Genomic DNA, 112556 nt, shown 5'->3' on the forward strand with positions numbered 1-112556 from the left:
GGGTCCTGCGTGGTGGTCAGCGCCTTGGCGTTGTTGACACCGTCTTCGAACAGGGTCTTGGCCGTGCGAACCTGCAGTTCCATGATGCGCTGCGAGTTTTCGATCGACATCTGCGCCAGGCGCATCGCCGCTTCGAGGTTCTTTTTCTGCAGTGCGTTAAGTTGTTCGGGTTTGATCGCCATGGTGATTCCTCCTCGCTCAATGAATTGGGTTTGAGCCGACTGACAGGTATTGCGCCGTAGCAGAAAAAAATTTCCGGCGGCCACAGACGTCTCAATTCACCCAAAGTAACACATTGAGGAATTGGAGAATACGCTTATGGATCAGATATGTTCATGTTCAAACAGGTGTTTGTTGCATTGCAGCAACAGATTCCGGATGAATGCTGCATTAGCGTCTTGAAATGTTCGTGGTGACGCCCCATTTAGGGAGCAACGGGTCAAACGGAAAAGGATGTCTTCATGCGCTTCGACAAGCTCACCACCAAATTTCAACAGGCGCTGTCCGATGCGGGCAGCATTGCCGTCGGAAACGACCAGCAGTTCATCGAGCCTCAACACTTGATGCTGGCGCTGCTTGAGCAGGACGATGGCAGCACCGCGTCCTTGCTGCAGCGCGCTGGCGTCAATGTGGCGCCGCTCAAATCGGCGCTCAAGAGCAGCATTGAGCGCTTGGCCAAGGTTGAAGGGCATGGCGGGGATGTTCAGGTCGGTCGCGATCTCGGCAACCTGCTCAATCTGACCGACAAGGCGGCGCAGAAGCAGGGCGATGCGTTCATCGCGAGCGAGATGTTCCTCCTGGCATTGGCTGACGACAAGGGCGAAACCGGCCGCTTGCTGCGTGAGCACGGGCTGGTGAAGAAGCATCTGGAGTCGGCGATCGCGGCGGTTCGCGGCGGCCAGAATGTGGGCTCGCAGGACGCCGAGGGGCAACGAGAGGCGCTGTCAAAATATTGCATGGACCTGACCGAACGCGCGCGTCAGGGCAAGCTCGATCCGGTGATCGGCCGTGACGACGAGATCCGCCGCGCAGTGCAGATTCTGCAGCGGCGCACCAAGAATAATCCGGTGCTCATCGGCGAGCCCGGCGTGGGCAAGACGGCCATCGTCGAAGGCCTGGCCCAGCGCATCGTCAATGGTGAGGTGGCCGAGACGCTCAAGGACAAGCGGGTGTTGTCGCTCGATATGGCGGCGCTGCTGGCGGGGGCGAAGTACCGCGGCGAGTTCGAAGAGCGGCTCAAGGCGGTGCTCAAGGATATTGCCCAGGACGAAGGGAGGATCATTCTGTTCATCGACGAGATCCACACCATGGTCGGCGCCGGCAAGGCCGAGGGCGCGATGGACGCGGGCAACATGCTCAAGCCGGCGCTGGCGCGTGGTGAGCTGCATTGCATTGGCGCGACGACGCTGGATGAATACCGCAAGTACATCGAGAAGGATGCCGCGCTGGAGCGCCGCTTCCAGAAAGTGCTGGTCGATGAGCCGAGTGTGGAGTCGACGGTGGCGATCCTGCGCGGTTTGAAAGAGAAGTACGAAATCCACCACGGCGTGATCATCACCGACCCGGCGATTGTCGCTGCCGCGGAACTGTCCAATCGTTACATCACCGACCGCTTCCTGCCCGACAAGGCGATCGACCTGATCGACGAAGCCGCCTCGCGAATCAAGATGGAGATCGACTCCAAACCCGAGGTGATGGACAAGCTCGACCGCCGCATGATTCAGCTGAAGATCGAGCGCGAGGCGGTCAAGAAGGAGAAGGACGAGGCCTCGATCAAGCGCTTGCAGCTGATCGACGAACAGCTCGAAAAGCTCCAGCGCGAGTACAACGATCTGGAAGAGATCTGGAAGGCCGAGAAGGCCCGCGCCCACGGCTCGGCGCATATCAAGGAAGAGATCGACGCCCTGCGCGCCAAGATGGCCGAGTTGCAGCGTGGTGGCAAGTACGAGCAACTGGCCGAGTTGCAGTACGGCAAGCTGCCGCAACTCGAGGCGCAGTTGAAGGCCGCCGAGCAAAATGGTGACGCCGCCGTGCCGAACCAGTTGCTGCGCACCCAGGTGGGCACCGAAGAGATTGCCGAGGTGGTGTCGCGTGCGACCGGGATTCCGGTATCGAAGATGATGCAGGGCGAGCGCGACAAGCTGCTCAAGATGGAAGACAAGATGCACGAGCGGGTGATCGGTCAGGATGAGGCGGTGCGGCTCGTATCGGATGCCATCCGCCGTTCGCGTGCCGGGCTGTCGGATGAGAACCGGCCCTACGGCTCCTTCCTGTTCCTGGGCCCCACGGGTGTGGGCAAGACCGAACTGTGCAAGACGCTGGCCGAGTTCCTCTTCGACAGCGAGGAGCATCTCATTCGTATCGACATGAGTGAGTTCATGGAGAAGCACTCGGTCGCCCGCTTGATCGGCGCGCCGCCGGGATACGTGGGTTACGAGGAGGGCGGTTATCTGACCGAACTGGTGCGTCGCAAGCCCTATTCGGTGATCTTGCTCGACGAGGTCGAGAAGGCGCATCCGGATGTGTTCAACGTGTTGTTGCAGGTGCTCGACGATGGCCGCATGACCGATGGTCAGGGCCGCACGGTGGACTTCAAGAACACCGTGATCGTTATGACCTCCAACCTGGGCAGCCAGATGATTCAGCAGATGGCGGGGGATGATTACGGCGTGATCAAACTGGCGGTGATGGCTGAGGTGAAGACGTATTTCCGGCCCGAGTTCATCAACCGCATCGACGAGGTGGTGGTGTTCCACAGCCTGGATGAAAAGCACATCGCGAATATTGCGCGCATCCAGTTGCAGCATCTCGAGAAGCGTCTGGCGCGCCTGGAAATGGGCTTGCAGGTGTCGGAGGCGGCGCTGGCCCAGGTGGCCGACGCGGGTTTCGACCCGGTGTTTGGCGCGCGACCGCTCAAGCGGGCGATTCAGGAGCGTATCGAGAATCCGCTGGCCAAGGCGATTCTGGAGGGGCAGTTTGCGGCCAAGGACGTGATCCGGGTCGACGCCGATGGCGGCAGGATGCGATTCGAAAAAGCGGCCGCAGTCGGGTAAGTCTTTCCGTGCTGCGGATTAACGCAAGAAAGGCGCCCCAGGGCGCCTTTCTTGCGTATGCGCTGGATGTGTCGGGCGCTTGCCTTAGCGGTGCGATCGACCGTCGACGATGAACTGGATGCGCTCCAGCAGATCCTGGCTGCTTTCAGTCACATTGGCCAAGGCGCGCATGGCGGCGTCCGTGTCGCCCGCGAGGTGGTGCGTGACGAGTTGTTCGCCATGGGCGTGCAGGGCTTGGTGCAATGTGTCGAGCGTAGCCAGCGGGCCGGGTGGGCGCGCGTCCAGCAGCTTCTTGTCGAGCCACTGACCAAAACGACAGCGATGTGGGTTGGTTTCCGGTGCCTCGGCCGAGTCGTCGCGCACAAAGTGGTTGAGCTGGTCGATCCAGGCGCGGTGCTCGGAGGCGACATACAGCAGCTCGATATCCTGGTGATCCAATTGGCCGGTCTGCGCCCAGGCGACAGGGGCCGTCCAGCCTTGTGCCCACGCAGTGAGGGCTTCGGCGGACATCGGGCGGGCAATGCCATAGCCTTGGGCTTGCTCGCAGCCCAGTTGCAGCAAGAGTTTGCCGTGTTGTTCCGTTTCGACACCTTCGGCGATGACCTCGCGGTGAAACGCGCGCGCCAGTCCGAGCACGCCTTCCAGGATGGACAGGTCGCCGGGGTCGTGGAGCATGTCGCGCACAAAGCCTTGGTCGATCTTGAGCACGTGGACCGGCAGGCGTTTGAGGTAGATGAGCGACGAGTAGCCGGTGCCAAAGTCGTCAAGCGCGAAGCGCACCCCGAGATCGGCGCAGGCGGCGATGACCTTGGAGACATGGTTGATGTCTTCGAGCGCACTGCTTTCCAGCACTTCCAGTTCCAGGTGGGCCGGTGGCACGTCGGGGGCCTTGTCGAGCAAGGCCTGCAGTCGTTCGACAAAATCGGCTTGTTGCAGATGATTCGCCGAGACATTGACGCTGACCGTAATTTCGATGCCGGCTTGTTGCCACGTGTCGATCTGCGTCAGCGCCGCCGCGATGACCCATTCGCCCAGCGCAATGTTTGTGGGGTCGGTTTCGATATCGGGCAGGAACATGCCGGGCGCCAGCAGACCGCGTTCGGGATGCGCCCAGCGGATCAGCGCTTCGGCGCCGATCAGGGCGCCGGTCCGCATGTTCACCTTGGGCTGGTAATGGAGCACAAACTCGTTGTCGGCGAGTGCCTGCCGGATGCGGGCGATGCTTTCATGTCGGCCGCGTACGGCGCGTTCGTGGTCGGCGTCAAACAGGTGAAAACGGTTCTTGCCGGTCTGCTTGGCCTGGTACATGGCCTGGTCTGCCTGACGTATCAGTTGGTCGGAGTCGAGGTCGACGTCACCCTGATAGTGTGTCAATCCGATGCTGCCCGAGACCTGCAGCTGTTGCTGGTCGATATGGATGGGCTCTGAAATCTTGGTCAGTAGCCGATGCATGATCGCTTCCACGGCGGCGTCGTCGTGGATGTCGGGCAGCACCATGACGAACTCGTCGCCACCGAAGCGCGCGACGGTATCTTCTTCGCGAAGCGTCTCCAGAAGGCGTTCGGCGGTGGCGACCAGCACGCGGTCGCCCACCGCGTGCCCCTGGGAGTCGTTGATTTCCTTGAAACCGTCGAGGTCGAGGTAGGCCAGGGCCAGCTGTGTCTTGTTACGACGGGCCCGGGTCATGGTTTGGCCAAGGCGATCGGCCAGCAGCACGCGATTCGGCAAGCCGGTGAGATCGTCAAAGAATGCGAGGCGCTCGAGTTGTTGTTCGTTTTCCTTTTGACGACTGATGTCCGAGAACACGGCGACGTAGTGAGACACTGCACCCTTGGTGTCGCGAACGGCCGAAATCGTCAGGATCTCAGGAAAAATCTCGCCGGATTTTCGCCGGTTCCAGATCTCGCCCTCCCAGAATCCCGCTTCGAGAAGGTGTTGCCACAAGGAGGCATAGAACGCGGCGTCGTGACGGCCCGAGCGCAAAATGCGCGGATTCTTGCCGATGCCTTCATCGCGGGCGTAGCCGGTGATCCGGGTGAACGCGTCGTTCACGTTTAAAATCGTGCCCTCGGCGTCGGTAATGAGAATGCCTTCCCGGGCGGCGGCGAAGACGCTCGAGGTGAGCTGCAGTTCGACTTCGGCGACCTTGCTGGCTGATACGTCGATCTGGGTCCCGGAGACCGTTGCCGGCGCGCCGGAGGCCGTCCGTTCGGTAATCTGACCGCGCTCCAGCAGCCAGATCCAGTGCCCGTTCTTGTGGCGCATTCGGACTTCACATGCGTAGTGCGGGTTTTCGCCGGCGAGGTGCTGAGCGAACAGGGTCGCGGATCGCTCCCGGTCGTCGGGGTGAAGCAGTTGGTCGCGGCGGTGGGCGGTCAGTGTGTGCAACTCAGCACGCGAGTAGCCGAGCATCTCGGCCCACAGATCATTGATGACGATGTTTCCGCTTGGGATATGCCACTCCCAGGTGCCTGCCCGCGTGCCCTGAATGATTCCTTCCAGGCGCACCTGGTTCTGAAGAAGCAAGGCTGTTTTTCCGCGAACAACGTATCTGAGGCGCAGATTCCAGAAAAAAATCCAGGCCAGCAGCGCAAGGATCGCCAGTGCGTAGGGCCAGTAAGCCAGGACATCAATACCTCGGTCGGGCAAATGGGTGCCGGCCCATTTCCAGTTCAAGCCCTCCAGCGCACCGGTGCTCCGCGCGCGCGCGATGCCTTTGTTGAGAATGGAACGCAGCAGGCGATTGCCGTCCTTGACGGCCATGGCATTTCGGCCGACATACAGTGGGTCGCCGACCTTCTTCATGCGCGTATTCAGGCCGTTGCTGTAGAGGTAGTGCAAGACGATCTGTTCGTCGCCGATCAGTGCGTCGGCGCGGCCCTCGATGACTGCCGCGCTGGCCTGGGCGAAAGAGTCGGTTGCCACAAGGGTGAAGTCGATGCCGCGGGCGAGCAGGTAGTCCAGTGCGTAGTCGCCGCGCTGAATGGCGATCCGCTTTCCGTGGAGGCTCGCGAGGTTGGTGACGTCCGGTCGGTCCGCCGCGACAAAAATGGTGGCCGGAATCTCGAAGACGGTATCGGTGAAGTCGAAGTCACGGTCCCGCTCTTCGCTATAGAAGAAGCTGGTCAGCACCTGTGCGCGGTTTTCCAGGACGGCGCGTTGGGCTTCGACGAAAACCGCGTCGGTGAATTCGGCGTGAAAACCAAATTCGGTGCTGATCCAGGTGGCAAGCTCGATCATCATGCCCTTGCGGGCGCCCGTGGCAGGGTCGACGAATTCGAAAGGTGGGTAGTTTGTCTGGCTGACGAAAACGATCGGGCCAGCCGTATTCAGGAAGGCACGCTCCTGGTCGGTGAGCGCCGCCGCGGCGGCTGTCTGGGCCTGCGCAGAGATGCTGACCATGGCGTAAAGACAGGCCAGCATCATACCCAGCAGGAGGTGCTTGATCGATCGGCGTGAAGTGCTCATGGGTCAGATCAGGGGCGCGGGGCGCAACACGGATGCGCTGTTCCGTGCGCCCGATTGGCGGCGAGGTGGTGGCGCGATGATAGCCGGAAACGGTCTGTTTCAGCCACGCGTCAGCGCTGGCGGTGATCTTGCGGTGCGGCCCTTTGGACGCGGTCGTTCATCGGGAAGGTGTAGCGACGACAGTGCGTGCCGCGTGGAACGCCGGCGGCGGGGGGTGCCATGTGCGGCTCAGTGTTGGTCGGTGATGAGTGCGCGGAAGCCATCGGGCAGATGCAGCGTTTGCAGGCTGCGCTGTGTAAACAAGAAGCGTCCATCCACCCGGAAGCCCAGCGCCTCCCAGGGCACAGCCGTATTCAGCAAATGGACGGCCTGGTCCATTGGCATGCGGGTGTCGTGGGGAAACAACGCGAGAATTGCGCCGTCGTACGCGCGGGCCGGGTGCAGAAAAAAGGGCGCGTCGCGGCGGGTGCGGCCATTGACGTAGATGCGCGGCGCGTCGCTGAGCGGATACGTGCGGCCCCAGTGCCACCAGTTGCTTTCGTCGAACCGGCGCACGCGACGGGTGAGCAGGCGGGGCTTGTGCGGGATCAGGTCGGGGTGTGGCTGGTTGTAGAGCATGCGCCGGGTGGTGCCGCTGTCGACGGTTTGGGAACACACAAACTCGACATTGCCGTCCGGGTGCGCGAAGACATCGTCGGCACCCGACACGGCGCCGACCTTGACCGAAAAGAGGTCGGCAAGCGCGACGGTCATGGGCGCCGGGGAGAAAGCGAGCTGGCCATCCATTTCAATGAACTGGCGCGGTTCCCACTGTGGGTTTTGCAGTGCGCGGTACTGCGTTCGGCGGCTGAAGTCGCCTTTCTCGAAACGAAAGATCGCACAGTTGGGGAGCGCTCCGGAGAAGATCCGCGTGTCGCCTGTTTCGATCCAGTGGGTGATGGTGCCGGTGTCGTACAGGTAGCGGTTCAGTTTGCGCGCGGCGGTCAGTTTGATGAACTCGCGCGGTACGATGAAGATCAGTTCGCCACCGTCGGCGAGGTGGCGTACGCATTTGTCGATAAAGAACAGGAACAGATTGCTGCGCCCGTCGAAATGCTGCATGTCGAGCCGTGACCGGGTGACTTCGGGAATGTCCTGAAAGCGCACATAGGGGGGATTGCCGATGACGGTGTCGAAGCGCTCAGATTGCGGGTAGCTGAAGAAATCGGCTTGCAGCATCGAGGCGTTGGCCACTGCCGGGTCGAACTCAATGGCGACGCAGGATTTGATCTGGTCGCTGAACGCGCCGGCCCCCGCCGAAGGCTCAAGGACACGCCCCTCGCGCTGACGCAGGTCGAGCATCAGCTTGACGATCGCGGCCGGTGTAAAGACTTGGCCAAGAGAGGTAACGTTTCTGTCGGGCAAAAGGGGCGCAGGCAGAGGAGTCGGAGGAGGCGCCACGGTAGCCGAAGCGACCGAACCGGGCAATGCCCAGGGGCGTGGAGCGGGGCGGGATGTCGACAAAAAAGCGCGGCCAGAGCCGCGCTTTTTTTCGTCAGACGCTAAATCCGATCAGACAGCGCGGATAGCAGCAGCCTGCAGACCCTTGGGGCCCGTGCGGATTTCGAACTCGACGCGCTGGTTTTCAGCCAGGGTGCGGAAGCCGTTGCCCTGAATTTCGCTGAAGTGCGCGAACAGGTCGTCACCACCGCCATCAGGCGTAATGAAGCCGAAGCCCTTGGAGTCGTTGAACCATTTCACGGTGCCGGTTTGAGTGCTCATTTATACGTGTTCCATAATAAAAACAAAATCTGGGCGTATAGCCCACCTGCAGGAACTATCAAGAAACGTACTGAGGGGATTCAAACGTGGGCGGTTTAACCAAACACCGCGAAGAAACACCTGCAAGGACAACTGCTTGAAGCGACTGCCCCGACACGATACACCTTTTTACCCGGGTGTCTAGTGCTTTGTGGCAGCGTCAAACCCCGGCGGGCAGTGCGATTTGACGATGAACCGCCGGGTGTGGCCGCGAAATGGGATAATCGCGCCTAAATCAAGTGGATCGAAGGCAAGCATGACTATTCAGTGGTTCCCGGGGCATATGAATTCGGCGCGCAAGAAAGCGGCCGAAGTCATGGCAAAGATCGATGTGGTGATCGAGGTGGTAGATGCGCGCCTGCCGGCGGCGAGCACGAACCCGATGATCGAGTCCTTGCGTGCGCACCGTCAACGTCCTTGCCTCAAGTTGCTCAACAAGTCTGACCTGGCTGATCCGGCCGCGACGGCGGAGTGGCTGGCCTATTTCAATCAGCAACCGGGCGTCAAGGCGGTGGCCATTTCGTGCAAGAAGCCGGCAGAAGTGGCCCGTGTGCCCAAACTCTGCCAGCAACTGGCACCGCATCGCAGCGATGGCACCAAGCCCTTGCGCATGATGATCATGGGGATTCCGAACGTGGGTAAGTCCACGCTGATGAATGCCATGCTCAAGCGCCGTGTGGCGGCCGTGGGCGATGAGCCGGCGGTGACCAAGTCTCAGCAGCGCCTCGATATCAGCCCCACCATGTCGCTGGTCGATACGCCGGGGATGTTGTGGCCGAAAATTGCATACGACGCCGATGGCTTCATGCTGGCGGCCAGTCATGCGATTGGCGTTAACGCCGTCGCCGAGTTTGATGTGGCGGTCGCGCTGGGTCAGTTGCTGCTGTCGCGCTATCCGGAGCGTCTGGCCGCGCGTTACAAGACCGACGTGGCGGGCTTTGATGGCGTGCGTCTGGTGGAAGAGGTGGCGCGCCGGCGCGGATGCCTGGTCAAAGGTGGTGGCGTGGACGTCGATAAGGCGGCGCTGGTGTTGCTGGCCGACTACCGCAGCGGCGCACTGGGGCCGATCAGCCTCGAAACGCCGAGCAGCCGGGCTGACATGATCGCGGCGGCGGCGGCGATGGCGGCAGCGGCTGAGGCGGTGTCTTCAGCGGCGGACGGCGAGGCGTAATGGCCGGCGTGCTGATCTGTGGCCGCTTTCGGCTCGACCTGTCGACACCGAAAATCATGGCGATTCTGAATGTCACCCCGGATTCGTTTTCGGGTGATGGCCTGCTGAAACAGCGCGACGATATCTTGCGTCGCGCCGAACGGGCCGTTCAGGATGGCGCGCATGTACTCGATTTGGGTGGGGAGTCATCCCGGCCCGGCGCTGCGGCGGTGAGTGAGGCGGAAGAGTTGGATCGCGTGATTCCGATCGTTGAGGCGCTGGCTGGCTGGGGCGTGCCTTTGTCGGTGGATACGGTCAAGCCGGCGGTGATGACCGCGGCGATCGGTGCCGGCGCGGACATGATCAACGATATCAACGCATTGCGAACGCCAGGCGCACTGGCAGCGGTGGCGGCCAGCGGCGCCGCGGTGTGCCTGATGCATATGCAGGGCGCGCCCAGAACAATGCAGGATGCGCCGCATTACGACGATGTGGTGGCGGAGGTCGAGGCTGCGCTGGTCGAGCGCATGGACGCGGTCTGTGCCTCCGGCGTGGTCAGAGAGCGCATTTTGATTGATCCGGGCTTCGGCTTTGGCAAAACCTTGGCGCACAACCTGGGCCTGTTCCGCGCCTTGCCGCAGTTTGCGGCGCTGGCGCCGGTGCTGGTGGGGGTGTCGCGCAAGTCCATGCTGGGCGCGTTGACCGGGCAGCCGGTGGAGGCGCGTCTGGTGGCCAGCGCTGTTGCAGCCGCGCTGGCGGTGCAGTCGGGCGCTGTCTGCGTCCGTGTGCATGATGTGGCGGCGACCCGGGATGCACTGGCGGTACTCGACGCGGTGATGGCGTGAGCGTTTGCACGCTGAAAACCGACGGCGAATGTCATAATCGGGCGAGAATTTTTTGGGGCGGCCCTGGCCGCAACTGACAGCATACTGAAGCGGGAAGAGCGATGAGCAGAAAGTATTTTGGGACAGACGGGGTGCGCGGGCGAGTGGGTGATGCGCCGATTACGCCTGATTTTGTGATGCGCCTTGGTTACGCGGCGGGCGTGACCCTGGTCATGCGGGAGCAGTTGCCCAAGGGCGAGCGACCGACGGTGCTGATCGGGAAGGACACCCGGATCTCTGGCTATATGCTCGAAGCCGCGCTGGAGGCGGGTTTTTCGGCCGCCGGGGTAGACGTTATTTTGGCTGGACCCATGCCCACGCCGGCGGTGGCCTACCTGACCCGGGCGCTGCGTTTGCAGGCGGGCGTCGTCATTTCCGCGTCTCACAATCCGTTCTACGACAACGGCATCAAGTTTTTCTCGGCCGGTGGCGCGAAGCTGCCCGATGCCGTCGAGCGCGAGATTGAAGTGCACCTCGATGAGGGCATGGGCTGCGTGTCGTCAGACCGCTTGGGGCGTGCGCGCCGTATCGAAGATGCGGCTGGCCGCTATATCGAGTTCTGCAAGAGTACCTTCCCGAACGAGCTTGATCTGCGCGGCATGAAAATCGCGCTCGATTGCGCGCATGGCGCGGCCTATCACATTGCACCGAAAGTGCTGCACGAGCTCGGGGCAGAGGTGGTGTCGGTCGGCGTTCGGCCGGACGGCCTCAATATCAATGATGGTGTCGGTGCAACTTCGCCCGAGTATCTGCGCGATGCGGTGTTGACGCACGGCGCGGATATCGGCATCGCGCTGGATGGCGATGCTGATCGTGTCGTGATGGTCGATGCGGCGGGTGAAATCTATGACGGCGACAAGCTGATCTATGTGATTGCCGTGGCCATGAAGCGCTCGGGCAAACTCAATGGTGTGGTCGGTACGCTGATGAGCAACCTCGGCTTCGAGCATGCCATCGGGCGTATGGACGTGCCGTTTGCGCGCGCCAAAGTGGGCGATCGCTATGTGCTTGAGATGATGCAGGAGAAGGGCTGGCGCTTGGGGGGGGAGAACTCGGGGCATATTCTGAGCCTCGATCATCATACGACCGGCGACGGCATTGTTTCCGCGCTCCAGGTCCTGGCTTCCTTGCGCGAGCGAGGCGTTTCACTCAAGGAGGCCTGCGCGGACCTGGTGTTCTACCCGCAACGCTTGATCAATGTGCGAATGCCGCAGGGCTTCGACTGGCGCTCGGACAGCCGCATCGCAGCGGCCGAAACCGCGAGCGCGGAGGCCTTGGGTGATCGTGGTCGCGTCCTGTTGCGCCCCTCGGGTACGGAGCCGCTGCTCCGGGTGATGGTTGAGGGTAGCGACGCCGACGAGGTTGAGCGGCATGCGACCCATTTGGCGGACACCGTCCGTGCCGCGTTCGGCGAGACCGTTTGAGTGCGCTGGATCCTGGGTCGCTTTGTTTGCTGAGGAGCGGGCGGGCGGTTACAATCGTCGGATTTTTCCGCCCTCGCAGCGAAGCGTATGAGATCGAAACTGGTAGCAGGCAACTGGAAGATGCATGGTCGGCGCGACATGGCGGCAGATTTGCTGTCCGCGCTCGCGCCGCATTTGCCACGCGGTGTCGATGTCGCAGTTTGCGTGCCGTTTCCGTATCTGGATCAGGCTGGCGCTGCACTGGTTGGCTCGGCGCTGCATCTCGGCGCGCAAGATGTGAGTGAGTGCGACGATGGCGCTTTCACTGGCGAAGTCAGCGCCGGTATGCTCCGGGATATGGGCTGTCGCTATGTGATCGTCGGTCATTCAGAGCGTCGCGCGCGACACGGTGAATCGAGTCAGTGCGTGGCGGACAAAGCAGCGACGGCATTGCGAAACGGTCTGACACCGATTGTTTGTGTTGGCGAGACAAAAGACGAGCGCCTGGCAGGTCAGACCGAGTCTGTCGTGTCGGAGCAACTGGCGCCGGTGCTGGCGCTCGGTGCTGACCGGGTCGAGCGCCTGGTCATCGCTTACGAACCGATCTGGGCGATTGGCACTGGGCTCTCCGCCACGGTGGACGAAGCGATTGCGGTGCATTCAGCAATCCGCGGCGCGCTTGGCCGTGTTTCTCGGGCGGCGGCTGATCGAGTACAGATTTTGTATGGTGGGAGCGTGAAACCCGAAACGGCTCCCGCGCTGTTTGCGGCAGACGATATCGATGGCGGGCTCGTCGGTGGCGCTGCGTTGGATCCGGAAGCTTTTTTGGCGATTTGCAAGGCTGCAGTCGCTGTTTGATTAGAACTTACACGTTCAGGAACGAATGAATCATGGGTAGTTATCTCTTTTCGATTGTGTTGACGGTGCACGTGCTGGTGGGCATCGGGGTGATCGGCCTGGTTTTGTTGCAGCACGGCAAAGGGGCGGATGCTGGCGCCGCATTTGGTAGCGGTTCGTCGGGGAGCCTTTTTGGTGCATCGGGTTCGGCGAACTTCATGAGCCGCACCACCGGTGTGCTGGCGACCGTCTTCTTTATCACCAGCCTTGGCTTGAGCTACCTCGCAAGTTCGGCCAGGACCGTCCCTGCAAGCGTCATGGAACAAGCGGTTCCGGCTGCCGGACAGGCGACGTCCGAGCCTGCCGCGGGCTCGGATTCGAAGCTGAATACTGTTCCCAAATAAGGTGCAAAAAGCTTTGCGCAGCGCGGCAGAAGTCGTATAATTCGTCCCGCTGTAACGCTATGAGTGCCGACGTGGTGAAATTGGTAGACACGCCATCTTGAGGGGGTGGTGACGTAAAGTCGTGTGAGTTCGAGTCTCACCGTCGGCACCAAAAAAATTATTGGACGCCCGCAGTAAGCGGGCGTTTCCATGCGGTTTTTCCGCAAACAAAGACCGGGATCTATAAATGCTAGAAAACTACTTCCCCGTGCTTGTTTTCATCCTGGTCGGGCTCGCCTTTGGCGTGGCGCCGATCGTCATGGGGCGGCTTATTGCGCCGCACCGTCCTGACAGCGAAAAGCTTTCCCCTTTTGAGTGTGGCTTCGAACCCTTCGAAGATGCGCGCATGAAATTTGATGTGCGTTATTACCTGCTCGCTATCCTTTTCATTATCTTTGACTTGGAGATTGCGTTCCTGCTTCCGTGGGCGACGATTCTCCAGGAAATTGCCGGCACAGAATCTCTGCGCTTGTTCGGTTTCTTCGAGATGTTCGTATTTTTGGGCATTCTCGTCATTGGTTACATCTGGGTGTGGAAAAAAGGCGCACTGGACTGGGAGTGATTTCCCCTCCGCTTCACCCTTGAATCTGCCTTGCGGCAAGAGGTGACATGAGTATCGAAGGCGTTTTAAAAGAAGGATTCGTCACAACGTCACTGGATACGGTGATCAACTGGACGCGTACCGGCTCTTTATGGCCGATGACGTTTGGGTTGGCCTGCTGTGCCGTTGAGATGATTCATGCGGGCTGTTCGCGCTATGACCTTGACCGCTTTGGGGTGGTTTTCCGTCCCAGTCCGCGTCAGTCAGATGTCATGATCGTGGCGGGAACGCTTTGCAACAAGATGGCGCCAGCCTTGCGCAAGGTCTACGACCAGATGGCCGAGCCGCGTTGGGTGATTTCAATGGGTTCCTGTGCGAACGGTGGTGGCTATTACCACTATTCGTATTCAGTCGTGCGCGGTTGTGATCGTGTGGTGCCGGTTGATGTCTACGTGCCTGGCTGCCCGCCGACGGCTGAAGCCCTGATTTACGGCATCATCCAGCTGCAGCGGAAGATCCGGTCCACCAACACCATTGCGCGCTGACGGGGTAGGTGACGGGATGACTACAAAAATTGAACGTCTTTCGGCTTTGCTTGGCGAGCACTTTGGTGAGCGTGCCAAATCGATTGTTATTGATCGTGGTGAAGTGACGCTGGAAGTTGCCGCCGACGACTATCGTTCGGCTGCCATCGAGTTGCGTGATCGCGCCGAGTTTGCTTTTGAGCAGTTGGTCGATGTGTCGGGTTTGGATTATTCGGCATGGGCCAATCGTGAGTGGACGCGAGAGCGATACGCCGCTTCGACGCATCTTTTGTCGATTGCCAATAACTGGCGATTGCGTTTGCGCGCATTTGCGCCGGATGACGGTTTTCCAGTGCTGGATTCATTGTGTGATGTCTGGCCCAGCGCGAACTGGTTTGAGCGAGAGGTTTTCGACCTGTTCGGCATCATGTTCTCCGGGCATCCGGACCTGCGTCGAATTCTCACCGATTACGGTTTTGTCGGTCATCCGTTCCGCAAGGATTTCCCGGTCTCAGGGTATGTGGAAATGCGTTACGACCCCGAGCAGCGGCGCGTTGTTTATCAGCCAGTGACCATTGAGCCGCGCGAAAATACGCCGCGGGTTGTGCGTGAGGCCAATTATGGAGACGTCGGCCATGGCTGAAATCCGCAACTATACGATCAACTTCGGGCCGCAACACCCGGCGGCGCACGGTGTGTTGCGCTTGGTGCTTGAGTTGTCCGGCGAAGTCGTCGAGCGCGCTGATCCGCATATCGGATTGCTGCATCGCGGCACCGAAAAGCTGGCAGAAACCCGCACCTGGGTGCAGTCCGTGCCCTACATGGACCGTCTCGACTATGTGTCGATGATGTGTAACGAGCACGCGTACTGTCTGGCGATTGAGCGCCTGATCGGTGTCGAGGTGCCCGAGCGTGGTCAATATATTCGCGTGATGTTCGATGAAATCACCCGGATTCTGAATCACCTGCTGGCGATCGGCACGCATGCGCTGGATATCGGCGCAATGACCATGGTGCTGTACACGTTCCGCGAACGTGAAGATCTGATGGATGCCTATGAGGCGGTTTCCGGCGCGCGAATGCATGCCGCGTATTACCGGCCGGGTGGCGTGTATCGCGATCTGCCGGATCAGATGCCGCAATACGAAGCGTCGAAGTGGAAAAACGCCGAGACGGTGCGCCAGTTAAATGAGAACCGTCAAGGTTCGCTGCTCGATTTTCTGGAAGACTTCACCAATCGTTTCCCTAAGTACTGCGACGATTATGAAACCCTGCTGACCGATAACCGGATCTGGAAACAGCGGACGGTCGGTATTGGTGTGGTGACGCCCGAGCAGGCCAAGGCCTGGGGCTTTACTGGCGCGATGCTGCGGGGCTCTGGCGTGGCGTGGGACTTGCGCAAGAAGCAGCCCTACGAAGTCTACGATCGACTGGATTTCGACATTCCGGTGGGCAAGGAGGGCGATTGCTACGATCGCTATCTGGTTCGCATGGAAGAGATGCGTCAGTCGAATCACATCATCAAACAATGTATTGCCTGGTTGCGGAAAAATCCGGGGCCGGTCATTACGGGCAACCACAAGGTGGCCCCGCCGTCGCGCGAAGCGATGAAGTCGAACATGGAAGAGTTGATTCACCACTTCAAACTCTTCTCGGAAGGCATGCATGTGCCAGAAGGCGAAGTGTATGCGGCCATCGAGCACCCCAAGGGCGAGTTCGGTGTGTATGCCGTATCGGATGGCGCCAACAAGCCGTATCGCCTGAAGCTGCGCTCACCTGGTTTCGCCCACTTGGCGGCCATGGATGCGATGGCGAAAGGACATTTGCTTGCAGACGTCGTCGCCATTATCGGCACGATGGATATCGTGTTTGGTGATGTTGACCGCTGAGGCGGACCGAAGAACGCAAACTATCGGGTATGGGCAGAAAATGCTGAGCCAGGAATCGCTGAAGTTAATCGACGTAGAGGTCGCCAAGTATCCGTCGGACCAGAAACAGTCCGCGGTGATGGCCGCGTTGCGCATCGCGCAGCAAGAAAAGGGCTGGCTGGCCAGGGAAACCATCGATGCCGTCGCCAGCTATCTCGATATGCCGGCAATTGCCGCGTTTGAGGTGGCGAGCTTCTACAACATGTACGACCTCGAACCCGTCGGCGAACACAAGATCACGGTGTGTACGAACCTGCCGTGTGCGTTGTCCGGTGGTGTGCATGCGGCGGACTACCTGAAGCAGAAGCTCGGTATCGAATTCAACGAAACCACGCCCGATGGCAAATTCACCCTCAAAGAAGGTGAGTGCATGGGCGCCTGTGGGGATGCGCCGGTGCTGCTGCATAACAATCACAAGATGTGCAGCTGGATGACGACCGAAAAGATTGATCAACTGTTGGCGGACCTGGCGAAATGAGCGCACGCAATCTCATCCTCGCCGATCTGGACGGCGACCGTACATGGCGGCTTCAGGATTACCTCGCACGCGGCGGCTATGCCGCGCTGAAAAAGATCATCGCTGAAAGCACGCCGCCGGCGGACATCATTGCCGAGGTCAAGGCGTCGGTGCTGCGCGGACGCGGCGGCGCGGGCTTTCCGACCGGCTTGAAGTGGAGCTTCATGCCACGTTCGTTTCCGGGCGCCAAGTATCTGGCCTGCAACTCGGACGAGGGCGAGCCGGGCACATTCAAAGACCGCGACATTCTTCGCTACAACCCGCACTCCGTCATCGAGGGCATGATCATCGCCGCCTATGCGATGGGTTGTGAGCGGGGCTACAACTATATTCACGGCGAAATCTTCGAGATCTACGACCGCTTCGAAGAGGCGCTGGCCGAAGCGCGCGCCGCGGGTCTGCTCGGCGACAAGATTCTCGGCTCCGACTTCAGCTTTGATCTGTTTGCGCATCATGGCTACGGCGCCTATATCTGTGGCGAAGAAACGGCATTGCTTGAATCCATTGAAGGCAAGAAAGGGCAGCCGCGATTCAAACCGCCGTTCCCGGCCAGCTATGGTCTCTACGGCAAGCCGACCACGATCAACAACACCGAAACCTTCGCCTCCGTGCCCTTCATTCTGCGCGACGGTGGCGAGACCTTCCTGAACTACGGCAAGCCGAACAACGGTGGCACCAAGCTGTTCTCGATTTCCGGCCATGTGAATCGCCCGGGCAATTACGAGATCGAACTCGGCACGCCGTTTTCCGAGTTGCTCGAGATGGCAGGTGGCATGCGCGGTGGTCGCAAGCTCAAGGGCGTGATCCCTGGGGGCTCGTCATCGCCGGTGGTGCCTGCCGACATCATGATGGATTGCACCATGGACTACGACTCGATCTCCAAGGCGGGGTCGATGCTCGGTTCGGGCGCAGTGATTGTGATGGACGAGACCACCTGCATGGTGCGAGCGCTCGAGCGTCTGTCCTACTTCTATTTTGAAGAGTCCTGTGGGCAATGCACGCCGTGCCGTGAAGGTACGGGTTGGCTGTATCGCGTGGTGCATCGTATCGAGCACGGCCTCGGCCGTCCGGACGACCTGGATCTGCTCAACAGCGTCACAACCAACATCATGGGTCGCACCATCTGTGCGCTCGGCGACGCGGCGTCCATGCCAGTGCAGAGCTTCGTCAAGCATTTCGGCGATGAATTCGCCTACCACATCGAACACAAGACCTGTCTCGTGCCGGACGATGTCCAGCGCGAAGGCAGCAAAATCTATGTAGGTCCGTCATGCTAGAAATCGAGATCGACGGCAAGCAGCTTCAGGTGGCTGATGGCAGCACCGTGATGGATGCGGCCAATCAGGTGGGGGCGTACATCCCGCACTTCTGTTACCACAAGAAGCTGTCCATCGCTGCCAATTGCCGCATGTGCCTTGTGCAGGTCGAAAAGGCGCCCAAGCCGCTGCCCGCCTGTGCGACGCCAGTAACCAACGGCATGAAGGTGTGGACCAAGTCCGAAGCCGCCATCAAGGCCCAGAAGGGTGTGATGGAGTTTCTCCTGATCAATCACCCGCTCGACTGCCCGATCTGCGATCAGGGCGGTGAGTGCCAGTTGCAGGATCTGGCGGTCGGTTACGGCGAGAGCAAGTCGCGTTATCAGGAAGAGAAGCGCGTCGTGTTCAACAAGAACCTCGGCCCGCTGGTGGCGACCGACATGACCCGGTGCATTCACTGCACCCGCTGTGTTCGCTTTACGCAGGAAATTGCCGGTCTGATGGAACTCGGCCAGGCCTTCCGCGGCGAGCACTCGGAGATCATGCCCTTTGTTGAAAAGACCGTTGATTCCGAACTGTCCGGCAACATCATCGATTTGTGCCCGGTTGGCGCGCTGACCTCCAAACCGTTCCGTTTCGCTGCCCGCACCTGGGAGCTGGCGCGCCGCAAGTCGGTCAGCCCGCACGACTCGCTCGGTAGCAACTTGATCGTTCAGGTGAAGCACGATGTCGTCAAGCGTGTGTTACCGCTCGAAAATGAAGCGATCAACGAATGCTGGCTGTCGGACCGGGACCGGTTCTCTTACGAAGGCCTCAATTGCGCTTCCCGCCTGACCAAGCCGATGATCCGTCAGGGCGATAGCTGGCAGGAGACCGACTGGCAAACCGCCCTGGAATTCGCGGCAACCCGTCTCAAGGCCGTTGTGGCCGCCGCGGGCGCAGAAGAATTTGGTGCGCTGCTGGCACCCAATGCCACCGTCGAAGAACTGTATCTTGCGCAGAAACTGGTGCGCGGCCTGGGCAGTGACAACGTCGATTTCCGCCTGCGTCAGACCGATTTCTCGGCCGATGCCGTCAGCCAGGGCGCGCCGTGGCTGGGGATGCCGGTCGCTGAAATCGCCGATTTGAATCGTTTGCTGGTGATCGGCAGCTTCTTCCGCAAGGATCACCCGCTACTCGCGCAACGTGTGCGTCAGGCTGCCAAGCGGGGCCTCAAGGTGGCGAGCATTCACCCGACCGCCGATGACTGGCTGCTGCCGGTGTCGGCACGGATGCAGCCCAAGCCCTCCGAAATGGTGGCTGCGCTGGCGGCTGTACTCAAGGCTGTTGCAGACGCGGAAAGTAAATCCGTCGATGCCGGATTGGTAGTGCTTCTGCCGGCAGATGTGTCGGCTGAAGCCAAGGCCATTGCCGACATGCTGCTCAGCGGCCGTCAATCGGCCATCTGGCTGGGCAACTTTGCGATGCAGCACGCCCAGGCGGCGACGCTGCGCCGTCTCGCCCAGGAGATCGCCAGCATCACCGGCGCCAGCTTTGGCGTCATCGGTGACGCCGCGAACAGTGTGGGTGGTTATCTCGCCGGCGCCGTGCCGGCCACGGGTGGCAAGAACGCCGCGGCCATGTTGAGTGATTCGCTCAAGTCGTATGTGCTGCTCAACGTTGAGCCGTCGCTGGATTCCGCTGCGGGCGAGCGCGCACGTGCTGCTGTGGCAGGGGCCGACTTTGTGGTCAATCTGACCGCCTTCAACAGCCCCGAGCTGCGCGCCATCAGCCATGTCATGCTGCCGGTTTCTCCCTTTACCGAAACCTCCGGCACCTTTGTCAGCTGCGAAGGGCGCGCCCAGAGTTTTGTGGCCGTTGCCAAGCCGCAAGGTGATACGCGTCCGGCGTGGAAGGTCCTCCGGGTGATGGGCAATCTGCTGTCACTGGATGGATTCGATTACAACGATTCGGAAGCGGTGCGTGCCGACGTGCTCGATATCACCGCCTTCCCGGTCGCAAATCTGAGCAATACGCTGGATGGTCTGACCGTGTCGGGGTCGGCAGCCTCTGCAGGTATCGAACGCGTGGCCGATGTGCCGATTTACGCGACCGACTCCATCGTTCGTCGTGCGCCCGCGCTTCAGCGTGCCCGCGATGCCGCAGCGCCGGCGGCCTATTTGTCCGCGGCCACCATGACCTCTCTTGGCTTGAATGCAGACGACGCAGTCGAGGCGAAAACCGAGCAGGGCAGCGCTCGCCTGGTCGCAAAAGCTGACGATACGCTGGCCGACGGCTGCGTGCGGATTGCAACGGCACATGAAACAACGGCGGCGCTGGGTGGCCTGTCCGCTGTGGTGACCTTGGAGCGCGTTTGATGGAAGCCCTTCTCGAACCGATTGCCTCGCTGTTCGGTGCCGCCTGGCCCGCAGTATGGACCCTCGCCAAGATTGTGGCGATCATCGCGCCGCTGATGATTGCGGTCGCCTACCTGACGTATTTCGAGCGCAAGATCATCGGCTACATGCAGGTGCGTATCGGCCCGAACCGGGTCGGACCGCTGGGCTTGCTGCAGCCGATTGCCGACGGCGTCAAGCTGTTGCTCAAGGAAGTCCTGGTTCCTTCAGCAACAAGCAAGGGCCTGTTTATTCTCGGCCCGATCCTTGCCATTGCACCGTCGCTTGCGGCATGGGCGGTCGTGCCGTTCTGGGATGGCGGTGTGCTGGCCGATGTCGATGCCGGCCTGCTGTTCATTCTGGCGATTACGTCGCTCGAAGTGTATGGCGTGATCATCGCCGGCTGGGCGTCGAACTCGAAGTACCCCTTCCTGGGCACCATGCGCGCCGCGGCCCAGATGGTGTCGTATGAACTGGCGATGGGTTTTGCACTGATCTGTGTGCTGATGATTTCGGCGTCACTGAACCTGAGCGAAATCGTTCGGGTGCAGGGGCAGGGGCAGTTTGCGGACATGGGGCTTGGCTTCCTGAGCTGGAACTGGTTGCCGCTGTTCCCGATGTTCGTGGTGTATCTGATTTCCGGGATTGCCGAGACCAACCGCGCACCGTTTGACGTCGTCGAGGGCGAGTCGGAAATCGTGGCAGGTCACATGGTCGAGTATTCGGGCATGACCTTCGCGCTGTTCTTCCTCGCCGAATACGCCAACATGTGGCTGGTCAGCATCCTGACCGCCATCCTGTTCCTGGGCGGCTGGTTGTCTCCAGTCGGCTTCTTGCCGGATGGCTTCCATTGGCTGGCGATCAAGACGTCGATGGTTGTGTTGATGTTCCTCTGGGCGCGGGCGACATTCCCCCGTTTCCGTTATGACCACATCATGCGTCTGGGCTGGAAGGTGTTCCTGCCTGTGACGCTGTTCTGGGTCCTCGTTGTCGCAGTGTGGATCATGTCCCCGCTGTCGATCTGGAACTGAGAGGCGAACGATGGGTGCAAGAGATTATTTCGGTAGCCTTCTTCTGAAGGAACTGCTCAAGGGACTGGCGCTGACCGGGCGGCATTTCTTTGCGCGCAAGATCACCGTGCAGTTCCCCGAAGAGAAAACGCCGCAGAGTCCGCGTTTCCGCGGCCTGCATGCCTTGCGTCGCTACCCGAACGGGGAGGAGCGATGCATTGCCTGCAAGCTTTGCGAAGCGGTGTGTCCGGCGATGGCCATCACGATCGAGTCGGATCAGCGCGACGATGGTTCGCGCCGCACGACGCGTTACGACATCGATCTGACCAAGTGCATTTTCTGCGGTTTCTGTGAAGAAGCCTGTCCGGTGGACGCGGTCGTCGAGACGCGGGTATTTGAGTACCACGGCGAACAGCGGGGCGATCTGTACTACACCAAGCAGATGTTGCTGGCGGTGGGTGATCGAAACGAAGCACAGATTGCCAAGGATCGTGAGACCGAGGCGAAGTACCGGTAAAAGCGCGTAAGGCGAGGCCGCGATTGGCCTCCGGAGATACTCGAGCATGGAATTCAAGACTTTCGTTTTTTACCTTTTGGCCACCGTGATGGTGTTCGCCGCCTTGCGCGTCGTTACCGTACGCAATCCGGTGCACGCCGCGTTGTTTCTGGTGCTGACCTTCTTCAACGCCGCGGGTATCTGGCTGTTGCTGCAAGCCGAGTTTCTGGCCATCGTGTTGGTGATGGTGTATGTCGGCGCGGTCATGGTGCTGTTCCTGTTCGTGGTGATGATGCTCGACATCAATATCGACCGACTGCGTGAGGGCTTCTGGAGCTACCTGCCGGTGGGCGCGGTGGTTGGCGTCATCATGCTGGCTGAAATGGTGCTGGTGCTGAGCGGTCCGTACTTCGGGCTGGATGCCATGCCGGAACCGCCGGCTGCGCAGGCCGGTTACAGCAATACGCGTGAGCTGGGCCGGGTGCTTTACACCGAATACGTCTATCCGTTCGAGCTGGCGTCGCTGGTGCTGCTGGTGGCGATGGTCGCGGCGGTGGCGCTGACGTTGCGCAAGCGCACCGGTTCGCGCCATCTGGATCCGGCGCAGCAGATTGCCGTCAAACGTGCCGATCGCATCGCGCTGGTGTCGATGCCGGCCGAAAAAGAATAATCGAAGCGCGCGGGTCGCTTTCAGGGAGTCATTGATGCTTTCGCTTTCCCACTACCTCATTCTGGGCGCAATACTTTTTGCGATCAGCGTGGTCGGCATCTTCCTCAACCGGAAGAATCTCATCGTCCTGTTGATGGCGATCGAGTTGATGCTGCTTTCGGTGAATCTGAATTTTGTCGCGTTCTCCCATTACCTTGGGGATCTCGCGGGCCAGATCTTTGTGTTCTTCATCCTCACCGTGGCCGCAGCGGAAGCTGCAATCGGCCTGGCGATTCTGGTGGTGTTGTTCCGCAATTTGCGCACCATCCATGTGGATGATCTGGATAGCCTCAAGGGTTAAGGAAGCGTCTCGATGTCCGAAATGCAAAATCTCTATTTGGTCGTTCCGCTGGCACCGCTGGCGGGGGCGATTCTCGCCGGCTTGTTTGGCAAGGCGATTGGTCGCACCGGCGCGCATGTGGCGACGATTCTCGGTGTGGCCGTCGCATTGTTTGCTTCGATCCTGATCTATCAGGACGTGCAGGCGGGCAACACCTTTAACGGCACGGTCTACACGTGGGCGACCAGTGGCAACCTGAGCCTTGAAGTCGGTTTCCTGATCGACGAGCTCACGGTGATGATGATGCTCGTGGTGACCTTCGTGTCGCTGATGGTGCACCTCTACACCATCGGCTACATGCAGGAAGACCCCGGTTATCAGCGTTTCTTCAGCTACATCTCATTGTTCACTTTCTCCATGCTGATGCTGGTGATGTCGAACAACTTCCTCCAGTTGTTCTTCGGCTGGGAAGCGGTGGGTCTGGTGTCCTACCTGCTGATTGGTTTCTGGTACACCCGGCCGACGGCGATCTTCGCCAACATGAAGGCTTTCCTGGTTAACCGGGTCGGTGACTTTGGCTTCCTGCTGGGTATTGGCCTGATCGCTGCGCACACGGGCAGTCTGGACTACGCCGAAGTCTTTTCGCAGGCGGACGCACTGGCCGGCAAAACCATCGAGCTGTTCCCCGGCGCGCCGTGGTTGCTGATCAGCGTGATCTGTATCTGCCTGTTCATTGGCGCGATGGGCAAGTCGGCGCAGGTGCCGCTGCACGTCTGGCTGCCGGACTCGATGGAAGGCCCGACCCCGATTTCGGCGCTGATCCACGCGGCCACCATGGTGACCGCGGGCATCTTCATGGTGGCGCGCATGTCGCCGCTGTTCGAGCTGTCTGAAACCGCGCTGTCCTTCGTCATCGTGATCGGTGCGACCACGGCCTTGTTCATGGGCTTCCTGGGCATTGTTCAGAATGACATCAAGCGCGTCGTGGCCTACTCGACGCTCTCGCAGCTCGGCTACATGACGGTTGCGCTGGGCGTGTCTGCCTACTCGGCCGCCGTGTTCCACCTGATGACGCACGCGTTCTTCAAGGCGCTGCTGTTCCTGGGTGCCGGTTCGGTGATCATCGGCATGCATCACGACCAGGACATGCGCAATATGGGCGGTCTGTGGAAGTACATGAAGATCACCTGGTTCACCTCGCTGGTGGGCTCGCTGGCACTGATTGGCTTCCCCTTCCTGTCCGGCTTTTTCTCGAAGGATTCGATTATCGAGGCGGTGCATTTCTCGACGATTCCTGGCGCAGGCTATGCCTACTTCTGCGTGATCGTCGGTGTCTTTGTGACCGCGTTCTACTCCTTCCGCATGTACTTCCTGGTCTTCCATGGCAAGGAGCGTTTCGGTCAGGCGCATCACGATCACCATGGCGACCATGACGACGAGGAACCGTCCGACGATCACCATCACGGCCTCGCGCCGGGTCAGAAGCCGCACGAATCGCCGTGGGTGGTCACCGTACCGCTGATCCTGCTGGCCATTCCGTCGGTGCTGATCGGTTTCCTCACCATCGAGCCGATGCTCTTCGGTGACTGGTTCAAGCGCGCCATCCACGTGACGGCATCGCACGACACCATCGGCCAGTTTGCCGAGCACTTCCATGGCGCGGCCGCCATGGCCATGCACGGATTCACGACCTTGCCGTTCTTCCTGGCGATGGCCGGCGTGGTGCTTGCCTGGTTCTTCTATCTCGTAAAACCGGAAATTCCGGCAGCGATCATGCGGACCTTCAAGCCGCTGCATACGCTGCTCGACAACAAGTACTACTTCGATAAATTCAACGAAGTCGTTTTTGCGGGTGGTTCGCGTCTGCTTGGGCAAGGTCTCTGGAAGGGCGGTGATCAGGGCGTGATTGATGGCCTGATCGTCAACGGCACGGCTCGGACGATCAGCCTGGTCGCGCAAGCAAGCCGCTTGCTGCAGTCGGGTCACATCTACCTGTACGCCTTCTCGATGATCATCGGTTTGTGCGTCTTGCTGTCGCTGTGGTTCAGCGTTGTTTGATTGCGCCATGCCATACACGGTTACAACGAATGAAATGCGTCGAGCTGACGCCTTGAACGGATAGTTACGATGACGGGTATGCCTCTTCTCAGTCTCGCGATCTGGGTGCCGATCGTCGGCGGCCTGCTGGTGCTTGCCACAGGTTCCGACCGAAACGCCCCCATGGCGCGATCTATGGCCTTGCTCACTTCGGTGATCGGCTTCCTCGTGACGATTCCGCTGTTCACTGGCTTCGACAACAGCACCAGCGCCATGCAGTTTGTCGAACTGGCCCGCTGGATTCCGGCATTCAACGTCCATTACTACCTCGGGGTGGACGGCTTGTCGGTGCTCTTCGTCTTGCTCAACAGCTTCGTCACCATCCTGGTGGTGGTCGCCGGCTGGGAAGTGATCAAGACCAAGGTCGCTCAGTACATGGCGGCCTTCCTGATCATGTCAGGCCTGCTCAACGGCATTTTCTCGTCGCTCGACGGGCTGCTGTTCTATGTGTTCTTTGAAGCCTCGCTGATCCCGCTGTACCTGATCATCGGCGTGTGGGGCGGTGCAAACCGGGTGTATGCCGCGTTCAAGTTCTTCCTCTACACCCTGGCCGGCTCGCTGCTGATGCTGGTGGCGCTGATCTACCTGTTCATGCAGAGCGGCAGCTTCAGCATTCTCGACTGGCACGAGCTGCCGATCGCCATGGGCGCACAGAATCTGCTGTTCTGGGCCTTCCTGATTGCCTTTGCGGTCAAGGTGCCGATGTGGCCGGTGCATACCTGGTTGCCAGACGCCCACGTCGAGGCGCCTACCGGCGGCTCGGTGGTGCTGGCCGCCATCGCGCTGAAGCTCGGCGCCTACGGCTTCCTGCGCTTTACCTTGCCCATCGTGCCTGATGCCTCGCAAGCCATGGCGCCGATGATGATCGTGCTGTCGCTGATTGCGGTGGTGTACATCGGCTTTGTCGCGCTGGTTCAGGCCGACATGAAGAAGCTGGTGGCGTATTCGTCCATCGCTCACATGGGCTTCGTCACGCTCGGTTTCTTCATCTTCAATCCGCTGGGCATCGAAGGTGCGCTGGTGCAGATGATCTCGCACGGCTTTGTGTCCGGCGCGATGTTCCTGTGCATCGGGGTGCTCTACGACCGCATGCATTCGCGTCAGATTGCTGACTACGGTGGTGTGGTCAACACCATGCCGAAATTCGCAGCCTTCTTCATGTTGTTCGCCATGGCCAATGCGGGCCTGCCGGGCACCAGCGGTTTCGTGGGTGAATTCATGGTGGTGCTGGGCGCGGTGCAGTACAACTTCTGGGTGGCGTTTGCCGCCGCGACAACCTTGATTTTGGGTGCCGCTTACACCTTGTGGATGTATAAGCGCGTGGTTTTTGGTGCTGTTGGCAACGATAAGGTGGCCAAGCTTGAGGACATCAACGGGCGCGAATTTGCGTTTCTGGCCGTTCTCGCCGCTTGTACCCTGATCATGGGTATCTATCCGCTGCCGGTGACCGAAGTGATGCACGCTTCGGTAAACGAACTCTTGCAGCACGTTGCAACGAGCAAGCTTTGAGCATCCAGCTGAACAAATTTACGGGATTGGTCCGACGATGAACTTTGTAGTCCCTGACTTCGCCCCTGCCGCCACAGAGATCTTTGTGGCCGGCATGTCGCTGGTGATCTTGCTGCTGACCGTGTTCATGCGTGAATCTGCGCGCAACATCGGTTATGTGCTGACGCAACTGACCCTGATCGTAGCCGCGCTACTCACTATCTTCACCATGGACGGGCAGGTGCGCGTCACCCTCAGCGACATGTATGTTGATGACCTGATGGGGGATGTGCTCAAGATCCTGATCTGCTTCTCGGTGATCACGGCGCTCATCTATGGCCGGGGCTATGCGGCCGACCGCGGTTTCGATCGCCCGGAATACCATTTGCTCGCCTTGTTCTCGACGCTGGGCATGATGGTGATGGTCACCGCCAATCACTTCCTGTCGCTGTATATCGGCCTCGAAATGCTCTCGCTGTCGCTCTACGGCCTGGTGGCCTTCGACCGCGACTCGGCACGCTCGACCGAAGCGGCCATGAAGTACTTCATCCTCGGCGCGCTGGCCTCCGGCCTGCTGCTCTACGGCATGTCGATGGTGTATGGCGCCACCGGCAATCTGTCGCTGTCTGGTGTGGCCCAGGCCATCTACAACCAGGCGGCCGTGTATGACGGCGTCTCGAGCAAGACCGTGCTGATGTTCGGTCTGGTGTTCATCGTCGCCGGCCTCGCCTTCAAGCTCGGCGTGGTGCCCTTCCACATGTGGGTGCCCGACGTATATCACGGCGCGCCGACCTCGGTCACCCTGATGATCGGTACCGCGCCCAAGCTGGCCGCCTTTGCCATGGCCATGCGCCTGCTGGTGGGGGGGCTGTTCGACCTGGCAGAGCATTGGCAGACCATGCTGATGTTGATGGCCGTCGGCTCACTGGTGCTCGGTAATATTGCCGCCATTGCGCAGACCAACCTCAAACGCATGCTGGCCTACTCGGGTATTTCCCACATGGGCTTCCTGCTGCTTGGCCTGTTGTCGGGTGTGGTCGACGGGGATCGCTTCAATGCGCTCAACGCCTACACCTCGAGCATGTTCTACGCGATCGCCTATGTGATCATGAGCCTGGCGTCCTTCGGCATCATCATCCTGCTCTCGCGCTCGGGCTTCGAAGCCGAGAACATCGACGACCTCAAGGGCCTCAACAAGCGCAGCTCGTGGTTTGCCGCGATGATGATGATCATCATGTTCTCGATGGCCGGCATCCCGTTCTTCATCGGCTTCTTCGCCAAGCTGTCGGTGCTCCAATCGCTGGTCGCGGCCGACATGGTGTGGCTGGCCGTGCTGGCAGTCATGATGTCGCTGGTCGGCGCGTTCTACTACCTGCGTGTGGTCAAGGTGATGTACTTCGACGAACCGGTCGATACCGCCCCGATCCACGCCGCATCCGATATTCGCGTGCTGCTGTCCGCCAATTGCCTGGCCATCGCATTCCTCGGCCTGCTGCCGCAGCAGCTGATCGATCTGTGCCAGCTGGCACTGGTGGCGAGCTTCCAGGGCTGATCGTCGATTAGATGAAACACGAGCCGCACGGTCCGCAAGGGCCGTGCGGTTTTTATTTGAATGCCTGTTGTCCGGGAGGCTTGGATGCTCATACAGAATCAGGATAGCCTGACCGAAACCCAGCTCGATTCCGAGCGCGTGTTCGACGGCCTACTGCTCAAGGTCGAACGTGACCACGTGTGTCTGCCCGATGGCACGACCGCGGTGCGCGAATACATCCGTCACCCCGGCGCGGTCGTGGTCATTGCTGCACTACCCGATGGTCGCTTGATTTTGGAGCGCCAGTTCCGCTACCCGCTCCGTCGTGCCTTCATCGAACTGCCCGCCGGCAAGATCGATCCGGGCGAAGATATCGAAGCCTGTGCCCGCCGCGAGCTGCGCGAAGAAGTGGGCTACGAGGCGGCGCGCTGGACGCATCTGGGCACCTTGCACCCCTGCATCGGCTATTCCGACGAGCGGATCGAGGTCTTTCTCGCGCAGGACCTGACCCATGTCGGCGAGCAATGGGACGAAGGCGAATTCCTCGAGATCCTCTCGCTCAGCCCCGCCGAGCTGGACGCCGCCGTGGCGAGCGGCGACATCACCGACGGCAAAACGCTCTCTGCGCTGTACATCGCCCGCGCGCGCGGCATCTAGGGTTCTGCGTTGCAACTGCCGCTACTGCTGTCGGGCGGGTTTCAACCCGACGCGGTATGGCGACTTTGAAAGCACAACACCAGGCCGGGCAGGGCGCGTAGCCACGGTGGTTTGAGGCCAGGTTCAGGCGCGCACGCTGATCAGTCAGCCTCCATCACCAGGCGGATCCCCACCAAGGTGTAACGCGTGACCGGCGTGTTCCAGTTGCGATAGGCGCAGCGCGCATACAGCGGCCAGGTGTGCCATGACCCCCCGCGGCGCACCTTCACGCGGCCCGCCTCCGGCCCCTGCGGATCGTCTTTCGGCGATCGGGCGTAGTAGGCCGCGTCATGCCAGTCGGCCGTCCATTCCCACACGTTGCCGTGCATGTCGTGCAGGCCGAAAGCGTTCGGGGCGAAATGCCCCACCGGTGCCGTGAATGGAAACCCATCCGCACCTCGCAGTGCGAAGCTGCGCCAGGCCGGCCAGTTCGCCGCGGCATCGGTATCGAATACATTCGCCACCGCGCTCAGCGAGGCGGGCGCATCACCGCTGTGATACTGCGTGGCCGTCCCGGCACGGCAGGCGTATTCCCATTCCGCTTCGGTCGGCAGGCGGTAGCGGCGCCCCTCGGTGGTACTTAACCATTGGGCGAGGGCCACGGCATCCTGCCAGGTCACGTTCACCACTGGGTGGGCGTCGGTCTGCGTAAAGCCCGGGTTCTGCCATGAGTAGCGCGGGTCCCTGCCCTCGAAGGCGTCGCCGCGTTTGGTGGTCGCAGGGTCGTAAGCGGCGTTGTAGCCATAGCCGCCGGTGCCGTCGGCGATCGATTCGGGCACATGGCCCGACGCCTCGACGAACCGGCGGAACTGGCCGACCGTCACCTCGTGTTTCGCCATATAGAACGGACGGGTAATGCGCACCCGGTGCGCCGGGGTTTCGTCCGCAAGCTCAGTCAGGCGGCGGGGATCATATGCGGGGTAGAGCGCGGCCATGTGCTCGATTGTGGCTGCACTGCCCATCGTGAATTCCCCCGCCGGCAACAGCACCATCTGCATGCCCAAGCTGTTGGTGGTCGCCGTCGGCGTGCTCGCGCACCCGGCCAGGGCAGTGCAGGTCAGTGCGGTGAGCCAAAGTTTCATGGTGCTGGCGATCATGATGCTCCCTGTTGCGTCGCCTGTCGCAGCGCAGGCCGAGTCTGGCGGGCGCTCGCCTCACCCTTGAGGCACGCCACGTCCGTGTGTGAGCGCGCAGCATGCCATGCGGGGCCGCCGCGCGGGAGCAAATATCTCGGAATCCCCTTGAATGCGATTGCGCATGCAATGGCCGCTGGTACCACGCCCGCAGCTCGCGCATCGATCGCAAGGGTCTTTTTTCGGAAGGCAACAAAAGCGTCACCTCAACGACGGTTGAAGCCAGCCTGACGCATCCCTGCCCACATCGCGTCGGGCGGGTTTCAACCCGCCATCGACGCCTCTTCGCGCTCTACGCCATTCGCCCGAGCCGCCCCTCGATTCCTCGGTACCGATACCCAAAGCGCCGCGCCGGCGATCATCACGCCACCCAGCCAACCGCTCGCACCGAGCGGCTCGCCCAACCAGAGCACGGCAAACAAAGCCCCCCACAGCGGTTCACTGCCGAGCAGCAGGGCGACCTGGGTCGGGCTGCTTTGTGCCAGCGCCCGGTTCATGGCCCAGAACGCAAACAGCGTGCAAGCAAGTGACAGGTAAGCGAGCGCGACCCAGAATGCGCCCGCCACAGGCAACGCCGGCACGCCCTCGGTCAAGGCCAGCACCGCCAGTGAGCCACCCCCCACCATCAAGCCCTGCGCGGCGGTGAGGCCGAGGTGATCCACCGCCTTGCCACGCAGCAGGCGGGTTGTCAGGCAAGCCTGAAAAGCTCTTAGCAGCGCCGCCAATAGCATGAGGGCGTCCCCGCCATTGAGCCCGCCGGCCGCCACATCGGTGAGCAGCCAGGTGCCCAGTAGCGACACCCCCGCGGCCAGCCACAGTCGTGCGGCCGGGCGGCGGCCAAACCATGCCCATTCCACCGGCGGCGTCAGCAGCAGGCACAGGCTGATCAAAAACGCCGCATTGCCCGCACTCGTGTGCGCCACGCCCGATGTTTCAGCAAAGAAGATCGCCAATAGCCCAAGGCTGGTCGGCGCCGCCACCACCAGCGTGAGCCGCCGCTGCGCGGTCGGCAGGCGCAGCCACCAGGGCGCCAGCACCAGCGCGGTCAGCAGAAAACGGATCGCGATCACCCCTGCCACTGGGTACCAGGCGAGGGCGGTTTTCACCACGCTGTAGCTGCTGCCCCAGATGGCGGCGGTGAGCAGCAGCAAGACGGCGGGTGGCAGCTGGGGCAGGGCAGTGGCGGCGTGCAGGCGGATCATCGTTTCGGCTCACTCAGCGTGGTTGCATCGACTGGCAAGCAGTATGAAACTATGCGATTGAGGCGATAATCCGCTGTACAAGCAAAGGATTTGTGCGCTGTGAGAACAAATGAACTGCTCCCCCTGTTGTCGGATCTGGCCGCGCTGGTGAGCGTGACCGAAGCCGGCTCCTTCAGCGCCGCCGCCCGCGCGCAGGGGACCACGCCGTCGGCCGTCAGCCGGCAGATTGCCCGCCTCGAAGCCGCGCTCGGCCTCACCGTGCTCGAACGCAGCACCCGCCGCCTGCGCCTCACCGCCGGCGGGCAGGAAGTGCTGCGCCACGCCCGCAGCATGCTCGACGCCGCCCACGCCGCCTGCGACGGCGCCGCCAGCCACGCCAGCAATGTCGAAGGCCGCGTCCGCATCGCCGCCCCCAAGGCCGCGCTGCGCCAGCTCATCCACCCCCAACTGCCGGCCCTGCTTGATGCCTACCCCCGGCTCGACCTCGAATTGATGATGAGCGACCAGGCCGTGGACCTCATCGCCGAAGGCGTCGACATCGCCCTGCAATTCGGCGACCCTCCGCCGGGCTTCGTCGCCCGCCCCTTCATGGAAGTGCGCACGCTGCTCTTCGCCAGCCCCGCCTATCTCGCCCGGCAAGGCACCCCGCAACAACCCGCCGACCTTGCCCGGCACAGCTGCCTGCACCTGGCCGAACTACCCGGCGACGACGAATGGTGCCTGGTGCGCGGCGCCGAGCGCAGCGTGGTGCACGTGCGCGGCCGCTACGCCAGCAACCACAGTGAAATGCGACGCGACGCCGCCGAAGCCGGCTACGGGATCGCCTGCCTGCCCGACTTCACCACTCGCCAGCCACTCACCAAGGGCACGCTGGTGCCCGTGCTCCCCGGCTGGCAACTGCTCGGGCGCTATCAAGGCAGCAACTGGCTCATCTACCACGCCGATCACTATCGTGCGCCGAGGGTGCGGGTGGTGGTGGATTTCATGTTGGGGATTGCGGACCGGCTGGGGAGGGGGGCGGGAACGTCATAGCGATTGCGATGCTTGCTATGGGGTCGACGCGATTGAGAGCGACCGATGTCAGGTTGACGGCATCGTGGTCGTGCTGCGAAACGAAGGGGGTGGGACGGTTTTCTTGGCCGGAAGCGTCGTTGGTGTTCTGTCCAATGACTGATGCCTCCCGACCCGATCCTGTTTCTCGTAAATGCGCGAGGGCATCATGTAGCTTGGGTTGAGCGCAGCGAAGCCCAAGGTTTATCCGCGCAGCTGTGGAACGCCGAGTGTTGGGCTTCCTTCGTCAGCCCAACCTACGCCTGCTGAAAGCATCCTGGCAGCCTCAACGTATTCGTGCCGCTCACCGGGTGGGGCGTGCCAGTCTATTTCACTTTGTTTTTCCACATCGCGTGGCATGAAACGCAACTGCTTGTCAGTGCGTGGGCTGCGTTGCCGGCCTCAATCCAGTCGTTGTTCATCGCTGCCGAAACGACGCTTTTGGAGTGCAGGTCAAGCAGTGCGTCGAATGCGAAGAGGCTTTGCTTGAATGCGGCCTGATCGGTCTCTTGCATGATGTCCCACGGTTTGTGTTTGGGGGCCGGGTGCGTGAGGATGAAGTTCGCGCCGACGTCCACCATCTGCTTGTTCTCCCGAACGATACCTTCAAGGATTGTGCTCAAGCTCTTCCCCATGACTTCCATCAATTCGCGATAGGTCATATCGGCTCTTGTTTTGGAAGACACCAATTGCTCGGCGGTTCGGTCTTGCCCGATAGCAACGGCTGCGTGCAGCATCAGCATCACGAGGATGACTTTTTTCATGGTCTCAGTTCCAAGGGACGAAGTTGTCGGAGGGGGAGATTATTGAACGACGGTTGGGCTGCGCAATGAATGAACGGATTGCCGTCAGTTCATTTGTTTATTAGTAAAAACTTATTCCGATTTGAAAAGGAAGTATTTGCATGGATCAAGCAATTGATGTTCATGCGAATTGCTTGCCAACAGCGAGCGGTCGCGCGACACAATGGAGCGATAAGTTGCGCGTCGGCGACGCATGGTCTATAAAACTCGCTCCAATCTTGAATCCTGCACCGAGAACTGAATCGACTCGTCGTATGCTTATGACCCACATCGCCTCGCTGGCTGCTTTTCGGCGACACGCTGCTGCGTTGGCACGGGTGATGATCATTTTCGTCACGCTGTTTTATGGCTGGACGAATTACGCAAACATTGTGTCTGCGTCGCACGAGCCGGCTGCCTGGCTGACGCATGCTGACAGCCAGACGCTCTTGGTCACGGCAGACGACCATGCCCATGCACATGACCACGATGATTTGTTGATGGTCGAGCATGATGGCGGCGCCCATCAGCATGGTCACAACGCGCTCGATCACAGCCACGACAAACAGAATCTTCCCTATCGAGGTGAACACCTTACGCTTGACAGCGCGACACACTGGGAGCGGACGCCCCAGGCCAGTGTGCCGCCCGGTCCAAGTTTTCCCTTCGAGCGTCCTCCCAGAGTCATTCCGGTCGTCTAGCAGCACTGGCCCGTTGTTTGCATGACAACGTGGCTCGCTCTCAATTTGATCGGAATTGACTCATGACTACACCGTTTAACGAACGGGTGCGGCTGTTTCGGCTGTCCCGTTTCGACACAGTTCGCCAACTCATTGTTGGCGTATTGCTCACTGTGCTGTTCAGCGCAGTGGCTCACGCCCATGGTGTCGCTGATGGCGACAAGGGCTACATCCAGGAAATCACAGGCACGCATCTGCTGCCCTTTACCTATCTGGGCGCCAAGCACATGGTCACCGGCTACGACCATCTGCTGTTCCTGGCCGGGGTGGTCTTCTTTCTCTACAAGCTGAAGGACATTGCGCTTTACGTCAGCCTGTTTGCCGTTGGGCATTCGCTGACCATGTTGTATGGCGTCTATGCCGGCGTGAACGTTAACCCTTACATCATCGACGCAATCATCGGTTTGTCGGTGGTGTACAAGGCCCTCGACAATCTCGGCGCCTATCAGCGCTGGTTTGGCGTTCGGCCCAGTACGCGCGCGGCTACCTTGATCTTCGGCCTGTTCCACGGCTTCGGTCTGGCGGCGAAGATCCAGGAGTTTGAAATCGCGCGCGATGGGCTGTTGCCGAACCTGTTGGCCTTCAATGTTGGCGTTGAAGTTGGCCAGCTGCTCGCGCTTGGCATGATCTTGATCGTCATGGGCTACTGGCGGCGCACTGCCTCCTTTCTGAAGCATGCCTATACCGCCAACGTCGCCCTGATGTGTGCCGGATTCCTGCTGATCGGTTATCAGCTCACCGGCCTTGTCGTTTCCTGAATTCCGCGGAGTTTCATTCCATGTACAACACCAATCTTCCGACGCGCGCCGAACTGCCGACCTCGGGCCAGTTGCTGCGCTCCACCGGGTTGGCGGCGCTGATCGCCGCGGGCCTGCTCATCACCACCGTCCTGCCCGCCGAATACGGCATTGACCCGACCGGCGTGGGGCGCACCCTCGGCCTGACCCAGATGGGGACGATCAAGACATCGCTGGCGACTGAAGCGCAAGCCGGCGAAGTCGGCCACGCCCCGGCTCCGGCTCCGGTGGTGGCAACTGCGCCGAGTGCGCCGGCAGTCGTGGATCACGGCCATGACCATGGACACGCTGCCGATGGCGGACACTCGCATGACGCCGCCCCTGCGACCACGCCAGTGGCCGGAACACAGCCGCAAGCCGCCCCGGCAGCGGCGGAGCCAGTGCGCGAGCATACCGTCACGGTTTCGCTCAAACCCGGACAGGCAGCAGAGATCAAGCTGTCGATGGACAAAGGCGCAGCGGTGCGCTATTCATGGTCAGCCTCGGGTGGCGGTGTGAACTACGACACCCACGGAGACCCGGTCAATGCACCCAAGGGCTTCTATCATGGGTACGGAAAAGGGCGCAACGAAACCGCACAGAAGGGCACCTTGCAGGCGGCCTTCGATGGCAAGCATGGCTGGTTCTGGCGGAATCGCTCGGGGGGCGACGTCACCGTGACGCTGAAAACCGAAGGTGACTACGGGCAGATCGAGCGCGTGCTTTAAGCCTTCGTCCTCCGCTTCGTATCGAGGCAGCCTGCAATCTCGCTGGCCCATCGGGGCCAGCGAACGGAGCGTTCATTCATGCATCGCAGTGTTGCGTATGCCTTGCTCGCGGCGATTCTCTTTGGCGCCAGCACACCGTTTGCAAAAATGCTGGTGGGGGCAATGTCGCCCCTTCTGCTGGCCGGTGTGCTGTATCTGGGCAGTGGTGTCGGGCTGACACTGATCCGCGCGGCACGTGATCGCGGTTGGACGCCTTCCGGTTTGTCGTGGCGGGAGTGGCCGTGGTTCATCGGGGCGATCCTTTTCGGCGGTGCCCTGGGGCCGGTTGCATTGCTCTTCGGCCTCACCCATACGAGCGGGGCTGCCGCATCCTTGTTGTTGAACCTGGAAGCGGTTCTCACCGCAGTCATTGCCTGGGTGGTGTTTCGTGAGAACGCGGATCGCCGCATTGTGCTCGGCATGCTGGCGATTGTCGCCGGTGGCGCGGTGCTCGCGTGGCCGTCATCGGCAGAGGACGGTTCCGCCGGGACCTGGATGGGGTCGCTGGCTGTTATCGCCGCCTGTCTGTGCTGGGCAATCGACAACAACCTCACGCGCAAGGTCTCGACAGCAGATGCGCTTTTCGTTGCCGGCATCAAGGGCCTGACTGCGGGGTCGGTCAATTGCGCGCTGGCATTGTCGCTGGGTGCGAGCCTGCCCGCAGCCTCGACGCTCGCGGCGACGCTGGCAGTCGGGTTTCTGGGCTATGGCATCAGCCTGGTCATGTTCGTCCTCGCCTTGCGTGGCTTGGGGACGGCAAGGACCGGCGCCTACTTTTCGATTGCCCCGTTTGTGGGCGCTACGGTGGCATTGCTCATGCTCGACGAGTCGTCCACGCCGTCGCTCTGGTTCGCGGCGGCATTGATGGCATGGGGCGTGTGGCTGCATTTGACCGAGCACCATGAGCACGAGCATGAACACGAGCCGCTCGAACATTCCCACCCGCACATTCATGATGCGCATCATCAACATGAGCACGATGACGCATGGGATGGAAAAGCGCCTCATACCCATCGGCATGTGCACGCGCCCGTGATTCACACGCATGCGCATTTCCCTGATATTCACCACCGACATCCGCACTGATGCGTTCTTGGCGAATGCAAAACAGGCGTGCGGGCTGGCTCGTTCTGAAGGTGTTGTGAAAAGCGCTGGGCACCTGACGGAATAAATCCCGCGGCGTTGCCGTTCGCTGATGGCAGGTAGACGCACTGCAAAGGCGCAGAAAGCAGAAAAGGCCCAGCTTCGTCACGAAGCCGGGCCTTTCTCCGTCAATCCGGTACGGTGGCAGCCTTCACCACCGACCGCTTCTAAATCCTCAACTCAACCGCAAGTCCCCACTGCGCCGCAGGCGGTGCAGAAGTCGCAGCCGTCTTTGCGGATCATGGAGTGATTGCCGCATTCGGGGCAGAGCGAGCCTTGCATGAGCTTGGGTTCGCTGTCGTCGCGCGGGGCTTCGAGCAGGCCCATTTCCTGGACCGGGTAGCCGCGCTCGTCGAGGACGCCGAGCATGGCGTAGCGATGGATGATGAGCTGGCCGAGGTAGGCCACCGTCGAGGGGTAGTTCTGCTGCTTGCGCGAGCCGGGCACGAAGGCCATGAAATCGCCCAGCGGCTCGGGGTAGTTGAGCAGCTTGCGCAGTTTCATGCCGATCCAGGCCGGGTCCATGACGCGCATGTCGAGCGACAGGATGCGGCCGAGGCCGTCGAGGGCGCGGGGGTAGTTGCCCGAGAGCCACATGGAGTAGGGGCGGGTGACGCCGTCGGGCAGGGTGATTTCCTTGATGCCGAGGACGAAGTCTTCGCCGGTGGCGGGGTTCTGGATGTCGACCGTCCAGGACAGCGTGCCGTCGGTGCCGGTTTTGGGCTCTTGCAGGCTGAACAGGGAGTCGAGCACCGGGGTGGGGCCTTCGACGTCAAGCGCGCCGAGTTTTTCGCAGCGATAGCTCACCACTTGCGCAAAGGCGGCAACGGCGCCCGGCACCAGCTTTTTCTCGCCATGCGGGGGGAAGGCCATTTCGAAGGACTTCTCGCCGATGGTGCGCGAGAGGGTTTCGAGCTTGAGCTTGAGCCAGCCGCGGTCGTTGGTACGCATGTCCATCGACAGCGTCTTGGCGACGGCGCCGAGGCCACGCGGCTGGTCTGCGCCGTTGACCCAGACTTCGAACGGGAAGCTGCCCTGACCGTTGTTTTCCATGTGGCCGACGAACAGGCCGAACTCGCCTTGCGGGGTGGCCAGCATGTAGGTCCAGGCGGCGTTGCCGTCGGGCAGCTCGGGGCGGCCGGGCCAGCGCAGGGACGACAGCACCGGCGCCGGCAGGCTCTTGATGGAGAGGCGGCGGTTGGCGTCGGTGATCTCGACGTCGTGCGGGGCTTTCTTTTCGCTGCTCGGGGTGACGGACAGGACGGAGCCCAGCACCGAGTTGGGGCGGTAGGTGGCCAGGCCCTTGAGGCCGGCTTTCCAGGCCTCGACGTAGAGGTGCTCGAAGTCGGCGTAGGGGTAGTCGGCCGGCACGTTCACCGTTTTGGAGATGGACGTGTCGATGTAGGGCGCGACCGCGGCGACCATGTCCTTGTGCGCTTTGGCGGAGATTTCCAGCGCGGTGACAAAGGCCTTGGGCAGTTTCTCGACATCGCCGCCGATGTGCTTGTACAGACGCCATGCGTAGTCTTCGACGGCGTATTCCTTGAAGGTGCCGTCGGCCATCCGCTTGCGGCGGGTGTAGGTGTAGGAGAAGGGCGGCTCGATGCCGTTGGAGGCGTTGTCGGCAAAGGCGAGCGAAATGGTGCCGGTGGGGGCGATCGACAGCAGGTGCGAGTTGCGGATGCCGTGCTTGCGAATCTCGTCCTTCACTTTGGTGGGCAGGCGCGAGGCGAAGTTGCCGCCCGACAGATACAGGTCGGCATTGAACAGCTTAAAGGCGCCGCGTTCCTTGGCCAGCTCGACCGAGGCCAGGTAGGCCTGATCGCGCATGAACTCGGAGATGCGGGTGGCCATGGCGCAGGCTTCGCGGGTGTCGTAGCGCAGGCCGAGCATGGCCAGGGTGTTGCCCAGGCCGGTGAAGCCGAGACCAACGCGGCGTTTCGACTGGGCTTCTTCGTACTGTTGTTGAAGCGGCCAGTGCGTGGTTTCGAGCACGTTGTCGAGCATGCGGGTGGAGATGGCCACGACTTTGCCGAAGCCGTCGAAGTCGAACTCGGCCTTGTCGGTCAATGCGTTGTTGACGAAGGGCGTGAGGTTGATCGAACCCAGGCAGCAGCAACCATAGGGCGGCAGCGGCTGCTCGGCGCAGGGGTTGGTCGCCTCGATGGTTTCGCAGTAGTACAGGTTGTTGTCGCGGTTGATGCGATCGAGGAACAGGATGCCCGGCTCGGCGTGGTCGTAGGTCGAGCGCATGACCTGTTCCCACAGCACGCGGGCGCGCACCTTGCGGTACACCCACTGGCCGTCTTCGCGCTGGTAGGCGCCGGCTTCCTTGATCTCTTCGGTCGGCTCGGCCTTGTGCGCCAGTTCCACGTCGCCGTCGGCTTCGACGGCCTTCATGAAGTCGTCGGTCACGCCGAGCGAGATGTTGAAGTTGGTCAGGTCGCCTTCATCCTTGGCGTGGATGAATTCTTCGATATCCGGGTGGTCGCAGCGCAGCACGCCCATCTGGGCGCCGCGGCGGGCACCGGCGGACTCGACCGTCTCGCAGGAGCGGTCGAACACGCGCATGTAGGACACGGGGCCCGAGGCGTTGGACTGCGTGCCCTTCACCAGCGCGCCCTTGGGGCGAATGCTGGAGAAGTCGTAGCCCACACCGCCACCGCGGCGCATGGTTTCGGCAGCCTGGGCCAGCGCGGTGTAGATGCCGGGGCGGCCATCGACGGACTCGGTGACCGAGTCGCCCACCGGCTGCACGAAGCAGTTGATCAGCGTGGCCTGCAGGTTGGTGCCGGCGGCGGAGTTGATGCGGCCGGCCGGGATAAAGCCTTTTTCCTGGGCCTCGTAAAACTTCGCTTCCCAGTGGCTGCGTTTTTCTTCGGTTTCGATGCTGGCGAGCGCGCGCGCCACGCGGCGGCGAACCGCCTCGACGCTCTGCTCGTCGCCCTTGGCGTATTTTTCAATCAGCACTTCACCGGAAATCTCTTGCGCGATAAGCGTGGATGCGTCGGCGACGGCTTTTTTTGGTGTGGAGGTAGCCTTGCTCATGTTGTTGTCTCTTCCCTCAAAGCGTGTTCGTGTCACGGTTAAAACGGCGTTCAGAATAACCGGAAGTTTCCGTAAACGCAAAGAATAAAAAAATCAATAAAAACAGTGACTTGATGTTTTCTGTTGTGCGTTAAATCTTTTGTCACATACTACATGTAGTAGTCCATGCGGCGCGCTTGTGCAAGGCAAAATCAATAAAAATCAGGCGTTTGGCGGGATGCCTTGATGTCGGCGTACAGCTTTTTTCGTGTGTTTCAGCCGATATGTCGGTGCCTTGTCGGCGGGCATCAGAAAACTGCCGAATGTGAGTTTGCGCGGCTCAAGAATCGGCGGCACGGGTCGTTAAGGTCCGCAGAGGGCGATTCGTGTGCTTGTCGTGAACGCGCCGTCGCTCATTTTTTTGTTCGTCACAGACCGATCAATAAGAATGGCTCCTGAAGAACTGACAAAGGACGAAGCGGTTTCGTACGTCAATGCCGACGCGCTCAGCATTGGTCTATTTGTGTTTGTCGATTTGCCATGGTTCCGACACCCTTTTGCGTTTGATCGATTCAAGATCAAGACCGAAGGGCAGATCGCGCAGTTGCGTGAGCTGGGTGTCGAGCGGTTCCGGTTTGATCCCGCGCGCAGCGATGTGCCCGCGCCGGCATCGAGTGCTTCGTCCGATTCCATGCCACCGGCAGTTGCCGATGTCCCGGACGCGTTGGTACCGGACCCAGACGAAGCCGCCCGTCAGCGACGCCGCGAGCGACACGCCGCACGGCGGATGCGCATGGCTCGTGTTGATCGCGCATTTCTACAGACGGGTCGGATGGTACGCGAGGCCAACCGGAATCTGATTGCCCGACCCGCCGAGAGCCTGGCGGCGCTGAACGAAGTGTTTGGCGAGATGGCGTCGACACTGCTGGCCGCGCCGGAAATCACCATTCATGCCATGGCGGATCGCATTGGCGGCGAAGAAACCTATAGCCACGAATTGAACACCGCGGTCATGAGTCTGTTGCTGGCGCGTCAGCTCGACGTGCCGGGTGAGCAAATGCAGCTGCTTGGCCTTGGCGCCATGTTGCACGATATTGGCCTGGCGGAGATTCCGGATCGTGTGGCCAAAAAGCGCGATGCACTGACCCATGCGGAAGTCGAATTGCGCAAGCTGCACTGCGAATACGGGGTCAAACGCGGCCACCAGATCGGCCTTCCGCCCGCGGTGCTGGCGGTGATTGGGCAACACCACGAGGCGTGGGACGGCAGTGGCTATCCCAAAGGCGTGAGCGCGGATCGTATTCACCCGCTGGCGCGCGTGGTGGCCTTGGTCAACGAGTACGACGACCTGTGCAATCCGGTTGACGTCCAGCGCGCTTTGACGCCCTACGAGGCCTTGTCCATTCTGTTCACTCAGCGGCGTGGCCGCTTTGAGGGGCGCGTGCTGCAAGCACTCGTTCGGCAGCTCGGGGTGTATCCGCCGGGCACGGTCGTTGCGTTGTCAGATGACCGCCTCGGCATGGTGGTGTCGGTCAATTCAAAAGCGCCTTTGCGCCCGGGGGTGATGCTGTATCAACCCGACATGCCCAAGGATGAGGCGGGCTTGCTGAATTTGTCGCAAGTGCCCGAGATCAACATCGCCAAGGCGATGCGCCCCGGCGATCTGCCACGGGCGGTGCACGACTACCTCAGCCCGCGAACCCGAATTGCCTATTTCTTTGATACGGAAGTCGATATCGACGCGGATAGCACGAGCCTTCAGGAGGTCGCATGAATCGATCTGATGCCGACCTGATGCTCAGCGCCAGTTCGGATATGTTGTTGGTGATCAACGCGCAAACCCTGACGGTAAGAAGCGCCAATCGTGCCGCGGCGGCGCGTCTTGGCTACTCGGTGAAGGCGCTGGCCGGCACACCGATCATTGCGCTGGCCCGAGGGCTGGCGGATGTGTGTTTCTGGAACGAGGTGCAGGCCGGTGGCGCTGGCAAGCTGACCGATGCCGAAGGCCTGTATCAATGTGCCGACGGAAGTTCATTGGCCGTGGTGCAGAGCATCGCGCGGGCCGAGGATGCATTGGTTGTCCGGGCCCGTGAGGTCGATGCCGCACCGAGCGGCGATGCGCCCTTCGGCGACTCAAGCGCTCAACTGCGGGCAATTCTCGAGGCAAGCGCTGACGGCATTCTGATGCTCGATCGAGCCGGCGGCGTCGTCGGCATGAATCAGCGGCTGGCGCGCTTGTGGCCGATTTCCGAGCAGTTGCTGCACGAACAGGATGACGCCGCCCTGCTCAAAGCCATGTGCGCTGCCATGAAAGACGACGGCTTTCGCCTCGGCGGACGCTTCGGTCAGTGCGATTCGTCGGACGAGACCTTCGATGTGTTCACACTCAAGGATGGTCGCAGCTTTGAATGCGTTTCGCGTCCGGCGCGTCATCGCCACCAGGTGATTGGTCGCGTGTTCTGCTTTTCCGACGCCACCTCTCGTCAGCGGGCGGCGAGCGAGTTGGTGCTGGCGCGGGATGCGGCCGAGGCGGCCAATCGCGCCAAGAGCGAATTTCTGGCGATGATGTCGCATGAAATCCGGACCCCCATGAACGGCATCATTGGCATGGCCAGCTTGCTCGAAGCGACAACGCTCGACGCCGAGCAGCGCAACTGCGTCGATACCGTGCGCAGCAGTGGCGAGGCCTTGCTGGCGATCATCGATGACATTCTGGATTACGCCAAGATCGACGCACGCAAGCTGACCCTCACCGAAGGTCCGTTCTCGGTGCGCGACATGTTCGAGGTGCTGGGTCGGCTGTTTGCCAGCCAGGAGCATGATACCGGGGTGGTATTTGAGTACTCGGTGAGCGATGAGGTGCCCAGACGGCTGGTCGGAGATCTCGGGCGTTTGCGCCAGATTCTGATCAACCTGATTGGCAACGCCTTCAAGTTCACCCCGGCCGGCAAGATCTCGGTGACTGCGGGCCGCGCCCCGTCAATGCTCGGCGATCGCGTCGGGACTTTCCGTCTGGCGGTAGACGTGAGCGACACCGGCATCGGTATCGCACCCAGCGATCAGCGTCTGATCTTTACGCCGTTCTCACAGGTCGACATGTCATCAACCCGACCGCAGGGCGGCACCGGACTCGGACTGCCCATTTGTCGCATGCTGTGCGAGTTGATGAACGGTCAGATCGAAGTGGATAGTGTGGTCGGCAAGGGGGCCCGTTTTTCCTTCAGCGTCTGCCTCAAACAAGAAACACCTGTGTCTGATTGACCCTTGAGTGCCCGGTTTTGCGCGGGGTCAACGAATGTCATGGCGCTGGGGCGCACCATGAAGTCTACGATGTCGCGAGGATTTTTTTATGGCCTTGGGAGCGTGGGCTCAGCGCGTCGACGAAACGCTGACGCGATTCGGCAGACGACCTGAGTACCTCCTGCAGATGCTGATCGCACTGCAGGAACATGAAAACTGGTTGCCACCGGAGGCGCTCACCACCCTGGCCGCGGCCCTGGATCTGCCGCGCGCCCGCGTGGAGGGGGTTGTCGGCTTTTACAGCTTTCTGCATGCCGAGCCCGTCGGACAGTACCGTTTGCTGTTCTCCGACAACATCATCGATCGCATGTGCGGCAGCGAGGCCTTGATGGCGCGGCTGTGCCATAGCCTGTGGCTGGCGCCGGGGCAGGTGTCCGAAGATGGATTGGTCAGTGTCGATGTCACCTCGTGCACCGGCCTGGGCGATCAGGGACCGGCGATGCTGGTCAATGGCCGCGCGATCGCCGCACTGAACGAAGACCGCATCGACATCATTTGCGAACTCATCCGTCAGAAGCTTGCCCTCGACGCCTGGCCCGTCGAGCTGTTCCAGTTCGAAAAAAATATTCACCAGCGCGATGCGTTGCTGTCCTGTACGGCACTGCCGGGCGATGCCTTGCGGGCGGCTATCGCGGTGGGGCGTGACGCGTGGTTGAGTCAGATGCAGGCCTCGCGTTTGCGTGGGCGCGGTGGGGCGGGTTTTACCACCGCCGTTAAATGGCTCGCCTGCCGCAATGCCCCGGCGACGGAAAAGATTGTGGTATGCAACGCCGATGAAGGCGAGCCCGGCACCTTCAAGGATCGTGTGTTGCTCGATGCGCATGCCGATCTCGTGTTCGAAGGCATGACGCTGGCGGCGTGGGCCGTGGGCGCTCGGCGCGGCTTTCTGTACTTGCGTGGCGAATATCTCAATCTGCGCCCGGCGCTTGAAGCCACACTCGCCCGGCGACGTGCTGAGGGTTGGCTGGGTGCGTCAATTGGCGGCGTGGCCGGATTCGACTTCGATATCGAAATTCACCTCGGCGCGGGTGCCTATGTTTGCGGCGAAGAAACCGCCTTGCTCGAATCGCTCGAAGGCAAGCGGGGCACGCCGCGGATCCGCCCGCCGTTCCCGGTCACGCACGGCTATCTTGGCCTGCCGACCGTGGTGAACAACGTCGAGACGCTGGCCAAATGCTGCCTGATCGCGCTGCACGGCGGTGCCGCGTTTGCGGCCACCGGCACGGCGCAATCGGCGGGCACCAAGCTGCTGTCGGTGTCGGGCGATTGCGCGCGGCCGGGCATCTACGAATTCCCCTTTGGTGTCACGGTGCGGCAGGTGCTCGACGCCTGCGGCGCGAGCGATACGCTGGCGGTGCAGGTGGGCGGCGCGGCTGGCATCACGCTGGCACCCTACGAGTTCGGTCGCCGTGTGGCCTTTGAAGATGTACCCACTGCCGGTGCCTTCATGGTATTCAACGACACCCGCGACATGTTCGAGGTGGCGCACAACTTCGTGCGCTTCTTTGCGCATGAGTCCTGTGGCTTTTGTACGCCGTGCCGGGTGGGCACGTCCTTGCTCGCGGGCACGCTGGACAAGCTCGCTGAGGGCAAGGGCAGCCCGGCCGACCTGCTCGAAATTGAAGACCTCGACCGCTTGCTCAAGCAGGCCAGCCACTGCGGCCTGGGCAGCGCGGCGCCCAATCCGGTGATCGACGGCTTGCAGAAGTTTCGGCCGGCGTATGAGCGCCATCTGATGCATGCTGACTTTTCGCCTGCGTTTGATCTCGATGGTGCGCTGCGCCGCGCGCGGCAGATTACTGGTCGCGATGACGCCGGCGCGCATTTGCCGCAACAACCGGAGGCGAGCCGATGAGCCGGTCGACCTTTCTGCTGGACGGCCAGAGCGTGCCTTTCGACGACGGCCAGATGATTCTCGAAGCCGCACGGGCGGCGGGGCGCTACATCCCGCACCTGTGCTGGCACCCGGACTTTCCGCCGCATGGCAGCTGCAAGCTGTGCGTGGTCAAGGTGGCCGGCCGGCATGTGTCGGCCTGTGCCACGCCAGCGCGCGCCGGGGCGGAAGTTGAAAGCGATACGCCGGAAATCAATACCGAGCGGCGCACCTTGCTGCAGATGCTGTTTGTCGAAGGCAATCATTTCTGCCCGGCCTGCGAAAAGAGCGGCGACTGCCAGCTCCAGGCCATGGCTTACGATCTGGAAATGACCACGCCGCGCTTTCGTCATTTCTTTCCGGATCGGCCGGTCGACGCCTCGCACCCGGAGGTCTTGCTCGACTTCAATCGCTGCATCTATTGCGAGCTGTGCGTGCGCGCCTCGCGCGAGCAGGACGGCAAAGCGGTGTTTGCGCTGACCGGACGGGGGATCAACAAGAAGCTCGCGGTCAATGCCGAATCGGGGCGCCTGGCCGATACCGACTTTGCGGCCGATGACAAGGCCGCCCGCATTTGCCCGGTGGGCGTCATTCTCAAGAAGCGGGTGGGGTTTGCCGTGCCGATCGGCGAACGCACCTACGACCGCGCGCCGCTGCACGAGGTGGCTTTGCCGAAGCCGGAGGGCGACACATGAGCGCGCTCGCCCGGCCGCCCGAAAGGCGCGCGAACCTCCCCTGGGGAGGATGTCGCGTCAGCGGAAGGAGGCCTGTCCTGTGAGTCCCTCGCGCAAACTCCGTGTAGCCACGGTGTCGCTGGCCGGCTGTTTTGGCTGCCACATGTCGCTGCTCGACATCGACGAGCATGTGTTCGCGCTGCTCGACAAGGTCGAGCTCGACCGCTCGCCGCTCACCGATCTCAAGACCTGCGGCCCCTGTGATATCGGTCTGGTCGAAGGCGGGGTGTGCAACTCGGAGAATGTGCACGTGCTGCGCGAGTTCCGGGCGCAGTGCAAAACCCTGGTCGCCATGGGCGCTTGCGCGATCAATGGCGGCCTGCCAGCGCAGCGCAACCACCTGGATGTCGGTCAGTGTTTGAGTGCGGTGTTTCAGTCCCGCCCCGGCATGGACACCGCCGAGGTGCCCGATGATCCCGAGTTGCCGCTGCCGCTGGACAAGGTGCATCCGATTCACGAGGTGGTGCGGGTCGATTACTTTCTGCCCGGCTGCCCGCCTTCGGGGGAAGCCATCTGGCAGTTCATCTCCGATCTGCTGGCCGGACGCACCCCGCGGGTGAGCTATCCGCTGCTGCATTTTGATTGAGAATGCCGATGTCGTCTGATCTCGAAACCGCTGCCAATCGCGACATTCTGCGCCGGGTCGCCATTGATCCCATCTCTCGGGTCGAAGGCCACGGCAAGGTCACACTATTGCTCGACGAGGCCGGTAAGGTGCACGAAGCGCGGCTGCATATTGTCGAATTTCGTGGCTTTGAAGCCTTCATCGAAGGCCGGCCGTACTGGGAGATTCCGGTCATCGTGCAGCGCCTGTGCGGCATCTGTCCGGTCAGCCATCACCTGGCGGCCGCCAAGGCGCTCGACTACGTGGTCGGCGCCGTGCCGGTCACGGCCACCGCCGACAAGATGCGCCGGCTGATGCATTACGGTCAGATCCTGCAAAGTCATGCGCTGCACTTTTTCCATCTGGCCTCGCCCGATCTGCTGTTCGGTTTCGATGCCCCGGCCGCTCAGCGCAATATCGCCGGGGTGATCGCGGCGCATCCCGACATCGCCCGCCAGGGCGTGGGCTTGCGTCGTTTCGGCCAGCAGGTGATCGCGGCGACGGCGGGCAAACGCATTCACGGCACGGCGGCGGTGCCGGGCGGCATCAATCGGCATCTGTCCGCGACTGATCGAGACGCGCTAACGGCCGAGGCCGACACCATGGTGGCGTGGTCACAAGCCGCCGTGGCTTTGGTTCGCCGTCTGCATGAGGCCGATCCGGCGCTGTATGACCGCTTTGGCTGCGTGCCCTCGTCGCTGATGAGTCTGGTGCGGGCCGATGGCGCGATGGAGCTTTACGACGGGCAGTTGCGCCTGCGCAGCGCCGATGGCGAGGTCTTGCGCGACGCGGTGCCGAGCCACGACTACATGGACTTCATCACGGAAGCGGTCAAGCCGTGGAGCTACATGAAGTTTCCGTATGTGACCGATCTCGGGCCTGAAGCGGGCTGGTACAAGGTGGGCCCGCTGGCGCGGGTGCAGAATTGTGATTTCATCCCGACACCGCTGGCCGAGGCCGAGCGACGGGCCTTCCGCGCCTACAGCGGCGGCGCGATCCAGCATGCGTCGCTGGCCTACCACTGGGCGCGCATGATCGAAATGCTGCATGCGGCGGAGGTGATCCGAGATCTGCTGCCCGACCCGGATCTGACCGGTGGCGAGCGCATGGCGGCGGGACCGCGTGCGGCCTCGGGCGTGGGCGTGATCGAAGCGCCGCGGGGTACCTTGATTCATCACTACTGGGTTGGCGACGACGACCTGGTGCGCTGGTGCAATCTGATCGTCTCGACCACCCACAACAACGAAGCGATGAACCGCGCAGTGCGCGAAGTGGCGCGGCGCGAGCTCAGCGGCCAGACACTCACCGAAGGCTTGCTCAACCACATCGAAGTGGCGATCCGGGCCTACGACCCCTGCCTGTCTTGCGCAACCCATGCGCTCGGCAAGATGCCGCTGGAGGTTCGCCTGCTCGATGCCGATGGCGCCAGCGTGGACCAGAAGGTGCGAAACGGGTGAGCCGGATCGTGGTGCTCGCCGCCGGTAACGATGCCCGCGGTGATGACGGCATCGGGCCGTCTCTGGCGGCTCGCCTGAGCGCGCTCGAACTCCCCGGCGTGACGGTGATTGATGCCTTTCAGTTTCAGGTTGAAAACGCGCTGGATCTGGACGGCGCCGACGCCGCGCTGTTCATCGACGCGCATCTCAGTCAGACCGAAGAGATCGTGCTCGCACCCGTTGCGCCCGCGGCGGCGGTGGCGGTGCAGTCACATGCCTTGTCTCCCGCTGAAGTGCTGCGCGTGCGCGAGCAGATTGGCGCGGCGCTTCCGCCAAGCTGGCTGCTGAGTGTGCGGGGAGAGGACTTCAGCCTGGGCGCCGCGCTCAGTGCGGCAGGGGCGCAACGGCTTGAGGCGGCGTGGGGTGCTCTGCGCGGCTGGCTGGCCGAGCGGCTTAGTGGCGTGAATTAGTGGCGTGAAAAGAACAGTGCGGTGACCGCGGCGAGATTGAGCTCGGCCTCTTCGCGGATCTCGCCCATCAGGTTGGGCGCCAGGTCGAGGTGGGTCCAGATGGCGGAGTCGACGCGGGTGGCAGCGTCTTCGCTCGACAATCCGCGCCGGTCGGCGTCGGCGACGCGGTTGGCCAGCGACAGAATGGCGGCTTCAAAATTGTGGGCGCCTGCGGTACAGGGCGTGTGCTGACCGCCTACCGCCGAGGCAAAGCCCAGCGGCAGTTGCCAGCTGTCGAGCAGCGCGCAGCCGACTTCGGCGTAATCGGCACCGATCAGGCGGCGTTCGATGGTGTGCAGCGGCTGCTCGGTGGCATCGGCCTCGTTTTGCGCGCGCTCGGCCAACTCCGGTACGGTGAGATACATCACCAGATGCCCCATGTCCGCGAGCAAGCCGATGACAAACATGCGTTCGGCGTCGAGCAGCGAGCAGTGGCGGGCAATCACCCGCGCGGCCAGACCACGCAACACACTGAGCCGCCAGAACATGCGCATGTTCATGCGTTCGGCGTGGACGCCGTCGAAGGCTTCGCTGACCGCCGTGGCCAGCACCAGATCATGAACCTGCTGCATGCCGAGCAACTGGACGGCGCGCATGACGCTGTCGATCTGACCTGAAAAACCGTACAGCGGACTGTTGACGACTTGCAGGATGCGCCCGGTGATCACCCCGTCGTGGGTGACCAGGCGCGCGACCTCGTTGAGCGAGCCTTCGGGCGATTCGAGTTCGGCGCGAATACGGTGATAGACCGCCGGCAAACTCTTGAGGCGATCCACCGAAGCGACGATTTCCAGGGCACTGTGCATGGGGGGTCTTGTAAGGCAGGTCTTGCCTATTCTATCGGTTCGCGGCGAGGCGATCTTTAGCCGTCACCGCGCTTTCGCTTGAAAACAATGGGCTCGGTGCGTGGCACCTCAGGTTGAAGCGTGGCATGTTCGATCCCGAATTGCGAGGCCAGGGCGGTTTGCAGGCGGGGCAGGACGGCAGGCCAGTCGGTGAGCGAGGTGATCACCACATGCGCTGAAAGCGCCACCCGGCCGGCGCCCAGGCTCCAGATATGCAGGTCATGCACCGACACAATGCCATCGACCGCCGCCATGCTTCGCCCCACCTCGGGCAGCGAGAGCGACTCGGGCACGCCTTCGAGCAGGGTGGTGAACACCTGTCGCAGCAGGCTCAGCGTGGAGGCGAGGATCAGCCCGCAGATCAGCACCGACAGGAGCGGATCGATCGGCATCCAGCCGGTAAATTGAATGATGAGGCCGGCGGCCAGCGCGGCGACCGATCCGAGCAGGTCGCCCATCACATGCAGGAGCGCCGCACGGGTGTTCAGGTCGTTGCCGCCGCGGCTGAGCAGCCAGGCCGCGGCGATGTTGATGATCAGGCCGATCAGTGCGACAACGGTGACGGTGCCGCCGGCCACCGTTTGCGGGGTCAGCAGGCGCTCCACCGCATGCCAGACGATGGCCGCCACCACGGCGATCATCAGCAGGCCATTGATCAGCGCCGCCAGCGCTTCCATGCGCCCCAGGCCGTAGCTCAGGCGCTGGCTGGGCGGGCGTTGTGCCAGACGTGCGGCGACGGCCGCCAGGCCCAACGCGAAGCTGTCGGTCAGCATGTGGCCGGCGTCGCCCAGCAGCGCGAGTGAGCTCGCCCACCAGCCGGCAAGTGCTTCGACAAACGAGAAGCCGAGCGTCAGCCCGAGCGCGAGCAGCAGGGCCGCGCTGCTGGCGGCCTGGCCGTGATGGTGCCCGTGAGTGTGGCCGTGGCCGTGATCGTGCATGGTCGGAGGCGATTGGCCGAAAAAGGCGCGCGTGTGTGTTGGATCGATGGATTGTCAGGGATTCGCCCGCTGTCGACAAGCCGACGCGGCGACGGTGAGGATTACGTGTCGCCGCGGGAGAGCGGAATGATCTCGACGCCCGAGAGCTTTTCAAGTGGCACCCCGGTTTTGAGGGTGAGTTGCTGGCCGTGTTGCTGAAGCGTGATGCGGGTGCCCGGCGGAACTTCGCCGATTGGCGCCAGCAGCCCCGGTCGGGCGCCCAGGGACGGCATTTTGGGCAGCAGGAGCACCGGCACATGCGGGCGCAGCTGGAGCCCGCTGGCGGGTAGGATGACATGCGTGGGGATGCTGGAAGCGGAGAGGATTTCGAGCCCGATGTCGAATTCGTTTTCCTTGCGGCTAACCATGCGGCGGGTAACGCCGATCAGCACCGACGCGCGTTCATGGGGGCGTAGCGCAATGATTTCGCCCACCTGCACGTATTGCGCCTGACCGCGCAGATAGCGCAAGCCGAAGCCGCCGGGGCTCTCGTCGAGAATGCCCCATTCGCTGGTTCGGTCTGCCAGATTGGCGAGCGCGCCGGAAAGCTGCGGCTCACCGCTACGGCGGTGCAGCGCCGTGCCGGCGACGAAGGGGCGAATGGCGGCAAAACCGGCGACCAGATCCGCCCGTGGCAGAAATCGGGTTCGACCATGGCTGCGCGAGCGCGGGTTGGCCCAGTGGTCGTGGAGCGTTTCGAGCATGGCCACATAGCGCTGCTGACGCGCGGCAATCGGCAGGCCGAGTCGCGCGGGTACGACGCCCAGGCGCAGGCCGTCGATCTGGCCTTGCAGTTTGGCGAGCATTTCACGGCAGTCGAGCAGGCATTGCGTGCGCTGCAGCGGCGCCCGGTAGCGGGTCAAGGCGATCGGTGGATGGGTGCCGTCGGTGAGCACATACAGCCCTTGCGCCTGCGCCTGCAGCGCTTCGGCGTCGTCGCCGGCGAGCATGAAACGCGTATGGCGCACATGGCGCTGCAAGTAGAAGCGCACACGGTCGAGATCGCCCAGCGCGATGGCGGTCGGGTCGGCCGCCGACAGCAGGATCGCTTGAGCGTAGTGATCGGCAGTGGACAGCGCGAGGCCACCGGTGTTGGGGCGTTCGTTGGCGAAGCCGTGTTGTAGGGCGAGTTTGTGGAAGGCGTACAGGTGCCGCCAACTTGAGGAGTTACCGATGGCGTAGGCGCGGTGCGTGAGCGAGAGCCGGTGCGCGGCCAGCAGCGTGCCGCGCTCGATGGCGATGCGCAGTGGCCGGGTGACGGTAAATCGAATCCAGCGCCTGGATAGCTGTTCCGCGAGATCGAGATACGCCTGTGCGAGCAGCTTGAGGACGCCCAGGGTAGCGATGAGCGGGTTGTGGATGCGCCGCGACAGGGGCAGCGACGCCATGTTCAGCTGCGCTTCGATTTCACTGCTCAGGCGCAAGGCGGCGTCGTCGACCAGTTCAAGCATCTTGAGCCGGACGCGGACCTTGGTGTCGGCGTCGAGCAGGGCCTTGAGCCGCGTGCCGAGCATGCGCGCGCGTGTCAGGGGCAGGCGCGGCGGCAACTGACCGATCCAGTGCTCAAGCTCGGCCAGCGGGTCGGCATGGGCCGGCCCGCCATTGCGTGGCGGGGTCATCCACACACGGCCGTTCCACCGCAGGAAGGGGGGTATTTGCATCAGAAGGGCGTCAGCGGCAAGCTGGGCGGGTAGGGTATCTTGATTTCGATGAGCCGTGATTCTGTCATGGCCGCTGCGGGAAAAACGTGATGCGCGTCATTAGTTGGAACATCCAGTGGGGGCGGGGCGCTGATGGGGTGGTGAATCTGTCACGAATCATCGACAGAATCGGTGCGCTTGGCCCGGCCGACGTCATTTGTTTGCAGGAGGTCGCGACAGGCTTCGATGGCTTGCCTGGCGGCACGGGAGAGGACGGGTTGTCGGTTTTGTCGACTGCGTTTGACGAGTACGTCGCCATTCATGGACCGGCAGTCGATATGCCACGGGGCGATGGGCGGCGCCGCACGTTTGGCAATCTGCTGCTGTCTCGCTTGCCGGTGGCGGCGGTGTATCGTCATCTGCTCCCGTCTCCACCCGAGCGCGGTGTGCTGAGTATGTCGCGTGGCTGTATCGAAGCGGTGGTGATGAGCGCTCAGGGTGTGCCTGTCCGGGTGTTGACCACGCACCTTGAGTACTACGCCCCGGGCCAGCGTCTGGCGCAGGCGCGGTGGTTGCACGCGCGTCAGGCGGCGGTCGCAAGGCTTGCCGGTTTTCCGCCACTCGAACGTGAAAAGGCCGGGCCTTTTGCGCGGCCTGAGATGCCGGTGGCGGCGGTGTTGTGTGGGGATTTCAATTGTGAGCCCGATACACTCGACTGGCAGGCGATTGTCGATGTGCGCGACAGCGAATCACCCTGGTGCGACGCGTGGCGGCTTCGCCATGGCGATACCCCGCATCCGCCCAGCGTGGGCTTGCACGGGGCCGACTGGCCGGATCGGCCGTATTGCTGCGACTACGTGTTCGTGTCGCGACCGCTGGCCGCGGCGGTGAGCGACGTGTTTTACGACGCGGTCACCGACGCTTCGGATCACCAGCCGGTCGTGATCGACCTGGATCTGTCACTGCTCGTTTAGGGGTTCGATCAGATCGCGATAGGCGTGCCATGTGGCGTGGCCGACCACCGGCATCAAGACGGCCAGACCGAGGTGGAAGGTCATGAAGCCAATCAAGGTGGCGCTGACGATGGCGAGCGCCCACATGATCATTGCGGCCGGGTTTCGCGCGAGCGCGCCGACGCTGGCGAGCATGGCGGAGATGGCGTCCTGGTCGCGGTCCAGCATCAATGGAATCGAGACCACGCTGACCGCGAAGGTGAGGGTGGCGAAAATCATGCCGACGGCGAAGTAAACCATCAGGAATTCGATGTTTTCCAGGCTGATCAGCTGTTGCAGGAAGCCGGTCAGGTTGGGCATTTCGTTGGTGTAGAACAGCGCAAAGATGACCAGCGAGGCGCGCGCCCAGACCAAGAACAGCACACCGAGGACGACAGCGAAAATGCCGATGTTGCCGGCATTGCGTCGCCACACCAGCATGGTGGGCATGAGTGAGCAGCTCTCGCCTTTTTCGCGTCGGCGGCTGATTTCGTACAGACCCATGGACAGGAAGGGGCCGAGCAGGAGGAAGCCGGAGGTCAGGCCGGAGGTGTACTCATAGGCGTGCTCGAACACGAAGGTGATCAGCAAGCCCATGGCCGCGAAGCAGAATCCGTAGAACAGACTCGGGATCGGGCAGGAGACGAGATCGTTCCAGCCTTTTGCGAACCAACGGATCGGCGAGCCCGCCTTGACGTCGCGAACGGTCGGAAAGGGCGGATGCCCCGAGTCTTCTTTTTTTTCGTCCGGCTGCTGCATGTTGTCTCCTGTTGGGGTTTTAGTGTGGCAGCAAAAACGAGGGGTGGGGCCCGCAAAAAGCGGCGGCGCCCCGGTCACGGATTGTTTTTATGGTGTGACGATAAACCCTCGTAGTGCGTCGAGAAATGCATCGGGTGCTTCTGCCATCATGGCGTGACCGGCGTTCGGCAGGACGATGATATGCGCACCGCCGGGTACCTTGGCAAGTGCGGCCTGCAACGCGCGCGCCGCCTTGGGTGGTGTCATCTGGTCGCGTTCGCCACAGATCAGCCGGGTTGGCGCATCAATGCGAGCAGCATCGGCTTCGCCGGCGGTGTAGGCGTTGCAGGCGGACATGTCGGTATGGAGCACGCCGGGCGCGCTGCGTTCCATCAGCCGACGGTTGATGCCGGTCAGCACCATGCCGGGTTGAGCGCTGGCGCCGAGGTGATGATCCGGCGTATAGGACCACTGGTTGATCATGGCGTGGGCCTTGTCGGGCGCGTCGAGCGTGGCGCTGAGCAAGGGCGCGGCGACGGGCATGGGGGCGACGCTGCCGACCAGCACCAGTTTGGCGACCCGGTCGGGATGCTGGGCTGCGGCGCGGAGCGCGACGAGCGAGCCCATACTGTGACCGATGAGGATGACCGGGCCGTCGGTCTGCGATGCGATCCAACCCATCAGCCAGTCGGCGATGGCCTCGATGCTGGCGATGGGTTCGCCTTGCGAGCGGCCGTGGCCGGGCAGATCGGGGGCGAGCACATTGAAGCCGTGATACGCGAAGTGGCGGGCCGGCATGTTCCACACGCTGTGGTCGTGCCCGGCGCCGTGGACGAACACCAGCGTGGGCTGGCCGGCCACCGCGGGACGGCCGCCGGTGTAGGCATAGATGGGATTCTCGAGGTGGGCGGACATCAGCGGCCCTCCACTTTGGCAGCAGCGCGCAGGCCGCGTTCAAGGTCTTCGAGAAGATCGCTGATGTCTTCGACACCGACCGAGAGGCGGATCGTGCCTTCGCCAATGCCCGCGGCGGCGAGGTCGTCGGCCGACATGCGGAAATGCGTTGTGCTGGCCGGGTGGATGACCAGCGATTTGGCGTCGCCCACGTTGGCCAGGTGCGAGAACACACGCAAGGCGTTGATGAATGCCTTGCCCGCGTCGCGGCTGCCTTTGAGCTCGAAACTGAACACCGCGCCCGCGCCCTTGGGCAGCAGGCGCTTGGCGAGTGCGTAATCGGGGTGGTCTTCCAGGCCGGGGTAGCCGACACGCGCGACCATGGGGTGCTGGGCCAGGTGGGTGGCCAGGGCTTCGGCGTTGGCCACATGGGCACGCATGCGCAGCGGCAGGGTTTCGATGCCTTGCAGGATCTGGAAGGCGTTCATCGGCGACAGGCAGGCGCCAAAGTCGCGCAGGCCTTCGCGGCGGGCGCGCAGCAAAAAGGCGGCGATGGGCGACTCTTCGGCGAACACCATGCCGTGGAAGCCGTCGTAGGCGTCGGTCAGCGTGGGGAATCGACCGCTGGCGTCCCAATCGAAGCGGCCGCCATCGACCAGCAGCCCGCCCACCGCGACGCCATGGCCGCCGAGGAACTTGGTGGCCGAATGCACCACCAGGTCGGCACCCAGTTCGATGGGTTGTTGCAGACAGGGCGTAACCAGCGTGGCGTCGACCAGCAGCGGCAGGCCGTGCTCATGGCCGATGGCCGAGACGGTCGGGATGTCGAGCACGTCCAGCCCCGGATTGCCCAGCGATTCGCCAAACAGCAGCGCGGTGTTGGGGCGGATGGCGGCGCGCCAGGCGTCCGGATCGCGCGGATCGACGAAGCTGGTTTCGATGCCGAAACGCGGCAGGGTGTAGGCCAGCAGATTGTGTGAGCCACCATACAGCGCCCGTGAGGCAACGATATGGCCGCCCGCGCCGGTCAGCGTGCAGATGGCCAGATGCAGCGCCGCCTGGCCGCTGGCGGTGGCAATCGCGCCAATGCCGCCTTCGAGCGCGGCGATGCGTTCTTCGAGCACCGCGCAGGTCGGGTTCGAGATGCGCGAATAGACATGGCCGGGGCGCTCAAGATTGAAGCGCGCGGCGGCTTGTTCGGCGTCGGCGAAGACATAGCTGGTGGTGAAGTGGATCGGGACAGCGCGGGCGCCATGATCGGCGTCGGGGCTCTGGCCGGCGTGCAGGCTGAGCGTGGCGGGGGCGTAGAGGGGGCGATAGGTCATAGGGTGGTGTGGTCAGCGCTCAGGCGAGTTCGGGCGGATCGATCATTCGCTCGATGTAGGCGATACGGTCTTTGAGGGCGAGTTTGCGTTTTTTAAGACGCGGCAGCATCAGACCGTCGTCGGGCGGGGAGTTCGACAGGGCCGCGATGGCCGTGTCGAGGTCGCGGTGCTCGGCCTTGAGCTGGGCCAGGGTGTCGACCCAGTTGGCTGAATCTTCGAAGTCGTCAAGCATTGGTTGGGTAAGGTCTCAAGCTCGCGCCAAAGGCGCCGTGAACTGTATTCAAGCGGCCTATGGTATGCGTCGTCGCGGTGCAATGACAACATGGGCCCTTGTCTTGGTGCGTGATCGCCCCCATCTGGGCGTCAGGAAGGCTTCGTGAGCGGAGCCACAGCGTAAGGAGTCTCATCATGAATGTCGTGTGTAACAACTCGGTGTTGTATGTGATGGATTTTCCCGGCTTTGACGCCATCGAGGTGATCGACAAGCGTCTAGGGCGCGGCACCATCATCCGTGACGCGGCTGCGCGTCGTTTTCGCGAAGAGCTGGCCGAGCTGGCGGCGTCGGAAGAAATGGCCGATTTTGATGATCTGATCGATCACTATCAGAGCCTGCTCAATCAGCCGGCGATCTATCACTGAATGCGTTGGCTTGCCGGGGGACAGGTGCTGGCCTACCATCCGGCACTTGTTGTCAGCGATCCGTTCGGATCATCGGTAGCCGATCGTGAACAAGGCTTTTGTCAAAGCGTCCGACGAGGACGACGAATCTCCCGAGACGCCCGCCGGCCCCGCGTCGGGTGGGCCAATCTATATGACGCGTCGCGGCTGGCAGACGCTTAAGGCCGAGCTCGACCTCCTGCTGCGTGACGAACGTCCGAAACTGGTCGAGACGGTCGCCTGGGCCGCCGGCAATGGCGACCGCTCCGAAAACGGCGACTACATCTACGGCAAGAAGCGGCTGCGCGAGATTGATCGACGCATCCGTTTTCTGATCAAACGGCTGGAAAACGCCACGGTGGTCGATTCGGCCGACCAGCAAAATCTCGATCAGGTGTTCTTCGGCGCCACCGTCGTGATCACGGACGATGACGGCGAGACCGAAACGACTTACCAGATTGTTGGTGTCGATGAGGCCAGCGCCAGCGAAGGGCGCATCAGCTGGATCTCACCCCTGGCCAAGGCGCTGATCAAGGCCCGCGAAGGCGATGTGGTGCGTTTTGTCAGCCCGTCCGGTCCGCGCGAGATCGAGATTCTCGAAATCCGTTACGAACACTGAGTCATCTCCGCCTCGCGTCCATTGCGTTGGTCAGGAATAACCCCTATCCGCCTAAAGTTATAGCGACGGACGACGTTAGCACTCCCAAGTCGGCATGGCGCCGTCACATCCGTGGCGTCGAGCAAGCTGGAACAGTGATTTAGCGGTCGGAGGGGTGAGCACTATGTTTGAACGAATGAAGTTGGTAAGCCGGCTGGGTGTCCTGGTGATTGTCGCGGTGCTTGGGCTGATGGCGTTGGGTGGTTTGTCCCTCATGACCATGCGCGGCCAGTTGCTTGATGCTGAAAAGCGGCGCGTTGAAGATGTCGTGACCACGGCCGGTTTCGTTTTTGAGCACTTTCATGCGCTCGAAACCAGCGGCGTCATGAGCAAGGAGGAGGCGCAGAAGCAAGCGCTGGAATCCCTGCGTCGGGTGCGCTTCGAGGGTGGAAAAAATTATATCTTCGTTTATGACGCGGCCGCCACGACGCTGCTGTCGCCGATGAAGCCGGACACTGAAGGTAAGTCCCTGGCTGGCAAGAAAGACCCAAATGGCGTTCCGCTATTCGATCTGATTGCGAACGTGGCGCGTACCGGAGAGGACGCGACGATCGCTTATTCCTGGCCGCGTACGACCGGTGGTACCCCCGAATCCAAGAGCTCGACCGTCAAGGCCTTCAAACCGTGGTCTTGGGCCTACGGCGGCGGAATCTATTTCACCGCGGTGGATGAGGCCTTTTCGGCAGGGCTGATTCAGAATCTGGTGGTTGGCGGCGTTCTGATCGCCATCATCATCGCGCTGTCGTATCTGGTGGTTCGCAGCATTGTCCATCAACTCGGCGGCGAGCCGGCCTATGCAGTGAAGGCCATGCAGAATGTCGCACAGGGCGATTTGACGGTCGCTGTGGATAACAAGGGTGGCCCCGATAGTTTGCTCGGTACGCTGGGCAAAACGGTCGACCAGTTGCGGACCATGATGGCCGAGATCGGCCGCAATGCCGAAGAGGTTGCCGGCAGTTCGCGGCAGATTGCCGGGGTGGCGCGCGATGTGGCCGAGAAGGCGCATCAGCAGTCGGATGCCACCTCGTCGATTGCCGCGGGCGTGGAGGAGATGACGGTCAGCATCAACCACATTTCCGATAGCGCACGCGAGACCGAAGAGAATTCATCGAACGCCGCCAAGCTTGCCGAACGCGGTGAGGCGCGTGCGGTGGGCGCAGCCGATGGCATGCGTCGTATCGCCACCACGGTCGATTCCGCCTCCGGCAAGATCCAGGAGTTGGTCGGGCGGGCCAATGAGATCGGTTCGATCGCCAATGTGATCAAGGAAATCGCGGCACAGACCAATCTGCTGGCGCTTAACGCCGCGATCGAAGCTGCCCGCGCGGGTGAGCAGGGTCGCGGGTTTGCGGTGGTGGCTGATGAGGTGCGCGGCCTGGCCGAACGTACGGCAGCGGCGACGGTGCAGATCGAAGGCATGATCCACGGAATTCAGGAAGACACCCACGGCGCGGTCAATGTGATGGGCACGGTCGCCTCGGAAGTGAAATCCGGCGTCGATCAGGTGCAAGGCGCCGCGGACTCCCTGCGGGAAATTCGCGAAGGGACCAGTATTGCGCTGGCGCGGATCAGCGATGTGGCCAGCGCGACCACCGAGCAGAGCGCGGCCAGTACGTTGATCGCGCAGCAAGTCGAGAACATCGCGGGCATGGTCGAGGGCACCAGCGATTCGATGCGCAAGACGGTGGATTCGGTGACGCGACTTGAAAAGCTCTCGTCCGACCTTCACGCGATGGTCGGCCGCTTCCGTTGCTGATCGCTTCAACCTAGAAGCCGTAGTTGGACGTGCCCGAGTGTGCGTCTGGCGGGCTGTCTGGTTCTAGGTTCAACGGGCTGCGAATCGCGCCCGTAGAAACACAAAGCCCCCGTCTTTTTTGAGACGGGGGTTTTTTTTGCGCCAGCGCTCAGGCTGCGAGGGTGTCGCCGTCGAAAAAGCGCGGCTTCAACTCGGTCAGTCCCAGTGTGTCGAGCAGCTCGGCGAGGCGCTCGGCGGGCCGGCGGCGCGGCAAATCCTTGAAGGTGGCGATGATCAGTTCGTTCTTCATCGAGTGTTCCCAGCCGACCAGCTCGGTCACGCTGACCTGGTAGCCGTGGCTTTCGAGCTGAAGGCAGCGCAGCACGTTGGTGGCGTGGCTACCGAATTCGCGGGTGTGGATTGGGTGGCGCCACAGCTCGGTGATGCTGTTCTTGAGCGACTGCTGCTTGTTCTTGCGCAGCACCGAGGCGACCTCGGCCTGACAGCAGGGCACCAGCACGATGTGGCGGGCGCGCTTTTCGAGCGCAAAGCGGATCGCATCATCGGTGGCGGTATTGCAGGCGTGCAGGGCGGTGACGATGTCGATGTGTTCCGGCAGGCGTTCTGAGGTGATTGAGTCGGCGACTGTCAGGTTGTAGAAACGCATGCCAGCCGAGAAGCCGAGCTTGTCGGCCAGGCGGCGCGAGCTGGCGACCAGTTCATCGCGGGTCTCGACGCCGGTGATTTTGCCGGCGGCCGCCTGCGTCTTGAAGAACAGGTCGTACAAAATGAAGCCCAGGTAGGACTTGCCCGCGCCGTGGTCCACCAGCTGGATGTCCGGCCGCGTGGCCAGCGCTTCGGTGAGCAGCGGTTCGATGAACTGGTAGAGGTGATAGACCTGCTTGAGTTTGCGCCGGCTGTCCTGGTTCATTTTGCCCTCGCGGGTCAGGATGTGCAGGTGCTTGAGCAGCTCGATGGATTGGTCGGGGTGGATTTCAGGATGCGATGACATGGGCAGGACTCGGGGGCGCTGGAGCGCGATTCTACCGCGATGGGGCTTTGTTGATTGGCGGCACTTGAAAGCCGCTGCACCCGCCCCCATCTCGAAACGGTCCATTTCTTGTGTCACGGAGAGCCAACGATGTCCGACGCGCCCAGCGCCCAAGCAGAGAAGATGAATTTTCAGGCCGAGGTGAAGCAGCTGCTGCACCTGATGATCCACTCGCTGTACTCCAACCGCGAAATTTTCCTGCGCGAACTGATTTCCAATGCTTCCGACGCCTGCGACAAGCTGCGCTTCGAAGCACTCGACAAGTCCGAGCTGTTTGAAGGCGACGGCGAGCTGAAGATCCGTATCCGCTTCGACGCCGAAGCCAAGACGGTGACCGTGAGCGACAACGGCATCGGCATGAACCGCGACGAAGTCATCACCAATCTGGGCACCATCGCCAAGTCGGGCACCAAGGAGTTTTTCGGTCAGCTGACGGGCGACCAGAAAAAGGATGCGCACCTGATCGGCCAGTTCGGCGTGGGCTTCTACTCCGCCTTTATCGTCGCCGATCGCGTCACCGTGCGTACCCGCCGGGCCGGTCTGGCCAGTGCGGAAGGTGTGCAGTGGGAATGCGCAATGACCGGCGACACCGCCGGCGAGTATCAGGTCGAGCCGATCGACAAGGCGGATCGCGGTACCGAGATTACCCTGCACCTGCGCGAAGGCCAGGAAGACCTGCTCAGCGGCTGGAAGCTGCGCGAGTTGGTGCGCAAGTACTCCGACCACATCGTCCAGCCCATCGTGATGACAAAGGAAAAATGGGACGAGGAGAAGGGCGCGCAGGTTGCGACTGACGAAGAAGAAACCGTCAACCAGGCCAACGCGCTGTGGGCGCGCCCGCGCAACGAGATCACCGACGAGGAATACACTGCCTTCTACAAGCATGTGGGCCATGACTTCCAGGAACCGCTGGCCTGGACGCATGCCAAGGTGGAAGGGCGTCACGAATACACCCAGCTGCTCTACATCCCGGGCAACGCGCCCTTCGACATGTGGGACCGCAACGCCCGCCATGGCATCAAGCTGTATGTGCGCCGCGTGTTCATCATGGATGACGCCGAGAAGCTGATGCCGATGTACCTGCGCTTCGTGCGCGGGGTGGTCGATTCGGCCGATCTGCCGCTCAACGTGTCGCGCGAGATCCTGCAGGAGTCGAAAGACATCGACACCCTGCGCGCCGGCTGCACCAAGAAAGTTCTCGGCCTGCTCGAAGACCTGGCCAAGAACGATGCCGAGAAATACACCACCTTCTGGAAGGCTTTTGGCAATGTGCTGAAAGAAGGCGTGGGCGAGGATGCTGCCAACCGCGAGAAGATCGCCGGCCTGCTGCGCTTCGCCTCGACGCATGCCGACACCGCGGACCAGGTCGTCACGCTGGCCGACTATATCGGCCGCATGAAGGAAGGTCAGGAGAAGATCTACTACGTCACCGCCGAGACCTTCAACGCCGCCAAGAACAGCCCGCATCTCGAGGTGTTCCGCAAAAAGGGCATCGAAGTGCTGCTGCTGTCTGACCGCGTGGACGAGTGGGTGATCGGCTACCTCACCGAGTTTGACGGCAAGTCGCTGCAGTCGGTCGCCAAGGGCGGGGTCGACCTCGGTGCGCTCGAAGACGAAGCCGAGAAGAAAGAGGTCGAGAAGCTGGCCGACGAGTACAAGGAGTTACTCGAGCGCGTCAAGACCAGCCTCGGCGAGCGGGTCAAGGAAGTGCGCGTGACGCATCGCCTGACCGATTCGCCCGCCTGCCTGGTGGCCGATGAGCACGACATGGGCATGAACCTGGCGCGCATCCTCAAGGCCGCCGGCCAGGACGCGCCGTCGAGCAAGCCGATCATGGAGTTGAACCCGACGCATCCGGCGGTGCAGCGGCTCAACACCGAGACCACGCACTTTGACGATTGGGCCTCAGTTCTGTTCGATCAGGCTTTGCTGGCCGAAGGCGGCACGCTGGATGACCCGGCCACCTTCGTCAAACGCACCAATGCCTTGATGCTGGCATTGAGCGGCGCGAAGTAATTCGAAGACGGGTCCCGCGAGGGCCCGGCTGTCGGTCTGCAGTCACCGCCCCGGTGCACCTTCAGTGGTGCCGGGGCGGTGGTGCGTTAACGGCCGCTGCGACGACGGGCGACGAAGCCCATCATGCCCAGGCCGGCAAGCATCAATGCGTAGGATTGCGGTTCCGGCACTGGCGCAGCGAACTGGATGCTGGCGTGGTCCGGTGCGCTGATTTGCAGGTCGTCAATCCAGAAGTCGCTGTGGTCGGTACCACCCGTTGTGCTGTAGAGGCGGGCCTCAATGACCAGCCCTTCGGTGGCGCTGCCGTCGAAGGTCCAGGTGTTGCTGAGCTGGCTCCAGCCGCTGCCATCGGTGTAGGTGTTGCTGCCGCCGGCAGACTTCACGTAGCTGCCGATGTCGTTCGCGTCTGCGTAGTGCCCCCAGATGCGCAGCGATGGGTTGGTGCCGGCTGAGGTGTCAAACCCCCAGAAGCTGGCACTGATCATGTCACCGGCTTGCAGGCCAGTCACAAAAGCGAGGTAGGCCTGCGGTGTGCCACTGTGCGGTGCTTCGGCGACGTGCAGAAATTGGGTGCCGCTGTGCGCGCCGCCAACGCCGTAGCTTTCGGTGCCATCGCTACCGGTCTGTGGGCCGCCGACATTGGATGCGTCGACGAGGTTGCCGAAGCTGCCGAGAATGGTGCCAACGCCGTCTTCCCAGCCGTAGTCGACGGTCTGGAGGGCGTGGGCATGGCTGGCGGCGAGCGCCACCGCGGTAGCCATCAGGGTTTTGACGATCATGAAAAATCTCCTGCCGGATTGGGGTGTTGCCATCTTCACCATTGCGTTTTTCAACCCGTTGCGCGGTCGATTGCAGATTGATGGCTCCATCGGACTAGTGGCGGTGGGTCGGGTGTCACATCGCCCGGGAGCGGGGCATCATTCATTTCAGATGGCTCGATCGGATCATTGCTACACTTTCCGATCGCCATGCTTTTGTCATCATCGGTCGATCAAATGGCGGTTTGAGGATCATGTCAATCGAACAGGAGTTCTGAATGTTGCCGTTCCGTTTGAAGCCGCTTGTGAGTGTGTGCCTGGTCTGTTTTGGTGCGTCGTCCCATGCCCTGACCATCGGCCAGATCCAGGGCGAGCACCATTTGTCTGCCTATGAGGGGCAGACGGTCGGTGGTGTCGACGGCATTGTGACGGCCGTCGATGCGCGCGGATTCTGGATGCAGGACGTATTGCCCGACGGCAACGCGCTGACCTCGGACGGCATCTATGTATTCACCAACAGCCGCGGGCGCCCGAGCATCGGCGATCGCGTGCTGGTGTCAGGCCGGGTCGATGAGTACCGACCCGGCGGGGCGGCCACCAATCTGACCGTGACCGAGCTGAACGCCAGTTTCGGCACGAACGCCTGGGCGGTGCAATCGCGTGGCAATGCTTTGCCGACCGCAATCCAGATCGGCAACGGCGGCCTGTTGGCGCCGACCACCGCCATCGCGCCGGCGGTGGGCAATGTCGAAACAAGCGGGTTGCGTCTCGCGCCGACGCTGTACGCCATGGATTTCTACGAAAGCCTCGAAGGCATGCGGGTCAGCATGGGCTCGGCGGCTGTCGTCGGGCCGAACGTGAAATACGGTGAGATTGCGGTCATCGCGCAGGATCAGCTTGGTGCGACCTTGACCAACGCCCGAGGCGGCGCCACCGTTGCGCGCGACAACTTCAACCCGCAGCGCTTGATTCTCGACGACGCGTTGAGCATGACGCCAATCGTCAATGTGGGGGACGCGCTGGCCAATGTGACCGGCGTGATGCATTACAGTTTCTCGAACTACAAGCTGAATCTCACCGAGGCACCCACCGTGACTCGCGGCAATCTGTTGCCGGAAGTTGTCGCGCCGATGGCGCCGAACCGCCTTGCGATTGCTTCCTACAACGTGGAAAACCTCGCTGGCAATGCGGCGCAGTCGCGTTTCGACAATATTGCCGGACAGATCGTCGGCACGCTCGGTTCACCGCAGCTGATCGCGTTGCAGGAGGTGCAGGACAACAACGGTGCAACTGACAACGGCACCACGGCGTCGGATCAGACGCTGGATCGCTTGACCCAGGCCGTTCGTGATGCCGGCGGCCGCGATTACGGGTATGTGGTGATCGATCCGCGCAACAAGGCCGATGGCGGTCAGCCCGGCGGCAACATTCGCAACGCCTACCTGTACGACAAAAGCGTGGTCAGTTTTGCCGGCGCGGTGGGCGGCGCCACCGAGGCCGTCGGCGTGCTGTCCGACGGCACACTGACGTTCGACGCTGGTCGGGTCGACCCGACCAATCCGGCCTTCGATGACAGCCGCAAACCGCTGGCCGCGCAGTTCCGGATCAATGGCGAGAGTTTCATTCTGGTGAATAACCACTTCAGCTCAAAGGGGGGTGATGAGCCGCTGTTCGGGCCGGATCAGGTGCCGACACGTGGCAGCGAAGTGGCGCGCACCGAACAGGCACAGGCGGTGGCGAACTTCGTCGGCGATCTGCTCTCGGCCGACCCCGGCGCTGCGCTGATCGTGCTCGGCGATCTGAATGACTTTCAATTTGCCGACACGCTGGCGCCGCTGACGGCCGCGGGGCTGATCAATCTCACTGATACCTTGCCGGAGAGCGAGCGCTACACCTACATCTACGAAGGCAATTCGCAGGCGCTCGACCATATGTTCGTGTCGGCGGCGCTGCTGGCCAATGGCTCGTTGAGCTACGATATCGTTCATGCCAACGCGGAATTTGCCAACCAGATCTCGGACCACGATCCGCTATTGCTGACGATTGCCATGCCGGTGCCGGAGCCCGAAACCTATGCGTTGATGATGTTGGGGCTGGGTGTCGTGGGTGCGATCGGGCGTCGCCGACGCCGGGCATTGTCGGCGCGCTGAAGGTTCAGCTTGTCGGTTTGGGCGACGCGGGCGGTGTGCTTGCGTCGTCAGGCGAGGGCGGCATGTCGTCCGGCGCCGGATGCGGCGGGTCGTGTTCGGCGGTGACGGTCTCCGGTTCAGCGGGACTTTCACCCGCGGCGGCCTTGCGCTCTTTCTCCTCATGCGTCAGCCGTTTGAGCATGTCGATGGCCAGCGCATCGTAGAGCGGCACGGGCGCGACAGAGCGTGAGAAACCTTGCGCAATCACTGCGGCGCTCATGAGCGGCAGCAGCATCTGATGGTTGGCGGTCATCTCCATGACGATGACGAAGGAGGTGATCGGTGACTGGGTGATGCCGGCCAGAAAAGCCACGGTGCCCAATACCAGAATGGCTGGGTTGTGATCGATGCCAAGCATCAGGGCGACATTAGCGCCAAGGCCTGCGCCAATGGCCAGTGCCGGGGCAAATACGCCACCGGGAATACCGCTGATAAAGGCAATCCAGATGACGGCCGCCTTGGCAAACATGAAATAAATTGGCAGACCGGCCGTGCCTTCCAGTGCGGCTTTGGATTCGGCGTAGCCGGTGCCCCAGGTCATGCCGCCGGTCGATAGACCGATGATGGCGGTGGCCAGCCCGCAAGCGGCGGCAAACGCAACGGGGCGTTCGCGCTTGAACAAGCCCACGCGGCCAGGCAGACCGCGCGAGGAGGCGATCAGCAAGCGGGTGGAAATGCCGCCGGCCAGACCACCCAGGATGCCGCACAACAGCACCGGCCAGAGTCCATCCGGCCAGCCCACCGCGGCCGGCGTGCGGCCGAAGTAGGTGTAGTTGCCCAGCGTGGCCAGTGACATCAGACCAGCAAAGATCACCGCGACCAGCGTGGTGCTGTTGGCGCGAAACGCGCGATAGCGCGAGAGCTCTTCAATGGCGAACATGATGCCGCCCAGCGGCGTGTTGAAGGCCGAGGCCACGCCGGCGCCGCCGCCGGCAACGATCAGGTCTTTGGTTGGGGCGATGCGGCCATTTTTGCGCTTGCCGCTGAGGAGGTTGAGGATCGATGCCCCAACCTGCACCGAGGGGCCCTCGCGGCCGATGGATGCGCCCGACAGCAAACCGACCAGGGTGAGGATGATCTTGCCGAAGATGATGCGAACCGACAGCAGCCGTTTGCGAATTGCGCTGTCTTCAGTCAGTGAGGCGGCGATGGCCTGCGGGATGCCGCTGCCTTCGCAGCCGGGAAAGAAGCGCCGGGTGAGCCAGCTGATCAGTGCAAATCCGGCCGGCGCGATGAGCAGGCTTGACCACCACGCCAGGTGCACAAGCTCGGCGTGGACTTCAATCGCCAGATCGGCGCCAATGGCAAAAATAATGGCGGCCAGTCCGGCGAGCAGTGCGATGCCAACGAACAGGATGCGATTCTGCCAGCGGCCGAACGACAGCCAAGGCATGGCGACGCGAAAACCACTGCGCGTGAATCGGGTAATAAAGGCGCGGAATTTGCCGCCGGATGAACTATTGGGAGAGCCGTTTTTCGGCATTCTGTCTGTGTATGGATCCGGGTTTGGGGGTAAATGGCGGGACCGGACAAGCTTACCATGCCCCGCCCCGCATTTTTATGCCGACCCGACCGCTAAGGCGCTCCCGTCAAGGATGACTGGCCGGCGGTTATTGGCTGATCGCCAGCCACAGGGCGGTGCCCGCGAGGGCAATGCCCATGACACTGTCAAAGCGGCGACGACGAACCGGATCCGCGAGGTGATGGCGGATGGAAGATCCCGCGCCAGCCCAGCATGCAATGCATGGCAGGTTGGCGATGGCGGCCACGAGTGCCACTTGTGCAATGGCCGCTTCGGGCGTCATGTGGGTTGGCAGAAAGGCGGCGTTGATGGTGAGCGCCATCATCCACGCTTTTGGGTTCACCCATTGGAACAAGGCGGCACCCACGAAGCTGAGCGGTTGGCCGGCGGCGCTTTTTGCCAGACCATTCTGTGGCCTCAGCAAACGCAGCGCCAGCCAGAGCAGGTAGCCGACCGCGAGCACGCGCATCACGATCGTGACCGTCGGGTATTGGTGGATCAGTGTGGCAATGCCGGCACCGACGAGTGCAATCTGGACCGCCAGACCGCCGCTGATACCCAGCATATGGGGCACGGTGGCACGAAAACCTGCGCTCGCACCGGCGGTGGCGAGCATGATGTTGTTGGGGCCCGGCGTGATCGAGGCGATGACGACGAAGCTCAGCAAGGGGATCAGTTCAAGCATGGCGAAACCTCTGGCAGCGTGTTTGTGTCAGTGTGCGCAAGGTGTGCGTCGTGCGTCCGGCAAGCTTTGTCGGGTAGACGAGACGTTGGCCCGGTGCGTTGACCGGGCCAGTTGTGCGTTTGGCAGATGCGACGAACTGGGGTAAAGTTTTGCCATACGCAGCGGTATGGATAGGTTGCGTTCAGACAGCATCTTTTTCGTGGAGAAGAGAATGGATATCAAGAGAATCGGGGTCGTGGGTTCCGGCACCATGGGTAACGGCATTGCCCAGGCTTTCGCCGTTGCCGGTGTCAGCGTGGTCATGACCGACATCGCCCAGGCCGCGCTGGACAAAGCGGTTGCAACGATTTCGGGCAGCCTCGATCGCCTGATCAAAAAAGAGAAGATGACCGCCGAGGCCAAACAGGCCGCGCTGGCGCTGGTCGAAACCTCCACCGATCTGGCAGCCCTGTCGGATTGCGACCTGATTGTTGAGGCCGCCACCGAAAACCTCGACATCAAGCTCAAGCTGTTTGCTCAGCTCGACCAGATCGCCCGTGCCGACGCCGTGCTGGCTTCGAATACCTCGTCGATCTCGATCACCAAGCTGGCCGCGGCGACCGGTCGCCCGGCGCAGGTGATCGGCATGCACTTTTTCAACCCGGTGCCGATGATGGCGCTGGTCGAACTGATTCGTGGCCTGCAGACCAGCGACGCCACCTATGCCTTGACCGAAGCCGCCGTGGCCACGGTTGGCAAGACGCCGGTCCAGGTGCGCAACAGTGCCGGTTTCGTGGTCAATCGCATGTTGTGCCCGATGATCAATGAAGCGATCTTCACGTTGCAGGAAGGCCTGGCCTCGGCCGAAGACATCGACACCGCGATGAAGCTCGGCGCCAACCACCCCATCGGCCCGCTCGCGCTGTGCGACCTGATCGGTCTGGATGTTCAACTGGCGGTGATGCAGGTCTTGTTTGAAGGCTTCAAGGATCCGAAGTATCGTCCGGCGCCGTTGCTGGTCGAAATGGTCGAAGCCGGCTATCTCGGTCGCAAGACCGGCAAGGGCTTCTTCACTTACTAAGCGCCTTGAATTCGCCCGGCGCAATGCCGGGCGATGCCTGTGTCACAAAAGGATTGTTCGCAATCCGTTATCATCACGCCATATTTGAAGTCGCGCGCGTGTGCGGCCGTATCGTGGAGTGATTGATGCAGTTACAGCCTGTCATCCTGTCTGGCGGATCCGGTACCCGGCTCTGGCCTTTGTCGCGGGAACAATACCCCAAGCAACTTCTGGCGCTCGCCGGTGAAGAGACCATGCTTCAAGCCACCGCCTTGCGGCTCGACGGCTTGTCCAGCGAATGCACCGTGGCCGATTGCCCGATCGTGGTGTGCAATGAAGACTATCGCTTCATGACGGCCGAGCAACTGCGCGCCATTGGCAAGTCCAGCGACCGGATCATCCTTGAGCCCGTCGGGCGAAACACGGCGCCGGCGCTCACTCTGGCCGCCTTGTCGGCAGTTGGCGATGGCAATGATCCCTTGCTGTTGGTGATGCCGGCCGACCATGTCATCGGTGACCGCGACGCCTATCAGCAGGCCGTGGTGGTTGGTGCGCGCATGGCCAGCCAGGGCGCCATGGTGACCTTCGGCATCGTGCCCGAGCGGGCGGAAACCGGTTACGGCTATATTCGTTGCGGCGCTGAGGCCGCCGACGGTGTTCGCGCGATTGCGGAATTTGTCGAAAAGCCCGACATGCCGACCGCCGAGCGTTATGTCGCCAGCGGCGACTATCTGTGGAACAGCGGGATTTTTCTGGTGCAGGCCAGTGTGTGGCTGCGCGCGATGAGTGAGCTACAACCGGCAATTCTGTCGGCCTGCGAGCAGTCGATGGCCGCCTGCCGTCGCGACGCTGACTTCATCCGGGTGGATGCTGCGGCCTTTGCTGCCTGCCCATCGGATTCGATCGACTATGCGGTGATGGAGCATCTGGCGGCTCGAGCCGACCTGGGAATCCCGGGCGTGGTCGTTGCCTTGGCCGCGGCGTGGTCCGACCTCGGTGCCTGGGACGCCTTGTGGCAAATCGCCGACAAGGATGCGCAAGGCAACTCAGGGCAGGGCGATGTGCTGTTCGAAGATGCCGAGGGCAGCCTGGCCATCGCGACTGATCGCATGGTGGCCTGCATCGGTGTGCGTGATCTGGTAGTGGTTGAAACGCCGGATGCCGTGATGGTGCTGAACAAGTCACGCACCCAGGACGTGAAGAAAATCGTCGCGCGACTCAAAGCCGAGAACCGGCCGCAAGCGTCGGCACACCGTAAAATCCATCGCCCGTGGGGTTATTACGATTCGATCGACAGTGGCGAGCGTTTTCAGGTCAAGCGCATTGTGGTCAATCCGGGCGCGTCCCTGAGTTTGCAGATGCATCACCACCGGGCTGAGCACTGGATTGTGGTGAGCGGCACTGCGCGGGTGACGCGGGGCGAGGAAACCTTCCTGCTCAGCGAGAATCAGTCGACGTATATTCCCCTGGGAACCACGCATCGCCTCGAAAATCCCGGACGCTTGCCACTCGAGATGATCGAGGTGCAGTCAGGCAGTTATCTGGGCGAGGACGATATCGTCCGCTTTGAGGATACTTACGGCCGGCAGTGATCGTCAGTGGCCGTTGGCTCTGGCGTGAAGCCGAAGCGGGCGGCCACTTCACTGCGCTGGATGGGCGAGAGTGCAATCCAGCCAGTCGCCAGGGACAGGCCGGCGTTGGCCGGCCATTGGTTCGTATCGAGCAAGCAGTCGGGGTCGATCGAATTGCCGTCGATGTCGCGCAGATGCTCGATCGCGACAGTGAGGTCGGCATCGTGCAGCAGGCCGATCTGGCCGTCTGAATCGCCGATTAGCAGATTGCCTTCTTCATCCAGCCAGGCAGCGGAGGGGGCGGCAGGCGTACTGCCCGTGTGCGTCGTCAGTGCGCCATCGGCCGCGAGGCGAAGCACCCATGGGGTGTAGGCCAGTGACACGAACACCTGTTGCGGGCCGTTCTGGAAATACCAGCGCCCTTCGGTGTCGGCAAGATAGTTGCGGCCGATGAAGCTTGCCAGGCCGGTATGTTCTACCAGCGTATCGGCAATGCGCCAGCGGCCGCGTGCGTCCAGCGACAACCATCCGAACACGGCCGGAACATCCGGCCATTTCGCCATGGCTGCCCGAACAAGCTCATCCATGGCGAGTGGTACTCACCACAACTGCCACCAGGGCTTGTCGCTTTTCGGACCGCCGCTCAGATAGATGCTCTGCGGGAAGTTCGCGTTCAGTACCCGCGTGGCGTCGTCACGCAGCTGGGTCATGCCGAGCTTGTCGTAGGCCTGCGTCAGGATATACAGCGCTTCTTCGGTCGCCGGGGTTTCCGGGTAGGAAATCAGCGCTGCCTGGGCGCGATTGGCCGACGCCAGATAGGCGCCACGCTTGAGGTAGTAGCGCGCGACATGGACTTCGTGCCAGCCAAGCGCATTGACCAGGTACTGCATGCGCTGGCGTGCGTCATTGGCGTAGCGGCTCTCGGGGAAGCGCTTCACCAGTTCGCGGAATGTATCGAAGGCCTCCTGCGAGGCGCGCGGATCGCGTTCGCTCAGGTCCTGGTTGGCCAGGCTGCCAAGCAGGCCGAGATCTTCGTTGAAGTTGACCAGCCCTTTCAGGTAGTAGGCGTAATCGACGTTAGGGTGGTTCGGGTGGAGCTTGATGAAGCGGTCGCAAGCGGCCAGTGCCGAGGCGGCTTCATCGGACTTGTAATAGGCGTAAGCCACTTCAAGTTGCGACTGCTGGGCATAGCGTCCGTACGGATAGCGTGCCTCGAGCTTTTCGAACATCTGAATCGCGCGGTCATAGCTGCCGTCCGACATCGATTCCTTGGCTTCCGAGTAGAGCCGCTGGGCGTTCCAGCCGGCGGTCTCGTCGAACTCGTCGGGTGTTGCGCTGCATCCGGCCAGCAACAGGGCGCCGATTACCGCTAAACTGCGAAGGATCTTATTGGCCATCGAAAACGCTCTTGTCTCTTGTGATTAATCGCGCGGATTATAGCGCAGACCCCGAAGATGATTCGGATCTGCCCCTCATTGTGCCTGACGCTTGCGCCGGCATGCGTATCGACCAGGTGTTGGCGCAACTTTTGCCCGAGCAGTCGCGCAATCGGCTTCAGACATGGGTGAAGGAGGGGCGCGTGCTGGTCGATGACCGCCAGGTGCCGCCCAAATTCCGTGTGCGGGGGAGCGAGAACCTCGTCATCGATGTTCCGCCACCACCCGAAGCCGTTGCCGACGCGGCCGAAGCCATTGATCTGACGGTTGTTTTCGAAGACGAATCGTTGATCGTCCTCAACAAGCCCGCCGGCCTCGTGGTTCACCCGGGCAGTGGCAATTGGCAAGGCACCATGTTGAACGCCTTGCTCTTTCATTGCCCCGAACTGTCACGCGTGCCGCGCGCTGGCATTGTGCATCGACTCGACAAAGACACCAGCGGTCTGTTGGTGGTGGCGAAAACGCTGCCTGCCCAGACCGATCTCGTGCGCCAGTTGCAGGCGCGCACGGTTCGTCGTGAGTACCTGGCGCTTGCTCATGGGCAGATCTCTACCGGTGGCACCGTGGATGCGCCGATCGGCCGACATCCCAGCCAGCGCACCCGTATGGCTGTGGTGGGCAAGGGGCGTGAGGCGGTGACGCACTACTCCGTTGAACGCCGCTTTGACGAATGTACGCTCGTGCGCTGCCAGCTAGAGACCGGACGGACGCATCAGATCCGGGTGCATATGACGCATGTCGGGCACCCCTTGGTCGGCGATCCGGTGTATGGCAAGCGGCGATGCCTCAATGCCGCCTTGCAGGCTTTTCCCCGGCAGGCACTGCACGCTTTTCAGCTGGGCCTTATTCATCCGAGCTCCGGTGAGTCCATGGCCTGGACCGCCCCCATGCCCGACGATATGCAGGAATTGATCCGCATTGTCGCGGACGCGGCGGTATGAGGGCGGCCCATCTGTTGATCCCGGAGTGGCCCGCCCCGCCACGCGTGAAGGCGCTGATGACGACGCGTGCCGGCGGTGTGAGCGCGGGCTGTTTTTCGAGTTTGAATCTGGGCGACCACGTGGGGGATGACCCCCTGGCCGTCGCGGAAAACCGTCGCGTGATCGCCCGCGAGCTCCCCTCAAACCCGATCTGGTTGAATCAGGTGCATGGTGTTCAGTGTGTTACCGCCGATCAAATCATGCCGGGCTCGACGGCCGATGCGTCGACCACGCGCGTGCCGGAGGTGGTGTGCAGTGTCATGACGGCAGATTGTTTGCCGGTGCTTTTCTGCGATCTGTCCGGCACGGTCGTCGCCGCCGCGCACGCGGGCTGGCGGGGTCTGCGATCCGGCGTGCTCGAAGCGACCGTGGCCGGCATGGATGCGCCCGCCAGTGAAATCATTGCCTGGATGGGGGCGGCAATTGGCCCGGACGCGTTTGAAGTCGGTGATGAGGTCCGGCACGCCTTCGTGGATGACGATGCGGGCGCCACTGTGGCGTTCAAATCATCAATCGCTGAGGGCAAGTGGCTGGCTGATCTCTATACGCTGGCGCGCAGGCGGCTCGCAGCGTGCGGCCTGCGGCAGGTCTATGGCGGAAATCTATGCACACTGGCCGATCCGCAACGTTTTTTTTCGTACCGGCGTGATGGTCAAACCGGTCGGATGGCGGCAATGATCTGGCTTTCCACTCATTGAGAATGGCCTTGTTGGCACCGCGATTCGGGGCATCGGCCATCGCATCGACGCCCGGGATTTCGGGTGTTTGCTGCGGTGCGGCCGTGAGATGGAATGCACCGAAGCGATTGCCAGATTGCGCCGCGCGGGTATTATTGATCCCGGCTGGATTCGCTGTGCTGTGCGTCGGAGTCGATATCGCTGCTTTTTTCGCGTAGTTTACGACGGCGTGCCGGTGTGCCGAATAGCCACAAGAAGAGGCTCATTGGCAACACGCCCATAAACATAAAGGTCAGCACGCCACCGACCACGGTAGTGTCGGAGATAGCTGCCATAAGGGCCACATAGAGCCAGGCGATAGCGATGATGTACATCGCAAGATTGTAACGCCCTTCGCACGACCGACTGTAGCGGCGTAGCGAATGGCCCCAGGGAGTCAGAATGACCGATCGTAAGACGCCCACGTTCCCCAACGTGACCGAGATGTTCCAGTTTGGCGAGCAGTTTGCAAAACAGTTCTTCGATGTCGTCGGCAAGCACAGCGAGACGATTCAGAAAACGGGTGGGGCCATTCCCGTTCCTGAGACTGAAGCCCTGTCGGCATTGCAGCAAGACTTCGCCAAGCGCCATGCGCAGCTGTGGTCGCACATGCTGCAGCGTCAGCCTGGAAGCGCTTCAGAGCCGCTGATCGAAGCGCCGCGAGGCGACCGCCGGTTCTCGTCCGAGGCGTGGCAGGAAAGCCCGATGTATGACTACCTGCGTCAGGCCTATTTGCTGAATGCCGAGTATCTGACGCAAGTTGCCGACAGCCTTCCGGTGGCTGACGGCCGCGCTAAAGCGCGTATGCAGTTCCTGACCCGGCAATATGTTGATGCGCTGGCGCCGAGCAATTTCGCCGCGACCAACCCCGAGTTCATCAAGAAAGCGCTTGAAACCAAGGGCGAGAGCATTTCCGTGGGCATCCAGAACCTGCTCGCCGACATGGAGAAAGGCCGTATTTCGATGACCGATGACGGTGCGTTTGAGGTCGGCCAGAACCTGGCGACGACGCCGGGGGCGGTGGTCTTTGAAAACGCATTCATGCAACTGATTCAGTATTCGCCGCTGACCGACAAGGTTGCCGCGACGCCGTTGCTGATCGTGCCGCCGTGCATCAACAAGTTCTACATCATGGATCTGCAGGCCAACAATTCGCTGGTGCGTTTTGTGGTCGAACAGGGCTTCACGGTGTTTCTGGTGTCATGGAAGAACCCGAAAGAAGATCTCGCCAAAGCGACGTGGGACAACTATCTGGAGCACGGCCCCCTGGCGGCGCTGGAGGTTGTTCGTGAGATCACCGGTGTCAAAAAGCCGAATGCCTTGGGTTTCTGCGTAGGCGGCACCTTGCTTACTTCGGCGCTTGCCGTGGCCAAGGGGCGGGGCGAAGATCCGGTCGAAAGCCTCACCCTGATGACTACCTTGCTCGATTTCGCCAACGCTGGCGAACTGGGCTGCCTGATCGACGAAACTTCGGTGGCCGCACGTGAAGCCACCATCGGCAAGGGCGGGCTGCTGCCTGGCCAGGAATTGGCCAACGTGTTTTCCGCGCTTCGGGCAAATGACCTGGTTTGGCAGTATGTTGTCGGCAACTACCTGAAAGGCGACAAGCCGGCCGCCTTCGATCTGCTCTACTGGAACTCGGACAGCACCAACCTGCCGGGACCGTTCCTGGCGTGGTATCTGCGGAATATGTACCTTGAGAACAACCTGCGGGTCCCCGGCCGGCTCAAGATGCTCAACGTCAAGGTTGATCTGGGCAAAGTCGATGTGCCAGCGTATTTGCTCGCCGCGCGGGAAGATCATATTGTTCCGTGGGAGAGCGCTTACCTGGTGCGTAAACTGCTGGGTGGAGAGACCACCTTCGTGCTCGGTGCCAGCGGGCATATTGCCGGCGCAATCAACCCGGCAAGCAAGAACCGCCGAAGCTACTGGACCAGTGCGTCGCAGTCGGCGGCGGCCGAAGAGTGGCTTGAGGCCGCCGACGAGCAACCCGGAAGCTGGTGGCTGCACTGGATTGAGTGGCTCAAGAAGCGCGGTGGCAAATCCATTGCTGCTCGCGGACGTTTGGGCAACGCCAAGTACGAAACGATCGAGCCGGCCCCCGGACGTTATGTGAAGGAAAAGTCCTGACGGCGGATTCGAAACGATTTCCCGCCCGGCAGCGGTAGAGGGGCACTGCCGGGGATACGAAAAGCCCCTGGATAATGAAGGGAGAGGAGAGAGATATGGCGCGTATTGCACTGGTAACAGGTGGTATGGGCGGTCTGGGTGAGGCCGTCTGCATCAAACTTGCAGCACTTGGCTATCGCGTGGTGACCACGCACTCACCGGGCAATTCCAAGGCTGAGGAGTGGCTGCAGTCGATGAATGGTATGGGGTATGGTTTCCGCGCTGTTCCTTGCGACGTCGCTGATTTCGACTCCGCCCAAGAATGCGTCGCGCGTGTGACCGCAGATGTCGGCCCGATCGACGTGTTGGTCAACAACGCGGGTATTACGCGCGACATGACCTTCAAGAAAATGGGCAAGGCGGATTGGGACGCTGTCATCAGCACCAACCTCGATAGCGTCTTCAACATGACCAAGCAAGTCATCGATGGCATGGTCGAGCGCAAATGGGGTCGTGTGATCAACGTGTCATCCGTCAATGGCCAGAAAGGCGCTTTTGGTCAAACCAACTACGCGGCAGCAAAAGCCGGTATGCATGGCTTTACCAAGGCGCTGGCACTGGAAGTGGCGCGCAATGGCGTGACCGTGAATACCATTTCTCCGGGGTACATCGGCACCAAGATGGTGATGGCGATTCCGCAGGAGATTCTTGACTCCAAGATTCTTCCGCAGATCCCGGTCAGCCGTCTGGGCAAGCCGGAAGAAATCGCCGGGCTGGTCGCTTATCTGTCCTCTGAAGAGGCTGCTTTTGTGACGGGCGCCAACATTTCGATCAACGGCGGGCAGCACATGTTCTGACCGTTTCAGGTCAGACGTGAAAGAAGGCGCACCTCGGTGCGCCTTCTTTTTGTGGAATTATGGTGCGTTGCAATATTTTCTTGCGTTTTGTGCTTATAATCAGCCTGAGGCATGTCGTGCGTTGCGCAATCGACTGAGGCGGTTGTGTGCGGTAGCAGCGCGATTGCCCAAGACATAGACACATAAATAGGGGTTGATTATGACCAAGAAAATCGCATTGGTTACCGGTGCAATGGGTGGGCTCGGAACGGCGATCTGCCAGGCTTTTGCCAAGGAAGGCATGACCGTGGTGGCAAACTGCCTGCCGGGCTATTCGGAGAAGGATGCTTGGCTTGACGGCCAGAAAGCCCAGGGTTTTGAGTTTCTGGTGGCCGAAGGCGATGTCTCGGACTACGACTCCTGCAAAGTGATGATCGACAAGATCGAGAGCGACATTGGCTCGGTTGACGTGCTGGTGAATAACGCGGGCATCACGCGCGACAAGTTCTTCCCCAAGATGGAAACGGGGCAGTGGCAAGCTGTCATCAACACCAACCTGAACAGCCTGTTCAACGTCACTCATCACATCTCGCCCAAAATGGCAGAGCGTGGCTGGGGCCGCATCATCAATATTTCGTCGGTTAACGGTGTCAAGGGTCAGGCGGGTCAAACCAACTACTCGACTGCCAAAGCCGGGGTGCTGGGCTTTACCAAGGCCTTGGCTCAGGAGCTCGCCACCAAGGGTGTGACGGTCAACGCCATCGCCCCGGGTTACATCGCCACCGACATGGTCATGGCGATTCGTGATGATGTGCGCCAGGCGATTACCGACACGGTGCCGATGAAGCGTCTGGGCAAGCCGGAAGAGATCGGCGGTCTGTGCGCCTACCTGGCATCCGAGATGGCTGGCTACATCACCGGCTCAACCGTGAACATCAACGGTGGTCTGCACATGTCGTAATCGTGCCGCGTTGCGAAACCGGTCACACGAAACCCCGTCCTATGGCGGGGTTTTTCTTTGCGCACCGCGGTATAATTCGCTTGAGAGTGGGCAAACTACCCGCCGCGTGGAGACGAATGCAATGCCAGACCAACTGCGATTGATCAAAAAATACCCGAACCGACGCTTGTACGACACACGTACCAGTTCCTACATCACGTTGTCCGACGTCAAAGACTTGGTGCTGGCCAACGATGAGTTCAAAGTCGTCGACGCAAAGACCGGAGATGACCTGACGCGGGGCATTCTGCTTCAGATCATTCTTGAAGAAGAAGCGGGCGGTGCGCCGATGTTTACCAGTGACCTGCTCTCCCACATGATTCGCTTCTATGGCAATGCCATGCAGGGGATGATGGGAAAGTACCTGGAAAACAACATCAAGGCGTTTACCGACATGCAGCTCAAACTGCAGGATCAGGCGCGCTCGATCTACGGCGAGAACAGCCCGATCAGCCAGGACTTGTGGGCTCAGTTCCTCAATTTCCAGGGGCCGGCGATGCAGAGCATGATGGGTGCGTACATGGAGCAGAGCAAGAAGATGCTCACCCAGATGCAAGAACAAGTGGAAAGCCAGACGCGCAATCTGTTCTCGGGCTTCCAGTTCCCTAACTATTCGCAGAATCCTCAGGAGACGAACCATGACGTCGCTGTGGATCCGCGTAAAACGAGTAGCAATAAGAAGTGAATCTGCGCCTGAGTATCGTGTTTCGGAGTGAGTCGATATGAGTCACTCCGCCGCCCCTAAAGTGGGCTTCGTATCCCTCGGCTGCCCGAAGGCGACCGTTGATTCCGAGCATATCCTGACCCGCTTGCGGGCAGAAGGGTATGAAGTCTCCGGGTCCTACGACGACGCGGAACTGGTGGTCGTCAATACCTGCGGATTTATTGATGCGGCGGTCGCCGAGTCGCTCGATGCCATCGGTGAGGCCTTGGCAGAAAACGGTCGCGTTATCGTGACAGGCTGTCTCGGCGCCAAGTCCGACGTGATTCTGGATGCCCACCCGCAGGTGCTGGCGGTCACGGGCCCGCATGCGACCAACGAGGTGATGCAGGCGATCCATGCGCACGTGCCCAAGCCGCATGACCCGTTTCTGGATCTGGTGCCGCCACAGGGTGTCCGGCTGACCCCGAGGCACTACGCTTACCTGAAAATTTCCGAAGGCTGTAATCATCGGTGCACCTTCTGCATCATTCCGTCGATGCGTGGCGACCTTGTCAGTCGCCCGATTGGCGATGTGCTGCGTGAGGCCGAAAAGCTGGCCGAGGCCGGGGTCAAGGAGTTGTTGGTGATTTCTCAGGACACCAGTGCCTATGGTGTCGATGTGAAGTACCGCACCGGATTCTGGGGCGGCAAGCCGGTCAAGACCCGCTTGCTTGAACTGGCCAACGCGCTGGGTGAGCTTGGTATCTGGGTGCGGATGCACTATGTGTACCCGTATCCGAGCGTGGATGACCTGATTCCGCTGATGGCCGAAGGCAAGATCCTGCCTTATCTCGATGTGCCGTTTCAGCATGCGAGCCCGCGGATTTTGAAAGCCATGCGTCGCCCGGCCAGTGCCGAGAACGTGTTGGAGCGGGTCCGTAAGTGGCGCAGCATCTGTCCGGATCTCACGATCCGCTCAACCTTCATCACCGGCTTCCCCGGCGAGACCGAGGCTGACTTTGAAGAGTTGCTTCGCTTCCTCGAAATGGCCGATCTGGACAGGGTAGGGGCCTTTGCCTACTCACCGGTTGAGGGTGCGGCCGCAAATGCGCTGGGAGATCCTGTGCCCGAAGCCGTCCGCGAGTCTCGTCGTGCGCGCTTGATGGCCTTCCAGGAAGACATCAGCACGCAGCGTCTTGAAGCCAAGATTGGCCGCGAGATGACGGTGCTGGTGGATGATGTTGATGACGATGGCGCCGTGGCGCGATCACCTGGCGACGCGCCCGATATCGACGGTTTGGTTTACATTCCGGGAGCCGACCATCTTGAGGTGGGTGATTTCGTTCAGGTGCGCATTACCGATTGTGACGTCCACGATCTTTACGCCGACCTGTTACAGGACGACGCTCGCAGCTAAAGCCCGCCGGCGTCGCCATTTGCTCAAAAGGGCTCGCCATGCATGATCTGGAACAACCCCGCAGTTTGAGTGACGGCCCCAGGCTGGGGCTGGCGCTCGGAAGCGGGGCGGCCCGCGGCTGGGCGCATATCGGCGTTATTCGCGCACTCAAGCGCGAAGGCATTCACCCGGACATCATTAGCGGTTGCTCCATCGGCGCCTTTGTTGGTGCTGCGGAGGCGACGGGCGAATTCGAAAAACTGGCGACCTGGGTTGAGCGGCTGACATGGCAGTCGGTGGTGTCGCTTCTTGATGTCAGCCTCAAGGGCGGGCTGATCAAAGGCGACCGCCTCATCGACTATTTCGAGCGCGAGATCGCGACGCTCGACTTCGACGAATTGCAGCTCCCCTTTGGCTGTGTTGCAACAGAACTCCAGACGGGCCGGGAAATTTGGCTAAAGGAGGGCAGTGTTGCCCGCGCTGTGCGTGCTTCCATTGCCTTGCCCGGGCTGTTCACGCCAGTTGTCGAAAAAGACCGAGTGCTGGTCGATGGGGGGTTGGTGAATCCGGTGCCGGTGTCGCTGTGCCGCGCCATGGGCGCCGACATCGTGATTGCGGTCGATCTGGGGTCCGACATCGTCGGAAGAGCGAAACGCCGCCTCCCGCACGGAAAGAAACCTGCTGTTGAGCCCAGTGCCGAGCGAAGCTGGGCGGAGCGTCTGCTCGACCGCTTTGGTTTGAACGGGAAGGATAGCGAAGATGATGAGCTCTCCATGCTGGATGTGCTCAATACCAGCATCAATATCATGCAGGTCCGGATTGCCCGCAGTCGTTTGGCAGGTGAGCCGGCTGACGTCTTGATTGCGCCGCGTGTCGGGCAGGTCGGGCCGATGGACTACCATCGAGCCAAAGAAACCATTGCGGAAGGCGAGGCAGCGGTTGCGCGGATGATGCCGGCGATCCGATATGCCTTGGGTCACGAAGGAGGTGGGCATGATGCATGAAGCCTTGCTGGGGCGCTTGGTGGTGTGTGTTGGTGAGTCTTATGTCCTCACCAGTCCTGACGATCAGGCTCCCTATATGACTGACTGGCGCGGGCGGTATCACGGTTCCGCGTATGCGGTGGTGCGTCCATCGGATGTCGCGCAAGTGTCCAGTGTGATGCGCCTTTGCCATGAGCTCGGTGTTGGCGTGGTCCCCCAGGGGGGGAATACCGGCTTGTGTGGCGGGGCAACGCCGCGCGAGGACGACGCCGTCATCGTTCTGGCGCTGGATCGATTGAAGGCGGTACGGGCTATCGATCCCGTCGATAACACGATGCTGGTCGAGGCGGGTTGCACGCTGGCCCAGATTCAGCTGGCCGCTGAGGGCGCAGACCGCCTGTTTCCGCTATCGCTCGCGTCTGAGGGGAGCTGTCAGATTGGTGGCAACATCGCCACCAATGCTGGCGGCGTGCATGTCGTTAGATACGGAAACACCCGCCAACAAGTGCTTGGTCTGGAAGTGGTGCTGCCTGACGGTACGGTCTGGAATGGCTTGCGTTCGCTGCTCAAGGACAACACCGGATACGACCTCAAGCAGTTGTTTATCGGTTCGGAGGGCACGCTGGGGGTGATTACCGCCGCCACGTTGCGTTTGATGGCGCGCCCGAAGCAGCGCGCAGTCGCGTGGCTGGCCGTGACTGACCCCCAGGCAGCACTGGCGCTCCTGGGGGCAGCGAGAGATCGCCTTGGTGAGCGGGTGTCGGCATTTGAATTGATCAGTCAGAACGCACTCGATGTCGTTTTGCGCCACATCCCGGGTGCGCGCTTGCCGCTGGCACAGAACCCGCCATGGTCGGTCTTGCTCGAGGTCTCCGACGTCGCGGCGGATACCCGACTTGATGAGGCGCTGGAGGCGCTTGCCGCCGACGCGTTTGAGTCAGGCCTGGTAAGCGATGCGGCGATTGCTGCATCGGTCGCCCAGTGCGAGGCCTTGTGGGCGCTCCGGGAGAATATTTCCGAGGCGCAGCGAATCGAGGGCTTAAGCATCAAGCACGATGTGTCATTGCCCGTCAGTGTGATTCCCGCTTTTCTTGAATCGGCCGAGCGGGCATTGGCCGCTGACTATCCAGCCGCGCGCATCGTGGCTTTTGGCCATATGGGTGATGGAAACCTGCACTACAACATTTCCTCAGTCGATGCGACGCAAAACGCCGCCTTGATTGCGCAAACGGAAGCGGTGAATCGTTGTGTGCATGACATTGTTGCCGGTTTTGATGGCTCGATTTCCGCCGAGCATGGCATTGGTCAGCTCAAGCGCGAGGAATTGGTGCGTTATAAATCGACTGTCGAGCTGGCTTTGATGCGCCGTATCAAGGAGGCGATTGATCCGCGCGGCTTGATGAATCCGGGCAAGGTGCTACCCGATTCCTAAGACTTCTGAAAGTCGCGTCAAAAAGGGGTTTACAGCTTTTAAATGGCCACCTATAATGCGCGCTCTTTCGGGGGTATAGCTCAGCTGGGAGAGCGCTTGCATGGCATGCAAGAGGTCAGCGGTTCGATCCCGCTTACCTCCACCAAAGAACAGGTCCCTATCGTCTAGAGGCCTAGGACACCGCCCTTTCACGGCGGCGACCGGGGTTCGAATCCCCGTAGGGACGCCAAGTTGCATAAAGGCTGCCAGAGAAGTTTGGCAGCCTTTGATTTGGCCGGTGGCACCGGCCAAGACACCGAAAGGTGTGGAGTGGTAGTTCAGTTGGTTAGAATACCGGCCTGTCACGCCGGGGGTCGCGGGTTCGAGTCCCGTCCACTCCGCCAGATTTAATGCGGTTGTTTAGACGACAACTGCAATGAGCAACAGGTGAAAGTTGCTTGATTGGGAGTCGTAAGCAGGCTAGAATGGCACGCTCTTTCGGGGGTATAGCTCAGCTGGGAGAGCGCTTGCATGGCATGCAAGAGGTCAGCGGTTCGATCCCGCTTACCTCCACCAAAGAAACAAGGTCCCTATCGTCTAGAGGCCTAGGACACCGCCCTTTCACGGCGGCGACCGGGGTTCGAATCCCCGTAGGGACGCCAAGTTGTACGAAGGCTGCCAGAGAAGCTTGGCAGCCTTTGATTTGGCCGGTGGCACCGGCCAAGACACCGAAAGGTGTGGAGTGGTAGTTCAGTTGGTTAGAATACCGGCCTGTCACGCCGGGGGTCGCGGGTTCGAGTCCCGTCCACTCCGCCAGAAATACCGAAAAGCGGGCGCGCAAGCGCCCGCTTTTTTGTTTTGTCGGCACCTTTCTGCTTTGCCTGGAGGCGGTTTTCACGCGTCGCCGGCTCTGACTGACCACACGCCGATTTCGTTGGCACCTATCAGTGTTCGCCCCCGCGCTTCAGCTCGCAGGCTCAATCTCCGATGCGACTGGCGCGAGCCGGCACTGCGCTCGACAGCGCGCAAAGTCACATTACGGATTGTGGCGCCAAGGCTGTGTTTTTTTGCAGACACACAAGCGCCGTGGTGCCGAGCTGATCCTGCACGCCCGCTCCGCTGTTTCATTTTGCGCGTGACTTTTTTCACCAAGCGGACGTCCACCTGAAATCTGTCGATTGTCGAAAGACTTTGTCATATTTGTCGGCTGCTGCAGGGCCGATGGGCGGTGCTTCCGTCAGAATATGGCGGGCTTTCAAATCAATACGTTATCAATGGCAAAGCGCGGGCGGGGGAGATGTCATAGGCGTCGGATGAGTGTTTTCAGACGTTCGTGCGTATAGCCTTAAAGGAACCATCCGGACGTCGTCGTGATGCTATCGGCACTTGAGGCGGGCAGGCTGATGGTCTATTCGTTCAATTACGCCAAGCTGAATCGACGGATAGAGGGGGTCACAATGCTGTTGCCGAATAGTTCCGCCACAAGTACAGTTCGCGCCTCAAGCAGGATCGTATCGTTTGCACTTGAAGGTGAGCCTATGTTGCGCAGCGGAGATAACGCGCCCCTTTTCTCGTTGCCGGATGCCGATATGGAAAACTTCGACATGGCGTCCGTTCGCGGCAACCGCCATGTCGTTCTGTTTTTCTATCCCCGTGACAACACCCCCAGTTGTACGCTTCAGGCTGCTGATTTCAGCGACCATGAAGATGTTTTCAATCGGCTCGACTGCATCGTTGTGGGCGTCAGCCCCGACGATTGCCTGACGCATGCAGAGTTTCGCGATGAGCATGGCTTGTCGATCCGGTTGCTGGCCGACACTGAAGCGGAAGCATGCAAGTTGTTCGGGGTTTGGCGCGAGAAAGTGGTCGATGGCGTGAAACGAATGGGTGTGTTACGTTCGACTTTTATTATCGACAAGACCGGTCAGATTCGGCATGCGCTGTATGACGTCGCGCCCCGCGGCCATGTTGCTGAAGTGCTCGCTCTTGTCAGGGAACTGGAACCGGAAAAAGCTAATGCAAATCGCAAAAAACACCGTCGTAACGCTTAAATACACTGTCCATGATCCTGACGGAAACGTGGTCGATGATGGCCAGCATCCGTTGGTCTACCTGCACGGAGGCTACGACGGGATCTTTTCGCCGATCGAAGAGGCGCTGCAGGGCAAGAACACCGGCGAAAACCTGAAGATGAAGCTTCAGCCCGACGATGCGTTTGGCGAGTACGACGAAAACATGGTGATGATGGAAGATCGCACCCTGTTTCCGGACAACATCGAAGTGGGCATGAGCTTCGAACGCGTGACCGAAGATGGCGAAGACGAGATCCTCTACCGGATCACCGATATCGCTGATGGCAAGGTCGTGGTCGATGGCAACCATCCGCTGGCCGGCGTTGCCCTGCTGTTCGATATCACGATCGCAGAAGTGCGTGCCGCAACGGCTGAAGAAATCTCCCATGGTCATGTCCATGGCGCCGGTGGTCACCACCACTGACCGGATTCAAAAGCATCTCGAACGGGCCGCCAGATTGCGGCCCGTTTTGATTTCTGGCGCGTTCGCAGTAGATTCTCGTAGCGGGCCTTCCATCGTCCTGCGGGCATTGCCCCGCCTCTGTGCTGAATTCAAACGGGTTTGTGTGACCACTTCATGACTGTGTCCGAGCATGCTGAACTGTTGAGCGTTGAAGGCCTTTCTGTCGACATTGATGCCGGGCAGCGCGTGCGTCCCGTCGATGGCTTGAATCTGTCGATCGCGCCTGGCCAGACGGTGGCGCTGCTCGGTGAATCAGGCTGCGGAAAATCCATGACTGCACTGGCGCTGATGCGACTGCTGCCAGCGGGTGGGCGCATTGCCGGCGGCACGGTGCGCTATCACGGCAATGATGTGCTGTCCTTGCCAGAAGCGCGTATGCGGCAGGTGCGCGGGGGTGGGATGGCGATGATCTTTCAGGAGCCATCGACCAGCCTGAACCCGGTGATGACGGTGTATCACCAGATTGAAGAGGTCCTTAGTCGTCATCGCGGCCTGAGCGGTGCGCCCGCGCGCGCCGAGGCGACGCGTTTGCTGTCGGCGGTTGGCATCCCCGACGCTGATCGTCGACTGGATGAGTATCCATTCCAGTTCTCTGGCGGCATGAAGCAGCGCGCCATGATCGCGATGGCGCTTGCCGGGAATCCGGATTTGCTGATCGCCGACGAGCCGACGACCGCGCTGGATGTCACCTTGCAGTCGCAGGTGCTCGATGTATTGGCCAATCTGCAGCGCTCGCGACGGATGGGCATGTTGCTGATTACGCACGACCTGGGCGTGGTGGCGCGCATGGCGCACTCGGTGGCGGTCATGTATGCGGGCGAACTGATCGAGACCGGTGCGCGTAAGGCCTTCTTCAGCGCGCCGCTTCACCCCTATTCACGAAAGCTGTTTGCCGCCTTGCCAACGCCGGCGGGGCGCTTGCGACCGCTTGAAACGCTGGCTGGGATGGTGCCGCGGCTCGATCAAACCTTTGTCGGCTGCCGATTTGCACCGCGTTGCCCATCGGCCATGGCGCATTGCGCCGAGCGCCGGCCCGCTTGGTATGAGGTTGAGGGCCGGCAGGTGCGGTGTCATTTGTATGACCCGGCACTGCCGGCACAAGCTGCGCCCCCGCCTCAGGTGCACGACGATGCGCTCGGTGCGACGACTGTGGCCGCCGAGCCATTGCTGGCGGTGTCTGACCTGAAGGTGCATTTCCCGGTACGTAAAGGGGTGCTGAAGCGCATCACCGGACAGGTCAAAGCCGTCGATGGCATCAGCCTCACCCTCACACCAGGAAAAACGCTGGCGCTCGTGGGCGAGTCCGGTTGCGGCAAGACCACCGCTGGCAAGGCGCTGATGCAGCTTGTGCGGCCCACGGCGGGCTCCGTGAAGTTGTCAGGGGTGGAGCAGACGGGGCGACGTGGCGGTGCGCTGCAGGAGTTGCGTCGTCAGGTTCAGATGGTTTTTCAGGACCCGTTCGCTTCGCTGAATCCGCGCATGCGCATCGGCGACATCCTGGAAGAGGGCATGGCCGCCTTAAAGACGGCGGGAAACGCGCAGGAACGATCCCGCCGCGTGGATGCCTTGCTCGCCCGGGTGGGCCTTGATTCGGCGATGCGCGACCGCTATCCGCACGCTTTCTCCGGTGGTCAGCGGCAACGCATTGCCTTGGCGCGGGCGCTGGCGGTGTCGCCCAAGGTGATTGTCTGCGACGAGCCGACCAGTGCGTTGGACGTTTCGGTGCAAGCCCAGATCCTGAATCTGATGCGGGATGTTCAGCGCAGCGAGCAGTTGGCGTATCTGTTCATTACGCACAACATCGCCGTGGTGGATTATCTGGCGGACGAGGTCGCGGTGATGTATCTGGGACGGATCGTGGAGCAGGGGGATCGCGAGCAAGTCTTGCGTCAGCCGCGTCATCCCTATACCCGCACCTTGCTCGACGCCGTGCTCAGCGCGACGCCATCGGAGGATCGTGCGGCCGTGTCGCAGATCGAGATTTCATTGCCCTCACCGCTGAATCCGCCCACCGGCTGCCACTTTCATCCGCGTTGCGCCAAGGCCGATGATCGATGCCGGTCGGACTACCCGGAGGTGACTCGGTTTGATGATGGCGGCTATGTTCGTTGCCACTACCCTGCGGTGGACTAAGCGGGGCTAACGTCGTTTTTTGTTGCGGCGCTTGGATTTTTTCTTTTTTGGCGCCTGAGTGCTGATTTCTTTGGCGCTGGGCAAGTCGGGGATCAGGTTGGTCAGCGGCATGACCGCTTGCACGTCGGCGCCTGCCGGCACCAGCAACACGGTGCCCGACTTGAGATTGAACGGCGAGGTCAGCCCGTTGACCTGAAGTAGTTCGGTGAGCGTCAGTCCGAACTTGCCGGCGACGCTTTCCACACTCTCCGAGTTGCCCAGGCGATAGGTTTGCCAGCGTGGTCCTGCGCCGGCGAGTTTCGACTGGAAGAGGTCAACCCGATCGGCCGGCAGGATCAATTGTTGCCGCCCTTCCGGAATGACCGGGCGCCGAAAAGCCGGGTTCAGTGCAACGAGCTCTTCAAGGGGGAGCTGCGCGAAAGCGGCGGCCATGGCCAGATCGATGCCTGGCGGGCTTTCCACGGTCTCGAAGTACAAACGGTTCGGCACATGCGGCAATTCGATATTGAACAGCTCCGGCCGGGCGATGATGTTCTTCAAGGCCAGCAGCTTGGGCACATAGCGACGGGTCTCGTCGGGCAGCTTGAGGTAGGCCAGTTCTGTCGGCAAGCCGGCGGCTTCGTTCTTCTTGCGCGCACGCGCTACCGCGCCTTCGCCCCAGTTGTAGGAGGCGAGTGCGAGATGCCAGTCGCCGTGCATGTCATAGATGCGTTCGAGGTAGTCGAGGGCGGCCTCGGTGGAGGCGACGATGTCGCGCCGTTCATCGACCCATTCGTTTTGATCGAGTTTGAAGTAACGGCCGGTGGAGGGAATGAACTGCCATAGCCCGGCGGCGCGCGAACTCGACAAGGCCATGGGGTTGAAACCGCTTTCGACCATGGGCAATAGTGCCAGCTCGGTTGGCAGGCCCCGGCGCTCAAGGGCGTCGACAATGTGGTACAGGTAGCGGTAGCTGCGCTCGAACAGGCTGCGCAGCGCATTGGGGTGGCTCAGGTAGCGAATCTGCTGCGTGGCGACTTCCTCGCTATCGAGGTCGGGCATGGCAAAGCCGCGCCGGATGCGGTCCCACAAGTCGGCGGCCTGATGCGTCAGGTCGACGGTAATGATCGGCTCATCGTCTGCGGTGAGGTCGAGCACCTGCGGTTGGGCGATAGATAGCCCTTGCCCTGCGGCGTCTGGCGAGAGCGTCTGCGCGCCGAGGGGAGGGCAGAACAGCGCCAAGGCAAGAAAGAGGCGGACAATGCCAGTCATCGGATTCCGCAGGGTTAAAAGGCCTCGCATTGTAGAGACCCGTGAATAAAGGCGTCAAACCGGGAGAAGGCCTCGTTTTTGACGCGATTTTGCGACTTTGGTGATAGTGATCGGTGCAATAATACCCCTGTCTAAAGCCCGGCCTTTCTTATGAAAGTTCTTCTGATAGAAGACACTGTGACCAGCGCCACCATCGTGACTGCTCAGCTTGCCAAGCTGGGGCTGGAGTCGGTGCATGCGCGCGATGGTGAGGCGGGGCTTGAGATATTCAAGCAATCCCGACCCGATCTGATTCTGCTCGATGTCATCATGCCCGGCCTTGATGGATTCGAGGTTGCGCGGCGGATTCGCTTGCTCGAAAAAGACGGTGACTGGACGCCGATCATTTTTCTTACGGCACGCACCAGCGACAAAGACCTGGAGCGCGGCATTGAGGCGGGTGGTGACGACTATCTGGTCAAGCCGGTATCTGAAGTCGTGTTGGCGGCCAAGGTTCGGGCGATGCAACGACTGGCGCAGATGCGGCTGTCGCTGTTGGTGCTGACGCGCCGTCTGGATGACGCCAACCGCGAGTTGAAGCGGCTGACCTCCGTCGATGGCCTGACGGGTATCGCAAACCGTCGATGCTTTGATGAGTCGATCGCGCGTGAGTGGCAGCGTTCACGGCGTAATCGCCTGCCCCTGTCGATGCTGATGCTGGATGTCGATTTCTTCAAACAGTACAACGATCGCTACGGTCACCAGGCGGGCGACGAGTGTCTCAAAGTCGTCGCAACATGCTTTCAGTCTGAACTGAAGCGCCCCGCCGACATGGTGGCGCGTTTCGGTGGCGAAGAATTTGTGGTGATCCTGCCCGAGACCAACGTGGTGGGCGCCCGGCGAGTGGCCGAAGCGATGCGCAACGCGCTGGTCTCCTTGAAACTGCCGCACGACAGATCGTCGGTGTCCGATTACGTGACCACGAGCGTGGGTGTCACGACCGTCTATCCGTCACCCGATGACGCGGGGACGATCGCCGACATGCTCGATGCCGCCGACAAGGCGCTCTATCTGGCTAAACGCGCCGGGCGTAATCAGGTGGCCGTGGCGAATCAATCCGAAGGCGCGGCAGTCTGATCCTCAGAACGTGTTTTTCCACTCGCGCAGCGCGGTGAAGGTGGTCAGTGCAGTGTCGACCGGCTGATGTCTTTGATTGGCCAGCGTGGACCGGATGGATGGGCTGAGCGGTCGCAGGAAGGGGTTGATCGCTTTTTCTCGGCCAATGGTGCTGGGCAGCGTGGGCAGCCCCTTGAGTCGCCGATCGGTGCATTCAGCCAGCCACAGATCCCGCGTCAGGTTGTCCGGTTCGGCCGCCTGTGCGAAAGCAAGATTGGCAAGCGTGTATTCATGAGTGCAGTACACCTGCGTGTCGTCCGGTAGCGCTGCCAGCTTGTTCAGCGAGTTGAGCAATTGCGCGGGCGTCCCTTCGAATATCCGCCCGCAACCAGCACTGAACAGTGTGTCACCGCAAAACAGCAGGCCCGGCGCGTAATACGCGATATGGCCGCGGGTGTGCCCGGGGACGTCGAGCACTCGCAGCGTCAGTGCAAGCTCCGGTATAGCGAATTCATTGGGCTCGTGCACCGTGTGGGTGACGCCCTCGATGGTCTCGGTGGCCGGACCATAGACCGGACACTGCGGCGCGAGTGCCGCCAGGCCGCCGATATGATCGGCGTGGTGGTGAGTAATCAACACGGCAGCCAGCGTCAGATCGTGTTGCGCGATAAAATCCTGCACTGGCGCAGCGTCGCCGGGGTCGACCACAAGCGCGTTGCGGCCGTCGTGCATCAGCCAAATATAGTTATCTTTGAACGCGGGTAAGGGAACAATCTGTCTCATGACGCCTCCTGATACCTCCTCGCCAAACCTACGCCAGCCAGCGGATCTGGCCGATTGGTTACAGACGCCCATGGGGCGGTATGTGACGGCGTGGGAGGAAAAGCAATTTGATGCCATGGTAGCGGATCTGTTCGGCTACCACGCGGTGCAGATCGGACTGACGCAGGTCGACTTCCTGCGGAATAACCGTATCCCGTCCCGTACGTTGTGCGATTTCACGACGGACGGTCGGCGGGTGGATGTGTTGGCCAGTGCAGAGGCGCTGCCTTTTGAGTCTGGCAGTGTCGATCTGGTGCTCTTGCCTCACGCGCTGGAATTTGCGGAACACCCGCACCAGGTGCTGCGGGAAGTGGAGCGCATTCTGGTGCCTGAGGGGCAACTGATCGTGGCCGGCTTCAATCCCTACAGCCTGTGGGGCGCACGTCGGCTGGCACAACGGCGTGCCGGTGCGTTTCCGTGGCAAGGGCAATATCTGTCAGTGCGGCGACTCAAGGATTGGCTGCAATTGCTGAGCTTCGATACCCGCGGGGGGGGCTTTGGTTGTTACGCCCCGCCCATGCGTCAGCAGCGCTGGCTCGACCGATTCAACTTTATGGACGCGGCGGGTGAGCGCTGGTGGCCGGTGTGCGGTGGTGTTTACCTGCTGCAGGCGGTCAAGCGGGTGCACAGCATGCGGCTGATTCAGCCCAAATGGCGCACGCGCAGCGCCCGTCGTAAATCGCTCGCCCCGGTCGCTTCGCCCGGGCAGCGGGTGGCAAGAATTCACAGGAAACAGAATGACGATTGAAGTCGATATTTTTACCGACGGCGCCTGCAGCGGTAACCCCGGCCCCGGCGGCTGGGGCGCGATCCTGCGCTGGGGTACGCAAGAGAAGACCTTGTTTGGCGGCGAAGCGAATACCACCAATAACCGTATGGAACTGCTGGCTGTCATTCGTGCGCTTGAGGAGCTTAAACGGCCGGTGAAGGCGCGGGTGCACACCGATAGTCAGTATGTTCAAAAGGGCATTTCAGAGTGGATCCACGGCTGGAAGGCTCGCGGCTGGAAGACGGCGAGCAAGGCGCCGGTGAAGAATGAAGACCTGTGGCGCGCGCTCGATGCGGTGCAAAGTGCGCATCAGCTGGAGTGGGTGTGGGTCAAGGGGCATGCCGGGCATGTCGAGAATGAGCGGGCGGATGCCTTGGCGCGTCAGGGCGTGGAGTCGATTCGCGCCCGCCGGGCGTCTTGAGGAAGGCGGATATGCGACAGATTGTGCTGGATACGGAAACGACGGGTCTGGAATGGCGTAGTGGCGACCGGGTGATTGAAATCGGCTGCGTCGAACTGGTGAATCGCAAGCTCACCGGGCGTCACTACCATGTGTACATCAACCCCGAGCGCGATAGCGATCCGGGCGCCATTGAGGTGCACGGCATCACCAACGAGTTTCTCGCCGACAAGCCTAAATTCAGGGATGTGGCGGCTGAGTTCGAAGATTTTGTTCGCGGTGGCGAGCTGATCATTCACAACGCAAACTTCGACGTCGGCTTTCTCGACAACGAGCTGACGCTGATCAACCGGCCGCGGCTCGGCGGTATCTGCGCCGGGGTGATCGATACGCTGAAGATGGCCAAGGAGCTCAACCCGGGCAAGCGGGCCACACTCGACGCCTTGTGCGAACGCTTCGACGTGGACAACGCCCGGCGCACGCTGCACGGCGCCTTGCTGGATGCGGAGCTGCTGGCCGAGGTCTATCTGGCGATGACGCGTGGGCAGGAGAGTCTGATCATCGGCCTCGACGAAGCGCCCACCGCCGCAATGACCGAAGAGCATGCGGCTTCGCTGGCTGACCGTCCGCCGCTGACCGTGTTGCGCGCCAGCGAGGACGAACTGGCTGAGCATGCCGCCGTTTTGGCCGACATCGCCAAGGCGACCAAGGGCGGCTGTCTGTGGCTGCCGAGCGAGGCACCGGCGGCCGCGGACTGAGTATCTGGTGTGGCGAGTGCTCGGCTAGAGCCGCAGCCACTCGCCGCTATCGGCTTTGGCACTGAGCAGGCGATTGACGGTGGGGCGCAGGTCCAGGCCGGTCGCTGTTTGCACCGCGATCGCTCGTTCGCGTAGTTCGGCCGCGTCGAGCTCAATCGGATGTCCGACAGCGCCAAAAGCAATCATGTTGCCGTGGTCGGCCGAGTTGAATGCCAGCGAGCGTTGGTCGAAGGCGTATTCCAGGCGCGCCACGGTACCCTCGTAGCGGCGCCCCCGGTTGAACAGATTGGCTGAGAGCAGGCCGTCGTCGGTCAGGTGCTCGCGCAGGCAGCGATAGAATTCAATCGAATTGAGCGGCCCCTGGCGCACGTCGTGGTCGTAGGCGTCGAGCAGAATCAGGTCCCAGCGTTCGTCTGTATCCGCCATAAACACCAGGCCATCTTCCAGATGCACCTGCAGGCGATCGTCGTCGGCCGGAAAACGAAAATACTGCCGGGCGATGGCCAGCACACGCGGTTCGATTTCGACCACGGAGTGAATCGCGTCGGGCAGTTGCCGGTGAATGAATTTGGCCAGCGAGCCGGCGCCCAGGCCGATCGACAGCACGCGGCGCGGCCAGGGGGCCTCGCGCATCAGCAGGCCGGCCATCATTTCGCGGGTGTAGGGCAGCTCCAGCGTATGCGGGCTGCGCAAACGCATGGCCCCTTGCACCCACTCGGTACCAAAATGGAGAAAACGTACGCCCGCTTCTTCGCGGATATCAATGGGATTTTCCATTGGTTCAGAATCCAGTCCGGGGAAAGAGCGGCGCGTCGGCGTCGCCCTTTAATGATTGCAGGTGTTGATAGCCGATGAAGCTTCGCAGGAAGTACAGCCCCTTGAGGCGCTGGCAGGCGCGGGCTTCGGGTGAGTCGGCCGCGAAGCTCAGCGGCACGTGCAGGCTGTCGAAGATGTGGGCGTCCGTGTCGGTCAGATGACACACCGCCTTCAATTGACTGATCTGCACGTCGATCGCTTTCAGTTCGCCGACGCCATCCAGATGGAGCTTGCTCATGGCAACGTCGGCGGCGGTGCCCACGGGTGCGATGTGATGCGCGCCGCGCCGGATGCATCGGCAAGGCGTACTTCAACCCAGCCCATGAAGGGCGCGCCGTAGGTTTCGATGCGGGTGAAGTGTGCGATGGGCTGGCCGGCCGGATCGTTGAGCGGGTGGTCGATCTTGTGGTTGTGGCTGTCGCCGTGAATCAGGATCACCGGGCGATCGGTGGCCAACACATGTGCTCGAAGTCGATCCACAAAATCGACAAAACCGCGTTTCGGTTTGCCGGCGGCATAAGCCTTGAAGTGCGGATCGCCTTGCAAGGTGAGGACGATCAGGCGCGCATCGATTTGCGCCGCGCGGGCGAAGGCAGCGGCCATCCAGTCGACATTGGCGGCGTGGCGTTGGCGGTAGTCTTCGCTCGGCGTGTCGGCCTTGCCGAAATTATTGTTGCTGCCGGTGACGTTGAGCGTGGCAAAGACGACCCCAGCATGTTCCCAGCGCAGATTCTCGGGGTAGGGTGCGGCCTTGTTCGCATCGCTCTGGCGAAGCACCGGCATCGGCGGTTTGCCCAAGGATTTGGCGTCGTCAAAGAAGACGCCACGCAGGAAATTCAGCCGCTCGAGCGGATCGTAGCCACCGTTGTTGTCGCGATGACAGTCCGTCCACTCGTTGTCGCCGGGGGTGTAGACCAGCGGCACATTCACCGCATCGAACAGCGCACGCCGATCGAGATACATCGCATCGTCGCAACGCTGGCTGCCACTCTTGATGTCGCCTGCGTGGATGATGAAGGCCGGTTGGCGCTCGCTGAGCTGCGTCAGCATGGCAGGCAGCAACTGGCGTTCGGCGTCGGTGTAGGGCGTGTCGCCGATGATCGCGAAATGCCATTCAGCGGCCGTGGCGAGCGATGCGCTTGCAGCCAGAACCAGGGCGATAAAAAAGCGGCGCATGCTCAGTTGACCAAGCGTTTGAGTGCGTAGAGTTGCTCGAGCGCTTCGCGCGGGCTCAGGGCGTCCGGATCGAGGTTTGCCAGTGCGCCGATGGCCGGGTGCGAGGGCGCGTCGGGTTCCTCGGCCGGCAGGGCGGCGAACAGGTCGGGCTGGCTGCTGCTGCCGACCGACTGGTTCTCCAGCACGCGCAGGCGTCGCCGGGCGTCGCGTACCACGGCCGGCGGAATGCCTGCCAGCGCGGCCACTTCGATCCCGTAACTCTGGCTGGCCGGGCCGTCTTCGACCGCGTGCATGAAGACGATGCGGTGGCCGTGTTCGACTGCATCCAGGTGCACATTGGCGCATTCCGGGTAGTCGACGTTGACGCGGGTGAGCTCGAAATAGTGGGTGGCGAACAAGGTCAGGCTGCGGTTCTTTTCGAGCAATTGACGGGCAATGGCAAAAGCCAGCGCCAGGCCGTCGAAGGTGGAAGTGCCGCGGCCGATCTCGTCCATCAGCACCAGGCTGTGCTCGGTCGCGCCATGCAGGATGGCGGCCGCTTCGGTCATCTCGACCATGAAGGTCGAGCGGCCGGAGGCGAGGTCGTCCGAGGCGCCGATGCGGGTGAAGATGGCGTCGATCGGGCCGATGCGGGCGTGCTGTGCCGGCACAAAACTGCCGATATGCGCCATCAGGGTGATCAGCGCGACCTGCCGCATGAAGGTCGATTTACCGCCCATGTTGGGGCCGGTGATCATCAGCATGCGACGCGTGGGCGACAGCGAACAGCGGTTGGCGATGAAGGCTTCGACCTGGCGCTCGACCACCGGATGGCGGCTGTCGATGAGTTCCAGCCCCGGTTGGTCGGAGAGCACCGGGCAGCAGTAATCGTAACGTCGCGCCGACTCGGCCAGCGCGGCGAGCGCGTCGAGTGTGGCGATGGCGCGGGCGACGCGCTGGAGTTCGGGGATGTCGCCTGCCAGCGTATCGAGAATCGTCTCGTAGAGCGCCTTTTCGCGCGCTTGGGCGCGGTCCTGCGCCGACAAGGCTTTGTCTTCGAAGGCCTTGAGCTCGGGCGTGATGTAGCGCTCGGCGTTCTTCAGCGTCTGGCGGCGGCGGTAGTCGTCCGGCACCTTGTCGCCGTGCACGCGGCCAATTTCGATGTAGAAGCCATGCACCCGGTTGTATTCAACCTTGAGCGTCGAGATGCCGGTGCGCTCGCGTTCGCGCACTTCCATTTCGATCAGGAACTGGCCGCAGTTGTTCTGGATGCCGCGCAGCTCGTCGAGGTCGACGTCGTAGCCGTCGGCAATCACCCCGCCGTCGCGAAGTGCGGTGGAGGGTTCGGGGGTGATGGCACGGCTGAGCAGCTCGGCCGCCGCCGTTGGCGGGGCCAGTTGCTCGGCCAGCGCGGCCAGCACCGGCGCTTCGATCTCGGTGAGCGAGGCGCACAGCGTTGGCAAGCGTGCGAGCGTATCGCGCAGCGCCGACAGATCACGCGGGCGGGCGGAGCGCAGGGCGATGCGGGCGGTGATGCGCTCCACGTCGGCCACGCCCTTGAGCGCGGTTCGTACATTGGCGCCGGGGCCGCTGCCGGCATCGCCGAGCAACTCGGCCACGGCGGCATGGCGGGCGGTGACGGCGGCGCGGTCGCGCAGCGGATGATGAATCGCGTGACGCAGCCAGCGCGAGCCCATGCTGGTGACGCAGGTGTCGAGGCAGGACAGCAGCGTGGGCGAAGCCTCGCCGCGCAGGGTTTCGGTCAGTTCGAGGTTGCGGCGGGTGGCGGCGTCGAGGCGGATGTATTCGGACTCGTGCTCGACCCGAATGCCGGTGACGTGGCGCAGGCTCTGCTGCTGGGTGCCACTGGCGTATTCATACAGCGCCGCGGCGGCGGCCAGCGCGACGGGCAGATCGTCAGCGCCATAGCCGGACAGATCGCGGGTGCCCAGATGCGCGGTGAGCAGACGTGCGCCATTGGCGCTGTCGAACTGCCAGTCGGGCATTTTCTGCAGCGCCGGGGCGAGCGACTCGATCAGTGGCAGGCGCAGGGCGTCAGAGATCAACACCTCGGCGGGGCGCAGGCGTTCGAACTGGGTTTGCAGTTGTTCGGGCGCGCACTCGAGCAGGCGCAGGTCGCCGTTGGCGAGGTTGAGCCAGGCCAGACCCAGCGTGCCGCGATGCACATGGGCGCACAGCAGCAGCGCGTCGCGCCGGTCGTCCATCAAGGCCGCGTCGGTGACGGTGCCGGGGGTGACGATGCGCGCTACGGCGCGCTCCATCGGCCCCTTGGTGGTGGCCGGGTCGCCCACTTGCTCGGCGATGACGATCGACTCGCCCATTTTCACCAGCCGCGCCAGATATTGCTCGACGGCGTGGTAAGGCACGCCCGCCATCTTGATTGGCTCGCCGGCCGACTTGCCGCGGGTGGTCAGGGTAATGTCGAGCAGACGGGCGGCTTTCTCGGCGTCTTCAAAAAACAGCTCGTAGAAATCGCCCATCCGGTAAAACAGCAGCAGCGCCGGGTACTGCGCCTTGAGCGCCAGGTACTGCTGCATCATGGGGGTGTGCCCCTCCGCCGAGCGGAGCGCGGTGTTCATGGGCGCAGACACCCTCAGGCGGTCATGCCGACAGGGCGGTGGGCCTGGATGATGGGCAGCATCTGGACGAAGACCTTGGGCGTGGCGGCGATGATATTGCCGGTGTTGAGGTAGTCCGATTCGCCAGACAGGTCGCTGACCAGGCCGCCGGCCTCTTGCACCAGCAGGGCGCCCGCGGCGATGTCCCAGATCGACAGACCCATTTCCCAGAAACCATCGACGCGACCCGACGCAACATAGGCCAGATCGAGCGATGCGGCGCCAGGGCGGCGGATGCCGGCCGTTTTCTGGCACAGCTCGCGGAACATGCCGAGATAGGCGTCGATATTGTCGAGCTCGCGGAACGGGAAGCCGGTGGCGAGCAGTGAGTCGGCCAGCTTGGTACGGCGCGAGACGCGGATACGGCGCTCGTTCAGATAGGCACCACGGCCTTTTGAGGCGGTGAACAACTCGTTGCGCACCGGATCGTAAACCACCGCTTGCTCGACCACGCCTTCGCGCGCCAGGGCGATTGAAATCGCGTACTGAGGAAAGCCGTGAATGAAGTTGGTGGTGCCGTCGAGCGGGTCGATGATCCACTGGTATTCACTGTCGGCATTGCCGGCGGCCTGGCCGGATTCTTCTGCTAAGATCCCATGCCCCGGGTAGGCGTCGAGCAGCACTTCAATGATGGCGGCTTCCGCGGCGCGATCGACCTCGGTAACGAAATCGTTGGCGGCTTTGGTCTCGACACGAATACGATCGATATCACTGGCGGCGCGGTTGATGGTCGTGCCCGCGCGGCGAGCGGCCTTGACGGCGATGGTGAGGATGGGATGCATTACAGTCCGTTGAACAGGCATGTGCCCGTTCGCAAAAATTGAAAAACCACAAATTCTAGTATGAATGAAGCCAGTCTGCTTGACCGTGTGCGTATTGTGCTCACACGCACCAGCCATCCCGGCAACATCGGGGGGGCTGCACGCGCCATGAAAACCATGGGTTTGTCCCGCCTTGTGCTGGTCAGCCCCCATGTTTTTCCGAGCGAGATTGCTACCGCGCGCGCTTCGGGCGCCAACGATGTGCTGGAGAACGCCCAGATCGTCGGCTCGCTCGAAGAGGCCTTGTCGGGCACGGTGTTCAGCGCCGCCATGACAGCGCGACGGCGGGAGCTGTCGCTGCCCATGCAATGGTCGCGCGAGGCGGTCGGCACGGTGACCCGTTACGCCGCGCAAGGCGATGTGGCCTTGGTGTTTGGCAACGAGTCCAGCGGCATGACCAACGAAGAACTGGCCTTGTGCCACCTGCCGGTGATGATCCCGGCCAATGCCGAGTACAGCTCTCTCAACCTGGCCGCTGCGGTGCAGATCCTGTGCTACGAGATGCGGATGGCCTGCCTGGCGCGACCCGACGCGCCGGATGGCGCCGGCGTGTCGGCAGAATTCGATGAGGTGGAAGGTTTTTACGGCCACCTTGAGCAGGCCATGATCGAGAGCGGATTTCACGATCCGGCCAATCCACGAAAGCTGATGCCGCGGCTGCGTCGCCTGTTCGGCCGGGTGCGGCTGGAGAAGGAAGAGGTCGGGATTCTGCGCGGTATCCTCAGTGCGCTTCAGCGTAAAGTCGATTAAAATAGTCGGACTTTTTTGGGCGCTCGCCAAGGTGGGCGCCTTTCGTTTGCCAAATCTTTGGAGGGGCGCATGTTCAGTCGCTTGCGGGAAGATATCAACAGTGTCATGAGCCGTGACCCCGCGTCACGCTCAGCGCTCGAGGTGCTGACCTGTTATCCCGGCGTGCATGCCCTGATGTTCCATCGTCTCGCTCACGCAGCGTGGACCCGAAAGCTCTACTGGCTTGGCCGCTTTATCAGCCATATCAGCCGCTGGCTGACCGGTATCGAGATTCATCCGGGGGCGGTGATCGGTCGGCGCGTGTTTATTGATCACGGCATGGGTGTGGTGATCGGTGAAACAGCGGAGCTCGGCGACGATTGCACTATTTATCAAGGCGTCACGCTGGGCGGCACCTCGCTATATCGCGGTGCCAAGCGGCATCCCACGCTCGGCAAGGGTGTGGTGATTGGCGCGGGCGCACAAGTGCTCGGCGGTTTTACCGTGGGCGACGGCGCCAAGGTGGGCTCCAACGCGGTGGTGGTCAAGCCGGTGCCCGAAGGGGCGACCGCGGTCGGCAACCCGGCGCGGATCATCGACCGTGAGCGCGATGACGCGCGTGAGCAGAAGGCCGAAGCCATGGGCTTTTCGGCCTACGGTGTGACGCGCGATATGGACGATCCGATGGCCAAGGCAATCCATGGTCTGCTCGATCACGCCGTCGAAACGGATCGGCGTCTGGCGCTCATGATTCAACGTCTTGAAGCCGCCGGCGTGCCCGTCAATGGTGATGGTGAATCGGCTGACAGCTTCGATGCGGAGCGCCTGGGCAAGATGGTCGATTAGGGCGGGGGGTAATAGTTGATCGAAGTAGTCGGGTACTGTATTGTCGACTAGATAATTCAGGTATTCGAGCTGCGAGGGCATTGCAATGAGACTGACGACCAAAGGCCGGTTCGCCGTGACCGCAATGATCGACTTGGCGTTGCGCCAGGACGGCGGGCCCGTAACGCTCGCAGGCATCGCTGAGCGACAGAGTATTTCGCTGTCTTATCTCGAGCAGCTTTTTGGCAAATTGCGCCGCCACAACCTGGTGTCCAGCGTGCGTGGCCCCGGTGGCGGGTATTGCCTCGCCAAGCCGATGGCGGAATTGACGGTGGCGAACATCATTGTCGCCGTCGATGAGCCGCTGGACGCGACGCAGTGTGGCGGCAAGCAAAATTGCCACGACGAACACCGCTGCATGACCCACGACCTGTGGACCAACCTCAACCGCCGCATGTTCGATTACCTCGACTCGGTCAGCCTGCAGTGTCTGGTGACCGCGCATCAGGCGCGCGAAGCGGCCAACCGCAGTGAAGAGAAAGTGATGGTGCTCAAGCGTCCCCGGGTGAGCGACAACGAATCGGTGTCGATCTGAGTTTGCAGACCATGTTTGCCCCGGTGTACTTCGATCACAACGCGACGACGCCGCTCGACCCGCAGGTGCGCGAAGCCATGTTGCCGTATCTTGGCGAGCGCTTCGGAAACGCGTCGAGTCGTCATGAATACGGTCGCCATGCGCGCGCAGCGATTGATACCGCGCGTGCACAAGTGGCCGCTGCGCTGGGTGCACATCCGACCGAGGTAATCTTCACCAGTGGCGGATCGGAGGCGAACAACCTGTTCCTCAAGGGCGCGGCCGCCATGCTGAAGCCGGGCCGCGTGGCCGTGAGCGCGATCGAGCATCCGTGCGTGCGGGAGTCGGCGCGCCGGTTGGTGAAGCAGGGTTGGACGTTTGATGAAATGGGTGTCGATGCGCAAGGCGTGATCGACATGGCCGATTTCACCGAAAAGCTGTCGGCGCGTCCGCAGTTGGTGTCGGTCATGCTGGCGAACAATGAAACCGGCGTGCTTCAGGATATTGCGTCCCTGGCCGCGATGGCGAGGGCGCAGGGTGCTCGCTTTCATACCGACGCCGTGCAGGCGCTGGGTAAGGTGGCGGTCGATTTTCGGGCGCTGGGCGTGAATGCGCTGACCGTGTCGGCGCACAAGATTTATGGCCCGATCGGTGTCGGTGCGCTGGTTGTCGACAAGCGTGTTGAGCTCGCGCCGCTGATCGATGGCGGTGGCCAGGAGCGTGGATTACGCTCCGGAACCGAAAACCTTGCTGCAATTGTGGGTTTTGGTCTGGCCTGTGAACTGGCAGAATCACGCCGCGTAGATGACGCAACGCACGCGGCACAGCTCAAGGCCGCACTTGAAGAAGGGCTTGGCAGCCTGGGCGCAACGGTGTTTTCCGCGGATGCGACGCGTTTGTCGGGCACCAGCTTTTTTGCTTTTTCAGGTGTCGATGGCGAGACGCTGGTCGGCAAGCTGGATCGGGCGGGGTTTGCGTGCGCGAGCGGTTCGGCGTGCTCCAGCGCAAATCCGGAGCCGTCGAAAACCTTGCTGGCGATGGGTGTGGCGCCCGAGATGGCGCGTGGCGCGATTCGCGTCAGCGTGGGCCGGGCGACAACACTGGACGAGGTGAACCGCTTTGTTGGCGCCTTGTCGAATGAATTGAATACCTTGCGTGGCCTGACGGCCATGGCGAGCTGACTGAACAGAAAACGAGTGGGCTGCGATGGCCCGGACGGAGAGAGTGCATGTTGAAGTTCCCGATTTATCTCGATTATTCGGCGACCACGCCGATCGACCCGCGTGTGGTCGAGGCGATGATCCCGTATCTGAGCGAGCATTTTGGCAACCCCGCGAGCCGCTCCCACGCCTATGGCTGGGAAGCTGAAAAGGCGGTCGAACTGGCGCGTGCCGACGTGGCGGCGCTGGTCAATGCCGACCCGAAAGAAATCGTGTGGACCTCCGGCGCAACGGAATCCGATAATCTGGCGATCAAGGGTGCGGCCCAGTTCTACCAGAGCAAGGGTAAGCACATCATCACGCTCAAGACCGAGCACAAGGCGGTGCTGGATACCTGCCGTGAGCTCGAGCGCCAGGGCTTTGAGGTGACCTATCTGGATGTGCAGGAAGACGGTCTGCTGAACCTGGATGCGTTCCGCGCCGCCTTGCGCGACGACACCACGGTGGTGTCGGTGATGATGGTCAACAACGAAGTCGGTGTGGTTCAGCCCATCGAAGAGATTGGTGAGATCTGCCGCGAGCGCGGCATCATCTTCCATGTGGATGCCGCCCAGGCCACCGGTAAAGTCGAGATCGATCTGCAGAAGCTGAAGGTCGATCTGATGTCCTTCTCGGCGCACAAGACCTATGGCCCGAAAGGCATCGGCGCGTTGTATGTGCGTCGCAAGCCGCGGGTTCGCCTGATTGCGCAGATGCATGGCGGCGGCCATGAGCGGGGCATGCGCTCGGGCACGCTGGCAGCGCACCAGATCGTCGGCATGGGCGTGGCGTTCCGCCTGGCGCGCGAAGAGATGGCGACCGAGAACGAACGTATCGGTCTGCTGCGCGACAAACTCATGAACGGCCTGACCGACATTGAAGCCACTTACGTGAACGGCGACATCGCCAAGCGCGTGCCGCACAATCTGAACATCTCCTTCGCCTATGTCGAAGGGGAGTCCTTGATCATGGCGATCAAGGAAGTGGCGGTGTCGAGTGGCTCGGCCTGTACTTCGGCCAGCCTGGAGCCCTCATACGTGTTGCGTGCGCTGGGTCGGAACGATGAGCTGGCGCACAGCTCGATCCGCTTCTCGATCGGGCGCTTCACGACAGAAGAAGAAGTGGATTTCACCATTGACCTGTTGCATCGGAAGATCAGCAAACTGCGTGAATTGTCGCCCCTGTGGGAGATGGTGCAGGACGGGGTGGATCTGAATACCGTGCAGTGGGCGGCCCACTGAGCTGACAGGAGAATAGAACATGGCTTATAGCGAAAAAGTGCTGGATCACTACGAAAACCCCCGCAACGTCGGCGCCTTTGGCAAAGACGAGGCTGGCGTGGGCACCGGCATGGTCGGCGCGCCGGCCTGTGGCGACGTGATGAAGCTGCAGATCAAGGTCAATGGCCAGGGCGTGATTGAAGACGCCAAGTTCAAGACTTATGGTTGTGGCTCGGCCATTGCGTCCAGCTCGCTGGTGACCGAATGGGTCAAGGGCAAGTCCCTCGACGAGGCCCTGGATATCAAGAACACGGCAATTGCCGAAGAGCTGGCACTGCCGCCGGTCAAAATTCACTGCTCAATCCTGGCTGAAGATGCGATCAAGGCCGCTGTGGCGGACTATCGCAAGCACCAGGAAGCAAAAGGCGAATAAGGAGTCGGTCGATGGCAATCACTCTGTCTGAGCGCGCAGCGGATCATGTGGCGCGCTTTATCGAAAAACGTGGCAAGGGCGTCGGTATCCGCCTGGGCGTCAAAACCTCGGGTTGTTCCGGCATGGCGTACAAGCTCGAATTCGCCGACGAGGCCGCGCCTGAAGACATCATTTTCGAATGTCGCGGGGTGAAGGTGCTGGTCGACCCGAAGAGCCTGCCGTACATGGACGGCACCGAGCTCGACTTCGTACGTGAAGGTCTCAATGAGGGGTTCAAGTTCAAGAACCCCAACGTCAAGGACGAGTGCGGGTGCGGCGAGAGCTTTAATGTCTGATTTTTGCTGAGGCGTCTGATTTATGGATCTTCAGCAAGACTATTTCTCGCTGTTTGGTTTGCCGCAAGGCTTCGATATCGACAAGGACCGCCTGGAGCAGGCGTATCGCGACTGCCAGGCACAGGTGCATCCTGATCGCCACGCCCACCGCTCGGACGCTGAAAAGCGCGTTTCGATGCAGTGGGCGACGCACGTCAACGAAGCCTACCGAACGCTGCGCAAGCCGCTGCTGCGCGCGCGCTACATGTTGTCGCTACGTGGCGTAGACGCCGGCATCGAGACCAACACCGCGATGGCGCCCGCCTTCCTGATGGAGCAGATGGAATGGCGCGAGGGCGTTGAAGAAGCCCGCGAGGGCGGCGATGTGAGCGACCTTGAACACATGCGCCAGCGTCTCGACCTGCATGAGCGTGAGCTTCATCAGAATTTGTCGGGCCAACTCGCCGAGGGTGTGACCGATGGCGAACTGGCGGCCGATACCGTACGCCGCCTGATGTTCATCGAAAAACTCCAGATAGAAATCGACGATGCGCTCGAAGCGCTGGAAGACTGATGGCTTTGCTACAACTGCAAGAACCCGGCGAATCGACCGCACCGCATGAGCATCGTCTCGCGGTCGGTATCGACCTGGGCACGACCAATTCGCTGGTCGCCTCGGTGCGCAACGGGATCTCCGTCTGCCTGAATGACGCCGACGGTCGTTCGATGCTGCCCTCGGTGGTGCATTACCCGCGCGCCGGCACGACGCTGGTGGGACGCGGCGCACAGGCGTTTCAGGTGGATGATCCGCGCAACACGCTGGTGTCGGTCAAGCGATTCATGGGCCGTGGCGTCAAGGACGTGACCCATATCGAGTCGATGCCTTACGACTTTGTCGACACCGAAGGCATGCTGCGCTTCCGCACGGCCGCGGGCGTCAAAACGCCGGTCGAAGTCTCCGCCGAGATTCTGAAGCACTTGCGCGAGCGCGCCGAAGCCAGCCTGGGTGGTTCGCTGGTGGGCGCCGTGATCACCGTGCCAGCGTATTTCGACGACGCCCAGCGTCAGGCCACCAAGGATGCCGCGCGGCTCGCCGGTCTGAATGTGCTTCGACTGCTCAACGAGCCCACTGCCGCGGCGGTGGCCTACGGCCTCGAGAACGCCTCAGAAGGCGTTTACGCCATCTACGATCTGGGCGGCGGCACCTTCGATATCTCGATTCTCAAGCTCTCGCGCGGTGTCTTCGAGGTCATGTCGACCAATGGTGACGCCTCGCTGGGTGGCGATGATTTTGACCATCGCGTGTTCTGCTGGATTCTCGATCAGTCGGGCGTTGCGCCCGTGTCGGACAGCGATGCGCGTCGTCTTCAGGCGCTGGCTCGCCGTGCCAAGGAGCGCTTGAGCACCGAAGAAGAAGCGCAGGTTCGAGTGACATTGAGTACCGGCGACGAGGTGGACCTGACGCTCACACGCGAGACGTTTGTGGACATCACCCGCACCTTGGTCAACAAAACCCTTGCGCCGGTGCGCAAGGCCTTGCGCGATGCCGACCTGTCGGTGGATGAGATCAAGGGCGTGGTGATGGTTGGCGGGGCGACCCGCATGCTGCATCTGCAGCAGGCCGTGGGCGAGTTCTTTGGCCAGTCACCTTTGACCAACCTCGACCCCGACAAAGTGGTCGCGCTTGGCGCAGCCATGCAGGCCAACGTACTGGCAGGCAATCGCACCGCCGACGACGACTGGTTGCTGCTCGATGTGATTCCGCTGTCGCTCGGTATCGAAACCATGGGCGGCCTGGTCGAGAAGATCGTGCCGCGCAATTCGACGATCCCGATTGCCAAGGCGCAGGAATTCACCACCTTCAAGGACGGCCAGACTGCCATGGCCATTCATGTGGTGCAGGGCGAACGGGAGCTGGTGTCAAACTGCCGCTCACTCGCACGGTTTGAGCTGCGCGGCATTCCGCCCATGACGGCCGGTGCGGCACGCATTCGGGTCAGTTACCAGGTCGATGCCGATGGCTTGCTGGCCGTGACGGCCCGCGAGATGTCCTCCGGTGTCGAGGCGCAGGTGGTGGTCAAGCCATCCTACGGTCTGGCTGACGACGAGATTGCGGACATGCTCAAGGCCGGTTTTGACAACGCCGGTGAAGACGCCAAGGCGCGCGCCGTGCGCGAACTGCAAGTTGAAGGCGAGCGCCTGTTAGAAGCGGTGCAGCAGGCTTTGCTGGCCGACGGTGTCTTGCTCGACGCCGAGGAGCGCGCAGGCGTCGACGCGGCCATGGCGGCGCTGCGCCAGGCGGTGGCCGAGACCGACGCCAAGGCACTGCGCACGGCGCTTGATGGTTTGAGCCGACAGACCGACGCATTCGCGGCGCGACGCATGGACAAAAGCATTCGGACGGCGCTGGCCGGCCACAAGATCAATGAACTGAAGGTTTGAAATGACGCAGATAGTCGTGTTGCCGCATGTGGAGTTGTGCCCGGAAGGGGCTGTGCTGGAGGTGAGTCCGGGGACCACGATCTGTGACAGCCTGCTCGCCAACGGTATTGCCATCGAGCATGCCTGTGAAAAGAGCTGTGCGTGCACGACCTGTCATGTCATCGTGCGTGAGGGTTATGCCTCGCTGGAAGGCGCCGAAGAACTCGAGGACGATCTGCTCGATCGCGCCTGGGGGCTGGAGCCAACATCACGACTGGCCTGTCAGGCACTCGTTCGTGACACGCCGCTGACGGTCGAGATTCCGAAGTACACCATCAACATGGTCAGCGAGGGCAAGCACGGATGAAATGGACCGAAGTCGAAGAGATTGCCATTCAGCTATCGGACGCCCACCCCGAGGTGGACCCGACCAAGGTGAATTTTGTCGATCTGATGAACTGGGTGCTTGCGCTGCCCGAGTTCAATGACGATCCGGCTCGCTGTGGCGAACGGATTCTCGAAGGCATTCAGCAGGCCTGGATCGACGAGCTCGCCTGAGCGCGACCTCGATACCCGATCAGGCGCCGCTGCCGGGTGCCGGCTCTGAGGACTCGTTCAGCGACAGCCAATAGACGCCGAGCTGGCCCACCGCCTGAATGAAGCGTTCGAAGTCGACCGGCTTGCGGATGTAGCTGTTCGCACCCAAGCGATACGCTTCGGTGATGTCCTGCTGTTCTTTTGATGTGGTGAGTACGACCACCGGCAAGAGCGCCGTCGTCTCGTTGGCGCGGATGCGGCGCAACACTTCCAGACCGTCGATACGCGGCAACTTCAGGTCGAGCAGAATGACGGCCGGCATCGGGTTGTTCTTGTGCCCTTCGTGGCTACCCGTGCCAAAGAGGTAGTCGAGTGCCTCGACCCCATCGCGCGCAACCACGACCGGGTTGGGGATCTTGTTTTTGCTGAAGGCCCGCAAGGTAAGAGCTTCATCGTCCGGGTTGTCCTCAACGAGAAGAATAGGGCGCTCGGTAGGCATGCGTACTCCTGAACTCGGCAGGGGAATCAGCCGAGGGTAAAGAAAAAGGTGGCGCCGCGACCGACCTGGGCGTCGGCCCAGACGCGGCCGCCGTGGCGATGGATGATCCGGCTGACTGTGGCCAGTCCAATGCCGGTGCCCGGATAATCCGATTCGCGATGCAGGCGCTGAAAAGCGCAAAACAGTTTACTGGCATAGCGCATGTCAAAACCTGCGCCGTTGTCCTTGGCAAAATACACCGTCTCGCCATCTTGCTGCAAGCAACCGATCTCCAGCCTTGCGGACGGGTTCTGGCTCGTGAACTTCCATGCATTACGAATAAGATTGCTCATGGCGATACGAAGCAGGCTGCGGTCGCCATGCACCGGAAGCTCATCTGGCACGCTGAGTGAGACGCTCCGCTCCGGCTGCTCCTGCCGAAGCTCCGCTTCGATGTCGTGGACAAGGGTTGCCAGGTTGAAATCCGACCGGTGCATCTCGTCGCGTGTCACACGCGAGAGTTTGAGCAGATCGTCAATGAGCTGCTGCATGCGATGGGTGGCGCTGCGAATGCGTTGCAGGTAGCCCAGCGCGTTCGGGTCGAGTTGCGGTCGATAGTCCTCTTCGAGCATGCGCGAGAAACCGTCGATGCCCCGTAGCGGCGCGCTCAGATCGTGGGATACCGAATAGCTGAAGGATTCGAGTTCCTGGTTGGCAACGGTGAGCTCGGCGGTGCGCTCGCGTACGCGTGTTTCAAGTGCCGTATTGAGCGCCTGCACTTCACGTTCGGCAGCCAGCCGTTCGCTGATGTCGACGCCAACACCGACCAGATGGCTCACCCCTTGCAGCTCAACCCGAATGATCGTGAATACGTACGGAATGCCCGCGTCGTTCGTGGCACTCAAGCGCGCGTCAATGGTGGCGTGCTCGGTGCGCAGCGCTTGCATCAAGGCGCTCTGAAAGCTGAGCCGATCATCCGGGTGGAACAGGCTTCGGATGATGAGGTGTTCCATCTGCTCGGCGGGGGTGCCGGTCACGTTCTCGAGGTTGTGGTTCCAGCGAAGGATGCGGCCGCTGGCTTCAAGCAGGAAAAATACGCCGGGCAGGCTCTTGACGACCGCATCGGACAGCCCGTGGGCGTCGCGCAAGGCCGCGCTGGTGGTTTTCAGGTCGGTGGTGTCGGCAAAGATCCACAAGGCGCCGGCGTCGGGCGTGTCGGGCTTGATCAAGCGCCCCGTGACATAAAACCAGCGTCGAACGCCATCGTGGCGGGCCAGCTGCATCTCGCGCGTGACTTGTGATTCGCCGGCGGCGAGTTGCAGGCTTTGCAGGCCGAGTTGCGCCAGGGACTCACCAGAGACGGATTCGCCTGATGGCGCAAACCATTCAAGAAAACGTTGATTGGCGTTGGCAATGCGCTGGTTTTCGACGAACACGATGCCGACTGGCACGTTGTCCAGAATCGCCTGCTTCTCGGTCAACAGCGCGCGAATGCTCTCCTGCGCCTGGCGTTGCTCGGTGATGTCGCTGCTTGCGCCAGCGAAGCGGACGACGTCGCCCGCGTCATCCCACACCGCTTCGCCGCGGTGGCGGAACCAGCGATAGCTGCCGTCCTTGTGGCGGAGCCGGCACGCTACGTCATAGGGGTCGCGCGTTGTGAAGTGCGATGTTACGGCCGCTTCGATGCGCTCGCGATCGTCGGGGTGAATCAGCGCGAGGAAGCTGTCGCGCTGGTTGGGCAGTTCGTCGTCGCGATAGCCAAGGAGCTGCTTGTAGCGCGGCGACATGTAGTAGCGCTCGAGTCGCAGGTTCCAATCCCAGATGCCGTCGGACGAGCCGCGGATGGCGTAGTAGAGGCGCTCTTCGCTTTCCCGTCGGGCCGCTTCGGATTGTTTTTGCGCCTGGATGTCGGTGATCGAGCCGGCGTAGCGGTCGGCTTTGCCTTCCTTGTTCCAGCGTGCCTGTCCGCGTCCGCGAAACCAGCGGTAGTTGCCGTCGCGACAGCGCAGCCGATAGGACTCGTCAAACGGACTCTTGTGTTCGAGGTGGGCGTATTGCGCCGAGAGCACGCGCTCCCGGTCGTCGGGGTGCAAGGCGGTCGAGAAGAAGAAGCCGCGTCGAAATTCGGCTTCGTCGGTGTAACCGAGCAATTTGCGGAAACGGGGTGAAAAGTACACCTCGTTGGCCAGCAGGTCCCAGTCCCAGATGCCGTCCGAGGTGCCTTCAATGACCAGTGACAGGCGGGCATCCTTGCCACGCATGCGTTTGAATTGATAGGCCAGTTGCTCGGCCATCTGATCAAAACTGCGGCCGAGCTCGCCGATTTCGTCCGGGGCATCGTCCTGGATGCGGACCTTGAGCTGTCCTTTGGCGAATCGCTTTCCGGCTTCGCGAAGGCGTTGGAGGCGGCGGATGAGTGGCGTGGTGGCGAGTGCGACGATCAGTCCGGACAGGACGACGGCAATCCCGCCGACGAGCAGCATGCGTTGCCAATAGCTATCGTAGTCGGCCGGCGTCCCGGTGGCGTCGGGGGTGAGCCATTGCCAGCTCGCCAGCGCGATGCCGAGGATCGTCAGGCACTGGACGGTGATGACCAGCCCGATCAAGGCGACGCGCAAGCGGGTCGGTGCAAACCGTCGCGGGTTCATCAGCGCAACACCATCTCGGCGGCGGGTCTCGCCTTCATCTCAAATCCGTCGGGCAGTGGGCTGTTTTCTCCAGGGGCTCACGGCAGTTCATCTTCGCGCAGCATGAAGATCATGTCTTCGGCGTGATCGTCGGACAGCCAGGTCAGCGGAAGATCGGGAAACGCCGCTTCGACCAGATGACGGTTGTGGCCGACCTCAACCATCAGCAGAGCGCCGGGATTCAGGTGCGCGCGCGCCTGTGCGATCAGCGAACGCACCACATCGAGGCCATCGTCGCCGGCGGCCAGCGCCATTTCGGGCTCGTGCAGGTATTCCGCAGGCAGGGCGGCCATCGCTTCGGCGGTGACATAGGGCGGGTTGCTGAGGATCAGGTCGTAGCGCTGTCCGGCCAGCGGGGCGAGCGCGTCGCCCTGGTGCAGATGCACCTGCGCTTCAAGTCCGTAATCCGCGACGTTGTCGGTGGCCACGGCCAGGGCATCGGCGGAGAGGTCAACCGCGTCGACCTCGGCGTTCGGGAAGGTGTGCGCCATCATGATCGCCAGGCAACCGGAGCCGGTACAGACGTCGGCCACGCGGGTGACGGCGTCGGGGTCGTCGATCCACGGTGACAGACCGTCGGCGAGCAGGGCGGCGAAGTAGGAGCGCGGCACGATGACCCGCGGGTCGACCTTGAAGCGGTAGCCGGCCAGCCAGGCTTCGCCGGTCAGGTAGGCGGCCGGCATGCGCGATTCGACGCGACGGTCGATGACCTCGAGCAGCGTTTCACGTTCGTCGAGCGGAATGCAGGCGTCCATGAAGGGCTCGAGCCGGTCGAGCGGCAAGGCCAGGGTGTGCAGCATGAGATAAACCGCTTCGTCCCAGGCGTTGTCGGTGCCGTGGCCGAAAAACAGTTGCGCCCGGTTGAAGCGGGTCACGGCGTAACGCAGCCAGTCGCGCAGGGTGACCAGCTCGACCAGCGGGCCGCTGTGGTCATGGTCTTCGTGGTCGTGATCGTGTTCGTCGTGGCTCATCGGGTCGGCGTCAGTAGCAGGTTTTCAAGGCAGCGGGCATAGACCGCAGAGAGCGGATCGATGGCATCGAGGGCGATGCATTCATCGATCTTGTGAATGGTGGCGTTGACCGGGCCGAACTCGACGACCTGATCGCAGATGCGGGCGATGAAGCGCCCGTCCGAGGTGCCGCCGGTGGTCGAGATTTCAGCCGCAATGCCGCATTCGGTCTGGATGGCGCGGGTGACCGCGTCCACCAGGGTGCCGCGCGGGGTGAGGTAGGTCTGGCCGGAGAGGTTCCAGTCGAGGCTGTATTCGAGGCCGTGCTTGTCGAGGATGTCGTGCACGCGTTGCTTGAGGCCGCCATCGGTGGAGGCCGACGAAAAGCGGAAATTGAAGCGCACTTCCATCGTGCCGGGGATGACGTTGCTCGCCCCGGTGCCGCCGGCGATGTTGGAGATCTGCCAGCTGGTGGGCGGAAAGTATTCGTTGCCAGCGTCCCATTCGGTGGCGGCGAGTTCGGTCAGCGCGGGCACGGCCTGGTGGATCGGGTTGCGGGCCAGATGCGGGTAGGCGATGTGGCCCTGGATGCCCTTGACCACCAGCTTGCCCGACAGGCTGCCACGACGGCCGTTCTTGATCATGTCGCCAAGGCGCTCGACCGAGGTCGGCTCGCCGACGATGCAGTAGTCGATGCGCTCGCCGCGTGCTTCGAAAGCCTGAACGACGGCAACGGTGCCATCGGTCGCGTCGCCTTCTTCGTCTGAGGTGAGCAACAAGGCGATGCGGCCGGGGTGGTCAGGGTGCGCGTCGACGAAGCGTTCGATGGCGGTCACGAAGGCGGCCAGCGAGGCTTTCATGTCGGCGGCACCGCGGCCGTACAGATAGCCGTCGCGTTCGGTCGGGATGAACGGGTCGGACGCCCAGCGCTCGACCGGGCCGGTGGGTACCACATCGGTATGGCCGGCGAAACACAGCACCGGGCCGCTGCTGCCGCGGTGCGCCCACAGGTTGCAGACGCCGTTGCGGTCGATGCGCTCCAGGGTGAAGCCGAGCGGCGCCAGGCGCGAGGCGATGAGGTCGAGGCAGCCGGCGTCTTCCGGCGTGACCGAACGGCGGCCGATCAGCTCGCGGGTCAGCGCGAGGGTGGGGGAGTCAGGTGAGGTCATGAAATCCGGTTTGAGTGACGGCGGGGGTGATCAGCGATCTTCGAGATTCAGGGTGAATTCGCTGAAGGACGCACCGTCCGGTTGAGTGCTTTCGAAATCGATGATGCCGCTGTGCTGGCGTTTTTGCGGGGGCTGGTCGTTCGCGTCGGTGCTGATCTGCGAGTTGTTGATCAGCCAGGACAGATTGGTGGGCGAATCGGCGTGTGCCAGCGCTTCGTCGAGCGTGATGATCTTTTCGCGGTAGAGGCGGAACAGGTCTTGCTCGAAGGTCTGCGAGCCCGGGGCAAGCGTCTGCTCCATGGCTTCCTTGATGCTGCTGATCTCACCCCGCTCGATCAGTTCGGCCACATGGCGGGTGTTCAGCAAGAGTTCGACCGATGGCAGGCGCAGGCCGTCGGGCCGGCGCACCAGCCGCTGGGAAATGATGCATTTGAGTGCCACCGCCAGGTCGAGGTAGAGCAGCGGGCGGTTTTCCAGCGGGAAGAAGTTCACGATGCGGTTCAGCGCGTGATAGGCATTGTTGGCGTGCAGCGTGGCCAGGCAGAGGTGGCCGGTTTGCGCGTAGGCCAGCGCCGCCTGCATGGTGTCCTTGTCGCGGATTTCGCCGATCAGGATGCAGTCGGGCGCTTGGCGCATGGCGTTGCGCAGCGCTTCGTTCCAGTCGTGGGTGTCGATGCCGATTTCACGCTGATTGATGATCGATTTGCGGTGTTTGAAGAGGTATTCGATCGGGTCTTCAATGGTCAGGATGTGACCGGTCCGGTTGCGGTTCCGGTGGTCGATCATCGAGGCCATGGTGGTCGACTTGCCCGAGCCCGTGGCGCCCACGACCAGCACCAGGCCGCGTTTCTCCATGATGATGTCGGCGAGCTTTTCAGGCAGCTTGAGCGAATCGAGCGTGGGGATGTCGCCGCGGATGAAACGCACCACGATGGCCACGCTGTTGCGTTGCCAGAAGAGGTTCACCCGGAAGTTGCCCACATCACGCCGACCGAAGGAGAGGTTCATCTCCTTGTCTTTGTCGAAGCGTACCGCCTGCTCCGGCGCCATGATCTCGTCGGCCATGCGCCGGATCATCGTCGGCTCCATCATCTGCTGATTGATCGGCAGGGTTTCGCCTTCGATCTTGATGTGGATGGGGACGCCGGCGGTGATGAAGATGTCCGAAGCGTTCTTTTCGGCCATCAGGGTGAACAGCTTGTCGAGGATCATCGCATGCACTTCCTGGCGGGTTAGGCAGTCGTTCGGGGCAGGCAGCAGCCCGCCCCGGCGGTGTGAATCAGGCGCCGCGCAGCAACTCGTTGATCGCGGTCTTGGCGCGGGTTTGCGCGTCGACACGCTTGACGATCACGGCGCAGTACAGGCTGTACTTTCCGTCGGCCGAAGGCAGGCTGCCCGGCACCACCACGGCGCCAGAGGGCACACGGCCGTAGGTCACCGAGCCGGTTTCACGGTCGTAAATCTTGGTGCTTTGACCCAGATACACGCCCATCGAGAGCACAGCATTCTCTTCGATAACGACACCCTCGACGACTTCTGAACGGGCGCCGACAAAGACATTGTCCTCAATGATGACGGGGCCGGCCTGCACGGGTTCGAGCACGCCGCCGATGCCTACGCCACCCGACAGGTGCACGTTCTTGCCGATCTGCGCGCAGGAACCGACGGTGGCCCAGGTGTCGACCATGGTGCCTTCGTCCACATACGCACCGATGTTCACATAGGAGGGCATCAGCACCACGTTCTTGCCGATGAAGCTGCCCTTGCGCGCGGTGGCGGGCGGCACCACGCGGAAGCCGCCTTGCTGGAACTGCTCGGGCGTGTAATCACCGAATTTGGTGGGGACCTTGTCGTAGAAGTTGGTCGAGCCGCCCGGCATGATTCCGTTGTCGCGCAAGCGGAAGGAGATCAGCACGGCCTTCTTGACCCATTGATTGACCACCCATTGGCCGTCGACTTTCTGCGCCACGCGCAGGCTGCCGTTGTCGAGGCCGGCGATGACTTCTTCGACCGCTTCGCGGATTTCAGTCGGGGCGCTGGTGGGTGACAGGCTGGCGCGGTTGTCAAAGGCGGTGTCGATGATTTGTTGGAGTTGTTGCATGGGGAGGTGTCCCTTTGTCGATAATTTGAAATGAGTGCTTACTGGCCGGCGCGGCAGAAGGCGACGATGCGTTCGGCCGCCTCCAGGCATTCGTCGGGCGCGGCGACCAGCGCAATGCGCACATAGCCGGCGCCCGGGTTGAGCCCATGCGCTTGGCGGGCCAGGTAGCTGCCCGGCAGAACCGTCACATTATATTCAGCCTGCAGACCACGGGCGAAGTCGGTGTCGGAGCCCGGGGTGCGGGCCCACAGGTAGAAACCGGCATCCGGTTTCTGCACGCCCAGGTACGGCGCAAGCATGGGGGTGATCTGGTCGAATTTTTCGCGGTACAGGCGACGGTTTTCGATCACATGGGCTTCGTCGTTCCAGGCGGCGATGGACGCCGCCTGCACTGACGGGCTCATGGCGCAGCCGTGGTAAGTGCGATAGCGCAGAAACTGCTTGAGTACCGCGGCGTCGCCGGCCACGAAGCCGGAGCGCAGGCCCGGCACGTTGGAGCGCTTCGACAGGCTGGAGAACACCACGACGTTACGGAAGTCGGTGCGGCCAAGCTGCCAGGCGGCCTCCAGCGCACCCAGCGGCGGCGAGGCTTCGTCGAAATAGATCTCCGAATAGCACTCGTCGGCGGCGATGACAAAGCCGTGTTCGTCCGACAGCGCAAACAGTGTGCGCCATTCGTCGAGCGACATCACATGGCCGGTGGGGTTGCCCGGCGAGCACACATACACCAGCTGCACGGTTCGCCAGGTGTCGGCGTCGATGCCGCTGATGTCAAAGCTGAAGTCAGACGACGCAATCGTGTTGATAAACAGCGGCTGCGCGCCAGCGAGCAGTGCCGCGCCTTCGTAGATTTGATAGAACGGGTTCGGACACATCACCCGCGCATTCGGCTGGGTGCGATCAACCACGCATTGGGCGAAGGCAAACAAGGCCTCGCGCGAGCCGGTGACCGGCAGTACCTGGGTCTCTGCCGAGACGGCGCCCAGGCCGTAGCGGCGCATCAGCCAGTCGGCGATGGTCTGGCGCAGTGCAGGGGTGCCGGTGGTCAGCGGGTAGTTGGCCAGGCCATTGAGATTGGCCGCCAGCGCGTCGGTGACGAGTTTGGGCGTGTCGTGGCGCGGCTCGCCGATCGACAGGCGGATGGCGCTGTGCGGCGAGTCGGTGGGCAGTCCTTCGAAGAGCGTGCGCAGTTTTTCAAACGGGTAGGGCTGGAGTCGGTCGAGGTCGGGATTCACGGCGGGCTCGATTGGGCGGCGAAAGCGTTACCAAATGTCATCAAAGGCACGCTTGCCGGGCAGTTGAAGTCGGCGAAGATGCTATCATAGCCCGCTTATCTACCGCGCCGCGCACTTGCGCTCAAC

The 112556-nt window shown here is 61.8% G+C and carries 104 protein-coding genes and 7 tRNA genes (1 of these 111 only partly in view); 75 read left to right on the forward strand and 36 right to left on the reverse strand.

Features of this window, described 5'->3' with window-relative positions; translation table 11 throughout:
* Positions 1 to 182: the beginning of a phasin family protein gene (locus tag FHP89_RS08820; protein ID WP_144173243.1), read on the reverse strand. It extends 355 nt beyond the left edge of the window; 182 of the gene's 537 nt are visible here — the first part of the coding sequence; it begins with the start codon at positions 180 to 182; its stop codon lies beyond the left edge, outside the window.
* Positions 183 to 461: 279 nt separating this feature from the next.
* Between FHP89_RS08820 and clpB the strand changes: the two genes are divergently transcribed.
* Positions 462 to 3053, forward strand: a complete 2592-nt coding sequence (gene clpB / locus FHP89_RS08825) for an ATP-dependent chaperone ClpB (protein ID WP_144173245.1) — start codon at positions 462 to 464, stop codon at positions 3051 to 3053.
* A gap of 84 nt (positions 3054 to 3137) precedes the next feature.
* On the opposite strand, the gene FHP89_RS08830 is transcribed toward clpB, so the two are convergent.
* The 3 genes from FHP89_RS08830 to FHP89_RS08840 all read right to left on the reverse strand — a co-directional run bounded on the left by FHP89_RS08830 (position 3138) and on the right by FHP89_RS08840 (position 8282).
* Complete coding sequence (locus tag FHP89_RS08830) at positions 3138 to 6521, reverse strand: EAL domain-containing protein (RefSeq protein ID WP_144173247.1); 3384 nt, start codon at positions 6519 to 6521, stop codon at positions 3138 to 3140.
* A gap of 228 nt (positions 6522 to 6749) precedes the next feature.
* Entirely contained in the window at positions 6750 to 7862 is a 1113-nt protein-coding gene (locus tag FHP89_RS08835) for an Eco57I restriction-modification methylase domain-containing protein (protein ID WP_186300183.1), read from the reverse strand.
* Positions 7863 to 8072: 210 nt separating this feature from the next.
* A complete protein-coding gene (locus FHP89_RS08840) occupies positions 8073 to 8282 on the reverse strand; it encodes a cold-shock protein (RefSeq protein WP_144173251.1) in 210 nt (69 codons plus the stop codon).
* A gap of 295 nt (positions 8283 to 8577) precedes the next feature.
* Between FHP89_RS08840 and ylqF the strand changes: the two genes are divergently transcribed.
* The 21 genes from ylqF to FHP89_RS08945 all read left to right on the forward strand — a co-directional run bounded on the left by ylqF (position 8578) and on the right by FHP89_RS08945 (position 28447).
* A complete protein-coding gene (ylqF, locus tag FHP89_RS08845; protein WP_144173253.1) occupies positions 8578 to 9492 on the forward strand; it encodes a ribosome biogenesis GTPase YlqF in 915 nt (304 codons plus the stop codon).
* Positions 9492 to 10316, forward strand: a complete 825-nt coding sequence (gene folP / locus FHP89_RS08850; protein WP_144173255.1) for a dihydropteroate synthase — start codon at positions 9492 to 9494, stop codon at positions 10314 to 10316. The genes ylqF and folP overlap by 1 nt, the downstream gene beginning before the upstream one ends.
* Positions 10317 to 10417: 101 nt before the next feature.
* The gene (gene glmM, locus FHP89_RS08855) at positions 10418 to 11779 is read left to right on the forward strand and encodes a phosphoglucosamine mutase (RefSeq protein WP_144173257.1); all 1362 of its coding nucleotides are present in this window, start codon (positions 10418 to 10420) and stop codon (positions 11777 to 11779) included.
* Positions 11780 to 11866: 87 nt separating this feature from the next.
* Entirely contained in the window at positions 11867 to 12616 is a 750-nt protein-coding gene (gene tpiA, locus FHP89_RS08860) for a triose-phosphate isomerase (protein WP_144173259.1), read from the forward strand.
* Positions 12617 to 12648: 32 nt separating this feature from the next.
* Positions 12649 to 12999 (forward strand): preprotein translocase subunit SecG, encoded by a 351-nt coding sequence (gene secG / locus FHP89_RS08865; protein ID WP_144173261.1) that lies wholly within the window; start codon positions 12649 to 12651, stop codon positions 12997 to 12999.
* Positions 13000 to 13064: 65 nt separating this feature from the next.
* Positions 13065 to 13150 (forward strand) — tRNA-Leu (locus FHP89_RS08870).
* 75 nt (positions 13151 to 13225) lie between these two features.
* Positions 13226 to 13600, forward strand: coding sequence for an NADH-quinone oxidoreductase subunit A (locus tag FHP89_RS08875; protein ID WP_144173264.1), 375 nt, complete (start codon positions 13226 to 13228; stop codon positions 13598 to 13600).
* Positions 13601 to 13647: 47 nt separating this feature from the next.
* A complete protein-coding gene (locus FHP89_RS08880; RefSeq protein WP_144173266.1) occupies positions 13648 to 14124 on the forward strand; it encodes a NuoB/complex I 20 kDa subunit family protein in 477 nt (158 codons plus the stop codon).
* Between the two features lie 16 nt (positions 14125 to 14140).
* Positions 14141 to 14746, forward strand: a complete 606-nt coding sequence (locus FHP89_RS08885; RefSeq protein ID WP_144173268.1) for an NADH-quinone oxidoreductase subunit C — start codon at positions 14141 to 14143, stop codon at positions 14744 to 14746.
* A complete protein-coding gene (locus tag FHP89_RS08890) occupies positions 14739 to 15992 on the forward strand; it encodes an NADH-quinone oxidoreductase subunit D (RefSeq protein WP_144173786.1) in 1254 nt (417 codons plus the stop codon). The genes FHP89_RS08885 and FHP89_RS08890 overlap by 8 nt, the downstream gene beginning before the upstream one ends.
* 40 nt (positions 15993 to 16032) lie before the next feature.
* Positions 16033 to 16509: an NADH-quinone oxidoreductase subunit NuoE gene (nuoE, locus tag FHP89_RS08895; protein ID WP_144173270.1), complete on the forward strand. Its 477-nt coding sequence runs from the start codon at positions 16033 to 16035 to the stop codon at positions 16507 to 16509.
* Positions 16506 to 17825 (forward strand): NADH-quinone oxidoreductase subunit NuoF, encoded by a 1320-nt coding sequence (gene nuoF / locus FHP89_RS08900; RefSeq protein ID WP_144173272.1) that lies wholly within the window; start codon positions 16506 to 16508, stop codon positions 17823 to 17825. Before nuoE ends, nuoF begins: the two co-directional genes overlap by 4 nt.
* Positions 17819 to 20161 carry an NADH-quinone oxidoreductase subunit NuoG gene (gene nuoG, locus FHP89_RS08905; protein ID WP_144173274.1) on the forward strand — a complete coding sequence of 781 codons (2343 nt, stop codon included), beginning with the start codon at positions 17819 to 17821 and terminating at the stop codon, positions 20159 to 20161. The genes nuoF and nuoG overlap by 7 nt, the downstream gene beginning before the upstream one ends.
* Positions 20161 to 21210, forward strand: coding sequence for an NADH-quinone oxidoreductase subunit NuoH (gene nuoH / locus FHP89_RS08910; RefSeq protein WP_144173277.1), 1050 nt, complete (start codon positions 20161 to 20163; stop codon positions 21208 to 21210). Before nuoG ends, nuoH begins: the two co-directional genes overlap by 1 nt.
* Before the next feature lie 10 nt (positions 21211 to 21220).
* The gene (gene nuoI / locus FHP89_RS08915) at positions 21221 to 21706 is read left to right on the forward strand and encodes an NADH-quinone oxidoreductase subunit NuoI (protein ID WP_144173279.1); all 486 of its coding nucleotides are present in this window, start codon (positions 21221 to 21223) and stop codon (positions 21704 to 21706) included.
* A gap of 46 nt (positions 21707 to 21752) precedes the next feature.
* Positions 21753 to 22355 carry an NADH-quinone oxidoreductase subunit J gene (locus FHP89_RS08920; RefSeq protein ID WP_144173281.1) on the forward strand — a complete coding sequence of 201 codons (603 nt, stop codon included), beginning with the start codon at positions 21753 to 21755 and terminating at the stop codon, positions 22353 to 22355.
* A gap of 34 nt (positions 22356 to 22389) precedes the next feature.
* The gene (gene nuoK, locus FHP89_RS08925; RefSeq protein ID WP_144173284.1) at positions 22390 to 22695 is read left to right on the forward strand and encodes an NADH-quinone oxidoreductase subunit NuoK; all 306 of its coding nucleotides are present in this window, start codon (positions 22390 to 22392) and stop codon (positions 22693 to 22695) included.
* 12 nt (positions 22696 to 22707) lie between these two features.
* A complete protein-coding gene (gene nuoL / locus FHP89_RS08930) occupies positions 22708 to 24732 on the forward strand; it encodes an NADH-quinone oxidoreductase subunit L (protein WP_144173286.1) in 2025 nt (674 codons plus the stop codon).
* Between the two features lie 69 nt (positions 24733 to 24801).
* Positions 24802 to 26280 carry an NADH-quinone oxidoreductase subunit M gene (locus FHP89_RS08935; protein WP_144173294.1) on the forward strand — a complete coding sequence of 493 codons (1479 nt, stop codon included), beginning with the start codon at positions 24802 to 24804 and terminating at the stop codon, positions 26278 to 26280.
* 37 nt (positions 26281 to 26317) lie between these two features.
* Positions 26318 to 27811, forward strand: coding sequence for an NADH-quinone oxidoreductase subunit NuoN (gene nuoN, locus FHP89_RS08940; protein WP_144173304.1), 1494 nt, complete (start codon positions 26318 to 26320; stop codon positions 27809 to 27811).
* A gap of 84 nt (positions 27812 to 27895) precedes the next feature.
* Complete coding sequence (locus FHP89_RS08945; RefSeq protein WP_144173312.1) at positions 27896 to 28447, forward strand: NUDIX domain-containing protein; 552 nt, start codon at positions 27896 to 27898, stop codon at positions 28445 to 28447.
* Between the two features lie 140 nt (positions 28448 to 28587).
* On the opposite strand, the gene FHP89_RS08950 is transcribed toward FHP89_RS08945, so the two are convergent.
* Positions 28588 to 29568, reverse strand: a complete 981-nt coding sequence (locus FHP89_RS08950; protein WP_144173316.1) for a formylglycine-generating enzyme family protein — start codon at positions 29566 to 29568, stop codon at positions 28588 to 28590.
* Between the two features lie 314 nt (positions 29569 to 29882).
* Entirely contained in the window at positions 29883 to 30821 is a 939-nt protein-coding gene (locus FHP89_RS08955) for a DMT family transporter (protein ID WP_144173318.1), read from the reverse strand.
* Between the two features lie 99 nt (positions 30822 to 30920).
* On the opposite strand from FHP89_RS08955, the gene FHP89_RS08960 reads away from it, so the two are divergent.
* Positions 30921 to 31853: a LysR family transcriptional regulator gene (locus tag FHP89_RS08960; protein WP_144173320.1), complete on the forward strand. Its 933-nt coding sequence runs from the start codon at positions 30921 to 30923 to the stop codon at positions 31851 to 31853.
* A 344-nt stretch (positions 31854 to 32197) separates the two neighbouring features.
* Here the strand turns inward: FHP89_RS08960 and FHP89_RS08965 are convergent, their stop codons facing one another.
* Entirely contained in the window at positions 32198 to 32635 is a 438-nt protein-coding gene (locus FHP89_RS08965; RefSeq protein ID WP_144173322.1) for a hypothetical protein, read from the reverse strand.
* A gap of 140 nt (positions 32636 to 32775) precedes the next feature.
* Between FHP89_RS08965 and FHP89_RS08970 the strand changes: the two genes are divergently transcribed.
* From FHP89_RS08970 to FHP89_RS08985, 4 genes are all read left to right on the forward strand, one after another.
* Positions 32776 to 33354, forward strand: a complete 579-nt coding sequence (locus FHP89_RS08970; RefSeq protein ID WP_144173324.1) for a hypothetical protein — start codon at positions 32776 to 32778, stop codon at positions 33352 to 33354.
* A gap of 62 nt (positions 33355 to 33416) precedes the next feature.
* Complete coding sequence (locus FHP89_RS08975) at positions 33417 to 34151, forward strand: HupE/UreJ family protein (protein ID WP_144173326.1); 735 nt, start codon at positions 33417 to 33419, stop codon at positions 34149 to 34151.
* A 20-nt stretch (positions 34152 to 34171) separates the two neighbouring features.
* The gene (locus FHP89_RS08980) at positions 34172 to 34897 is read left to right on the forward strand and encodes a transmembrane anchor protein (RefSeq protein WP_144173334.1); all 726 of its coding nucleotides are present in this window, start codon (positions 34172 to 34174) and stop codon (positions 34895 to 34897) included.
* Positions 34898 to 34975: 78 nt separating this feature from the next.
* Positions 34976 to 36022: a DMT family transporter gene (locus tag FHP89_RS08985; protein ID WP_144173343.1), complete on the forward strand. Its 1047-nt coding sequence runs from the start codon at positions 34976 to 34978 to the stop codon at positions 36020 to 36022.
* Between the two features lie 237 nt (positions 36023 to 36259).
* Here FHP89_RS08985 and FHP89_RS08990 read toward each other — a convergent pair whose 3' ends face one another.
* Complete coding sequence (locus FHP89_RS08990) at positions 36260 to 39127, reverse strand: adenosylcobalamin-dependent ribonucleoside-diphosphate reductase (RefSeq protein ID WP_144173346.1); 2868 nt, start codon at positions 39125 to 39127, stop codon at positions 36260 to 36262.
* Between the two features lie 427 nt (positions 39128 to 39554).
* Between FHP89_RS08990 and FHP89_RS08995 the strand changes: the two genes are divergently transcribed.
* The 7 genes from FHP89_RS08995 (at position 39555) to FHP89_RS09025 (ending at position 47523) form a co-directional block, all read left to right on the forward strand.
* The gene (locus FHP89_RS08995) at positions 39555 to 40880 is read left to right on the forward strand and encodes an HD-GYP domain-containing protein (protein ID WP_144173348.1); all 1326 of its coding nucleotides are present in this window, start codon (positions 39555 to 39557) and stop codon (positions 40878 to 40880) included.
* Positions 40877 to 42367, forward strand: coding sequence for a PAS domain-containing sensor histidine kinase (locus tag FHP89_RS09000; RefSeq protein ID WP_144173350.1), 1491 nt, complete (start codon positions 40877 to 40879; stop codon positions 42365 to 42367). Before FHP89_RS08995 ends, FHP89_RS09000 begins: the two co-directional genes overlap by 4 nt.
* Positions 42368 to 42455: 88 nt before the next feature.
* The gene (locus FHP89_RS09005; protein ID WP_144173352.1) at positions 42456 to 44261 is read left to right on the forward strand and encodes an NAD(P)H-dependent oxidoreductase subunit E; all 1806 of its coding nucleotides are present in this window, start codon (positions 42456 to 42458) and stop codon (positions 44259 to 44261) included.
* The gene (locus FHP89_RS09010; protein ID WP_144173360.1) at positions 44258 to 44974 is read left to right on the forward strand and encodes a 2Fe-2S iron-sulfur cluster-binding protein; all 717 of its coding nucleotides are present in this window, start codon (positions 44258 to 44260) and stop codon (positions 44972 to 44974) included. Before FHP89_RS09005 ends, FHP89_RS09010 begins: the two co-directional genes overlap by 4 nt.
* A 49-nt stretch (positions 44975 to 45023) precedes the next feature.
* Complete coding sequence (locus FHP89_RS09015) at positions 45024 to 45599, forward strand: NADH-quinone oxidoreductase subunit B family protein (protein WP_144173369.1); 576 nt, start codon at positions 45024 to 45026, stop codon at positions 45597 to 45599.
* A gap of 8 nt (positions 45600 to 45607) precedes the next feature.
* On the forward strand, positions 45608 to 47074 hold the full coding sequence (locus FHP89_RS09020) for a Ni/Fe hydrogenase subunit alpha (RefSeq protein ID WP_144173376.1): 1467 nt from the start codon (positions 45608 to 45610) through the stop codon (positions 47072 to 47074).
* The gene (locus tag FHP89_RS09025) at positions 47071 to 47523 is read left to right on the forward strand and encodes a hydrogenase maturation protease (RefSeq protein ID WP_186300184.1); all 453 of its coding nucleotides are present in this window, start codon (positions 47071 to 47073) and stop codon (positions 47521 to 47523) included. The genes FHP89_RS09020 and FHP89_RS09025 overlap by 4 nt, the downstream gene beginning before the upstream one ends.
* On the opposite strand, the gene FHP89_RS09030 is transcribed toward FHP89_RS09025, so the two are convergent.
* From FHP89_RS09030 to FHP89_RS09040, 3 genes are all read right to left on the reverse strand, one after another.
* Entirely contained in the window at positions 47520 to 48368 is an 849-nt protein-coding gene (locus FHP89_RS09030; protein ID WP_144173387.1) for an HDOD domain-containing protein, read from the reverse strand. The two genes, FHP89_RS09025 and FHP89_RS09030, sit on opposite strands and share 4 nt — an antisense overlap.
* A 56-nt stretch (positions 48369 to 48424) precedes the next feature.
* Complete coding sequence (locus FHP89_RS09035; protein ID WP_144173389.1) at positions 48425 to 49345, reverse strand: cation diffusion facilitator family transporter; 921 nt, start codon at positions 49343 to 49345, stop codon at positions 48425 to 48427.
* Between the two features lie 101 nt (positions 49346 to 49446).
* A complete protein-coding gene (locus FHP89_RS09040; protein WP_144173391.1) occupies positions 49447 to 51045 on the reverse strand; it encodes a hypothetical protein in 1599 nt (532 codons plus the stop codon).
* 89 nt (positions 51046 to 51134) lie between these two features.
* On the opposite strand from FHP89_RS09040, the gene FHP89_RS09045 reads away from it, so the two are divergent.
* Positions 51135 to 51998 (forward strand): endonuclease/exonuclease/phosphatase family protein, encoded by an 864-nt coding sequence (locus FHP89_RS09045; protein WP_144173393.1) that lies wholly within the window; start codon positions 51135 to 51137, stop codon positions 51996 to 51998.
* Here FHP89_RS09045 and FHP89_RS09050 read toward each other — a convergent pair.
* The 4 genes from FHP89_RS09050 to FHP89_RS09065 form a co-directional block, all read right to left on the reverse strand.
* Positions 51984 to 52775: a DUF2189 domain-containing protein gene (locus tag FHP89_RS09050; protein WP_144173395.1), complete on the reverse strand. Its 792-nt coding sequence runs from the start codon at positions 52773 to 52775 to the stop codon at positions 51984 to 51986. The genes FHP89_RS09045 and FHP89_RS09050 overlap by 15 nt on opposite strands.
* An 87-nt stretch (positions 52776 to 52862) precedes the next feature.
* Entirely contained in the window at positions 52863 to 53669 is an 807-nt protein-coding gene (locus FHP89_RS09055; protein ID WP_144173397.1) for an alpha/beta fold hydrolase, read from the reverse strand.
* On the reverse strand, positions 53669 to 54973 hold the full coding sequence (locus FHP89_RS09060; protein WP_144173400.1) for an O-acetylhomoserine aminocarboxypropyltransferase: 1305 nt from the start codon (positions 54971 to 54973) through the stop codon (positions 53669 to 53671). The genes FHP89_RS09055 and FHP89_RS09060 overlap by 1 nt, the downstream gene beginning before the upstream one ends.
* 19 nt (positions 54974 to 54992) lie before the next feature.
* Positions 54993 to 55205 carry a YdcH family protein gene (locus FHP89_RS09065; RefSeq protein WP_144173401.1) on the reverse strand — a complete coding sequence of 71 codons (213 nt, stop codon included), beginning with the start codon at positions 55203 to 55205 and terminating at the stop codon, positions 54993 to 54995.
* Between the two features lie 176 nt (positions 55206 to 55381).
* On the opposite strand from FHP89_RS09065, the gene FHP89_RS09070 reads away from it, so the two are divergent.
* The 3 genes from FHP89_RS09070 (at position 55382) to FHP89_RS09080 (ending at position 58044) form a co-directional block, all read left to right on the forward strand.
* Positions 55382 to 55612 (forward strand): DUF3567 family protein, encoded by a 231-nt coding sequence (locus tag FHP89_RS09070; RefSeq protein ID WP_144173403.1) that lies wholly within the window; start codon positions 55382 to 55384, stop codon positions 55610 to 55612.
* Between the two features lie 85 nt (positions 55613 to 55697).
* Positions 55698 to 56249 carry a transcription elongation factor GreB gene (gene greB / locus FHP89_RS09075; RefSeq protein ID WP_144173406.1) on the forward strand — a complete coding sequence of 184 codons (552 nt, stop codon included), beginning with the start codon at positions 55698 to 55700 and terminating at the stop codon, positions 56247 to 56249.
* 175 nt (positions 56250 to 56424) lie between these two features.
* Entirely contained in the window at positions 56425 to 58044 is a 1620-nt protein-coding gene (locus FHP89_RS09080; protein WP_144173409.1) for a methyl-accepting chemotaxis protein, read from the forward strand.
* A gap of 148 nt (positions 58045 to 58192) precedes the next feature.
* On the opposite strand, the gene FHP89_RS09085 is transcribed toward FHP89_RS09080, so the two are convergent.
* On the reverse strand, positions 58193 to 59035 hold the full coding sequence (locus FHP89_RS09085; protein ID WP_144173411.1) for a class I SAM-dependent methyltransferase: 843 nt from the start codon (positions 59033 to 59035) through the stop codon (positions 58193 to 58195).
* Between the two features lie 129 nt (positions 59036 to 59164).
* Between FHP89_RS09085 and htpG the strand changes: the two genes are divergently transcribed.
* Entirely contained in the window at positions 59165 to 61090 is a 1926-nt protein-coding gene (gene htpG / locus FHP89_RS09090; protein ID WP_144173413.1) for a molecular chaperone HtpG, read from the forward strand.
* A gap of 86 nt (positions 61091 to 61176) precedes the next feature.
* On the opposite strand, the gene FHP89_RS09095 is transcribed toward htpG, so the two are convergent.
* Positions 61177 to 61869, reverse strand: coding sequence for a PEP-CTERM sorting domain-containing protein (locus FHP89_RS09095; protein WP_222105343.1), 693 nt, complete (start codon positions 61867 to 61869; stop codon positions 61177 to 61179).
* A 257-nt stretch (positions 61870 to 62126) separates the two neighbouring features.
* On the opposite strand from FHP89_RS09095, the gene FHP89_RS09100 reads away from it, so the two are divergent.
* Positions 62127 to 63998, forward strand: coding sequence for an endonuclease/exonuclease/phosphatase family protein (locus FHP89_RS09100; protein WP_144173417.1), 1872 nt, complete (start codon positions 62127 to 62129; stop codon positions 63996 to 63998).
* A gap of 4 nt (positions 63999 to 64002) precedes the next feature.
* Here FHP89_RS09100 and FHP89_RS09105 read toward each other — a convergent pair whose 3' ends face one another.
* Together FHP89_RS09105 and FHP89_RS09110 are read right to left on the reverse strand one after the other, a co-directional pair.
* The gene (locus FHP89_RS09105) at positions 64003 to 65430 is read right to left on the reverse strand and encodes a chloride channel protein (RefSeq protein ID WP_144173419.1); all 1428 of its coding nucleotides are present in this window, start codon (positions 65428 to 65430) and stop codon (positions 64003 to 64005) included.
* A gap of 217 nt (positions 65431 to 65647) precedes the next feature.
* The gene (locus FHP89_RS09110) at positions 65648 to 66244 is read right to left on the reverse strand and encodes a LysE family translocator (protein WP_144173421.1); all 597 of its coding nucleotides are present in this window, start codon (positions 66242 to 66244) and stop codon (positions 65648 to 65650) included.
* A 211-nt stretch (positions 66245 to 66455) separates the two neighbouring features.
* Between FHP89_RS09110 and FHP89_RS09115 the strand changes: the two genes are divergently transcribed.
* Together FHP89_RS09115 and FHP89_RS09120 are read left to right on the forward strand one after the other, a co-directional pair.
* The gene (locus FHP89_RS09115; RefSeq protein ID WP_144173423.1) at positions 66456 to 67304 is read left to right on the forward strand and encodes a 3-hydroxybutyryl-CoA dehydrogenase; all 849 of its coding nucleotides are present in this window, start codon (positions 66456 to 66458) and stop codon (positions 67302 to 67304) included.
* 125 nt (positions 67305 to 67429) lie between these two features.
* Positions 67430 to 68875 carry a mannose-1-phosphate guanylyltransferase/mannose-6-phosphate isomerase gene (locus tag FHP89_RS09120; RefSeq protein WP_144173425.1) on the forward strand — a complete coding sequence of 482 codons (1446 nt, stop codon included), beginning with the start codon at positions 67430 to 67432 and terminating at the stop codon, positions 68873 to 68875.
* Here the strand turns inward: FHP89_RS09120 and FHP89_RS09125 are convergent.
* Positions 68860 to 69441, reverse strand: coding sequence for a DUF2946 family protein (locus FHP89_RS09125; RefSeq protein WP_144173427.1), 582 nt, complete (start codon positions 69439 to 69441; stop codon positions 68860 to 68862). The genes FHP89_RS09120 and FHP89_RS09125 overlap by 16 nt on opposite strands.
* A gap of 12 nt (positions 69442 to 69453) precedes the next feature.
* On the reverse strand, positions 69454 to 70251 hold the full coding sequence (locus FHP89_RS09130) for an outer membrane protein assembly factor BamD (RefSeq protein WP_144173429.1): 798 nt from the start codon (positions 70249 to 70251) through the stop codon (positions 69454 to 69456).
* Between the two features lie 20 nt (positions 70252 to 70271).
* Between FHP89_RS09130 and rluD the strand changes: the two genes are divergently transcribed.
* On the forward strand, positions 70272 to 71231 hold the full coding sequence (gene rluD / locus FHP89_RS09135; protein WP_391525574.1) for a 23S rRNA pseudouridine(1911/1915/1917) synthase RluD: 960 nt from the start codon (positions 70272 to 70274) through the stop codon (positions 71229 to 71231).
* Positions 71232 to 71287: 56 nt separating this feature from the next.
* Positions 71288 to 71968 carry a peptidoglycan editing factor PgeF gene (gene pgeF / locus FHP89_RS09140; RefSeq protein WP_260851534.1) on the forward strand — a complete coding sequence of 227 codons (681 nt, stop codon included), beginning with the start codon at positions 71288 to 71290 and terminating at the stop codon, positions 71966 to 71968.
* Between the two features lie 131 nt (positions 71969 to 72099).
* Here the strand turns inward: pgeF and FHP89_RS09145 are convergent, their stop codons facing one another.
* Positions 72100 to 72321: a hypothetical protein gene (locus tag FHP89_RS09145; protein ID WP_144173432.1), complete on the reverse strand. Its 222-nt coding sequence runs from the start codon at positions 72319 to 72321 to the stop codon at positions 72100 to 72102.
* 67 nt (positions 72322 to 72388) lie between these two features.
* Here FHP89_RS09145 and FHP89_RS09150 point away from each other — a divergent pair, with 67 nt between their 5' ends.
* The 16 genes from FHP89_RS09150 (at position 72389) to FHP89_RS09225 (ending at position 85032) form a co-directional block, all read left to right on the forward strand.
* Positions 72389 to 74116, forward strand: a complete 1728-nt coding sequence (locus FHP89_RS09150) for a PHA/PHB synthase family protein (RefSeq protein WP_260851535.1) — start codon at positions 72389 to 72391, stop codon at positions 74114 to 74116.
* 95 nt (positions 74117 to 74211) lie between these two features.
* Positions 74212 to 74952, forward strand: a complete 741-nt coding sequence (gene phbB, locus FHP89_RS09155; protein WP_144173435.1) for an acetoacetyl-CoA reductase — start codon at positions 74212 to 74214, stop codon at positions 74950 to 74952.
* A 199-nt stretch (positions 74953 to 75151) separates the two neighbouring features.
* A complete protein-coding gene (gene phbB / locus FHP89_RS09160; protein WP_144173437.1) occupies positions 75152 to 75892 on the forward strand; it encodes a beta-ketoacyl-ACP reductase in 741 nt (246 codons plus the stop codon).
* A gap of 121 nt (positions 75893 to 76013) precedes the next feature.
* Positions 76014 to 76616, forward strand: coding sequence for a polyhydroxyalkanoate synthesis repressor PhaR (gene phaR / locus FHP89_RS09165; RefSeq protein WP_144173439.1), 603 nt, complete (start codon positions 76014 to 76016; stop codon positions 76614 to 76616).
* A 37-nt stretch (positions 76617 to 76653) separates the two neighbouring features.
* Positions 76654 to 77991 carry a 30S ribosomal protein S12 methylthiotransferase RimO gene (rimO, locus tag FHP89_RS09170; protein WP_144173441.1) on the forward strand — a complete coding sequence of 446 codons (1338 nt, stop codon included), beginning with the start codon at positions 76654 to 76656 and terminating at the stop codon, positions 77989 to 77991.
* Positions 77992 to 78029: 38 nt separating this feature from the next.
* Positions 78030 to 78974, forward strand: a complete 945-nt coding sequence (gene rssA, locus FHP89_RS09175; RefSeq protein WP_144173443.1) for a patatin-like phospholipase RssA — start codon at positions 78030 to 78032, stop codon at positions 78972 to 78974.
* Positions 78967 to 80385 (forward strand): FAD-binding oxidoreductase, encoded by a 1419-nt coding sequence (locus tag FHP89_RS09180; protein ID WP_144173793.1) that lies wholly within the window; start codon positions 78967 to 78969, stop codon positions 80383 to 80385. Before rssA ends, FHP89_RS09180 begins: the two co-directional genes overlap by 8 nt.
* A gap of 69 nt (positions 80386 to 80454) precedes the next feature.
* Positions 80455 to 80530: transfer RNA gene (locus FHP89_RS09185), tRNA-Ala, on the forward strand.
* 8 nt (positions 80531 to 80538) lie between these two features.
* Positions 80539 to 80614 (forward strand) — tRNA-Glu (locus FHP89_RS09190).
* Positions 80615 to 80691: 77 nt separating this feature from the next.
* A tRNA-Asp gene (locus FHP89_RS09195) sits at positions 80692 to 80768 on the forward strand.
* Between the two features lie 96 nt (positions 80769 to 80864).
* Positions 80865 to 80940, forward strand: a tRNA-Ala gene (locus FHP89_RS09200).
* A 10-nt stretch (positions 80941 to 80950) separates the two neighbouring features.
* A tRNA-Glu gene (locus FHP89_RS09205) sits at positions 80951 to 81026 on the forward strand.
* 77 nt (positions 81027 to 81103) lie between these two features.
* Positions 81104 to 81180 (forward strand) — tRNA-Asp (locus FHP89_RS09210).
* 722 nt (positions 81181 to 81902) lie between these two features.
* Complete coding sequence (locus FHP89_RS09215) at positions 81903 to 82415, forward strand: peroxiredoxin (RefSeq protein WP_144173796.1); 513 nt, start codon at positions 81903 to 81905, stop codon at positions 82413 to 82415.
* On the forward strand, positions 82381 to 82860 hold the full coding sequence (locus FHP89_RS09220; RefSeq protein WP_144173445.1) for an FKBP-type peptidyl-prolyl cis-trans isomerase: 480 nt from the start codon (positions 82381 to 82383) through the stop codon (positions 82858 to 82860). The genes FHP89_RS09215 and FHP89_RS09220 overlap by 35 nt, the downstream gene beginning before the upstream one ends.
* 153 nt (positions 82861 to 83013) lie before the next feature.
* Complete coding sequence (locus FHP89_RS09225; protein ID WP_144173447.1) at positions 83014 to 85032, forward strand: ABC transporter ATP-binding protein; 2019 nt, start codon at positions 83014 to 83016, stop codon at positions 85030 to 85032.
* Positions 85033 to 85038: 6 nt separating this feature from the next.
* Here FHP89_RS09225 and FHP89_RS09230 read toward each other — a convergent pair whose 3' ends face one another.
* Positions 85039 to 86283, reverse strand: coding sequence for a transglycosylase SLT domain-containing protein (locus FHP89_RS09230; RefSeq protein WP_144173449.1), 1245 nt, complete (start codon positions 86281 to 86283; stop codon positions 85039 to 85041).
* Between the two features lie 150 nt (positions 86284 to 86433).
* Here FHP89_RS09230 and FHP89_RS09235 point away from each other — a divergent pair, with 150 nt between their 5' ends.
* Positions 86434 to 87399, forward strand: a complete 966-nt coding sequence (locus FHP89_RS09235) for a GGDEF domain-containing response regulator (protein WP_144173451.1) — start codon at positions 86434 to 86436, stop codon at positions 87397 to 87399.
* Positions 87400 to 87402: 3 nt separating this feature from the next.
* Here FHP89_RS09235 and gloB read toward each other — a convergent pair whose 3' ends face one another.
* Positions 87403 to 88161: a hydroxyacylglutathione hydrolase gene (gene gloB, locus FHP89_RS09240; protein WP_144173453.1), complete on the reverse strand. Its 759-nt coding sequence runs from the start codon at positions 88159 to 88161 to the stop codon at positions 87403 to 87405.
* Between gloB and FHP89_RS09245 the strand changes: the two genes are divergently transcribed.
* Genes FHP89_RS09245 through dnaQ form a run of 3 tightly spaced genes read left to right on the forward strand, consistent with a single transcriptional unit; the run spans position 88160 to position 90127 of the window.
* On the forward strand, positions 88160 to 88948 hold the full coding sequence (locus tag FHP89_RS09245) for a class I SAM-dependent methyltransferase (protein WP_144173455.1): 789 nt from the start codon (positions 88160 to 88162) through the stop codon (positions 88946 to 88948). The genes gloB and FHP89_RS09245 overlap by 2 nt on opposite strands.
* Positions 88938 to 89390, forward strand: a complete 453-nt coding sequence (rnhA, locus tag FHP89_RS09250) for a ribonuclease HI (RefSeq protein WP_144173457.1) — start codon at positions 88938 to 88940, stop codon at positions 89388 to 89390. Before FHP89_RS09245 ends, rnhA begins: the two co-directional genes overlap by 11 nt.
* Before the next feature lie 11 nt (positions 89391 to 89401).
* The gene (dnaQ, locus tag FHP89_RS09255; protein ID WP_144173459.1) at positions 89402 to 90127 is read left to right on the forward strand and encodes a DNA polymerase III subunit epsilon; all 726 of its coding nucleotides are present in this window, start codon (positions 89402 to 89404) and stop codon (positions 90125 to 90127) included.
* Between the two features lie 24 nt (positions 90128 to 90151).
* On the opposite strand, the gene FHP89_RS09260 is transcribed toward dnaQ, so the two are convergent.
* The 5 genes from FHP89_RS09260 to FHP89_RS09280 are packed head-to-tail and all read right to left on the reverse strand — an operon-like array spanning position 90152 to position 95519.
* Positions 90152 to 90904 carry a fused MFS/spermidine synthase gene (locus FHP89_RS09260; protein ID WP_144173460.1) on the reverse strand — a complete coding sequence of 251 codons (753 nt, stop codon included), beginning with the start codon at positions 90902 to 90904 and terminating at the stop codon, positions 90152 to 90154.
* 4 nt (positions 90905 to 90908) lie between these two features.
* Positions 90909 to 91181 carry a hypothetical protein gene (locus FHP89_RS09265; protein WP_144173465.1) on the reverse strand — a complete coding sequence of 91 codons (273 nt, stop codon included), beginning with the start codon at positions 91179 to 91181 and terminating at the stop codon, positions 90909 to 90911.
* Entirely contained in the window at positions 91178 to 92119 is a 942-nt protein-coding gene (locus tag FHP89_RS09270) for a hypothetical protein (protein WP_144173473.1), read from the reverse strand. The genes FHP89_RS09265 and FHP89_RS09270 overlap by 4 nt, the downstream gene beginning before the upstream one ends.
* A gap of 2 nt (positions 92120 to 92121) precedes the next feature.
* Entirely contained in the window at positions 92122 to 94698 is a 2577-nt protein-coding gene (gene mutS, locus FHP89_RS09275; protein WP_260851538.1) for a DNA mismatch repair protein MutS, read from the reverse strand.
* A gap of 14 nt (positions 94699 to 94712) precedes the next feature.
* A complete protein-coding gene (locus tag FHP89_RS09280) occupies positions 94713 to 95519 on the reverse strand; it encodes an inositol monophosphatase family protein (protein WP_144173479.1) in 807 nt (268 codons plus the stop codon).
* Positions 95520 to 95579: 60 nt separating this feature from the next.
* Here FHP89_RS09280 and FHP89_RS09285 point away from each other — a divergent pair, with 60 nt between their 5' ends.
* From FHP89_RS09285 to iscX, 11 genes are all read left to right on the forward strand, one after another.
* A complete protein-coding gene (locus tag FHP89_RS09285; RefSeq protein ID WP_144173481.1) occupies positions 95580 to 96308 on the forward strand; it encodes an RNA methyltransferase in 729 nt (242 codons plus the stop codon).
* 69 nt (positions 96309 to 96377) lie between these two features.
* Positions 96378 to 97133 carry a serine O-acetyltransferase gene (cysE, locus tag FHP89_RS09290; protein WP_144173483.1) on the forward strand — a complete coding sequence of 252 codons (756 nt, stop codon included), beginning with the start codon at positions 96378 to 96380 and terminating at the stop codon, positions 97131 to 97133.
* Positions 97134 to 97218: 85 nt separating this feature from the next.
* A complete protein-coding gene (iscR, locus tag FHP89_RS09295; protein WP_144173486.1) occupies positions 97219 to 97707 on the forward strand; it encodes a Fe-S cluster assembly transcriptional regulator IscR in 489 nt (162 codons plus the stop codon).
* An 11-nt stretch (positions 97708 to 97718) separates the two neighbouring features.
* Entirely contained in the window at positions 97719 to 98867 is a 1149-nt protein-coding gene (locus FHP89_RS09300) for a cysteine desulfurase family protein (RefSeq protein ID WP_144173488.1), read from the forward strand.
* Between the two features lie 47 nt (positions 98868 to 98914).
* Positions 98915 to 100126 carry an IscS subfamily cysteine desulfurase gene (locus tag FHP89_RS09305; protein WP_144173491.1) on the forward strand — a complete coding sequence of 404 codons (1212 nt, stop codon included), beginning with the start codon at positions 98915 to 98917 and terminating at the stop codon, positions 100124 to 100126.
* A 19-nt stretch (positions 100127 to 100145) separates the two neighbouring features.
* Positions 100146 to 100538 carry a Fe-S cluster assembly scaffold IscU gene (gene iscU, locus FHP89_RS09310; RefSeq protein ID WP_144173493.1) on the forward strand — a complete coding sequence of 131 codons (393 nt, stop codon included), beginning with the start codon at positions 100146 to 100148 and terminating at the stop codon, positions 100536 to 100538.
* A gap of 11 nt (positions 100539 to 100549) precedes the next feature.
* Positions 100550 to 100873, forward strand: a complete 324-nt coding sequence (iscA, locus tag FHP89_RS09315) for an iron-sulfur cluster assembly protein IscA (protein WP_144173495.1) — start codon at positions 100550 to 100552, stop codon at positions 100871 to 100873.
* 22 nt (positions 100874 to 100895) lie between these two features.
* Complete coding sequence (gene hscB / locus FHP89_RS09320) at positions 100896 to 101426, forward strand: Fe-S protein assembly co-chaperone HscB (RefSeq protein WP_144173497.1); 531 nt, start codon at positions 100896 to 100898, stop codon at positions 101424 to 101426.
* On the forward strand, positions 101426 to 103294 hold the full coding sequence (gene hscA, locus FHP89_RS09325) for a Fe-S protein assembly chaperone HscA (protein ID WP_144173499.1): 1869 nt from the start codon (positions 101426 to 101428) through the stop codon (positions 103292 to 103294). The genes hscB and hscA overlap by 1 nt, the downstream gene beginning before the upstream one ends.
* 1 nt (position 103295) lies before the next feature.
* Complete coding sequence (gene fdx, locus FHP89_RS09330; protein ID WP_144173501.1) at positions 103296 to 103640, forward strand: ISC system 2Fe-2S type ferredoxin; 345 nt, start codon at positions 103296 to 103298, stop codon at positions 103638 to 103640.
* Positions 103637 to 103831, forward strand: coding sequence for a Fe-S cluster assembly protein IscX (iscX, locus tag FHP89_RS09335; protein ID WP_144173503.1), 195 nt, complete (start codon positions 103637 to 103639; stop codon positions 103829 to 103831). The genes fdx and iscX overlap by 4 nt, the downstream gene beginning before the upstream one ends.
* Positions 103832 to 103850: 19 nt before the next feature.
* Here iscX and FHP89_RS09340 read toward each other — a convergent pair whose 3' ends face one another.
* From FHP89_RS09340 to dapC, 7 genes are all read right to left on the reverse strand, one after another.
* Positions 103851 to 104309 carry a response regulator gene (locus FHP89_RS09340; RefSeq protein ID WP_144173505.1) on the reverse strand — a complete coding sequence of 153 codons (459 nt, stop codon included), beginning with the start codon at positions 104307 to 104309 and terminating at the stop codon, positions 103851 to 103853.
* Positions 104310 to 104335: 26 nt separating this feature from the next.
* Positions 104336 to 106936: a PAS domain-containing protein gene (locus FHP89_RS09345; protein WP_144173507.1), complete on the reverse strand. Its 2601-nt coding sequence runs from the start codon at positions 106934 to 106936 to the stop codon at positions 104336 to 104338.
* 77 nt (positions 106937 to 107013) lie between these two features.
* Entirely contained in the window at positions 107014 to 107946 is a 933-nt protein-coding gene (prmB, locus tag FHP89_RS09350; RefSeq protein WP_144173509.1) for a 50S ribosomal protein L3 N(5)-glutamine methyltransferase, read from the reverse strand.
* Positions 107943 to 109094 (reverse strand): succinyl-diaminopimelate desuccinylase, encoded by a 1152-nt coding sequence (dapE, locus tag FHP89_RS09355; RefSeq protein ID WP_144173511.1) that lies wholly within the window; start codon positions 109092 to 109094, stop codon positions 107943 to 107945. The genes prmB and dapE overlap by 4 nt, the downstream gene beginning before the upstream one ends.
* 30 nt (positions 109095 to 109124) lie before the next feature.
* Positions 109125 to 110306 carry a PilT/PilU family type 4a pilus ATPase gene (locus tag FHP89_RS09360; protein WP_144173513.1) on the reverse strand — a complete coding sequence of 394 codons (1182 nt, stop codon included), beginning with the start codon at positions 110304 to 110306 and terminating at the stop codon, positions 109125 to 109127.
* A gap of 67 nt (positions 110307 to 110373) precedes the next feature.
* Positions 110374 to 111195, reverse strand: coding sequence for a 2,3,4,5-tetrahydropyridine-2,6-dicarboxylate N-succinyltransferase (dapD, locus tag FHP89_RS09365; RefSeq protein ID WP_144173515.1), 822 nt, complete (start codon positions 111193 to 111195; stop codon positions 110374 to 110376).
* 38 nt (positions 111196 to 111233) lie between these two features.
* Positions 111234 to 112430 carry a succinyldiaminopimelate transaminase gene (gene dapC / locus FHP89_RS09370; RefSeq protein ID WP_144173517.1) on the reverse strand — a complete coding sequence of 399 codons (1197 nt, stop codon included), beginning with the start codon at positions 112428 to 112430 and terminating at the stop codon, positions 111234 to 111236.
* Positions 112431 to 112556 lie beyond the last annotated feature (126 nt).

Origin of the sequence: Denitromonas ohlonensis, assembly GCF_007625205.1 — a bacterium.
GTDB classification, from domain to species: Bacteria; Pseudomonadota; Gammaproteobacteria; order Burkholderiales; family Rhodocyclaceae; genus Nitrogeniibacter; species Nitrogeniibacter ohlonensis.

Excerpts from the sequence above, each read along its gene's own strand:
- clpB (WP_144173245.1), top strand. The coding sequence starts at position 462 with ATGCGCTTCGACAAGCTCACCACCAAATTTCAACAGGCGCTGTCCGAT.
- FHP89_RS08830 (WP_144173247.1), bottom strand. The coding sequence starts at position 6,521 with ATGAGCACTTCACGCCGATCGATCAAGCACCTCCTGCTGGGTATGATG.
- FHP89_RS08835 (WP_186300183.1), bottom strand. The coding sequence starts at position 7,862 with ATGCTCGACCTGCGTCAGCGCGAGGGGCGTGTCCTTGAGCCTTCGGCG.
- FHP89_RS08840 (WP_144173251.1), bottom strand. The coding sequence starts at position 8,282 with ATGAGCACTCAAACCGGCACCGTGAAATGGTTCAACGACTCCAAGGGC.
- ylqF (WP_144173253.1), top strand. The coding sequence starts at position 8,578 with ATGACTATTCAGTGGTTCCCGGGGCATATGAATTCGGCGCGCAAGAAA.
- folP (WP_144173255.1), top strand. The coding sequence starts at position 9,492 with ATGGCCGGCGTGCTGATCTGTGGCCGCTTTCGGCTCGACCTGTCGACA.
- glmM (WP_144173257.1), top strand. The coding sequence starts at position 10,418 with ATGAGCAGAAAGTATTTTGGGACAGACGGGGTGCGCGGGCGAGTGGGT.
- tpiA (WP_144173259.1), top strand. The coding sequence starts at position 11,867 with ATGAGATCGAAACTGGTAGCAGGCAACTGGAAGATGCATGGTCGGCGC.
- secG (WP_144173261.1), top strand. The coding sequence starts at position 12,649 with ATGGGTAGTTATCTCTTTTCGATTGTGTTGACGGTGCACGTGCTGGTG.
- FHP89_RS08875 (WP_144173264.1), top strand. The coding sequence starts at position 13,226 with ATGCTAGAAAACTACTTCCCCGTGCTTGTTTTCATCCTGGTCGGGCTC.
- FHP89_RS08880 (WP_144173266.1), top strand. The coding sequence starts at position 13,648 with ATGAGTATCGAAGGCGTTTTAAAAGAAGGATTCGTCACAACGTCACTG.
- FHP89_RS08885 (WP_144173268.1), top strand. The coding sequence starts at position 14,141 with ATGACTACAAAAATTGAACGTCTTTCGGCTTTGCTTGGCGAGCACTTT.
- FHP89_RS08890 (WP_144173786.1), top strand. The coding sequence starts at position 14,739 with ATGGCTGAAATCCGCAACTATACGATCAACTTCGGGCCGCAACACCCG.
- nuoE (WP_144173270.1), top strand. The coding sequence starts at position 16,033 with ATGCTGAGCCAGGAATCGCTGAAGTTAATCGACGTAGAGGTCGCCAAG.
- nuoF (WP_144173272.1), top strand. The coding sequence starts at position 16,506 with ATGAGCGCACGCAATCTCATCCTCGCCGATCTGGACGGCGACCGTACA.
- nuoG (WP_144173274.1), top strand. The coding sequence starts at position 17,819 with ATGCTAGAAATCGAGATCGACGGCAAGCAGCTTCAGGTGGCTGATGGC.
- nuoH (WP_144173277.1), top strand. The coding sequence starts at position 20,161 with ATGGAAGCCCTTCTCGAACCGATTGCCTCGCTGTTCGGTGCCGCCTGG.
- nuoI (WP_144173279.1), top strand. The coding sequence starts at position 21,221 with ATGGGTGCAAGAGATTATTTCGGTAGCCTTCTTCTGAAGGAACTGCTC.
- FHP89_RS08920 (WP_144173281.1), top strand. The coding sequence starts at position 21,753 with ATGGAATTCAAGACTTTCGTTTTTTACCTTTTGGCCACCGTGATGGTG.
- nuoK (WP_144173284.1), top strand. The coding sequence starts at position 22,390 with ATGCTTTCGCTTTCCCACTACCTCATTCTGGGCGCAATACTTTTTGCG.
- nuoL (WP_144173286.1), top strand. The coding sequence starts at position 22,708 with ATGTCCGAAATGCAAAATCTCTATTTGGTCGTTCCGCTGGCACCGCTG.
- FHP89_RS08935 (WP_144173294.1), top strand. The coding sequence starts at position 24,802 with ATGACGGGTATGCCTCTTCTCAGTCTCGCGATCTGGGTGCCGATCGTC.
- nuoN (WP_144173304.1), top strand. The coding sequence starts at position 26,318 with ATGAACTTTGTAGTCCCTGACTTCGCCCCTGCCGCCACAGAGATCTTT.
- FHP89_RS08945 (WP_144173312.1), top strand. The coding sequence starts at position 27,896 with ATGCTCATACAGAATCAGGATAGCCTGACCGAAACCCAGCTCGATTCC.
- FHP89_RS08950 (WP_144173316.1), bottom strand. The coding sequence starts at position 29,568 with ATGAAACTTTGGCTCACCGCACTGACCTGCACTGCCCTGGCCGGGTGC.
- FHP89_RS08955 (WP_144173318.1), bottom strand. The coding sequence starts at position 30,821 with ATGATCCGCCTGCACGCCGCCACTGCCCTGCCCCAGCTGCCACCCGCC.
- FHP89_RS08965 (WP_144173322.1), bottom strand. The coding sequence starts at position 32,635 with ATGAAAAAAGTCATCCTCGTGATGCTGATGCTGCACGCAGCCGTTGCT.
- FHP89_RS08970 (WP_144173324.1), top strand. The coding sequence starts at position 32,776 with ATGGATCAAGCAATTGATGTTCATGCGAATTGCTTGCCAACAGCGAGC.
- FHP89_RS08975 (WP_144173326.1), top strand. The coding sequence starts at position 33,417 with ATGACTACACCGTTTAACGAACGGGTGCGGCTGTTTCGGCTGTCCCGT.
- FHP89_RS08980 (WP_144173334.1), top strand. The coding sequence starts at position 34,172 with ATGTACAACACCAATCTTCCGACGCGCGCCGAACTGCCGACCTCGGGC.
- FHP89_RS08985 (WP_144173343.1), top strand. The coding sequence starts at position 34,976 with ATGCATCGCAGTGTTGCGTATGCCTTGCTCGCGGCGATTCTCTTTGGC.
- FHP89_RS08990 (WP_144173346.1), bottom strand. The coding sequence starts at position 39,127 with ATGAGCAAGGCTACCTCCACACCAAAAAAAGCCGTCGCCGACGCATCC.
- FHP89_RS08995 (WP_144173348.1), top strand. The coding sequence starts at position 39,555 with ATGGCTCCTGAAGAACTGACAAAGGACGAAGCGGTTTCGTACGTCAAT.
- FHP89_RS09000 (WP_144173350.1), top strand. The coding sequence starts at position 40,877 with ATGAATCGATCTGATGCCGACCTGATGCTCAGCGCCAGTTCGGATATG.
- FHP89_RS09005 (WP_144173352.1), top strand. The coding sequence starts at position 42,456 with ATGGCCTTGGGAGCGTGGGCTCAGCGCGTCGACGAAACGCTGACGCGA.
- FHP89_RS09010 (WP_144173360.1), top strand. The coding sequence starts at position 44,258 with ATGAGCCGGTCGACCTTTCTGCTGGACGGCCAGAGCGTGCCTTTCGAC.
- FHP89_RS09015 (WP_144173369.1), top strand. The coding sequence starts at position 45,024 with ATGTCGCGTCAGCGGAAGGAGGCCTGTCCTGTGAGTCCCTCGCGCAAA.
- FHP89_RS09020 (WP_144173376.1), top strand. The coding sequence starts at position 45,608 with ATGTCGTCTGATCTCGAAACCGCTGCCAATCGCGACATTCTGCGCCGG.
- FHP89_RS09030 (WP_144173387.1), bottom strand. The coding sequence starts at position 48,368 with ATGCACAGTGCCCTGGAAATCGTCGCTTCGGTGGATCGCCTCAAGAGT.
- FHP89_RS09035 (WP_144173389.1), bottom strand. The coding sequence starts at position 49,345 with ATGCACGATCACGGCCACGGCCACACTCACGGGCACCATCACGGCCAG.
- FHP89_RS09040 (WP_144173391.1), bottom strand. The coding sequence starts at position 51,045 with ATGCAAATACCCCCCTTCCTGCGGTGGAACGGCCGTGTGTGGATGACC.
- FHP89_RS09045 (WP_144173393.1), top strand. The coding sequence starts at position 51,135 with ATGCGCGTCATTAGTTGGAACATCCAGTGGGGGCGGGGCGCTGATGGG.
- FHP89_RS09050 (WP_144173395.1), bottom strand. The coding sequence starts at position 52,775 with ATGCAGCAGCCGGACGAAAAAAAAGAAGACTCGGGGCATCCGCCCTTT.
- FHP89_RS09055 (WP_144173397.1), bottom strand. The coding sequence starts at position 53,669 with ATGTCCGCCCACCTCGAGAATCCCATCTATGCCTACACCGGCGGCCGT.
- FHP89_RS09060 (WP_144173400.1), bottom strand. The coding sequence starts at position 54,973 with ATGACCTATCGCCCCCTCTACGCCCCCGCCACGCTCAGCCTGCACGCC.
- FHP89_RS09065 (WP_144173401.1), bottom strand. The coding sequence starts at position 55,205 with ATGCTTGACGACTTCGAAGATTCAGCCAACTGGGTCGACACCCTGGCC.
- FHP89_RS09070 (WP_144173403.1), top strand. The coding sequence starts at position 55,382 with ATGAATGTCGTGTGTAACAACTCGGTGTTGTATGTGATGGATTTTCCC.
- FHP89_RS09080 (WP_144173409.1), top strand. The coding sequence starts at position 56,425 with ATGAAGTTGGTAAGCCGGCTGGGTGTCCTGGTGATTGTCGCGGTGCTT.
- FHP89_RS09085 (WP_144173411.1), bottom strand. The coding sequence starts at position 59,035 with ATGTCATCGCATCCTGAAATCCACCCCGACCAATCCATCGAGCTGCTC.
- htpG (WP_144173413.1), top strand. The coding sequence starts at position 59,165 with ATGTCCGACGCGCCCAGCGCCCAAGCAGAGAAGATGAATTTTCAGGCC.
- FHP89_RS09095 (WP_222105343.1), bottom strand. The coding sequence starts at position 61,869 with ATGATCGTCAAAACCCTGATGGCTACCGCGGTGGCGCTCGCCGCCAGC.
- FHP89_RS09100 (WP_144173417.1), top strand. The coding sequence starts at position 62,127 with ATGTTGCCGTTCCGTTTGAAGCCGCTTGTGAGTGTGTGCCTGGTCTGT.
- FHP89_RS09105 (WP_144173419.1), bottom strand. The coding sequence starts at position 65,430 with ATGCCTTGGCTGTCGTTCGGCCGCTGGCAGAATCGCATCCTGTTCGTT.
- FHP89_RS09110 (WP_144173421.1), bottom strand. The coding sequence starts at position 66,244 with ATGCTTGAACTGATCCCCTTGCTGAGCTTCGTCGTCATCGCCTCGATC.
- FHP89_RS09115 (WP_144173423.1), top strand. The coding sequence starts at position 66,456 with ATGGATATCAAGAGAATCGGGGTCGTGGGTTCCGGCACCATGGGTAAC.
- FHP89_RS09120 (WP_144173425.1), top strand. The coding sequence starts at position 67,430 with ATGCAGTTACAGCCTGTCATCCTGTCTGGCGGATCCGGTACCCGGCTC.
- FHP89_RS09125 (WP_144173427.1), bottom strand. The coding sequence starts at position 69,441 with ATGGATGAGCTTGTTCGGGCAGCCATGGCGAAATGGCCGGATGTTCCG.
- FHP89_RS09130 (WP_144173429.1), bottom strand. The coding sequence starts at position 70,251 with ATGGCCAATAAGATCCTTCGCAGTTTAGCGGTAATCGGCGCCCTGTTG.
- pgeF (WP_260851534.1), top strand. The coding sequence starts at position 71,288 with ATGACGACGCGTGCCGGCGGTGTGAGCGCGGGCTGTTTTTCGAGTTTG.
- FHP89_RS09145 (WP_144173432.1), bottom strand. The coding sequence starts at position 72,321 with ATGTACATCATCGCTATCGCCTGGCTCTATGTGGCCCTTATGGCAGCT.
- FHP89_RS09150 (WP_260851535.1), top strand. The coding sequence starts at position 72,389 with ATGACCGATCGTAAGACGCCCACGTTCCCCAACGTGACCGAGATGTTC.
- phbB (WP_144173435.1), top strand. The coding sequence starts at position 74,212 with ATGGCGCGTATTGCACTGGTAACAGGTGGTATGGGCGGTCTGGGTGAG.
- phbB (WP_144173437.1), top strand. The coding sequence starts at position 75,152 with ATGACCAAGAAAATCGCATTGGTTACCGGTGCAATGGGTGGGCTCGGA.
- phaR (WP_144173439.1), top strand. The coding sequence starts at position 76,014 with ATGCCAGACCAACTGCGATTGATCAAAAAATACCCGAACCGACGCTTG.
- rimO (WP_144173441.1), top strand. The coding sequence starts at position 76,654 with ATGAGTCACTCCGCCGCCCCTAAAGTGGGCTTCGTATCCCTCGGCTGC.
- rssA (WP_144173443.1), top strand. The coding sequence starts at position 78,030 with ATGCATGATCTGGAACAACCCCGCAGTTTGAGTGACGGCCCCAGGCTG.
- FHP89_RS09180 (WP_144173793.1), top strand. The coding sequence starts at position 78,967 with ATGCATGAAGCCTTGCTGGGGCGCTTGGTGGTGTGTGTTGGTGAGTCT.
- FHP89_RS09215 (WP_144173796.1), top strand. The coding sequence starts at position 81,903 with ATGTTGCGCAGCGGAGATAACGCGCCCCTTTTCTCGTTGCCGGATGCC.
- FHP89_RS09220 (WP_144173445.1), top strand. The coding sequence starts at position 82,381 with ATGCAAATCGCAAAAAACACCGTCGTAACGCTTAAATACACTGTCCAT.
- FHP89_RS09225 (WP_144173447.1), top strand. The coding sequence starts at position 83,014 with ATGACTGTGTCCGAGCATGCTGAACTGTTGAGCGTTGAAGGCCTTTCT.
- FHP89_RS09230 (WP_144173449.1), bottom strand. The coding sequence starts at position 86,283 with ATGACTGGCATTGTCCGCCTCTTTCTTGCCTTGGCGCTGTTCTGCCCT.
- FHP89_RS09235 (WP_144173451.1), top strand. The coding sequence starts at position 86,434 with ATGAAAGTTCTTCTGATAGAAGACACTGTGACCAGCGCCACCATCGTG.
- FHP89_RS09245 (WP_144173455.1), top strand. The coding sequence starts at position 88,160 with ATGACGCCTCCTGATACCTCCTCGCCAAACCTACGCCAGCCAGCGGAT.
- gloB (WP_144173453.1), bottom strand. The coding sequence starts at position 88,161 with ATGAGACAGATTGTTCCCTTACCCGCGTTCAAAGATAACTATATTTGG.
- rnhA (WP_144173457.1), top strand. The coding sequence starts at position 88,938 with ATGACGATTGAAGTCGATATTTTTACCGACGGCGCCTGCAGCGGTAAC.
- dnaQ (WP_144173459.1), top strand. The coding sequence starts at position 89,402 with ATGCGACAGATTGTGCTGGATACGGAAACGACGGGTCTGGAATGGCGT.
- FHP89_RS09260 (WP_144173460.1), bottom strand. The coding sequence starts at position 90,904 with ATGGAAAATCCCATTGATATCCGCGAAGAAGCGGGCGTACGTTTTCTC.
- FHP89_RS09265 (WP_144173465.1), bottom strand. The coding sequence starts at position 91,181 with ATGAGCAAGCTCCATCTGGATGGCGTCGGCGAACTGAAAGCGATCGAC.
- FHP89_RS09270 (WP_144173473.1), bottom strand. The coding sequence starts at position 92,119 with ATGCGCCGCTTTTTTATCGCCCTGGTTCTGGCTGCAAGCGCATCGCTC.
- mutS (WP_260851538.1), bottom strand. The coding sequence starts at position 94,698 with ATGAACACCGCGCTCCGCTCGGCGGAGGGGCACACCCCCATGATGCAG.
- FHP89_RS09280 (WP_144173479.1), bottom strand. The coding sequence starts at position 95,519 with ATGCATCCCATCCTCACCATCGCCGTCAAGGCCGCTCGCCGCGCGGGC.
- FHP89_RS09285 (WP_144173481.1), top strand. The coding sequence starts at position 95,580 with ATGAATGAAGCCAGTCTGCTTGACCGTGTGCGTATTGTGCTCACACGC.
- cysE (WP_144173483.1), top strand. The coding sequence starts at position 96,378 with ATGTTCAGTCGCTTGCGGGAAGATATCAACAGTGTCATGAGCCGTGAC.
- iscR (WP_144173486.1), top strand. The coding sequence starts at position 97,219 with ATGAGACTGACGACCAAAGGCCGGTTCGCCGTGACCGCAATGATCGAC.
- FHP89_RS09300 (WP_144173488.1), top strand. The coding sequence starts at position 97,719 with ATGTTTGCCCCGGTGTACTTCGATCACAACGCGACGACGCCGCTCGAC.
- FHP89_RS09305 (WP_144173491.1), top strand. The coding sequence starts at position 98,915 with ATGTTGAAGTTCCCGATTTATCTCGATTATTCGGCGACCACGCCGATC.
- iscU (WP_144173493.1), top strand. The coding sequence starts at position 100,146 with ATGGCTTATAGCGAAAAAGTGCTGGATCACTACGAAAACCCCCGCAAC.
- iscA (WP_144173495.1), top strand. The coding sequence starts at position 100,550 with ATGGCAATCACTCTGTCTGAGCGCGCAGCGGATCATGTGGCGCGCTTT.
- hscB (WP_144173497.1), top strand. The coding sequence starts at position 100,896 with ATGGATCTTCAGCAAGACTATTTCTCGCTGTTTGGTTTGCCGCAAGGC.
- hscA (WP_144173499.1), top strand. The coding sequence starts at position 101,426 with ATGGCTTTGCTACAACTGCAAGAACCCGGCGAATCGACCGCACCGCAT.
- fdx (WP_144173501.1), top strand. The coding sequence starts at position 103,296 with ATGACGCAGATAGTCGTGTTGCCGCATGTGGAGTTGTGCCCGGAAGGG.
- iscX (WP_144173503.1), top strand. The coding sequence starts at position 103,637 with ATGAAATGGACCGAAGTCGAAGAGATTGCCATTCAGCTATCGGACGCC.
- FHP89_RS09340 (WP_144173505.1), bottom strand. The coding sequence starts at position 104,309 with ATGCCTACCGAGCGCCCTATTCTTCTCGTTGAGGACAACCCGGACGAT.
- FHP89_RS09345 (WP_144173507.1), bottom strand. The coding sequence starts at position 106,936 with ATGAACCCGCGACGGTTTGCACCGACCCGCTTGCGCGTCGCCTTGATC.
- prmB (WP_144173509.1), bottom strand. The coding sequence starts at position 107,946 with ATGAGCCACGACGAACACGATCACGACCACGAAGACCATGACCACAGC.
- dapE (WP_144173511.1), bottom strand. The coding sequence starts at position 109,094 with ATGACCTCACCTGACTCCCCCACCCTCGCGCTGACCCGCGAGCTGATC.
- FHP89_RS09360 (WP_144173513.1), bottom strand. The coding sequence starts at position 110,306 with ATGATCCTCGACAAGCTGTTCACCCTGATGGCCGAAAAGAACGCTTCG.
- dapD (WP_144173515.1), bottom strand. The coding sequence starts at position 111,195 with ATGCAACAACTCCAACAAATCATCGACACCGCCTTTGACAACCGCGCC.